Source organism: Pedobacter roseus (assembly GCF_014395225.1).
In the GTDB taxonomy this organism is placed as follows: Bacteria; Bacteroidota; Bacteroidia; order Sphingobacteriales; family Sphingobacteriaceae; genus Pedobacter; species Pedobacter roseus.
The window spans coordinates 3517964-3633306 of the sequence record NZ_CP060723.1 but is presented as its reverse complement, the minus strand read 5'-3'; the positions used below and the strand labels follow the sequence as shown (position 1 = coordinate 3633306).

The 115343-nt window shown below is 40.2% G+C and carries 78 protein-coding genes and 1 tRNA gene (2 of these 79 running past the window's edge); 40 read left to right on the top strand and 39 right to left on the bottom strand.

Annotated elements, in window-relative coordinates; all coding sequences use genetic code 11:
• Both H9L23_RS14985 and H9L23_RS14980 read left to right on the top strand, forming a co-directional pair.
• A protein-coding gene (locus tag H9L23_RS14985) for an NAD(P)-dependent oxidoreductase (protein ID WP_187591172.1) crosses the window boundary here: on the top strand, positions 1 to 47 show its end. 604 nt of this gene lie to the left of the window's left edge; only the last 47 of its 651 coding nucleotides appear in the window; its start codon lies off the left edge, out of view; the stop codon is at positions 45 to 47.
• A gap of 276 nt (positions 48 to 323) precedes the next feature.
• A complete protein-coding gene (locus H9L23_RS14980; RefSeq protein ID WP_187591171.1) occupies positions 324 to 1352 on the top strand; it encodes a quinone-dependent dihydroorotate dehydrogenase in 1029 nt (342 codons plus the stop codon).
• A gap of 81 nt (positions 1353 to 1433) precedes the next feature.
• Here the strand turns inward: H9L23_RS14980 and H9L23_RS14975 are convergent, their stop codons facing one another.
• The 6 genes from H9L23_RS14975 to H9L23_RS14950 form a co-directional block, all read right to left on the bottom strand.
• Positions 1434 to 2225: a helix-turn-helix domain-containing protein gene (locus H9L23_RS14975; protein ID WP_187591170.1), complete on the bottom strand. Its 792-nt coding sequence runs from the start codon at positions 2223 to 2225 to the stop codon at positions 1434 to 1436.
• A gap of 13 nt (positions 2226 to 2238) precedes the next feature.
• Positions 2239 to 3282, bottom strand: coding sequence for an MBL fold metallo-hydrolase (locus H9L23_RS14970; RefSeq protein WP_246474700.1), 1044 nt, complete (start codon positions 3280 to 3282; stop codon positions 2239 to 2241).
• Positions 3283 to 3380: 98 nt separating this feature from the next.
• Positions 3381 to 4028 carry an NAD-dependent epimerase/dehydratase family protein gene (locus H9L23_RS14965; RefSeq protein ID WP_187591169.1) on the bottom strand — a complete coding sequence of 216 codons (648 nt, stop codon included), beginning with the start codon at positions 4026 to 4028 and terminating at the stop codon, positions 3381 to 3383.
• A gap of 479 nt (positions 4029 to 4507) precedes the next feature.
• Positions 4508 to 4678: a hypothetical protein gene (locus H9L23_RS14960; protein WP_029275070.1), complete on the bottom strand. Its 171-nt coding sequence runs from the start codon at positions 4676 to 4678 to the stop codon at positions 4508 to 4510.
• A 34-nt stretch (positions 4679 to 4712) separates the two neighbouring features.
• Positions 4713 to 4786, bottom strand: a tRNA-Cys gene (locus H9L23_RS14955).
• 59 nt (positions 4787 to 4845) lie between these two features.
• Positions 4846 to 5592, bottom strand: a complete 747-nt coding sequence (locus H9L23_RS14950; RefSeq protein ID WP_187591168.1) for a TrmH family RNA methyltransferase — start codon at positions 5590 to 5592, stop codon at positions 4846 to 4848.
• Here H9L23_RS14950 and tamL point away from each other — a divergent pair.
• A complete protein-coding gene (tamL, locus tag H9L23_RS14945) occupies positions 5583 to 8006 on the top strand; it encodes a translocation and assembly module lipoprotein TamL (protein ID WP_187591167.1) in 2424 nt (807 codons plus the stop codon). The genes H9L23_RS14950 and tamL overlap by 10 nt on opposite strands.
• On the opposite strand, the gene H9L23_RS14940 is transcribed toward tamL, so the two are convergent.
• The 6 genes from H9L23_RS14940 to H9L23_RS14915 form a co-directional block, all read right to left on the bottom strand.
• Entirely contained in the window at positions 8007 to 8573 is a 567-nt protein-coding gene (locus tag H9L23_RS14940; RefSeq protein ID WP_187591166.1) for a 2'-5' RNA ligase family protein, read from the bottom strand.
• 713 nt (positions 8574 to 9286) lie between these two features.
• Positions 9287 to 9817, bottom strand: coding sequence for a hypothetical protein (locus H9L23_RS14935; protein ID WP_187591165.1), 531 nt, complete (start codon positions 9815 to 9817; stop codon positions 9287 to 9289).
• Positions 9814 to 12213, bottom strand: a complete 2400-nt coding sequence (locus H9L23_RS14930; RefSeq protein WP_246474699.1) for a patatin-like phospholipase family protein — start codon at positions 12211 to 12213, stop codon at positions 9814 to 9816. The genes H9L23_RS14935 and H9L23_RS14930 overlap by 4 nt, the downstream gene beginning before the upstream one ends.
• On the bottom strand, positions 12162 to 12635 hold the full coding sequence (locus tag H9L23_RS14925; protein ID WP_187591164.1) for a TspO/MBR family protein: 474 nt from the start codon (positions 12633 to 12635) through the stop codon (positions 12162 to 12164). The genes H9L23_RS14930 and H9L23_RS14925 overlap by 52 nt, the downstream gene beginning before the upstream one ends.
• A 43-nt stretch (positions 12636 to 12678) precedes the next feature.
• Complete coding sequence (locus H9L23_RS14920; RefSeq protein WP_187591163.1) at positions 12679 to 14028, bottom strand: M28 family metallopeptidase; 1350 nt, start codon at positions 14026 to 14028, stop codon at positions 12679 to 12681.
• A gap of 144 nt (positions 14029 to 14172) precedes the next feature.
• Positions 14173 to 14793: an insulinase family protein gene (locus H9L23_RS14915; protein ID WP_187591162.1), complete on the bottom strand. Its 621-nt coding sequence runs from the start codon at positions 14791 to 14793 to the stop codon at positions 14173 to 14175.
• Positions 14794 to 15044: 251 nt separating this feature from the next.
• Here H9L23_RS14915 and H9L23_RS14910 point away from each other — a divergent pair, with 251 nt between their 5' ends.
• Together H9L23_RS14910 and H9L23_RS14905 are read left to right on the top strand one after the other, a co-directional pair.
• Positions 15045 to 15740: a LytR/AlgR family response regulator transcription factor gene (locus H9L23_RS14910; RefSeq protein ID WP_187591161.1), complete on the top strand. Its 696-nt coding sequence runs from the start codon at positions 15045 to 15047 to the stop codon at positions 15738 to 15740.
• A gap of 6 nt (positions 15741 to 15746) precedes the next feature.
• Positions 15747 to 16517, top strand: coding sequence for a hypothetical protein (locus H9L23_RS14905; protein WP_187591160.1), 771 nt, complete (start codon positions 15747 to 15749; stop codon positions 16515 to 16517).
• A gap of 39 nt (positions 16518 to 16556) precedes the next feature.
• Here the strand turns inward: H9L23_RS14905 and H9L23_RS14900 are convergent, their stop codons facing one another.
• Positions 16557 to 17390, bottom strand: coding sequence for an alpha/beta fold hydrolase (locus H9L23_RS14900; RefSeq protein ID WP_187591159.1), 834 nt, complete (start codon positions 17388 to 17390; stop codon positions 16557 to 16559).
• Positions 17391 to 17699: 309 nt separating this feature from the next.
• On the opposite strand from H9L23_RS14900, the gene H9L23_RS14895 reads away from it, so the two are divergent.
• The gene (locus tag H9L23_RS14895; RefSeq protein ID WP_187591158.1) at positions 17700 to 19778 is read left to right on the top strand and encodes a CehA/McbA family metallohydrolase domain-containing protein; all 2079 of its coding nucleotides are present in this window, start codon (positions 17700 to 17702) and stop codon (positions 19776 to 19778) included.
• A gap of 394 nt (positions 19779 to 20172) precedes the next feature.
• Positions 20173 to 20580 (top strand): hypothetical protein, encoded by a 408-nt coding sequence (locus tag H9L23_RS14890; RefSeq protein WP_187591157.1) that lies wholly within the window; start codon positions 20173 to 20175, stop codon positions 20578 to 20580.
• Here H9L23_RS14890 and H9L23_RS14885 read toward each other — a convergent pair.
• The 14 genes from H9L23_RS14885 to H9L23_RS14820 form a co-directional block, all read right to left on the bottom strand.
• Entirely contained in the window at positions 20561 to 21082 is a 522-nt protein-coding gene (locus H9L23_RS14885; RefSeq protein WP_187591156.1) for a hypothetical protein, read from the bottom strand. The two genes, H9L23_RS14890 and H9L23_RS14885, sit on opposite strands and share 20 nt — an antisense overlap.
• Positions 21063 to 22331, bottom strand: a complete 1269-nt coding sequence (locus tag H9L23_RS14880; protein WP_187591155.1) for a condensation domain-containing protein — start codon at positions 22329 to 22331, stop codon at positions 21063 to 21065. The genes H9L23_RS14885 and H9L23_RS14880 overlap by 20 nt, the downstream gene beginning before the upstream one ends.
• Positions 22328 to 23617, bottom strand: coding sequence for a condensation domain-containing protein (locus H9L23_RS14875; protein WP_187591154.1), 1290 nt, complete (start codon positions 23615 to 23617; stop codon positions 22328 to 22330). Before H9L23_RS14875 ends, H9L23_RS14880 begins: the two co-directional genes overlap by 4 nt.
• 267 nt (positions 23618 to 23884) lie before the next feature.
• Positions 23885 to 25099 carry a glycosyltransferase gene (locus H9L23_RS14870; protein ID WP_187591153.1) on the bottom strand — a complete coding sequence of 405 codons (1215 nt, stop codon included), beginning with the start codon at positions 25097 to 25099 and terminating at the stop codon, positions 23885 to 23887.
• A gap of 10 nt (positions 25100 to 25109) precedes the next feature.
• On the bottom strand, positions 25110 to 26309 hold the full coding sequence (locus H9L23_RS14865; protein ID WP_187591152.1) for a glycosyltransferase: 1200 nt from the start codon (positions 26307 to 26309) through the stop codon (positions 25110 to 25112).
• Positions 26310 to 26319: 10 nt separating this feature from the next.
• Positions 26320 to 27084 (bottom strand): alpha/beta fold hydrolase, encoded by a 765-nt coding sequence (locus H9L23_RS14860; RefSeq protein WP_187591151.1) that lies wholly within the window; start codon positions 27082 to 27084, stop codon positions 26320 to 26322.
• The gene (locus H9L23_RS14855; protein WP_225876570.1) at positions 27072 to 27320 is read right to left on the bottom strand and encodes a phosphopantetheine-binding protein; all 249 of its coding nucleotides are present in this window, start codon (positions 27318 to 27320) and stop codon (positions 27072 to 27074) included. Before H9L23_RS14855 ends, H9L23_RS14860 begins: the two co-directional genes overlap by 13 nt.
• 35 nt (positions 27321 to 27355) lie before the next feature.
• Positions 27356 to 31582 carry a type I polyketide synthase gene (locus H9L23_RS14850; RefSeq protein ID WP_187591150.1) on the bottom strand — a complete coding sequence of 1409 codons (4227 nt, stop codon included), beginning with the start codon at positions 31580 to 31582 and terminating at the stop codon, positions 27356 to 27358.
• 180 nt (positions 31583 to 31762) lie between these two features.
• Positions 31763 to 38800 carry a type I polyketide synthase gene (locus H9L23_RS14845; protein ID WP_187591149.1) on the bottom strand — a complete coding sequence of 2346 codons (7038 nt, stop codon included), beginning with the start codon at positions 38798 to 38800 and terminating at the stop codon, positions 31763 to 31765.
• A gap of 1180 nt (positions 38801 to 39980) precedes the next feature.
• Positions 39981 to 41345: a DUF3526 domain-containing protein gene (locus H9L23_RS14840; protein WP_187591148.1), complete on the bottom strand. Its 1365-nt coding sequence runs from the start codon at positions 41343 to 41345 to the stop codon at positions 39981 to 39983.
• 133 nt (positions 41346 to 41478) lie between these two features.
• Positions 41479 to 42927, bottom strand: a complete 1449-nt coding sequence (locus tag H9L23_RS14835; RefSeq protein WP_187591147.1) for an ABC transporter permease — start codon at positions 42925 to 42927, stop codon at positions 41479 to 41481.
• Positions 42927 to 45431: a TonB-dependent siderophore receptor gene (locus H9L23_RS14830; RefSeq protein WP_187591146.1), complete on the bottom strand. Its 2505-nt coding sequence runs from the start codon at positions 45429 to 45431 to the stop codon at positions 42927 to 42929. Before H9L23_RS14830 ends, H9L23_RS14835 begins: the two co-directional genes overlap by 1 nt.
• Before the next feature lie 16 nt (positions 45432 to 45447).
• Positions 45448 to 46143 carry an ABC transporter ATP-binding protein gene (locus H9L23_RS14825; protein WP_187591145.1) on the bottom strand — a complete coding sequence of 232 codons (696 nt, stop codon included), beginning with the start codon at positions 46141 to 46143 and terminating at the stop codon, positions 45448 to 45450.
• A gap of 91 nt (positions 46144 to 46234) precedes the next feature.
• A complete protein-coding gene (locus H9L23_RS14820; RefSeq protein WP_187591144.1) occupies positions 46235 to 46597 on the bottom strand; it encodes a hypothetical protein in 363 nt (120 codons plus the stop codon).
• Between the two features lie 482 nt (positions 46598 to 47079).
• Between H9L23_RS14820 and H9L23_RS14815 the strand changes: the two genes are divergently transcribed.
• The 8 genes from H9L23_RS14815 (at position 47080) to H9L23_RS14780 (ending at position 60268) form a co-directional block, all read left to right on the top strand.
• Positions 47080 to 47784 (top strand): RraA family protein, encoded by a 705-nt coding sequence (locus H9L23_RS14815; RefSeq protein WP_187591143.1) that lies wholly within the window; start codon positions 47080 to 47082, stop codon positions 47782 to 47784.
• 66 nt (positions 47785 to 47850) lie between these two features.
• Positions 47851 to 50736: a glycoside hydrolase family 2 TIM barrel-domain containing protein gene (locus H9L23_RS14810; RefSeq protein WP_187591142.1), complete on the top strand. Its 2886-nt coding sequence runs from the start codon at positions 47851 to 47853 to the stop codon at positions 50734 to 50736.
• 110 nt (positions 50737 to 50846) lie between these two features.
• Positions 50847 to 53765, top strand: a complete 2919-nt coding sequence (locus tag H9L23_RS14805) for a glycoside hydrolase family 2 TIM barrel-domain containing protein (RefSeq protein ID WP_187591141.1) — start codon at positions 50847 to 50849, stop codon at positions 53763 to 53765.
• A gap of 240 nt (positions 53766 to 54005) precedes the next feature.
• Entirely contained in the window at positions 54006 to 55106 is a 1101-nt protein-coding gene (locus H9L23_RS14800) for a mandelate racemase/muconate lactonizing enzyme family protein (RefSeq protein ID WP_246474957.1), read from the top strand.
• Positions 55107 to 55142: 36 nt separating this feature from the next.
• A complete protein-coding gene (locus tag H9L23_RS14795) occupies positions 55143 to 55931 on the top strand; it encodes an SDR family NAD(P)-dependent oxidoreductase (RefSeq protein WP_187591140.1) in 789 nt (262 codons plus the stop codon).
• 68 nt (positions 55932 to 55999) lie between these two features.
• Entirely contained in the window at positions 56000 to 56875 is an 876-nt protein-coding gene (locus H9L23_RS14790; protein ID WP_187591139.1) for an SMP-30/gluconolactonase/LRE family protein, read from the top strand.
• 56 nt (positions 56876 to 56931) lie between these two features.
• Positions 56932 to 58584, top strand: a complete 1653-nt coding sequence (locus H9L23_RS14785; RefSeq protein ID WP_187591138.1) for a sodium:solute symporter family protein — start codon at positions 56932 to 56934, stop codon at positions 58582 to 58584.
• A 136-nt stretch (positions 58585 to 58720) separates the two neighbouring features.
• Entirely contained in the window at positions 58721 to 60268 is a 1548-nt protein-coding gene (locus tag H9L23_RS14780; protein WP_187591137.1) for a discoidin domain-containing protein, read from the top strand.
• Between the two features lie 222 nt (positions 60269 to 60490).
• On the opposite strand, the gene H9L23_RS14775 is transcribed toward H9L23_RS14780, so the two are convergent.
• The 4 genes from H9L23_RS14775 to H9L23_RS14760 all read right to left on the bottom strand — a co-directional run bounded on the left by H9L23_RS14775 (position 60491) and on the right by H9L23_RS14760 (position 67084).
• Positions 60491 to 61273: a hypothetical protein gene (locus tag H9L23_RS14775; protein WP_187591136.1), complete on the bottom strand. Its 783-nt coding sequence runs from the start codon at positions 61271 to 61273 to the stop codon at positions 60491 to 60493.
• Positions 61274 to 61593: 320 nt separating this feature from the next.
• Positions 61594 to 62142 carry a DUF5018-related domain-containing protein gene (locus tag H9L23_RS14770; protein WP_187591135.1) on the bottom strand — a complete coding sequence of 183 codons (549 nt, stop codon included), beginning with the start codon at positions 62140 to 62142 and terminating at the stop codon, positions 61594 to 61596.
• Positions 62143 to 62162: 20 nt separating this feature from the next.
• On the bottom strand, positions 62163 to 64031 hold the full coding sequence (locus tag H9L23_RS14765) for a RagB/SusD family nutrient uptake outer membrane protein (protein WP_187591134.1): 1869 nt from the start codon (positions 64029 to 64031) through the stop codon (positions 62163 to 62165).
• An 11-nt stretch (positions 64032 to 64042) separates the two neighbouring features.
• Positions 64043 to 67084 (bottom strand): SusC/RagA family TonB-linked outer membrane protein, encoded by a 3042-nt coding sequence (locus H9L23_RS14760; protein WP_187591133.1) that lies wholly within the window; start codon positions 67082 to 67084, stop codon positions 64043 to 64045.
• 213 nt (positions 67085 to 67297) lie between these two features.
• Between H9L23_RS14760 and H9L23_RS14755 the strand changes: the two genes are divergently transcribed.
• Entirely contained in the window at positions 67298 to 68161 is an 864-nt protein-coding gene (locus H9L23_RS14755) for an AraC family transcriptional regulator (protein ID WP_187591132.1), read from the top strand.
• Between the two features lie 499 nt (positions 68162 to 68660).
• On the opposite strand, the gene H9L23_RS14750 is transcribed toward H9L23_RS14755, so the two are convergent.
• The gene (locus H9L23_RS14750; protein ID WP_187591131.1) at positions 68661 to 69239 is read right to left on the bottom strand and encodes a YdeI/OmpD-associated family protein; all 579 of its coding nucleotides are present in this window, start codon (positions 69237 to 69239) and stop codon (positions 68661 to 68663) included.
• A 176-nt stretch (positions 69240 to 69415) separates the two neighbouring features.
• Between H9L23_RS14750 and H9L23_RS14745 the strand changes: the two genes are divergently transcribed.
• The gene (locus H9L23_RS14745) at positions 69416 to 70558 is read left to right on the top strand and encodes an acyltransferase family protein (protein ID WP_187591130.1); all 1143 of its coding nucleotides are present in this window, start codon (positions 69416 to 69418) and stop codon (positions 70556 to 70558) included.
• 127 nt (positions 70559 to 70685) lie between these two features.
• Here the strand turns inward: H9L23_RS14745 and H9L23_RS14740 are convergent, their stop codons facing one another.
• Positions 70686 to 71081 (bottom strand): GNAT family N-acetyltransferase, encoded by a 396-nt coding sequence (locus tag H9L23_RS14740; RefSeq protein WP_187591129.1) that lies wholly within the window; start codon positions 71079 to 71081, stop codon positions 70686 to 70688.
• 345 nt (positions 71082 to 71426) lie between these two features.
• Here H9L23_RS14740 and H9L23_RS14735 point away from each other — a divergent pair, with 345 nt between their 5' ends.
• The 6 genes from H9L23_RS14735 (at position 71427) to H9L23_RS14710 (ending at position 83281) form a co-directional block, all read left to right on the top strand.
• On the top strand, positions 71427 to 73904 hold the full coding sequence (locus tag H9L23_RS14735; RefSeq protein WP_187591128.1) for a mechanosensitive ion channel domain-containing protein: 2478 nt from the start codon (positions 71427 to 71429) through the stop codon (positions 73902 to 73904).
• 208 nt (positions 73905 to 74112) lie between these two features.
• The gene (locus H9L23_RS14730) at positions 74113 to 75399 is read left to right on the top strand and encodes a hypothetical protein (protein WP_187591127.1); all 1287 of its coding nucleotides are present in this window, start codon (positions 74113 to 74115) and stop codon (positions 75397 to 75399) included.
• A 250-nt stretch (positions 75400 to 75649) separates the two neighbouring features.
• Positions 75650 to 78787: a SusC/RagA family TonB-linked outer membrane protein gene (locus H9L23_RS14725; protein WP_187591126.1), complete on the top strand. Its 3138-nt coding sequence runs from the start codon at positions 75650 to 75652 to the stop codon at positions 78785 to 78787.
• A gap of 6 nt (positions 78788 to 78793) precedes the next feature.
• Positions 78794 to 80632: a RagB/SusD family nutrient uptake outer membrane protein gene (locus tag H9L23_RS14720; RefSeq protein WP_187591125.1), complete on the top strand. Its 1839-nt coding sequence runs from the start codon at positions 78794 to 78796 to the stop codon at positions 80630 to 80632.
• 13 nt (positions 80633 to 80645) lie between these two features.
• Positions 80646 to 81626 carry a BT_3987 domain-containing protein gene (locus H9L23_RS14715; protein ID WP_187591124.1) on the top strand — a complete coding sequence of 327 codons (981 nt, stop codon included), beginning with the start codon at positions 80646 to 80648 and terminating at the stop codon, positions 81624 to 81626.
• A 14-nt stretch (positions 81627 to 81640) separates the two neighbouring features.
• Complete coding sequence (locus H9L23_RS14710) at positions 81641 to 83281, top strand: discoidin domain-containing protein (RefSeq protein ID WP_187591123.1); 1641 nt, start codon at positions 81641 to 81643, stop codon at positions 83279 to 83281.
• A 61-nt stretch (positions 83282 to 83342) separates the two neighbouring features.
• Here the strand turns inward: H9L23_RS14710 and H9L23_RS14705 are convergent, their stop codons facing one another.
• Both H9L23_RS14705 and H9L23_RS14700 read right to left on the bottom strand, forming a co-directional pair.
• Complete coding sequence (locus H9L23_RS14705; RefSeq protein WP_187591122.1) at positions 83343 to 84965, bottom strand: sulfatase family protein; 1623 nt, start codon at positions 84963 to 84965, stop codon at positions 83343 to 83345.
• Positions 84966 to 85027: 62 nt separating this feature from the next.
• Positions 85028 to 87178, bottom strand: a complete 2151-nt coding sequence (locus H9L23_RS14700; protein WP_246474698.1) for an alpha-galactosidase — start codon at positions 87176 to 87178, stop codon at positions 85028 to 85030.
• A 534-nt stretch (positions 87179 to 87712) separates the two neighbouring features.
• On the opposite strand from H9L23_RS14700, the gene H9L23_RS14695 reads away from it, so the two are divergent.
• The 4 genes from H9L23_RS14695 to H9L23_RS14680 all read left to right on the top strand — a co-directional run bounded on the left by H9L23_RS14695 (position 87713) and on the right by H9L23_RS14680 (position 95177).
• Positions 87713 to 90916 (top strand): SusC/RagA family TonB-linked outer membrane protein, encoded by a 3204-nt coding sequence (locus H9L23_RS14695; RefSeq protein WP_187591120.1) that lies wholly within the window; start codon positions 87713 to 87715, stop codon positions 90914 to 90916.
• 10 nt (positions 90917 to 90926) lie between these two features.
• The gene (locus H9L23_RS14690; protein ID WP_187591119.1) at positions 90927 to 92549 is read left to right on the top strand and encodes a RagB/SusD family nutrient uptake outer membrane protein; all 1623 of its coding nucleotides are present in this window, start codon (positions 90927 to 90929) and stop codon (positions 92547 to 92549) included.
• A gap of 395 nt (positions 92550 to 92944) precedes the next feature.
• Positions 92945 to 93844 carry an alkaline phosphatase family protein gene (locus H9L23_RS14685; RefSeq protein ID WP_187591118.1) on the top strand — a complete coding sequence of 300 codons (900 nt, stop codon included), beginning with the start codon at positions 92945 to 92947 and terminating at the stop codon, positions 93842 to 93844.
• A 13-nt stretch (positions 93845 to 93857) separates the two neighbouring features.
• Positions 93858 to 95177 (top strand): DUF6055 domain-containing protein, encoded by a 1320-nt coding sequence (locus H9L23_RS14680; RefSeq protein WP_187591117.1) that lies wholly within the window; start codon positions 93858 to 93860, stop codon positions 95175 to 95177.
• 193 nt (positions 95178 to 95370) lie between these two features.
• Here H9L23_RS14680 and H9L23_RS14675 read toward each other — a convergent pair whose 3' ends face one another.
• The 4 genes from H9L23_RS14675 to H9L23_RS14660 form a co-directional block, all read right to left on the bottom strand.
• Positions 95371 to 96732 (bottom strand): alpha-L-fucosidase, encoded by a 1362-nt coding sequence (locus tag H9L23_RS14675; RefSeq protein WP_187591116.1) that lies wholly within the window; start codon positions 96730 to 96732, stop codon positions 95371 to 95373.
• 59 nt (positions 96733 to 96791) lie between these two features.
• The gene (locus tag H9L23_RS14670) at positions 96792 to 98351 is read right to left on the bottom strand and encodes a heparin lyase I family protein (RefSeq protein WP_187591115.1); all 1560 of its coding nucleotides are present in this window, start codon (positions 98349 to 98351) and stop codon (positions 96792 to 96794) included.
• 108 nt (positions 98352 to 98459) lie between these two features.
• Positions 98460 to 100436: a heparin-sulfate lyase HepC gene (gene hepC, locus H9L23_RS14665; protein WP_187591114.1), complete on the bottom strand. Its 1977-nt coding sequence runs from the start codon at positions 100434 to 100436 to the stop codon at positions 98460 to 98462.
• Between the two features lie 48 nt (positions 100437 to 100484).
• Positions 100485 to 101702: a glycoside hydrolase family 88 protein gene (locus tag H9L23_RS14660; RefSeq protein WP_187591113.1), complete on the bottom strand. Its 1218-nt coding sequence runs from the start codon at positions 101700 to 101702 to the stop codon at positions 100485 to 100487.
• Positions 101703 to 102012: 310 nt separating this feature from the next.
• Here H9L23_RS14660 and H9L23_RS14655 point away from each other — a divergent pair, with 310 nt between their 5' ends.
• From H9L23_RS14655 to H9L23_RS14605, 13 genes are all read left to right on the top strand, one after another.
• Positions 102013 to 102960, top strand: coding sequence for an ROK family protein (locus tag H9L23_RS14655; RefSeq protein ID WP_223190984.1), 948 nt, complete (start codon positions 102013 to 102015; stop codon positions 102958 to 102960).
• Positions 102961 to 103214: 254 nt separating this feature from the next.
• Positions 103215 to 103421: a helix-turn-helix transcriptional regulator gene (locus H9L23_RS14650; RefSeq protein WP_187591111.1), complete on the top strand. Its 207-nt coding sequence runs from the start codon at positions 103215 to 103217 to the stop codon at positions 103419 to 103421.
• Between the two features lie 439 nt (positions 103422 to 103860).
• A complete protein-coding gene (locus tag H9L23_RS14645) occupies positions 103861 to 104580 on the top strand; it encodes a ferritin-like domain-containing protein (RefSeq protein WP_187591110.1) in 720 nt (239 codons plus the stop codon).
• 11 nt (positions 104581 to 104591) lie between these two features.
• Positions 104592 to 105512: a ferritin-like domain-containing protein gene (locus tag H9L23_RS14640; protein ID WP_187591109.1), complete on the top strand. Its 921-nt coding sequence runs from the start codon at positions 104592 to 104594 to the stop codon at positions 105510 to 105512.
• A 34-nt stretch (positions 105513 to 105546) separates the two neighbouring features.
• Positions 105547 to 107031 (top strand): SusC/RagA family TonB-linked outer membrane protein, encoded by a 1485-nt coding sequence (locus tag H9L23_RS26895; RefSeq protein ID WP_262892369.1) that lies wholly within the window; start codon positions 105547 to 105549, stop codon positions 107029 to 107031.
• Positions 107019 to 108713, top strand: a complete 1695-nt coding sequence (locus tag H9L23_RS26890; RefSeq protein ID WP_317175300.1) for a SusC/RagA family TonB-linked outer membrane protein — start codon at positions 107019 to 107021, stop codon at positions 108711 to 108713. The genes H9L23_RS26895 and H9L23_RS26890 overlap by 13 nt, the downstream gene beginning before the upstream one ends.
• An 11-nt stretch (positions 108714 to 108724) precedes the next feature.
• On the top strand, positions 108725 to 110620 hold the full coding sequence (locus H9L23_RS14630; RefSeq protein ID WP_187591108.1) for a RagB/SusD family nutrient uptake outer membrane protein: 1896 nt from the start codon (positions 108725 to 108727) through the stop codon (positions 110618 to 110620).
• 8 nt (positions 110621 to 110628) lie between these two features.
• Positions 110629 to 112068 (top strand): alpha-L-fucosidase, encoded by a 1440-nt coding sequence (locus tag H9L23_RS14625; RefSeq protein WP_187591107.1) that lies wholly within the window; start codon positions 110629 to 110631, stop codon positions 112066 to 112068.
• A gap of 22 nt (positions 112069 to 112090) precedes the next feature.
• Positions 112091 to 112465, top strand: coding sequence for a hypothetical protein (locus tag H9L23_RS14620; protein WP_187591106.1), 375 nt, complete (start codon positions 112091 to 112093; stop codon positions 112463 to 112465).
• A 304-nt stretch (positions 112466 to 112769) separates the two neighbouring features.
• Positions 112770 to 114206 (top strand): alpha-L-fucosidase, encoded by a 1437-nt coding sequence (locus H9L23_RS14615; RefSeq protein WP_246474697.1) that lies wholly within the window; start codon positions 112770 to 112772, stop codon positions 114204 to 114206.
• Between the two features lie 72 nt (positions 114207 to 114278).
• Positions 114279 to 114479, top strand: a complete 201-nt coding sequence (locus H9L23_RS26425; protein ID WP_223190983.1) for a sulfatase-like hydrolase/transferase — start codon at positions 114279 to 114281, stop codon at positions 114477 to 114479.
• Positions 114480 to 114485: 6 nt separating this feature from the next.
• Positions 114486 to 114800 (top strand): alkaline phosphatase family protein, encoded by a 315-nt coding sequence (locus H9L23_RS26420; protein ID WP_223190982.1) that lies wholly within the window; start codon positions 114486 to 114488, stop codon positions 114798 to 114800.
• Between the two features lie 228 nt (positions 114801 to 115028).
• On the top strand, positions 115029 to 115343 hold the beginning of the coding sequence (locus H9L23_RS14605; protein WP_246474696.1) for a sulfatase family protein. The gene runs 942 nt beyond the window's last position; the window shows 315 of its 1257 coding nt (coding positions 1-315); the start codon lies at positions 115029 to 115031; its stop codon lies beyond the right edge, outside the window.

The window sequence follows — 115343 nt, the reverse complement described above, 5'->3', positions numbered from 1 at the left end:
TTGAAAATAACGCGCACCACCAGGAGCAGTTTACGGCAGCGTACTAGATAGGTTTGTTCATTGGTTGATGGGCGGGTTGCCTAGGGTTGATGGTCTGATAGTTCATGGTTGATGGCCGAGTTGCCTAGGGTTGATGGTTTGATAGTTCATGGTTAATAGTTTTATTGTTCATGGTCGATAGCACGCTGGGTTATACCTCATGGCTATCAAACCATCGCCCATGAACCATCAACCTAAATTTGAAGGTAAGAGCTATCAAACCATCAACCCATCAACATTTAACCTTTTTTCCATAATTACCATTAAGTTCTTATCTTCGTGGCATGTATCGCCTTATTAAACCAATATTCTTCAAATTTGACCCTGAAAACGTACATTATTTTGTAGTTAAGCGGTTAAAGTGGTTTAATGACAAGTTTCCTTTGGGTAAAACCATTATCAGGAGCAGCTTTGATGTTCATATTAAAGGATTAGAACGCGAAGTTTTCGGCATAAAATTTAGGAATCCTGTTGGTTTAGCTGCCGGATTTGATAAAAACGGCGAATATGTGGAGCCATTAAGTAATTTAGGTTTTGGCTTTATCGAAGTAGGTACAGTAACGCCAATGCCACAACCAGGCAACGATAAACCCCGTATGTTCCGCTTGCCTAATGATGAAGCGCTGATTAACCGGATGGGCTTTAACAATAAAGGGGTAGATGTAATGGCGGAGCGTTTACGTTTGCTAAAAGATAAACATCCTGACATTGTGGTGGGTGGAAACATCGGAAAAAACAAGGCTACGCCAAATGAAGATGCGGTAAGCGACTATATTAAATGTTTCGACCGTTTGTTTGATGTGGTAGATTATTTTGTGGTGAATGTAAGTTCGCCAAATACCCCGGGCTTACGCGAGCTTCAGGAGAAAGAGCCGCTTAAAAAAATTCTTAATACCTTACAGCAACGCAATCGTAAAAACGATATTTCGCGTCCGATTTTATTAAAAATAGCGCCCGATTTAACTGATGCACAATTGGATGATATCATCGAAATTGTTGCTGAAACCAAAATTGCAGGTATTATTGCTACCAATACCACCATCAGCAGGGAAAATCTGGCTACTGAGAAAGATTTGAAAGCACAAACGGGAGGCTTAAGCGGTAAACCTGTTAAAGAACGTTCTACAGAAGTAATCCGATATCTTTCTGAGAAATCGAACAAAGCATTCCCTATTATCGGTGTGGGTGGAATTCATTCGGCTAAAGATGCCAAAGAAAAATTAGATGCTGGGGCTTCTTTAGTGCAGTTATATACTGGCTTTATTTATGAAGGACCGGGATTGATCAAAAGTATATGTAAAGAATTGGTTTAGTTTTTAGAACCTATTTATTTTTAGTGCATTTTTGTCACACTGAGCATAGTCGAAGTGCTTTTTAACAAATGCTTATTCCATCTATGTTGATAAACTGGAAGCATTGTACCCAAACCTGTTTTTAAAAGCAAAAGAAAAGTGAGACAGATCTTCAAAACCAAGATCAAGGTAAATTTCTGAAGGTTTGTGCTTTTTGTTCTCAATCAGGAAATGTGCTTCGCGCAAACGTTTCTGGAGGAGCCAGTGGCCGGGCGTATCGTTAAATATCTTTTTAAAATCCCTTTTAAAAGCTGAAATACTACGGCCTGTTAAAAATGCCAATCGATTATTACTGACATTGAATTTATAGTTTTTGTTCATAAAGGCTTCGAGGTCTATTTTTCCGGGGATTCCGAAATCGAAAAAAATATCTGCATAGCGCGGATTGCTTTTTAGGATGACATTTAGCAGTTCCTCTCTTCTAAGATCTGAATGATCTACATCGATTTTTCCACCACTTTGGTAATACGGACTAATGGTTTTTAGAAAATCAGCAATGAAGCCACTTTTTTTTGGTTTTAAAAATACATTTTCTGAGCTGAATCCGGTCAGTTTTGGCTGATGTTTATCCTTAAATTTCCTCAAAAAAACCTCATCAAAAATAACCACCACTTTTTCGAATTGATTGGCTTCTTTTTGTTTATTGTAACGGGCTAAATGATTTTTTCTTACTATGCAGCTTTCGCCAGGTGCAAGGTTATAGCGTTTATTTCCATCATAGCCCTGTATGTTACCTTTTATCAGGTATAAAAAGAAGTGTTCGGCAATAAACTGCTCAGGCGAAATGGCTGGGCCGATGTAACAGGATTTGATTTTATCTACTCTAGTAAACATTTAATCTCCGTTTTTATTTAATTCCGCGCCACCATTGCTTAAACAGCTGCTTTCTATGATCAAGATATACAATTTCTCCAATCATCGGAGTAAGTAAAGGAATATGGTTTGCTTTGGTGAGTTCATAAATTTTGATCAAAGGTTCGTCCCATGGATGTTTGCCCAAGGTAAATTTAGAGGAATGGACTGGTAAAACACTTTTGGCTTTTAAATCTTTTGCCGCCTGCAGCACATCTTCGGGTAAGTTATGTACCGAACGCCAGGCTTTATCGTATTGACCGTTTTCGATAATAGCCAAATCAATCGGGCCAAATTTTTTACCCGCCTCGGCATAATGGTTATCATAACCGCCATCTCCACTGTAGTATATTTTCATGGATGGAGATTGGATGATGTAAGACATCCAAAGTGTTTTTGCACTACGCAAGCCTCGACCAGATTCGTGGTGGGTAGGGGCGGTGTAAATGGTATAATTCGAGTCTATGTTAATTTGCTCGTTCCAGTCTTTTTCGATCAATTTTTCTTCCGGATAACCCCAATATTCGAAATGTGCGCCTACACCCAGCCCGCAGATCACGTGTTTTACCTTATCTCTTAGCGCTACCACCGTTTGGTAATCCAGGTGATCATAATGATCATGCGAAATGATCAAGTAATCAATTGTAGGAATATCCGCTGCGGTGTAAATATTACTCCCTTCATAGGCTTTTGGGCCCCATGGCAATGGCGACGCACGTTCGCTGAAGACAGGGTCAATCAAAATCCTTTTGCCATCCAACTGGATAAAACATGAGGAATGACCAAACCATACCAGTACATTCGAGTCTAAAGGTATGTTGAAGAGGTTTGTTTTGATAGAAGGAATATGATCTACAGGACTTGTTCTGGGGTGGCTTTTAAATAATGTGGAATAAATTTCCCCTGCGATACTATAGCCTTCCGAAATGGTTGGTTTTTCAATCTGGTTATGGAATTGTCCATTTTTGTAATGAGATGATTTTTCTATCCTTGTCAATCTTTCTCCTGCAGGTTCAGCACCAAATTGCGGTTGCCGCATATAAAAAAAGGTGACAACAGCTAAAATCGCTATGATAATAAGCAAAGAAAGAAATGTGTTTTTTATTATTTTAAAAAAACGACGCATTTTTGCTTTCATTATTTTGCAGCCAGTATCTTGATGTCGGCAATTTCTAAAACCTGCTTCTGATAGCCTTTTTGTACCGCATTGATCATCGCCTGACCAACTTGCTTAAGGGTTAATGATATTTTCGGCAATAGGATAGGGAAAAGCCATATCACAGGTTTAAATAGTGCTTTTACATTTTTTTGCGCTTTAAATGGTTTCATAAATCCAGGACGGAAATTGTACTGCGCTTTAAATGGTAGTTTCATTAAGGCATTTTCGGTTTTGCCTTTTATGCGCGCCCACATAATTTTCCCTTTTTCGGTACTATCCGTATGTCCGCCAGAGACAAAGTTGAAAACCATACCCGGGTTCCATTTTATCAATTGTTCGGCAAATGCCATGGTGGTTTCGTAAGTGATGTAGTTGTATTTTTCTTCGTTCATGCCTACAGAACTGATTCCCGCACAATAAAAACAGGCATCGTAAGCTGCTAACCGGTTTTCAAAAGTTTCCAGTTTGGTAAAGTCCTTAACAATTAACTCTTTTAATTTAGGGTGCTGAAAATCGTAATGCCTGCGGTTTACAATCAATACTTCTTTTACAACCGGGTTTTCTAAACATTCGAACAAAACCCCTTCGCCAACCATTCCGGTGGCTCCTGTGATAATTACCTTCATTTGATGATGTAAATTGGTTACCGACTAATTAATATACAATTACGGCTTTTATCAGGTTAAAACAAATTATTTTTTGATTACCTGATTATAAAAGACAAAGATCGATTTTAAAAGTAAATTGTGCTTTGTTGAAAAGTCCAATTTTAATTTGTTGAAAGGCTCAGAGGGAATTTGGTATAAGGTTTAAATAAATATCTAGAAGGGTATGTTTTATTTCTTAATGTTGGCTGTTAATTGTTGCCAGGATAACATGATGGAAATTAATACCATTAAGGAGTTAAGAAAATTAAGGGGAGATAAGTCTTAATGTTTTTAACTTCTTAATGGTCAGAAGATACTATGTAAACTATGGTCGTAGCAGGGCGCTACGACTAGGATAGGAAGCCACAACTATAAAAGGGATCTGTTACCAAAAATCGGGGCATAAAAAAAGCATCCTTTGATCAGAAGGATGCTTTAAAAATTTTTAGTTCTAAAAACTATTTTGCCAAAGCAGCTAAAACAGCATTGTTTTTAGCTAATTGATCGTTTTTAGGTTGTGCAGAACGGCTACCTAACTCGATGTTAGTTGCTCTCTTTAAAAATGCTACCTCTTGGTGAGCTGTATTTTTATTTCTTCTGTCTTTTCTTTTTAATCTGGTAACTGCCATGGTAATAACCTTTTTATTATTTTATTTGTACAAATGGAGGTCGAGAGCGGATTCGAACCGCTGTAGAAGGTTTTGCAGACCTCTGCCTAGCCACTCGGCCACTCGACCCTTAAATTCAAGGCTGCAAAAATAGCAATTATTCGTTAGCCCGCAAATAATATCTCAATTTAATTTCGAACTCTCACTAACTCAGCGCAAAAGATTGCAGCACTTACGGCTACATTTAACGATTCGGCTTCTCCGATCCTCGGAATGGTAACCGGTTTATTTATTTTTTTGATCACTTCGGGCGATATTCCCTTGCCTTCATTGCCTAAAATTACCAATCCTTCGCTTCCCCACTGGGTTTTATAAATCGATTCGCCATCTAACAAAGCACCGAATACCGGGAGGGTATTATCGGTTAAAAAAACCGGTAAATCAGCCTCAAAAATATTTACCCTTGCCAGCGATCCCATGGTCGCCTGAACGGTTTTTGGATTAAACACTTCCACACAATCTGCAGAGCAAATGATGTTTTTAAAGCCGAACCAATCTGCCGTTCTGATTATGGTACCCATATTGCCCGGATCCTGCACGCCATCTAAAACCAAAGTAAACTGATTTTTCAACTCTTTTTGGTCTAATTCCTTGTTTTTTGGTAGGTGAACAAGTGCTAAAAAGCCCTGTGGTGTTTGCAGCGTACTAATCTTGTCTAATTCAGCGTTCTTTACCTCAAATAAGTTTATATTTGCGGGCAATTTGGGTAACAAATTGTATTGTTCGCTGTTGTAAAATATGGTATGAATGTGGTAACTTGACTGAATAAACTCTTTTATGGATTTTATGCCTTCAACAATAAATAAACCATGCTCTTTACGGTATTTTTTTTGATGTAACGACTTTATAAAACTAATCTGTGATTTTGAAAGCATACCAATACTTAATAAATATTAAACTGAAAAGCACTGCAATATTACTATTTATTATTGTTTTAATTCAGGCCTGTTCATCAACAAAATACATTGCCGACTATCAATCGATCGTTAAAAAGGTAACGATTGACAGTGTTGATGCTAAATTTGAAGAGCAAGCATATAATTATGTTCAAAAAGATCTCAGACCAGCTTCTAAGCTGAGTATCCAGGTGCCATTATACAATCTGTTTAATACCAAGGATGGAAGGTATAAAACAAGTGATATCAAGCCTTTTGGTACCCCTCCGGCAATTTTGGACAGTACTTTGGTCGAAATTTCGAGAACCCAGATACAGAAATTCTTAAAAAGTAAAGGTTACCGTCAGGCAGAAGTTACTTCTTCGATAAAAGTAGCCGATAAAAAAGCGGAAGTTATTTTTAGCGCGAAGCCCGGTCCAGCTTATTTCATCGATAAATTGACCGATTCAATCCCGAATAAAAATATAAAAAACCTTTACCAATCAAATAAAGCAAGCATAAGCCACCTGCACAAAGGCATGCAATACGATGAAGATTCTTTAACTTATGAGCGGGAGCAGGTTTACCGCATCATGAAAGAAAACGGTTATTTCTACTTTTTAAGACCTTATGTAAACTTCGACGTTTATGGCGCAGAGCCAACTTCGAAAACCAATAAAATTGATTTGAATTTAAATGTAACCGATCCGGCAGAAGGACCGCATAAACAATTCAATATTGGTTACACACACATGATTATTGCTCCAAATCCAGATGGTTTTCCTGATTCGGTGCGTTACAAATTAAATAAAGATACTGTTAACGGGATCATCTTTACCGATTTCTCCAAACGTTACAGACGAAATCCGATTGTGAGGTACGATTTTTTAAAACAGGGTGAACTATACGATATCCGCAATGAAAACCTGACTTACGACCGCTTATACGAGCTGAATATTTTCAAGAATGTAAAGATCGATTATTTTAGAAGAGATAGTACCTCTAATAAAGTGAATGCTGTGATCCAATTGATTCCGCAAAAGGTGATGACCAACCGTATAGAGGGAGAGGTGCCTTTTAACGGGGGTACAGTCGGTTTTAACTTAAGTAATACCTACACAAATAACAATATTTTTAGAGGTGCAGAGCGGTTCGAGCTTCAGGTAAAAGGTGGTTTGCAATCCAGAATCGGCAATGGTGCTAAACCCTTCAGCGATATTTACCAGCGCGATTTTTCGATCAGTGCGAGTATTACTGTACCGAGGTTAATGATTCCTTTTTATAATCCGGTGCTGGGCGGAAACGGAATGCCGCATACTACCTTTTCGAGCAGTTACATTTACGCCTTGCAAAAAGATGTGTCGGTAAGAAGGATTTTCATTAACTCGATTACTTACGACTGGGTTGAAACCAAATCCAAACTTCACTCTTTTACCCCTTTAAATTTTGAGTACCGCTTTGGTAATTTAGATCCTAATGTAGACCCTAATACGGTGCTTAATAACCTTTATTATTCTACCTTACTTGGTCGTAAGGATTTAACCTTAGGTATGAAGTATACTTATACTTTAAACGCAAATAAATTGAATGAGTTCAGGTCTTTCGTTTATTTAAGGGCAGGAATGGATATTGCAGGCAATATGTTGCAAGGGATATCTAAATTAACCGGCAACAAGAATGATCCTGCAGGTGGCGATCCGGCGAAAATATTGGGCCTGCCTTTTAACCAATATATGCGTCCTGAGGTTGATATAAGATGGTACAAACACTTAGGCGGCGAAAAACAGTTTGTTGCCCGTTTAAACGCAGGCGTGGCTTATGCCTACGGAAATTCGGTATTAACAGGTATTCCTTTCGAGAAGCAGTTTTTTGCAGGCGGATCGAATGGGGTGAGGGCCTGGCAGGCGAGAACCATTGGCCCCGGAAACTATGATAGAGGACTTTTAAGAAGCGATACCTTGAGGAAAGCATTTTTTGGGCTTGACCAGCTTGGAACCATGCGTATTGAAACAAACTTTGAGTACCGTTTCACTGTTGCAAAGAATTTTTTGGGTGCTACATTAAAAGGAGCAGCCTTTGTTGATATTGGCAATGTATGGAATCTTCGTAAAGGTGAATCAATTCTTGCTGCCACTCCAGCACTTGATGAGCAAACGGTATTTAAATTAGGTAAACTGGCTCAACAACTTGCTATGGGTACGGGTTTTGGCCTAAGGTACGACGTGCAATATTTTGTTTTTAGGTTTGATGTTGGATTGAAGCTTAAAGATCCGCAGTTTACGGGCTCCGATCAATGGGTAATCAGTAAGTTTTTATCTGGTGCCAGGGATTTTAAAGATACTTACAACGCCACACACGGGCCTGATACTTATCGTTTCCTGCAGTATAACTTTGGTATTGGTATGCCGTTTTAATTAACCAAAAAGGCTTAATGCTTTAGGTTTTGTTTCCGGATTTTTAAAAGCAAATTCTTTGTAAGGTTGCCATCTTTTATCCTGGTGTTTGTAAACAGAAAAAGAGGCTACCTGGAATTCGCGCTTAAATTTTCGGTCTTTAAAATCAGCCATGATTTGAGTGAAAACGGCTTTTATATCCCTGAAAGCTAAAGTTAAATGTGGATTGACTTTTTCTTTTTTCTCTATCAGTTTTAGAGGCTGTAAGGCTTTTGAAATCTGTTTTTCAAGATTCATAATTCCTTCGTTCTGCGCTACATCCAGGTAGAAAGTGTGCTCCGGAAAGGCATTAAAATTTCTAAGCACTTGTGTAAACGGCGTGTTAAAAGAAGCATCTTCAAGTGATTTGAAAAATCTGTTTTCGGCCGCTAATGACGATAATTTAACCGGTGGATACAAAGTGATATGCGCAGGCCTTTTTAAAGATTCGTGTACATTAAACTTCTCTGAAATGTAATTCCTGATCTCATCAATATCTTCCACAATAGAAACAGGAGGAACCAAACAGACTAAATATAGATTTTCCACGGATCAAATTTACTAAAAAAATTAGCATAAATGAAAGGTGAAATGGTTAAAACGATTGGTTATTTCTTCTTTAGCCTTGATTCGTGTCTCCACGAACCGTTGTTATGGTTTGTGTCCTCACAGGCTACTTAAGTTTATTTTTGCCACTGATGCACAGATTAACACGGAAGAATTCCACGAAACGGACTTTTGCTTAATAAACCCGACCGACAGCGTTACCCCGATTTTAGTTTAACTTGATTTATAGAACATTTATCGGGGTTAAGCAAAGGTCGGTACTGGCGGAACCGAAGAACTACAGCAAAGCTTTTCTAAAAAAAACATGTAACAGCAAACAATCTTCGTTTCTCCGTTGCCGTGGTCTGTGTCTCACAGATCACTTAAGTTTATTTTTGCCACGGATGCACAGATTAACACGGAAGGATTCCACGAAACGTACTTATGTTTAATAAACCCGACCGACAGCGTTACCCCGATTTTAGTTCAATTTGATTTATAGAACATTTATCGGGGTTAAGCAAAGGGCGGGACTGGCGGAACCGAAGAACCACCGAAATTGCTTTTCTAAAAAATAAATAAATTCTGCAACTAAAGCAATCTTCGTTTCACTTTTTACACCCTGCTTAACAATTCGCAAACCTTGAAGTAAAGATTGCTTCGCCGGCTGAAAAAGACGTCTCGCAGTAACGATTTACGCACATCATTTAAAAACATCAAATGAGGTTCTTCAAGCCATCAAAAATACTTTCGAAAAAGGTAGAAAGGTTTAATCCGTTACTATGGTTAAAATAAACAAATACCAAAAACACAATCACCACAAATATGATGAGTTTGCGGAAGGCAAAGGCAATAATGATGAGGGCGATAGGAATGATAAACAGCCATAAACTATTGATGGCGTAAGGACTTAAATCGGTATCTTTTTTATACACATATACCAATTTGCTGTGCGTACCGGTATCGTTCTGATGTTTGATGTATACGAATGTAGATTTATCGATCGGCAGCGGCAGCACGGCAATACCATCGTTAAATTTTAAAATCTGGGTAAAACCACTCACACTGAAAGTATAGGTTCCGTTTATATTCTCGTTGGGATTGTTTAACGAATCGGCTGCAATAATGGCTAATTTATTGTTTTTAAGCAGGTTTTCTTTGACCAGGAAATTATTGATTGCTGCATTTTGGGCAAAGCCGGAAAAGCCGATTAAACACAGGGATAATAAGAGTAAGATTCGTTTCATTCGATAGAACGTTTATTGTAAATTAAATAACCGATATGCAATAATACACCATTTCTTTTAATCGCATCATTATATAAATTATAGCTTAAGCTTACAGGACCAAGTGGAGAGTGATAAACTAAGCCTGCCGTAGCGGCGTAACGTAATTTGGTAATGGCCTTTGCATAATCCACATCCTGGAAATTGTTCAGCTCAAACTCTTTGTGAGGCAAAAATAAATATCCTTCCAATCTAAAATCGAGATTTTTTTTAACATTATAAATGTTTTTTATTCCGCCGGCAGCATAAGTGGTGGCCCTGAATTTATCAAGGAACAATGAACGGCTATCCTGCAGCGGATAAAAAGCCGGAGCAGTTAACAAGGTAGCGTAATAATTGCTAAATAAAGGCTGATTGGAAATAACTCCCTCTACAATATAACCCAATGTATATTTTTTGAGGTGTAAAAAATAATTTTCCTGGGTGAGTTTAATGCTGCCCCAATGGTGCAAACGGCTAAGCTCCTGGGTTTTAATAAAACCTGGGGTACTGCGGAAAATATTACCTGGATCGTAATTTTCGCGGCCAGTTGTATAATTAAAACTTAAAGAAAAGCTCTGTCCGTTTGTGGCGTACTGTTTTCGGTTGAGCGAATTTTTTTCGAGGTTTAACGAACCTCTAAATCCATTAAAAACCGTTTCATCCAGCACATCTCCAACGCCAAAAGTATTGTTGGGGCTGTAATGATCACTATTATTGATAAAAGTAGAGTGAAGGACAATTTTTGTATTGTAATTTAAAGGCATGCCCACCATCAGGTCGATTTTCCGGTCGGATTGCTCGATGTAAATGGGGCGGGGGTTTTCGATAAAAATCTGACTGGTGTTATAATAATTCCAGTGGTTATAGGTTAGTTCGGCAGCGAGGAATAAGGGCAGCTTGGTTGGATAATCTACACGTCCGTTTACCTGAACAGATTCGTAGAAACGACCTGAATAAAAGCTGGTGCCAAAGGTGTACGATTTCCTGTTGAGGTAATTGTATTGCGCCCCGAGGAAAACATTGCTGATTGGCCTGGTGGAGATATTCCCACCCAGATCGAGTTTGAAGCTTTTTTTAGGTTGTGCCACCACCTCAAAGGTATAACTATCGGTTGCGGCCTGATAGGATATTTTAGGATATACCGTTTCAAAAGTCTGATCTGCAACGAGTTTGTAATAACCCCGTCTGATATCCTTAAGATCGAAAGTGCTTTGGTCGCTTTTAAAAAGCCTTTCTACGTATTTCTTTTGTTGCGCGTTAACCCCTGATACGGTAACGTTGCTGAATTTTAACTCTGGTTTTCTTGCATTAAATTTTTCTCTTCTTTTTGCCAGTTCTTCGTCGTTTACCCTCTTGCTGATCAAAGCCTTTATCCTTGGCATATCGGCCATGGTTGCATCGTAGCCTTTTTTAATCAGCTCTGCCACCGGTGCAAAGTTGGTTACACCATAATTGGCCAGATCGGGCTGGATATATATCCCATTTTTACCGATCATGGTAGAATCTGATTTGGAAAGAAACATGTATACCAAAAAACGGTTCATCAAACGGTCGTCGATGTTTTTAGGGTACTCGTTATAGGTTTTGGACGAAACATTGGCCCCGATGATATAATCGGGCTTAAAGTCCCTCTCCATTACGTCAGCAGGGAAGTTATTGTACAAACCACCGTCAAAAACATATTTCCCATCCAGTTTAATGGGGCGGTAAACAATGGGGACGGTCATGGTTGCCCTTACTGCTTCGGCCAAACTGCCTTTGCTTACGGTGATACTTTTTTGCGATAGTACATCAGCAACCATACAGCGGTAGGGTACAAAAAGATTGTCGAAATTATCTTTAGAAACCGCTGATGCCTGTGAGAAAAGTTCTAAAAAGGCGAAATTTAAGGGGATATCATTAATGAGGTTGGAGCGGAAACTAAAATGGAAACCCGTATCAATGGCCACTTTTGCAGTAAGCATAGAAGCATTTGGGGCATTTTTCTGAAAATAATAGGTGTAATCGCTGGTATAACGCCCGTTTACCCAATTTTGGAAATCGTTACTGAGCGCTATTTCTTCAATCTGTTTTGGGCTATAACCTGCCGCATACATGGCCCCAACAATACCACCCATTGATGTTCCGGTAATGTAATCGATCGGGATATGATTTTCTTCTAAGGCTTTTAAAGTACCGATGTGTGCCAATCCTTTTGCTCCGCCGCCACTAAACACAAGACCAACTTTTTGCGCCTGCAATTGGTTACAGCACAAAACGAAAAGGATCAGCAAAAATCTTTTAAAAGTTAACACCCCTAAAAATAGGTGTTTTTCTTTTAAAATCAGTTCAATATGAAAATGTTGTAGGTTAAAAATGTTGCAAAACTTACCCATATTATGTATGGAATAAATATAAGCCCTGCCCATTTATTGATTTTATAAAAGGTTAACGCATTGATAATGATTATAGCCAGCAGCAAAATGATTTCGGCAAGGGCAAAACCAACCTCATGCAGGTAAAAGAAAATGAATGACCAGGCCAAATTTAAAATCAGCTGAATGAGGTAAATGGCTACTGTACGTGGAAAATGTACAATTTTATCTCGTCTGATCCAAACCAGGTAAGCCGCGATACCGATTAATACATAAAGGGTTGTCCAAACAGGAGCAAAAAGCCAGTTTGGTGGATTAAAAGAAGGTTTATTGAGTGTTGGATACCAGGTTTTAACAGATTTGGCCGTTGCCCATCCACCCAGGGCGCCAACACTCAGCGTAATGGCTATATTAATGATAAACGCTACCGGTTTAAATTTCATGCCGTAAATTTGAGTTTAAACATTGGTAAATCCTAAAATGTTTTTATCTGCCTATTCCCGGAACAACGGCTAAACTTTCATTGTCTTCGTTTCCAACGCTTTGTACGGCGAACAAATAATTGTCTTTACTGTAAGGCAATCTGAGTTCGGTGGCGGAGGTGAAAAATTTCTTTTCCCAAACCGGACTGCTGGTTTCGCGCATCAGCACATAATATCCTTTTATTGTACCATTTGCAGGCGCTTTCCAGTATAAATAAGTAGAATTGCTCAGGTTTTTAACATCTACTTTTACTTCGGTAGGGGCAGATGGGGCCTTTGCCAGGTTGGCCAAAACCGCAATATTTACACCCGTATTTTTGCGGAGGTATTCGAAATCCATAAATTCCTGCAGATCACCATAACGCACACCTTTTTCGGTTCTAAGGTCCTGGTGCTGGTGATCGAAGTTTTCGTTCATTTCGGTTATGCGTACCGCGGTAAAACCGTTTTCTACAAATGGGGTATGGTCGCCGCCGCGTAAAAACCTGTCATTCCGGTAAATCAGTTTTACTTCGAGCTGATCTATATAACGCTCGCCAATTTCTTTAACATAACGGGCCAATTGACGGCTTTTTCCATCATTTTCTAAACCAAACTGGCGGATGCTTTTAGCATTTTTATCCAGGTCGAGGAAGGGTAATCCCTCACTAAATACACGTAAACGGGTATTATCGATAATCTGGGTTTCGCTGCTATTGTTGCTTCCAATCATATCGTTGTTCAGCATCGCATCTACATTCCAGTTTTCTTTTTTTGCCTTTGCGGCCATAAAGCCCGATCCCAGCAAAGATTGTTCTTCACCACTTACGGCTACAAAAATAATGGTGGCAGCAAATTTATATTGGCTCATAATCCTGGCCGCTTCAATTACACCTGCTACACCGCTGCCATCATCGTTGGCGCCGGGTGCATCACTGGTTCTGTTCATTACATCGGTAACACGGCTATCGAGGTGGCCACTCACCACATACACGCGTTTATCATTTGCATCTGTGCCTTTTAATACGGCAACGGCGTTACCCAACAAAGTAGGCTGATCTACTCTTTTGCCGTCGGGTTTAAAGGTGGTGGTATCTAAATAAGCGGTTAACCTGCCATCGCTCTGTTTTGCAAACTGATTAAACTTGCTCACCACCCAATTTCTTGCTGCACCAATACCTTTTGTTTTGCTTTTAATATCGCTTAAGGTATTGCGGGTACCGAAAGCAACCATTTTTGAGATATATGACTTTAATGAATCCTGATTTACCGCTTTAACCATTTTATCGATATCCTGATTACGGATTACCGTAGTTTGTGCTTTTATGGATAAACTTATTGAGGCAAAAAGTAAAATTGAGTAGATTTTTTTCATCTGTATCACCAAAAATTAATTAGATAGCTAATATATTGAATGATAACCTAAAAACCGGGGCTTAAATGTGTTTTTCTGTAACATTTTAAGCATAAAAAAGCCCTTTGAAATAAATCAAAGGGCCGGATTGTTTGGTTTTTAATATTATTTTGCAACTGTTGACGCAATTTCCTGTGTTTTGTTCCAGTTACCGAAAGCTTTTTTAGCTGATGATTTCGCATCACTTAATGCTACGTCGCCGGCAATGGTTAAAAATGTTTTTTCAGGAGAAATCTGGCTGTAAAAACTTTTTACATCAGCAAGGGTTAAAGCATTGATCGAAGTTTCATTTACCGATTGATCGTAATCATAATCGTGGGCTTTCAAACTGGTGATCAGTTTAGCTTTTGCAATATTGAAAGTTTTTTGATCGATTGTGGCGTTCTGGATCAAAGCAGCCATTTCGGTTAAATCTTTTTCAAGATCGGCACTAGCGGTAGCCAGTTTGCCACTGTTATCTTTAAAACTGATGTTCGCGTTTTTACTCACATTTTCGTTTAATACGGCGTTTAGTAACTCAACTACGCCATCTTTTTTATCGCTGAATGCTTTAGCATCCAAAGTAAAGCTTGAGTAAGCCTTTGGCGACTTATCATTTTCTGAAATGATAATGTTCATACCGTTTTTAAGTTTGTAGCCCACCGGCTCCTTAAAGGTTTGTGCTTTAGCTGAATAAACCGAGAGGATGGCAACGGTTGAAAGTGCAATTGTTTTAATGGTGTTCATTTTATTTTTTTTAGATAAATAGGATTGACTTTTATTAAATAATGTTGAGCAAATGTATAGCTGATTAGCTTCGTGGCCTATATCAAGGCGTTAGAAAGGCAGGAATCATAGACGAACGGGCGTATATACGTGACGAAAGAGGGATCGGATTTCTGCAAATATATATTTTATTCATTTTGTTCATTATTTATTTTCTGAAAATATTCCTGTAGGTTATGCTTAGTTTTATTTTTGACGTTAATCTGATACTCATGAATTGCTTAATCGTTGATGACCATGTGATTGCCCGGAATACAATAAGTCATTTTTTACAGATTGATCCTTCTTTGAAACTGATTGCCGAGTGCGAAAATGCTGCAGATGCCTATCGGAATCTGGCTGTTCATAAAATCGACTTGTTGTTATTGGATATTGAAATGCCAGGGATATCAGGAATAGAACTGGTTAAAGGATTGGGCGATAAGCGACCGTTGATTATATTTATCAGTGCAAAAAAAGATTACGCTGCAACTGCATTTGATCTTAATGTTGTAGATTTTATAGCCAAACCCGTAACTCCCGACCGGTTTTTAATGGCTATTAACAAAGCGAAAGAAATTTATAACCTGAGTAACCTGTTTGTAGGAAACAATGCCGATGATTTTGTTTTTATCCGTGATTCGGGTTTAATCAGGAGGATCAGACTGGATGATATCAATCACCTGGAAGCGCAGGGCGATTATGTAAAAATTTTTATGGGTGAGAAAACGTATTCTGTTCACTCTTCACTAAAATCTATTGAAGATAAACTCCCTGTTAAAAATTTTCTCCGGGTTCACCGCTCTTTCATTATCAATATTGCTAAAATAGATACGATAGAAGGCAATACTTTAATTATACATAAGCAGTTTGTTCCGGTATCTGATGCCTATAAATCTGTATTAAATAAGCGGATGCATATTTTATAAAGGTTTATGGAAGCAATTGAAAAAAAACATCAGGGGCCGGATAAGCCAATTGATGTATTAATTATTGGTGAAACAGATCATAAGCAGTTATCCGAATACCTTGAAGAATACGATGTCAGTTTTATTATTGCATTTAATGAGGAGGGGGCGATTAAAAATCTCCGTGATTTTACATTTAAACTTGTTTTAATCGATATCGATTCGCCTGATCTGGCGTATTGTAAAATAGTAGCGCACATTAAAAACGAGCTGCTTTTAAACATTCCGATAGTGGCTATTATTGCTGACGGCGGGGAGGAGATGAAAAAGAGATGTTTTGATAAAGGAATCAATGGCTGTTTCACAAGACCGATCTCAAAAATAGAATTGGTTGGTGTTTTAACACAGTTCTTAACAAAAGAAGTTTCCTCTGAAGAAAATATCCAAACTGCTACATACCGAACCATCGATTTAGGTTATTTAAAAGAGATCAGTATGGGGAATGCAGATTTTGAACGTGAAATGGCCGGGAAATTTTTCGAAATTATTGCTGAAGAGCTAATCCAGTTAAATAATGATCTTGGAGAGGGAAATTACGAAGCGTTAAAACGTACGGTGCATAAAATGAAATCGACCATTTATTTGATGGGGCTAAAACCTAAATTAAGTGCAGCGATTGAAGCCATTGAATATGATCAGCTCAACCATGATCAGTTTAGGCATCATGTAGATTCGATTGTTTCCGTCTGTGAAAAGGCCAAAGAAGAGGTTCAGCTATTTTTGAATCACACAATATAACAATCTCCTCTTTGGTGCTGTTGTTTTTGCTAAATCTTATCAGACATACTGGTGACCCGATGTGGGGATTGATTTTGAATCGCCGATAAATTCTTTTATTTCCCTGATGGTTTCGTCGGGTGCACTTATGTGTGGAAAGTGTCCGGTAGCTTTCATAACCACCAAAAAGTTTTCTGGGGTATTTTTATAGATAAACTCGCCCGCTGATAATGGAGCCATGATATCGTTTGAACTCTGTAGTGTTAAACTTGGTACTTCGAGGTCTTTTAATTTATCCCTGTAATCGGCCTTAAAGGTGGCCATTGCAAAAGCCAGTGCCACGCTTGGGTCGGTAGCTTCAAAACACTCCTGCAAAAAGTCAGATAGTTCTGGTTTTAATGGAGTATCCATTACCACAGGTGCTAAATTTTTAACCCAGCCCGCATAATCTTCGGTGATGTGTTCAAAAATGGTTTCAATATCTCCAATATTAAAACCGCCTATGTAATTATGGTCATTTAAATACCGGGGTGATGGTCCGATAAATACCAGTTTTTTAAATGATTCTGGTTGTTGCAATGCAGCAATCATGCCGATCATGCTGCTTACCGAATGGCCGATAAAGATGACATTGGAAAGCTCAAGGGTATCGATAATATCGATTACATCGCAGGCATAACCTTCTAAAGTAGCGTATTTGCGTTTATCATATTGGCTGAGGTCCGAATCGCCAGAGCCTACGTAATCGAATAATATGACCTTGTAATCCTCCAGAAAGGCGTCTGTAATGTATTTCCAGGAACTTTGCGCACAGCCAAAGCCATGGGCAAACATGATTACCTGGCTACCTTCGCCAAGGATTTTTACATTATTTCTGATGAGTATTGGATGCAAGATGTTTGATTTTAAAAGTCCCCATTAAGTTAAACAATGTAACGGTTTTTTTATAAAAAAATAAAAAATGAACAAAACGCACTACTGTAATCTGTGAACAGACATGATGTCTCCTATTTTAATGTCCTTAATTCATTAATGGTCAATTGTTTGTTGGGTTTTATTATTACGAAATTAAGGGCTTTAAGGTTTTAGAAATGAAAAATTAAATGCTGAAGATGATTAAACTCAATCCTGTAAAAGCACATATTTTGCTCATAATCATTATCTTGCATATAATCAGCTAACCGAAAAAAACTAATATCCCTAATGAAAAAGTCCGTCCCAATTTTTTTTATTGTCTGTTTATTCTATCTAAATACAATAGCACAGGTTAATTTGCAAGCTTTTAAACCTAATGGGGCAACTGTTTCCACCAGGCAAAAAGAACTGGTTCTGAGCTGGCCAGTAGGTAATGGTGCCATAGGTAAAATGGTACTTGATCTGGAAAATGGCAGACCATTGTTCAGCAGTTTGCAGATGGGTAAAAAAGGTGCATTAAAAGTAGTTGCTGCAAATCTAGATCCCGCTTTTATTTTGCGGGTAGGTAAACGTACATTAAGTGCTGAAAGTGGTGGTTGGGATGTGTTTTTTGATCGTGTACCCACACGGCCTTATACCACAAATGTAGTAAAGTTTGAAAAAGGAAGTGCCAGCGTCTCTACACATGGTTCGCAAACTGTTGTTAAAATAGCAGGTATACAATCCGAATTGTTTAATGGTAGTTTAGAAATTACGCTTTACAACGGAAGTCCTTTGTTTAACGTTGCCGCAGTGGTATCTACCCAAAAAGATTCAACAGCTATTTTATACGATGCCGGATTGGTAAATAAAAAAGAGATGTGGACTAATGTTGCCTGGAGTGATGTAAAAGGTAATCTTCAGACAGAAAAGGCTGTTAAAACTGATGAAAGTAAAAATCTTGAAGTAAAATACCGTACCGTTATCGGCGAAAATGCTGGCGGAAGTTTGGCTGTTTTTCCGGCACCACACCAATATTTTTATCCATTGGATGAAGCTTTTAACCTTAAATTCACCTGGAAGGGCCGAAATTATTTAAACCTGATCTCCGGGTATGGTATTGGCATCCGTCAGGATCCTTTGGGAGATAAACGTTATGTGCCCTGGTTTAATGCGCCACCAAATACACAACAACGGCTCAATTTTTTCTGTTTGTTAAGCACTGGGAAAGCAGATGCAACTTTGGCGGAAGTGAAGAAGTTTACCCATAACGATACTTATGTGCCACTGGCGGGTTACAAAACAATGGCGAGCCATTTTCACAATGAGTTTATTTCTGACGTGGTGTTAAGTGGAAAAACTATTCCCGAAAAACCCGAATTTGTAACGGTACTGAAAAAAGCTGGTTTAAATATTGTAAAACTTGCCGAATTTCATGGTCCTGGACACCCGAAAGGGCCAGATTCGACCCGTTTGAAAGAATTGGACGCCTTATTTAAACAAACCCAAAGGCTGTCTGATCCTAATTTTCTGTTATTACCGGGAGAAGAAGCGAATAATTTTTATGGAGGGCATTGGCTGGCATTTTTTCCTAAACCGATTTACTGGATCATGTCGAGGAAAAGCGATTTTCCTTTCGAAAGCAACGATCCTAAATATGGTAAAGTTTATCGGGTAAATGATAAGGTTGAAATGCTCAGGTTATTGGAACAGGAGCATGGCCTGGCCTGGACCGCGCATGCGAGAACGAAAGCTTCAACAGGTTATCCGGATAAATATAAGGAGGAAGATTTTTTTAAATCGGAAACTTTTATGGGTGCCGCGTGGAAAGCCATTCCAGGAGATCTTTCCTTACCCACTTTAAGTAAAAGGGTGTTAAACCTGATGGACGATATGGCGAATTGGGGTTTGAGGAAACATGTGATTTCGGAAGCCGATATTTTTACCATTACCGAACAGAATGAAATGTACGCACATTTAAATGTGAACTATTTGCAATTGGATAAAGTGCCGAATTATGCCGATGGCTGGCAACCTGTTTTAGATGTAATGCGAAAAGGTAAGTTCTTCGTGTCGACAGGCGAGGTGCTGATCCCAAAGTTTAATGTTAATGGGAAAGGTGCAGGCGAGACGTTGAAAATTGATGCAAACGGTAAAACAACGGTAAACATGCAGCTCAACTGGACGTTTCCACTAAGTTTTGTAGAAATTGTATCGGGCGATGGGGCAAAGGTTTATCGTAAACGCATTAATTTAAATACAACGCAGGCTTTTGGCAAAAAGGATTTTAGCTGGCAGATTGATTTAAAAGGTCGTAAATGGGTAAGGGTAGAGGCCTGGGACATTGCGACTAATGGTGCTTTTACGCAAATGGTGTGGTTGGAGTAGTTTTACTGTCATCCTGAGGGGTAATCTATTGCATAAAAATCGATATTGATGACAGAAAAATCCTGGCGCAATGAGCTCACTTCGTTCGGTTAGCTTCGTGCCTCGCAATGATGACTTTTTTCATTGATTCTATAAATGGTAGCGTAGTAGAAAGGAATTCGAGCGTATAATACACCTGGTGAATTGTCATTCCCAACCTGATAGCTATCGGGTTAGAAATCTTAATGAACCATGTTTTAAGCATTACGATTCCCGCCTGCGCGGGAATGACGACCTTTTTAAGGATCAAGCCTACGCATTTGCCACGGATGCTCTGAATACACGAAAAATTCCCCGCGGTTTGTTACCTGAGCATTATATTGCTTTATATCGTCCGCGTTTATAACGAGGACGGATGGGAAAGGTAATTTTTATCGCTATTTACAACCATGCGGATGCAATATCCAAGCTTGCAGATACGATATCCAAGCTTGCGGGAGCGATTTACAACCGTGCGGATGCGATTTATAACCGTTCGGATGCGATATCCAACCGTGCGGATGCAATATTTAACTATGCGGATGCGATTTACAACCGTGCGGATACGATTTATAACTGTGCGGATGCAATATTCAACCGTGCGGATGCAATATTTAACTGTGCGGATGCAATATCCAACCGTGCGGATGCAATATCCAACTATGCGGATACGATTTACAACCATGCGGATGCAATATCCAACCTTGCGGATAGGATATCCAGCTTTTTGGGCATAAGCTTTTTGCATGCGCATTATGTTAACGTTATGCTGCATCAATCTTAAACCTCCTGATGGCAAGATAAAAAAAGGTAATGGAATATAAACCCGCAAGCAATCCTGCACATACTGCGGATGGGGTGATGCCAAAATCGTGGTTAGGCGGGAAAGAGAAATGTAGCGTAAGCATCAGGATAAATACAATTGCAATGCTGTAGAGGCCATTCAATCCTGCTTTTTTCAGAATAAAAGGATAACCGGTAATTTTTACTTCTTCTTTGTAATTGATGGCACCAGTATGTTGAAGCGCTTTTATTTTCTTTAATATATCGAGGGTAATCATAAAGGGGAGCAATAAAGACATCGGCAGTAAAAATCTGGCCAGATTTTGCTCACCGCTAAACAAGTGTACCGAATTTTGTGCTTTGAAGGCAAAATAAGGTACTACCGTGTTCAATACAGTATTTGGAATAAGGTGAATAAGCAGATTTTTGCGCACAAATTTCCGCCAGTTTGAGACTTTTGTCTCTTCATCTTTTATCACATCATCAGGCATTGGCCAATTCATTTAAATTTTCCTTAATCAGTTCCATTGCCCTGTCTTTGATCTGCCAGGCTTCAAACTCCCTTAAAAACGATTCGTTAGACATGAAAGAGAAATCCAGTTGTCCGTTAAAAGTGCTGCACACCAAAGTATTGGCGTTTTTCCATGGGAAAGCAACGGTTGGGCTATAAATGGTTTCTATGGAAAAATCCTGATAATCCTTAGGGATGTTCAAAAGTCCCATGTTGCTGAGTGTAATATCGTGGGTACCTTTTGTGGTTCTTAAAAATCCGATCATTTTATTTACCGATGAATGGAAATACTCGCTCATGCTCAAGAGGTCGTAAACTTTCATTTCGGCTATTTTTGCGTCCAGATCATTTTTTAATAGCTGCGCTTTGGCCCAGAAACTGTTTTCTATCGGGTCGAGTTTAAGCTCTGCAATGGGTGCGAAGGCAAACATGGTGTCTTGTTTTATGGCCTCTACAAATCGCCTGATATCAACCGGACAGATCACTTTGCCATGAGCTTTAGTGCCTTGAACGTGTTTGAAAGCTTCCATAAAGGCCACACAGATGGCAGCATGTACCGTTGTGTTTTCTTCCTTGCATTTCTGCAATAATTTTTTGGTGTTTTCGGCACTAATTTTCCAGTGAACGGCATAATTGTTCCGATCTACCTGATTGTTGGAAGTGGCTTTAAAAAAGAAAAACAAGCGACCCAGGGCTGCAAAAATCTTTCCTTTAAAGTGACCGAGTCTGGAGATGGAAAAATCTTCCGGCATCAGATCGTTTACTGACAAAAACGAAGGGTAAGGCGCCAGGTTTTGTTGGGGATTATCGATCAATGTCATCAGTTCACGCATCAGGTTTAATATGGTAGTTCCATCGCAGATACAATGCGGAAGTACGAGTAAAAAATCTGATTTGGTTTCTCCTTTTAGCCATACTAGTCTTGCCAATGGTTCATTCTGATTGTCAAAAAGTTTATACCATTCGGTTTTAGATTGTATTAACCAATCTTCATCTGTTAAACGATCGGTAATCCTGACCGGGATTTTACTGATATTTTCATGATGTACGAAATAGGGCGTTTTGCCTGTAGCATCGATATTCATCTGCAATAGCGGATGTTTCTGCTGGATTTTCTGCAATGCCCGATGCAGGTTTTCCTTGCTGATGGTACCAGATATTTTGGCACCAAAAACACAGTTTAAAGGTGTTTTAGCATCCACATGCATAATCCGTTCACCTAAAATTAATCTTCTTTTCATGCGGTTGCGCTTAAAATTTCAACGGGTTGCTCTAACTGGTTTTTAAGGATGGAGATCACTTTCTCTTTAATAGCTTCTGCTTCTACATAAGGTACATAACCTTCGCTGGCTACAAAAGTGAAATCCATTTGGTTGCGGTAAGTGGAAACGATCATGGTGGTAGTGTTACCCAAAGGTCCCACTACCGAAGGACTGAATACGTTTTCTACTTCAAAATGCTGGTATTGATGTGGGATATCGATTTTACCAAGGTTAGAAAACATACAATCGTTGCTTGATTTGCCATATTTTAAGAAATTGGTGAAGTTGTTTAACGCCGGGTGGCAAGCTTCCATCATCATCATCAGGCTGTAAGGATTGAGTTTTGAGGATTTATTGTTCACATCTTTCTGTAAGGCCCTCACATTATCAATAAAGTCTTTTTCTGGCAGTAGGGACAGTACAATCATTAAACCAAAAGCAAAAATGTGGTCTTTTTTAATAATCGGGTTAAAGTTCCTGATGTCGACCGGGAGCGATATTTTGTTAAAGGCTTTTTCTTTTCTTACTTCTTTAAAGGCCGTTAAAACTGCGGCACTCAACAAAGTATTTACGGTAAACTGATTGGCTTTGCAAAACTGGATGATCTGTGTAGTGAAATCCCGATCAAATCTCCAGTGGAGCATAAAATCTTTTTTTCGCTCAACGGCTACTTTTTTGATCGGGATGATCCATAGGGCGAGCGTGGCAATTTTCCCGATCAAACCATTTTTAGTCCGGTTGCGGTAACTGTTCAGCACCTTTGCAGGGATGACATCTTTTATACCCATAATCGGAATTTCTTTGCCGATATCTGCATCTGGATCGTCTAATAGCTGAAGCAGTTCGGTTAAAATCGAAAGCGTTGCGGTGCCATCGCAAAGGCAGTGGTGGTATACCATCAAAAATTCGGATACCTCTCTTCCTTTTAGCCAGGTAATGCGGCAAAGTGGTGCAGTTGAGGCATCAAAAACAGTTTTCCACTCTTGTGTAGATTCCTGCTCCCAATGATCATCACCTAAACGCTCTACTATTCGGATGGGAATTTTAAAAGCTTCGGTAAGGTTGGTTACAAACCAGGGCTTTTTATCTTCGTCAAAACGAATTGCTGCGGTTAACCAGGGATGTTTTTTCTGGATTTTAAATAAGGCAAATTTTAAATCATCTTCTTTAATTTCTCCCCTGATTTTGAAAGGTATTACAATGTTAAACGGACTGTTTCCATCTCCGTATAACATCCTTTCACCGAATAGCAGTTTTCTTTTCATTTAGATTAGTGTATTCTGAGTTGTCAACTTTCTAGCAAACTGGTTATGGAAGTTGACAACTCTTAAAGTTATCTTTATGCGTTTTTTCACTATGAATTTATGCGTTCCGTCATCCCGAATTTATTCAGGATCGTAGTGCAATGGGCTTTAAGATTCCCACCTGCGTGGGATCCGCTAGCTATCGGATGACGATCGCTTTTTATAATTTACGCCAAGAGTTGTCAACTTTCGGGCGAGCGTATTATCAAAGTTGACAACTCATATCATCTATGCTAGCGGGCTATCAAAGTTGACAACCCTATTAACCTCGGCAAAATCTTCCAGCAATTGCACCGCTTTATCATTGCCACCGGCTGCGATGAATGTTTCTCTTATTTTTTCTGCAGCCTGGCGGTATTTCGGGTTTTCTAAAAGCTCGAAAACGGTATCTCTTAAATCGCTGATGCGTAAACGCTTGTAACGGATACTCACGCCACAGCTTGCGCCCTCAATTAATTTTGCAGTATGGAAATGATCGTAAGCAATAGGGGTAATCAGCATTGGTAAACCATTGGTGAAAGTATCATTTACGGTATTGAAACCGCCGTGGCAAATTACCGCATCCATGTGTGGCATCAACTCTGACTGCGGCACAAAACCGTTTACGATAAAGTTATCAGGCCATTTTTCAAAAATATCGGGATTGGTTGCGGCCACAATGGTTACAGGCTGGTTTTCGAAAGCGGTAATCAGTTTCTGGAAAAATTCCTTACGGATATCAACCAATAGCGTGCCCAACGAAACAAAAATTTTAGGCGTGGTGGCCTGGCTTAAGCGTTCCCAATCAAAGGGGGCTAAATTTGGCCGGCCTTTTACCGGACCCACAAATTGTATATGCGGTGGTTTTTCTTCAAAGCCGGCAAAAGCCTGCGAAGTGAAAACCATGTTCAATTGGTGCGAATGGATATGGATATCGTCGCTATAAATGCCTACTTCTCTTTGTAGACCCTTGATCAGGTTTTGTTGCCATTCGAATATCTTGGGAGCACTATTTGCGGTATCACCCATTACATCAGGTGGAACCGGGGTAGTGGTAACCGATGGAATGCCTTTTAAATGTGCGCTTAATGCACCCGCAAAGGTAATACAGTCGTTAATGATCACGTCGGGTTTCCATGCATCAACAAAGTTGTTCAGCCCTTTCATCATCATTTTAGCAAAAGGCACATAAGTTTCTTCGAGCGCCAGTTTCATCACCTCTGGTCCAGAACAGGCAGGGCCATCATCCTGACGTTTTAAAATGCGTTGTATTTCATCAGTATACTCCACCAGATCTTCTTCGGGGTAAATAAACTCGCCACCTTCGGGCAAATGCACCTGGGCAAGCGGAGTAATGCCAAGCCATTTTACTTCATGGCCGCGGGCCAGTAAACTTGCGCCAATACTTAATGTTGGGCTAATATGGCCAAAAAAGGGCGGGACAACGAAAAGGAATTTTGACATAATGTATAATTTAACTGATGAATACGTTTGAGGTTTTATTGCTTAAAGCTTCCAGTAAATCGGTGGCACTTTCTGTTCCACCAGCCTGGATAAAGGATTGTTTGATCTGCTCTGCAGCTATTTTATAACTGTCGTTCTGCAGCACTTTGTTTACTGCTTCTTTAAGGTGATTGGCTTTAAAACGGTTAAAGTTTAAACGTTCTCCGGCACCAACCCTGAAAACACGTCCGGCAACATGGCTTTGATCGTATGCTATTGGAATAACCACCATGGGTAAGCCATTCATTAAAGTTTCGCATACAGTATTGTGTCCGCCATGGCAAACCACAGCATCAAGGTGTGGCAAAAGTTCTAATTGTGGTACCTGGCGCTGCACGGTAAAATTAGCAGGCCACTCTTCAAATAAAGCAGGATCGGAAACTACCACCACGTGTAAGTCTTCATTAGCGAAAGCCTCGATTACCTTGGCAAAAAATGCTTTTTTATGTTCGTGATCGAAAGTGGTACCAATGCTCACCAAAATTTTGGGTTGGCTGTTATGAAATGCGTCCCAGCGAAAAGGAATGGAGGTTTTGCGGCGGTTAAAAACCGGGCCTACAAATTTAAAATGTTCAGGTAAGTCCATCTCCCCGAAAAAATCGCGTGAGGTAAATACCAAGGTGGCAAGATCAGAGCAGGCAATAGAGCCGCTTGCGGTGATGCCGAATTCTTTTTGCAGCTCCACAATCTGGTTCACTTCCCATTCGTGCACTTTTGGCAGTTCATCCATTACTTTTATGGCTGCTGGTGCAGTAACAGAGGTTACGTAGGGATAGTTTTTATTGGTAGCGGCAATAGCTCCGGCAAACATCTGGTGATCGGTAATCACCACATCAGGCTTAAACTGATCGAGCAGACCGGCAATGCCTTCATAACTGTGCCTGTTAAGCGGAATCAATACTTCTTCGTACAGAAATTTGATGCTATCGATGCCGTAAACGATCTTTTTGGTGATGATATCGAGGTATTTTTCGGAATCTTTTTTCTGCTGATCGTTCTGGTCATAACTGATTACGAGTAATTCGCCGCCCTCAGGAAGTTTATCGCCCAGCGATTGATCTAAAGTAATCCATGCTACACGGTGGCCTCTATCCAATAAAGCTGCACCCATACTCAAAGTTGGGTTAATGTGGCCGGTTAGGGGAGGAACTACAAATACGAATTTTGCCATGTGTTTAATTTTATTTTTCCTGAAAGAAGTTTAACAATGCTTCTGCAATAACTAATGGTTGTTGAATGGGGATATTATGATCACCCGGAACGGCAATTAAATCTGCATTTTCGATCAGCCCATCAAGGTATTTTCCTGCGTTTAAACAATTAGAATCGGTACCATATAATAATAGGGTAGATTGTTGTATGGTTCTAATTGCCTCACTGCCGAAAAAGTCTTTTTCAAGCTCCATGTCTGTTTTAATCGAAGTTTGATAAAAGAGGTACTCGTACATGCGGTGGTTGCGCTCCATTTGCCGTTTACCCATTTTCACTTTGGTGGTATCGGTAAAGTTTTCGACATAATGCTCTAAAAACTCGCGGCTGTACTCATCAATAATGCCCCTGGTTTTATCATCGTTAGGGTCTGGCGCTTCAATTATGGCCAGTTTGTTAATGCGTTCGGGAAAGCGGATGGCCATTTTTAAGGCAATCAATCCGCCAAAACTATAACCACCCAGATGCACTTTTTCCAGGTTTAATTCCTCCATAAGTGCAAGCAGATCGTTGGTCATGCTCTCCAGGTCGTATCCTTTCAAAGCCTTTTCGCTCATGCCATGACTTTTTAAGTCGTACAGTACCACGCGATATTTTGTGGCCAACAATGGTGCGATATTAAAATAATAGACAGACAGGTTACTGAACATCCCGTGAACAAGGACGATGGTTTCAGCAGCTTCTTTATTGAGCTCCTGAATGTGAACCGATTTGCCGTTTACCGTTATGACTGGCATTCTTCGATATAAGAGATGATCATGCCTAAGTTTAAGTTGATCAGCTGATCTAAATCCATGGAAGATAACCAGCCTGTAAAATCGATCTGTTCGCCAAAATGCGCCTTGATTTTTTCGGAAAAAGATACAATTTCAATGCTATCCATTTCCAGATCTTTGGTGAAAGAACTTTCAGGGGTGATATCCATTTCTTCAACAAATTCTTCGCCGATTACTTCGGTGATAAATTGTTTCATGAGGTTGAAGATTTCTTCGCTGCTTAATTTCGTAGTTATAGTGTCCATCCGATGATATAGTTTTTATGTTTGATTGTTTTGATTGTGATGTTATTGATGCATAGTTCTTCGCCGTTGATTACTTCAACAGTATAGGCTTTGGGATTGCCCTGTAAACCTTTGCCCAGGTATTTTCCATAAGCTTCTTTGGCTACCCAGAACCGGGTTGCCCATTCTATTTTGTCGCGGCTTTCGAGCAGGGCCATTTCGTGATCGTTAAAAACAAGATCAAAGAAACCTGCGCTGCGTTCTTCGATATGTTCGATATCGATACCAACAGGTTCGTTAAAACGGGCTATTCCGACTGCATCGGTGCCCTTATGTGCTATAGAGATGTTAATATTATCTGTTAAACCACCTTTAACATAAGGTTTGCGGTGCTCATCCGAATAAATTTCGAAGGTAATAGGATAACAGGCCTGGTTTTTCTGCGTATTCAGTAAATTCCGAACGGCATCTTTCGCCGCCACGCGACTGATCATCCAGGTTCTTCTTTTATTGGGTAAGAGGTTGTTGTGGTGCTTTTTCTCTGTCTGGTTGAAATATCTTTTCAGGATAAAATCCCATGATACTACACGCGAATAAGCATTGCCGAAAAGAAAAATGCCAGGTGCAACCTCTTCTGATAAACGGTTGTGGAGCGGCGACATCGACACATTCCAAAGCGGTTCGTCTATTTCCAATCTGCGGTTCTGCCAGCCTGATATAATGAGCCAGGTGATGCCATCTCTTTTCATTACGATATCTGCAGTGGCAAATTCATCGTTTATTTCGGTGAGTACGCAGGTACATTCGAAGGTACCTTGCTGGTCGGCCATATCGCCGAAAAATTCTATTTCCTGAATTTTAACAGGGAAAGCAATTCTATCTTTTTCTAAAGTGAGCTGAAGCCATAAACCAAACAACTGACCAGCGTTGTCGAGCAATGAGCCTTTTCCGCCTGCAGCTTCAATAATACCGGTAATTCCTTTTTCGCCAACCGCGGTCAGTTTTTTGATCCCCTGATAATCTGGTCCGTGGAACATGTGGGCATCGTAAATCTGCGCGGAAGTACGGTTGATATCCAGTAGTTTTCCAATATCGAAAGTTCTTTTCGGAGCAGGATTTAAGAGTGCAGCCAATTGCACTTCCGCATTGGCAAAACGTTCTAAATTGAGGTAAACCCTTTGTTCGTCTTTCCATTCGCCAGTTACGGTTTCCTGGAAAGGTTTAACCACATTCATCCATTGGAAAACCCGCATATTCATGATTTTCTGTACCTTTTCTTCCGGCGATTGCGCGTTGGCGATTTCAGCAAACACTTCAAAAATCATGGTCATCGGGATTACCGGATCCATATCTTCTACCGTTGGCCAGCCTTTTGGCTGCCTCAATAGTGAATGATCTATAAGGTAAGGACAGTTCTCAAGGCTCAAATCAAGCTTTTGGCTAAAGGCTTGTCTTATTGGTTTAGCAGGTGCCCGGTTGCTCGGCTGATCGACTTGTATAGCTGCATTTTCGAATAGTTCGATTATTTCGCTCTGCATATTGATCATTTCCATTACATTCTCGTTAAAAGCCTGTAAAACCGGATGTTTGGCTTCCGCAAAAGTTTTAGGTTGTACGGGTTGACTTTGCTTAATGGTTAAACCTTTAAGTGTTTGCAGGTTATGGATAATCGGCGAACCCAGTTCGAGTTTAATGCCTTTGTTTTTTTGCGGCGGGGTTGATTTGATGTTGCCCAAATAATTTAGGCCGATTTCTTTTCCTTCGATAAAAAGTGCTGCCAAAACCCTTTGCAACTGCGTAATGCCTGAACGGATCGGCACATTGGCACTAATGGTGCTGATTTCTTTTTCCCTTAAAGTATCGTCGATAAAGCCGACTAAACCACCGGAACCCACCTGGATAAAAACACGTGCACCTTCTGCATATAATTTTTCGGTAAGCTCGCGGAAACGCACCGGTTTAATCAGGTGTTCGGCACTTAACTGACGGATGGCTTCAAAGCCTTCTGGGTAAGTTTCTAAAGTAGTGGCCGACCAAAGCGGTGTAGTGGTTTTTCGGAACTGCATATTCTGCATACCTTCGAGAATCAGACCCAGTTTATCGGCTACAAATGGAGAGTGAAAACCTGATTGAAAAGGCAGAATCTGATGAAAAATCTGTTTCACCTTTAATATTGGAACGAGTTCGTCGAGCGCAATTTTGCTTCCACAAAGGATGACCTGTTGCGGACAGTTATCGTTTGAAAGGTATAAATCGGGTATTCTTTCGATTATGGGTTGAAGTGTATCTAAACCGCAACCCACGGCAATAAAACGCGAATCTTTCAGTTCAAAAGTTTCGGGGTTAAGCACATTCAGTAAATTCATGACCGAACTTTCTTCCGCAAGCTCCGAAGATCTTGCAGCCAGCCATTCGCCAAGGCTGTGCCCTGCGTTCATATCAGATTTAACGCCCAATTGTTTTAAAGCCTGATCTAAAACACTGCTTTTGTTGAGGATATTGAGAGCCTCGCTTAACAGACCGTCCTGTTTTTCGTTTTCATCGATACTGATGTTGAAATAATCGGCTACCGATTTAATTTCACCACCCGCAAGTCCATCTAAACCCGGGAAAACGAAAGCTATTTTGCCATCGTTGGCCAATAATGGCGAATTGGTGTACCAGATATCCTGTTTATTTCTCCATGGAGAATTTTTAGCTACAATTTTTAGGGCTTTTTTGATCCGCTCAGGGCTGGGGTTAAATAACACTAAACGGAAATTTCCATTCCCAATGCTGTAATCGCCGTTTTCGAGCGAATCGATCAAAGCCTCATGACTTGGTCTTGCGATGACCAATACCTCATCTTTTTTAGGGGTATCGTAAGCAGTTAAAACTACATGGGCGTTAATACCACCAAAACCGAATGCATTTACGGCAGCCAGTTTAGGTAAACCTGATTGGTTCCAGTCTATCGCTTTTTGTACAGCAGAAAAACGGGTTTCGGCCAGTTGCGCAACGGGTTCATCACAATGTAAAGTAGGAGGGATGATGCCATGGTACAAAGCCAAGCTTGATTTGATCAAACCGGCAATACCAGCTGCGGGCATGGCATGGCCGATATTCGATTTTACAGAACCGATACCTGCTTTTGGCAGATCGGCATCCTGACCGAAAAACTGTTTTAAGGTTTCAACCTCGGTTTTATCGCCAAGTGGGGTGCCTGTTCCATGCGCTTCTAAATAGCCGATATTTTTACTTTCCAGTTCTGCGTTTTTCCAGGCTTCAGTAATGGCTTTTAACTGGCCTTTAACCGACGGACTCATTACGCTGGTTCCGCTGCCATCGCTACTGATGCCCACACCTTTAATTACTGAGTAAATTTTATCCTGATCCCTGATGGCATCTTCGAGGCGTTTAAGTACCACAAAACCACAACCTTCGCCAATAATCAGTCCATCAGCATTTTGATCGAAAGGTTTTATTTTTTCCTGTTTGGATAAAGCACCCAATTGAGAAAAAATGCTCCAAAAGGCTGCATTCTGACCTAAATGTACACCGCCTGCAATAATCATATCGCAACGGCCACTATTCAGTTCCTGCACGCCATGATCAACTGCGATGAGTGAACTGGCACAGGCAGCATCCAAAGTAAAAGCCAGTCCGCCTAAATTAAGGCGATTGGCTACCAACGAAGCCACTAAATTAGGGATCAATCCCATTGCGGTATCGGCACTGAAACGGCCTTTACGCAATTGAAACTCGTGTTTTACCTTTTCAATTTCTGCATCAGTAAGTTGCGGCATTAAATCTTTTAATACACTCGAAATTTGCTCACCAGTTCTTACAATTTCGATCGCACGGGTTGCCCCGGGTCCTACATAATTTCCTTTGCCAATAATGATCCCTGTTTTATCAAGGGAATATTTTTTTTCGAATACTGATGCATCCTCGAGTGCCTGATGAACCAGATCTAAAGTTAGCAGATGATCGGGTTCCGTACCTTCTACAGCCAGCGGTAAAATGCCGAAGCGCTGCGGATCAAACTGATGATCAGGAATAAAACCGCCACGGTTACAATAAAAACGATCTACCCCGCTTACCGTTTTGTCGAAATGCACAGGATCAATCCGGTCGGCCGGAACCTGTTGTGTTGAATCTACCCGGTTGATAATGTTCTCCCAAAAGGTCTGCATATCTTTCGCGCCCGGAAAAATGCATGACATTCCAATAATTGCTACATCGCTTTTCTTCATTCGTCTTATTCGTCAATTGAAATATGCACCTTCGGTGCAAGACTTTCTTTTCTGCAAATTTTATTTTTTGCCACAGATTCACAGATTACTTACAATCTGTAAATCTGTGGCTTATAGTAATAGATTTGTCGGTCATAAAACCTATGGGCTTTCGATCTCTAGTAGTTTAGTTACGTGGTTTTATGTCCAGGTGTTTCCAGCCATGATCAATACCTGGCTTTCTTTACCATATTTTAGTTCATTCAGGAAAGTTTCCATTCCATCCTGTAATGGGATCATGGCAATTCCCCTGCGCTGGTATTCTTTCTCCAGTGTTGGCGAAACCATACCGGCACCTTTCCACGGTCCCCAGTTAATAGCCATTACCTTGCCCTGGATTTTCTGTTTTAAAGCCCAGGCATATTTGTCCATTACGCTGTTTGCTGCGGCATAATCAGTTTGCCCGCGGTTTCCATAAACAGAAGCAATGCTCGAGAAAAGGATCACAAATTGGGTTTCTGGCCTTAATTGCTCAGCCAATACCCTTAATGGGGTTACTTTGGTGTCGAAAACACGTCCGAAAGATTCAGAAGTTTTGCTATGGAACAGTTTGTCTTCCAGTAAACCTGCACCATGTACCACGCCATCTATGCGGCCATAATCTTCGTAAACCTGATTGATCAAACGGGTTAGCGCTTCTTCATCTTTAAGGTCTAACGATTCGTAAACCACTGTCGATCCACCTTCTTCTAAAGTTGCAATGCAACGTAAAATCTGGTTGTTTTTATAAATACGATTGGTTTCCTGTTCTATCTCTGCAGGTTTTTTAATCTCGCCCTGTTTAATTACGTACTGCCTGATCTCATCTTTGGTTTTTAACGAAGCACTGGCTTCATTTGCCGAAGCTATTGGATTTGCAGAACGGCCCACCAAAATGTACCTGCAAGGGTAATCTTTTGCGAAATGGATCATCAGTTCGGCTGTAATGCCTTGTGCGCCACCTAAAACCATCACTACGGCATCTTTATCTAAATGGATGTGTGCATCGGTTTCGGTACTCAATTGATGTGGCACAAGTTCCATAATATGTCTTTTATGGTCGTTGTAAATAATTTCTGAAGGTTTATCCGGATTCAGGATTTCGTTTAAGGTAATATTGGTGATTTCATCAGGTGTCATTTTGGTTTCCAGGCTGATGAAACGGCATTTGGTATGTTCGTACTCACGGTCTAAACTTTTAAAGAAACCGGAATAACCCTGGTAATGTCTCAGGAAAGAAATATCTGATTGATCGTTAAAATATTGTTTGGTATCTGCAATCAGGTATACCCATTTTACGGTATCAAAATTTAATTTTTTAATGGTGGCGAAATGATCGAGGATGCCCACTTTTCGCTGTGCTTCGAACATGTTCAGGATGATGAGGCCCTGATAGCCATCCAATGAGTCTTCAAAGCTCACCAGATCGGCAATTGCACCATGTTTTTCGAGTACTTTTTTGATTTTGATCGCCTGACCTCCACCATCGTCAGTTAAGGCAAAACGCTGACCTTTTAAAATGGCTGCTTCGGTAATGGTCAATGCAGCAGGAGTTAGCTCAAATCTTAAACGGGATAATTTTTCTTTTACCGTTTGGTCATCGATGCTCTCCTCAATAAGCTTTTTTGCTTCGGTAAGCACCTCCGAGCTTTCTGCTTCAACATCGGCAATCCAGTTAACCAGGGCATTTAAGGTTTTGATTGCGGCCAGTTTCTCCATTAAGTCATCAGCCTGATCGCCTTGGGCACCAAAACCGATTTTTTCTTTTAACGAAGCGATAATTTCCATTCTTTTGATCGAATCGATACTTAAATCAGCTTCAAGATCTAAATCCATACCCAACATTTCTTTTGGGTAGCCGGTTTTTTCACTCACCACATCCAGAATGGCCGATTTTAACTGATCCAATGAAAATTTTGCAGGTTCAGCCTGGCTTGATGCTGTGGCTATTGGAGCAGGTGCATTAACCGCTTTTGGCTGTTCAGTATTTTCTGTAATCCAGTTTACGAGGCTAGCTAAAGTTTTAAGTCCGGCAAGCTGCTCCATAATTTTATCTTCCGGAAGGTTTAATTGAGAAAAACCACCCAGTTCGGTACGTAGTGCACCAATAATTTCTACGCGTTTGATGGAATCGATACTTAAATCGGCTTCCAGATCCATTTCCATACCTAACATTTCTTGTGGATAGCCGGTTTTATCGCTTACTAGCTGCAAAAGCACCAGTTTTATGTCTTTTTGTGCAACAACAGGTGTGATTACTTCGATGGTTTGTGCCAGTGGCACTTCCTGTTTTACCGTGATCTGATTTTCGATACGGACAGGCTGAGGTGCCTGGTATGATGTTAAAGGTTGATTAATGATTTGCGAAGGCATTGCGGGAGCCTGCCCTAAAAAGGAAAGCATCACATCGCGTTGTGCCTGAATCAGCATTTTCATGCTGTGCAGGTACTCCTGCATCATCAAGTCTTTGGCTGAGCCATTAACCTGTTGATTTTCAGTTAATGTAGAGGTGTTATTCATAAGGATAATCGGTTTAGTAATAGGGGATGCACCATTTGCCGGAAGTTTACCCGTTGATGGAACAGCGTGTTGACCGTTCACATACCAGATGGCAGGACTTTTTTTATAAATTGAAGGTTCATCCAATTTGATGCTTTTAACAGAACGGCCTTCGAATAATTTTTCGAGTTTGATTTCGCGGCCAGTAGCCATATAGCCTGCCAAAGTGCCTAATAAATTACTTAATTTATTCTGACCCTGATCTTCGGTGTGTAAAATCACTTCGTCTTTACCAATGCAGGCTTTGGTTAAACCACTTAACACCTTGCCAGGGCCAACTTCTACGAAAACCCTGGCGCCGGCGGCATACATATCCCTAAGCTCATCAACAAAAAGGACAGGTTTTATTAAATGGTCGGTTAAACGTTCTTTAACTGCAGCGGCCTCAACTGGGTATTCTTTCGCCGTGGTGTTAGACCATACCGGAATTTTAAGATCATTAAAGTTTACGCCAGAAAGCACTTGTTGGTAAAGCTGTTTCGATTTGGCCACCAATGGACTGTGGAAAGCACAGGCCACTTCAAGCGGACGGAAAGATATTTTAGCTTCTTTTAAAACCGCGGCCAATTGGCCAATGGCTGCAGTGCTACCTGCAATTACACATTGCGTTGGTGCATTAAAGTTTACGGGATAAACAGCTGCAATATCGCCAAGATATTGTGCAAGATCTTCCTGTTTTGCACTCACAGCAAGCATGGTGCCCGGATCGCCGTTTTCTACTGCATTTAAAATAGATTTTGCCCGTTCTGCGCTTAAGTGAACCAGGGCTTCTTCTTCAAAAGCACCTGCAAAACAAAGTGCTGGCAATTCGCCATAACTGTGGCCTGCAACCATATCAGGTATAATACCCAATGATTTTAAGAAGTTGGCAATGGCCAGATCTACAATACCCAATAACGGTTGTGCCATGCGGGTATCTTTTATACTTTCTTTTTGTGCTTTCGCATCCGCATCATTAAATACCGTATTTGGGAAAAGGATTTTTTCGTATTCAGGATAAGCTTTTAGCAGTTTTCTCATTTCAGGGAAAACCACGAAAAGATCTCTCGCCATGTTGACCCTTTGACTTCCTTGTCCCGGGAACATAAAAGCAACCTTGCCGTCCTGTTTTTGAGTAAGGTAAGTGTCTTTGCTTTCTACGCCTGATAGAACCAGATCAATTTTCATTACCAGATCTTCTGCATGATTAGCTACAATGCTCAATTGAACAGGTTTCGTATCAGCAGTGGCTAAACTATAGGCAATATCTTTCAGTTCGATCTGATCGTTCAGCTCCAGGAGGTTTTTTACCGAGATTACGCGGTTTTTAGCTTCCTCGTAAGTATCGCCCCTGAAAACAAACAGTTCAGAAGGCCACGATTTTAAGATCGAATTTTTATTTTCGGTGTTCTGAGCGCTTTCTAATACCGCATGGAAATTTGTTCCGCCAAAACCAAAGGCACTAACGCCAGCATATCTTTTTTCTTCCATCCATAAACCAGCCTCGGTGTGGAAAGCGAAAGGACTGGTTTTAGCGTTGTAGAAACTATTTGGGGTTTTTAAGTTAATGGTTGGAGGTTTAATGCCGTGGTAAACCGATAGCGATGCTTTGATTAAACCTGCAATTCCGGCAGCACATTTGGTATGGCCAATCTGTGTTTTTACAGAGCCTAAATGTGTTTGTCCGGCGGTTGCACCCGATTGATTAAGCATAACGGTCAGCGCGCTGATTTCTGTTTTATCACCAACTACGGTTCCTGTACCATGTGCTTCTACCAAACCAACCAGTGATGGCGTAATCCCTGCCTGGCTATAAGCCCTTTCCAGTGCATTTACCTGTCCGTTTTTGCGTGGCGCAGTTAAACCAAGGCTTTTGCCATCGCTTGAGCCACCCACACCTTTAATGATAGAATAAATGGTATCGCCGTCTCTTAAAGCATCATCATGTCTTTTTAATACGATCATGGCAATACCTTCGCCAAGTGCAATTCCGTCTGCTTCTGCATCAAAAGTGGCACACCTTCCTTTTTTAGAAAGGGCATGTGTACTCGAGAACATGAGGTAATCGTTAATACCGTTGTGAAGATCTGCTCCACCTGCCAAAACCATATCCGATTTCTCTAAAAATAACTCCTGGCAGGCCAGATCGATTGCTGCAAGCGAAGAAGCACAAGCCGCATCAACGGTATAATTTCTGCCGCCCAGATTTAGCCTGTTGGTAATCCTGCCCGAAATTACATTCGCCAAAATACCAGGGAAGGAATCTTCCGTAGTTTTCGGTAAGGCAGCATCCAATTCAGCTGGCATTTCGCCAAAAACCTGTTTGTAAAAGCCCCTAAAACTGTAGCTGTTGGCCAGATCGTTTCCACCTTCGGCACCTATAATTACCGAAACATTTTCGTTATCTACACCGCCATCGGCATAACCTGCATGTTGCATCGCCTGTTTGGCCACCATTAAGGTTAGCAATTGGGTAGGCTCTATGGCCGCAAGCGACTGTGGCGGAATTCCAAATTCTAAGGGATCAAAATCTATCCTCGGGATAAAACCGCCCCATTTAGAGTGCGACATATCGCCATCAGTAGAATCGGGGTTATAATAGAGTTCTTTATTCCATCTTTCATCCGGTACTTCGGTTACCGAATCTTTGCCAAGAATGATATTGCGCCAGTATTCTTCGAGGTTTTTAGCCCCAGGGAAGATACAGGCCATACCCACAATGGCAACATCCAGTGCTTTGGTTTTATTTTCAGGAGGTGAAGAAAGTTTGGCGTCTAAAATATGTGTATAATTATGATCGGCAACATCCTGGTGAAGATCGAGTAACGACATCACTTCTTTATGCATAGGGGCAATCTGACCGATCATGTACATACCCAGATCAGTTTGTTCTGCCTCGTCGATTTTTACCAGATCATCGCCACGTCTTTCAATTCCCTTTGCAGCAATGCGCAAACGGCCAACATTAAGCGACTCGAGTTTAGCCCAGATTTCTTTTTTATCCATTCCCTCTGCCTGAAGTTTCTTTTTTTCTTCATTAAAGAAAGTGGTAAATGAAGAATTTAAACACCTGGTTTCATGTCCTGGAGCGGTTTCCAACAGCACGGTTTCGTTTGCCTGCATGGCTTCCTGTTGGAATTTGTCTAAAATGGCACCTGTGCTTACCGCTTCCTTAGTATATAAATATGCGGTGCCCATCAGAACGCCGATTTTCATCCCTTTGGCAGCCAAAGGAGCAGCCATTACTGAAATGAATGCAGTAGAAAAAGAATCGTGAATGCCGCCAGCAAAGAAAACGCTAATGCTTTCCGGATTTTCTTCTTTTAATAAACGTTCGATCTGTTTTTCCCATAATACCATGCTGGATAGGGGGCCAACGTGACCGCCACATTCGCGGCCTTCGAACACAAAACGTTTAGCGCCTTCTTTCAAAAACATATCCAAAAGAGAGGCAGATGGTACATGGAGAAAAGTTTTGATCCCTGCTTTTTCGAAGGGCTTAGCCTGCGATGGCCGTCCGCCTGCAATTAATAAAACCGGAGGTTTAGCTTCTAAAATGTATTCCTGTTGCTCGTCTCTCAGTTCTTGTGGTGCAAAGCCCAAAATACCAACACCCCAGGTTTTTTCGCCGGCCAGTTTTTTGGTTTCTTCAATCAGGTTTGTTGCCGATGTTCCTTTTAATAAGGATAAAGCAATAAATGATAAGGCACCAGCTTCCGAAACGGCATCTGCAAACGGCGCTACATCGCTTACCCTGGTCATTGGACCTTGCGCAATAGGATAGGTGATGTTTAAATCTTGAGCAAGTGAGTTATTCGCTTTAATTACATTGATGGCTTTTGCTTGTTTTAAATGGCCATAAATGGATTCTTTTATGCCGAAGACCAATTTATCGAGCTTTTTATATTTGGTAACTAAGTCAATTGATAAGGCAATATCCTGACCCATAGGAAGATAATTGCTTTCCAGATCGTAACCTTTAAAATATTTTTGAAGTCCGTTATAATCTATATCTTCAGCCAATATTGGTGAATTTGGACGGGCCAATACGCGGCAATTGTCAATCAATTTTGTTTCGGTCCCACTTAATTTACCACAAACCGCTTTTAAATCTTCGGGTGCAGAACACTCGGGGAACAAAGCCAGTTGACTATCTAAAATAATGCCTGCTGCGCCCTGAGCCATTAAAGAGGCCGCTGTATGGATGCCCACACCGCCCTGAACCCAAACCGGAATGTTAACTGCTTTAATAATGCGTTGAAAAAGCACAAAAGAAGATTCGTACGCCACACGTCCGGCACCTTCATTTCCTTTTACTATAATACCCGTAGCCCCATTTTTTTGTGCTGCTAAAGCCGAATCGAGGTCGAAAACCTGACAGATAATTTTTGCAGTTGTTTTGCTTTTTAGCGAAAGATCATAAGGCGCAATTACTAAACTTACCTGTGCAGGAAGGGTGATATCGGCCATTTCAACTGAATTGATGCTTACACCAAAATCGGATATGCCGGAGGCGATAAGTGATTCGATAGCATGTTTAGCTTCAATTAAACGATGTCCAAGGCTGAGAACCGGAAAGCAATCTGCTTTTTGTAAATTGGAAACCAATCTTTTATCTGGGATTTCGAATGGAGTTACTCCAATAATGGCGTATTTGTTCATGGCTTTAGATTTTAATCTTTCTAATCTGTTTGGTGGATTTTTCTAAGCGAAACATAATGGTTCTTTATGCCTGCCGTAATACACAATAAGACAGCTTTTTAGCGCCGCTATTAGTGTGTATGATTAATTAGACCAAGATACGAATTGATTATGGCAGATTGTTTTAAATAAAGGGGAATGAATGAACTGAACGGGAGGGCTCACCTAAACATATTCATGAACAAAAATGAATTTTATGAACAGATAAGTCCTGGTTATTATGATATTTTATTGTTTTTTAATAAAACGAACTGTTAAAACAGTTAAATGTTAGCTGTATATTAAGAGCAAATTAATTTTTTAAACCTATAATTTACAAATAAACTGATTTATAGTGGTTTATAACGAATTTTTTAGTTTTTGGTATGTTTTAAGCTTATTGTTTTGTGTTTTTTAAAATAAAAAGGTGTTTAAATACTTAAATATGATGAAATTGGGTATTTGTATTTGAGGTTAAGTAAATACATTAAATTTTTAATAAAAATTAACTTGTATTTTAAATTAGTATTAATTGTATTTTTTATTAATTAATATTATAAGATTTTTGTTTGTAGATATTTGAGAATTATCCGTGTTGCAAGGAGTTACCATCTTATGGTTAGGGGGATCCTACGCTGCGCTATTATTGAAAGGATTCCATAGTACCGCCGTCATTCCCGCGCAGGCGGGAATCTTAAAGCGATTGCATTACGGTTCCCAATCGACCCGATAGCTATCGGGTTGGGAATGACGATCTCGCGCAGCCTGCCATTTTGCAAAAAAAATATGTCTTTTATGAAATAATTATCCCTACCATTGACAGATTTAGAAAGGTCGTCATTGCGAGGAGGAACGAAAGCCTGTCCCGATTTCTCGGGGAAGCAATCTTTCCTGCTAGCGATCTTTGTTAGAAAGATTGCTTCGTCGGCTGAAAAAGCCTTCTCGCAATGACGAATTTGGCGGCTTATCATTGTGCGAAGTTTCTTCTGTCATTAATATTGATTTTCATAAAGGAAATTGTTTCTCAGGATGACAGCTATAATGAATAAATTTGATCACAATAATCCCGCAGATTAATATGATTTACGCTGAAATGAAATCTGCGTACTTCGCGTAATCTGCGGGACAAATTATTAGATTCAATAATCTGTAAATGTTATCTCTAAAAACGGTTTGCCTTTCTAAAATTAAAAATTGAAATAACCATTAAAATAGAGGCGAACAGCATTATCGATAATAAATTCACCCAAACCGATGGTACCTGCTGCCGGATATACTTTTCGGGTTTGTAATTTTTAATATCGGTATCATTTACGCCCTGGTTGAGGAAAATGTTAGGGTAAAAATGCAGCCTGATCTGTTCGTGATATTTTCTAACCGCATGCTGAAAATCCAGGTGATTATCCAGGTCAGATCCTGCCATTTTATTGATCCCCAACTGGGTTTGTATGGGAGGGAAGAATAAAGCAACCGTTTGGGTAAAGTGTTGTCTGGATTCGAGCTTATGCTGAATGGCCAATCTGCTCTCCAAAGCCTGGTCATCGCCCATTTGCTGCATGGCATAGTACCAAAACCAGCTAAATGTTTTTTCCTGCGGGAAAGGATATTTTTTAAGTTGTGGATAATGTTCGAAAAAAGGTTTCATGGTTACTTCTTTTGCCATATCCCACTTTTCGTGGTAACCCTCGCGCTGATTGATTACATTTTGTAAAGCTTCTGGTATCGGATATTTCCTGGTTAGGAAAAGATTGAGGGATGCCGGGATAACGATGCAGATGAGTACCCAAACTGCCACCATTGCCGAAGCATTAAAATTAGAAGATTTGTTGAGCGAAATGAAAAAGAAAGATACCGCAAACCAAAAAAACAGATACAAAATGGTTAAGGCAAATACAGCTAAAAAAGTAAGATCGACCGGTAGGTTTAAATAAAATTTTGCGACCATAAATAATACAATAGCTACCCCAATAATCACCACTACCCTGATTGAAAATTTTCGCCTGATAATGGTAAACGATTTCCCCGTCTGCGATTTTAACAGCGACCAAACGCCACTTTCCTGCTGTTCGGAAAGCAGGTTGTAAGTAAAAGCGATAATCACCAGTGGGAACAGGAAGATAAAAACAAAGCTTAGGTCCATATTGCCCATGAGTAAACTGACCGGATTATTGATGTCGGTATCGTAAAGTTGTCCTTCCAAACCCAGCATAGTTACTGAAATCAGGTAAGGATTTACATCTCTTTGTCCGTTTGCAAATGCTGACCAGGGATCTGGTGTATTGACCACTGAGAATTTATTGTGGAAAAAAAACAGCCCAATATCTTTACCAAAGTGATCGATATTATTGAGGGTGTTTTTCTTTTGCAAAACAGCTGCTTTTTCAATTACGGCCAGTTGTCTGGCTATAAATGTTTTGCCAAAATACAATCCGGCAAAGCCTGTTACCAGCAATACAATAATCCCGATCCATGCCGGGCTATTTCTGAAAAAGAGTTTAAATTCGAGTTGATATATATATTGTTTCATTGGTCTCATTCATTAGTTGAAACTATGCACCTTTGGTGCAAAACTTTCTTTTCTTCAATTTTTTATTTTAGTCGCCACAGATTCGCAGATAAAATACAATCTGTGAATCTGTGGCTTTTTTAACGACAAATGTTTATAATATTGTTTTAATCCATCTGGTGGCATATTGGAGCAAGAAAATAGTGGTCAGGAGCCAAAAGCTTAAAGCGCACAGTACCAATAATTCATTTGAAATTACGGTGTGCAACTTCCCGAAACGGTAATTAAAATCGGGCTGCTCTGCCCAGTTTTTCTTACTGATGGCCAATGGTTTTTCGTTTTCACCAGGCGCAATGTTGCTGATCTTTTCGATCTGCAGTTTATTCATCTTTTGGGCAAGCTGGTAACGATAGGCTTCTGCCTGGTTCTGAAAATCGACAAAAGTGTTGAAATCAGATGCGGTTAAAGCCATCGAAATATGCTTTAATGCCAGATATGGATTAAAGAAACCTGCCACTGTAGTAATTTCGTTCTGTTTTTCGAAAGTTTTATTCAGTGTTTTCTGGTGATTGCTGTAAATTTTAGAAGTAATCTTTTCTCCTTCGGCCATAATGTAGCCACCATAATTAAAAGGAAGTTTTTTTACATCATCAACACCATACATCTGGAGCAGGGAATCTTTAATGGCAGCATAATGCGGATCGTCGGGATTGTGGCTATCGCCCTGTTTACTAATATCGCTGGCAATGGCATCGGCAAATTCTATTTTAGCCGGCGAAGGGTGGATTTTTACACCAACAGCCTGGGTTATCCTTGGCATAATTACCATGAAAAATATCCAGCAGGACAATAAGGTAATTAAAGCTGCTTTTGAACTGCGGACAAAGGCCGAAACCAAAACGGTAAGTGCTGCAACAATGAAAAAATAAACCGCGTAACTAAAAATCAGCACCAGTAAACGCAAACTGGAATCGGCACTGATCTGCCAATGGCTTAAAGATGCCCACAGTAGGATGGTAAGCAGGATGAGTGGAAGAAATATAGACAGGCATACGCCAATAATGCCCAGGGTTTTGCCCCAAAGCAGTTGTTTCCAGCTTACATTTTGGCACAACAGGATTTTTAAGGTTCCTGATTCCCTTTCAGCGGAAATGCTGTTGTAACCCATAAAGAAAATCAATAGAGGTACCAGCAGCTGTAACACCATGGCCACACTGATTTCGCCGAAACGCAACATGCCATTAGAGAAACCCGCTTCGCTGAAATTTACCGTGTTCTGTTTATGTGCTTCTAAAAAGATCGATACACCCGCAAAACTTTCGATCCCAAAATCGAAGAAACTCAGTTCGTGTTTTTCGCGGAAAGCGAGGTAGCCGTAATGTGCCATCCGGTGCGGGTGTTTATCGGGCTTTGCCAGCCATTGTGCCCGCACGAGTTCTTTATAATGCAGGCGCTGATTGTTCTGTGTTTTATAATTTTGCCAGCCTACATAAGTGGCCAGGCAAAGCGATAAACCCAATAAAAGGGTTAAGGCCAGGGTGGCTTTATTATTAAAAGCTGCTTTAAAGGTCTGTTTGGCTATCGTAATAATTCTATTCGGCATTATATTCTATACGTTACGTTAAACATTACGTTTCTTGGCGTGCCTGGAAAAAGGCGGAGGTAATTTTGGGCACCCACCCAATAGGTTTTATTAAGGATGTTGTTCATATTTACAGCCAGCTGAACTTTAGCACCTGCAGGCGAATAATAAATTGCGGCATCAAAAAGGGTATAGGCCGGAAGTACAAAATCCCTGATGTACAATGGAAGTTTATCTCCGCTGTATTGAACACCTGCACCAAGCCCAATGCCCTTTAACTTTTGTATTTCAAAATTATAGCGTGTCCAAAGGCTGGCACTGTGTTTTGGTGTATTCTGTACCCGTTCGCCAATTAAGGCAGGATTAAAATCATCTTTGATAATGGCGTCAACATAACTATAACCCGCGTTAAACTGCCAGTTTGGTCTGATAAAACCCGATGCCTCCAGCTCTATGCCCCGGCTGCGCTGCGCACCGCGCTCAATTAAACGGTTTACATCCAAAGGGTCGTTGGCATTCATCAACAGGTTTTTCTGGTTAATCTCGAAAATTGAAACATTTACCATCAGGTTTTTATTCAGCCATTCTGATTTTGCACCGATTTCTTTTAAATCACTTTCTAAAGGTTTAAAATTGCTGCCTGCTGGCGGAGGTACAATAACCAGTGTAGAAGTATTGCCCTGTGGCTGGTAACCCTGTAAATATGTTCCATACAGGTTAATATTTGGGTTGATGGCATAAGTAAGTCCGATCCTGGGCAAAAGTTTATGCTGGTCGATCCTTTTTTCGGTAGCGAGTTTATAATTGCTGTAATCTTCGTACCATTCCTGTCTCAGGCCCAGCGTTAACGTCAGCTTTTCATATTTGATCTGATCTTGCAGATACACCGCATTGATTAGGTTGTAGGCTGGCGGAATTTCTGTTTTCGTAAAAATATAATCGCTTAAATTCTTGATGGTATATGTTGGATTGGCCAGGTTAAAGTGCTCTACATTGGGCACTGGCGCATTTACACCATTTACTACTTTAAACTGATAGAGGTCTTTTTTGGTGGGATCATATCTTGCAGCGATGGTACCATCCTTTAAACGGTATCCCTGGGCCGAATTTTCGCCACCACCACGCAGTTTCTGGGTGTTGATCCTGTCGTATCCTATAACCAGTTTATGGTTTAATCCAAAAGTATTGGCATTCATGCTAAAATAGCTGCTCAGGTTATCGGTACGCCATTTTTGTTGTCGCTGAACCGCACGCATGGCCGCAAGGGTAGGAACAGGCTGGTTATTTTCATCCACCCCAAAGGCATTGGTGGTTCGGTGTTCTAACAGATCTTCTGTCCAGTTTTGCTTCATGTAAGCCACATTAATTCCGATATCTTTAGTAAGGCTATGCGAAAAATTAGTCATCAGCATTAAATCCTGACTGTTAAAACGGTCGTTGCTGGCGCCCATGTTAAAACTGATTGGTGTACTTTTTAAATCCGTTTGTCCGGCAATGGCCCCAAAAATAGCCTGACCGCGATCTAACCTCGAATTGCTGTTGTTCATCACCACCTCTACGTTTAAACTGGTACGGTCGTTAGGAATATAGGAGAAAGAAGGCGCGATGATATAACCTTTTCTGTATTGCAGGTCTCTGAAACTTTTACTGTCTTCGTAGCCAAGGTTAAGCCGGTAAAGCAGCGTTTTTTCTGTATTTAACGGTCCTGTAAAATCTAAAGCGCCACGGATGGTGCTGAAACTTCCTGCCGAAAGGCTGATCTCTTTACGGTCTTCGGTGAGTGGCTTTTTAGTTACCAGGTTAATGCTTCCCCCAGGGTCGACGCTCGAAAAGGTAGCACTTGCCGGACCTTTTATCACTTCTATCCGCTCCAGGTTATTCGTTAAAGGCTGGTTGAAATAATACTGATGGGTACGCATGCCGTTAATAATGGCCCCTTCTTCGTTCTGGTTAATCCCCCTGATGGAAAATTGATTGTAATAACTGCTTTGCGATACACCGGTGACGTTTTTTACTGCATCAGCAAGTACCGCGGCCTGCCTGTCGGCAATTAACTCTTTCGAAACTGAAGAAATGGCCTGTGGAATATCCTTGTTTAAAGTGGCCGTTTTAGTAGCGGAGAAAGAATAATTGCCATAATATTTTTTGCCGTTGGTACCAATTACTTCCACCGTTTGCAATTCTTCATTGCTGGGTTGAAGCGTAATGGCATCCAGTTTTAAATCGCCTGTATTAATCGCGTATATCTGGCTAAAACTCCTGTAGCCAATGGCACTTATCGTAAGGGTATAATTAGCCGTTTTGGGTAAAATAAGCGAAAAATTACCAAGCGAATCACTGCTGGTAATCAATTGATCTTTGCCATTCTTAAATTTAATGGTGGCTTTGTAAATGGCCTGATTCTGGGCATCGGTTACCTTTCCGCTTACCTTCACCTGAGCGAAACTGTATAGGCAAATTGCATTGAAAAGCAGTAATAAAGCAAACTTATGGAAAATAGAAAGACCTCTATATGTTGGGTTCATGAAATGAATTCGTTTTTTAAATGGTTTGTAAGTATAATTCCTGAAGATCGGCAGCACTGATTTCGCTGGCCTTTAGCGTATGGATGAGTTCGCCCTGTTTCATAATGCCGATATGCGAGCCCACGTTTACCGCATTAAAAATATCATGCGTGGCCATTAAAATCGATTTGCCTTCTGCGGCCAGCTGTTTAACCAGTTGTGTAAATTCGGCCGTCGCTTTAGGATCGAGTCCGCTGGTCGGCTCATCCATTAATATAATCTTGGCATTTTTGGCCAGTGCAATGGCGATGCCTACTTTTTGACGCATGCCTTTGCTAAAGCCCGATAAATGTTTGTTGTGAGCAGTTTCCTGTAAACCACATTGATTTAAAAAATTGATTAAACTTTGGTTATCATACTTAAAACCTGCCAGCTTAGAAAAGTAATCAAGGTTTTCGATGGCCGAAAGGTTTCCGTAAAGCATCACCACTTCGGGGATGTAGGCCAGGTGTTTGCGGCGTTCATCATTGTGTGAGGAAATTTCTTGGTTATCGATCAGGATTTTTCCTGCACTGGGTTCAATGAAACCTAAAAAGAGATTAATGGTGGTGGTTTTTCCAGCGCCGTTTTGACCGAGCAAACAGAATACTTCACCGGGGTTAACGGTTAAATTGAGCTGATTTAAGGCCTGGTAAGATTGATAATTTTTAGATAATGAAATGGCTTGAAGCATAAAAATATAGGCTTAGGCGCATACCGGACAGGACTGCGCATTAAACAGAATGAATTGAATTAAAGAATAAAAAGAAAATCCGGAAACCGGATTAAGCTCCTAAGCGTGGCGGACCTTTATTGGTACAGGATAGGAGATAGGCAGAGGTATGCTGCTCGAAGTAAATACAAGATTTAACTTCAGGTTTAACAATAGATAGAGCGAATGTTATAGGAGCAGGCAGATCGAAAAAATGAGAGCGGTGTTTTAAAACCTCGCACAGTTTACATTTTAACTTGGCCGAATCTAACTGCTGATGAGCAGAAGCAGAACTTTGCTTGCAATAACTTACTTTTCCTGCCACATGGTGATGCAGGCTTTCAATCAGTGTCGCATTTAAAAATATCGACAATAGCAAAAGCGCCCATATACGGGCAAATAATTCGCGACGATATTTATAGACTGAATAATTCAATGCAACAAAGTTACATTTAAAAAGTGAAAAACAAATTGTTTATGAGTATGGTTAATCGGTTAATTGTTTAAATTGGTTAACTGACTCCAAACGCCAGACTTGTCCATTAGTCATTAGTTCATTAGTCATTAGTTTGGTCCATTGTCCATTAGTCATTAGTTCATTGGTCATTGATTAATCGGTTATTTCTTTAAATCGGTTAATTGACTCCAAACCCCCAACTCCAAACGGCTAACTCTACTCACAATTGCTTACTTTTGTTATTAACCAGGCGCTTAATTAACAACCTCCTACGCTCATCTAAATTTGCGGCTTAAATTTTAACTAAAATGAAGTAAATTGTCAATAGTATCCCTTTTGGTAATGATTTTACGTTAAAAAAGTTTAATAAATAGATAACTATCATTAAATATTTTCTTTGGTTATTATACAATTTTGGCTAATTAATTTTCCTGTTACAAGCATCCCTATATTAAAAGAAAATGACAGCTATACCCACAGAATGGAAAAATGACGATGAGCTTTTCGAGATTATAAGAACAGAACTTTATACCGCTGTAATAGGCGATATTATGGATAAAATGGGACTGCTTCATCAGTTTCTGCCTCCGCAGATACAGCCCTTACATCCTGATATGTTTATTGCAGGCAGGGCCATGCCCGTGCTTGAAGCCGATGTACTGGAATGCGGGACTTACGAAAGCAGTAATCCGGTTCTGAAAAAGCCTTTCGGTTTAATGCTCGAAGCATTGGATGACCTGAAAAAAAATGAAGTATATATCTGCACAGGTGCATCCCCTGATTATGCGCTCTGGGGCGAATTAATGAGTACAAGGGCGCAGATTTTAGGCGCTGCAGGAGCAGTGGTAGATGGTTACTCCAGAGATACCAAAGGCATCTTACACCTCAATTTTCCTTCATTTTCTTATGGTAATTATGCTCAAGACCAGGCACCCAGGGGTAAAGTAATCGATTATAGGGTTCCTATCGAAATTAAAGGCGTACTGATAAATCCCGGCGATATTGTGGTAGGTGACATAGATGGCGTTTGCATTGTGCCGAAACAGCACGAAGCCGAAGTAATAAATCTGGCACTTGAAAAGGCCAGGGGTGAAAAAATGGTGCAGAATAAAATACTTGAAGGGATGAGTGCGAAAGAAGCCTTCGAGAAATATGGGATTATGTAAAGGGGAAATTCAAAAAATAAATCAAACACACAAATGAAACTATTTTATAGAATTTTTACAGCTATAATGTTTTTCGCAATCGCGGCACATGCGCAGATACAAAAAATCACCTATAGCACAGCCGATAAACAATTACTAAAACTCAACCGCATCTCGCCAGCGGCCTCAAAACAACCAAATAAAATTGCTTTAGACGGAACCTGGCAATTTTCAACAGATATTAACACATTACCCACCGATAAAAATATTCAGGTGCCAGGCGAATGGGTAATGCAGGGTTTTGAAGTGAAAAATTCGGTTTACGCCGGTTATAAAAAGAACTTCGAGGTTCCGGAAAGCTGGAAAAACAAGCGTATTAAACTCCGTTTTGATGCGGTTTACAGCGAAGCAGAAATTTGGGTAAACGGAAAGAAAACCGCATCACATTTAGGCGGTTTTACCCCTTTCGAAATCGACATTAACAATGCGGTAAAATGGGGCGCCAACAATGAATTACTGGTAAAAGTAAAATCAGAAAGCAAAGCCGATTCTTTGGCCAGCGCATCAACCTATGCCGTACATCCTTTGGGCGGTATTTCACGAAAAGTATACGTAATGGCCCTGGAACCCGTAAATTTTGCTTACGCAGATGTCAAAACCATTTTGGACAAAAATTACGAGAATGCCACTTTAAGTGCCGATGTCATTATTGCGAACGAACAAAGCATAAAAACAAACCGACTGACGATAAAAGCAGAATTGTTTAAAGCGGATGGAACCACGATGGTGGCCGAAAAAACGGCTACGGTTGATCAATCTATTGCTAAGAGTGAGTACTTGCAGCAGAACATCAGTTTCGATGTTTTAAAACCGGCTAAATGGGATCCGGAACATCCCAATCTTTATGTGTTAAAACTGAGTATTTTACAAGATGGAAAAACTGAAGATGTGATTACCAAAAATATTGGTTTCCGTCAGATCGAAGTTCGTGGGAACAGGGTTTTTGTAAATAACATGCCAATTAAACTGCGCGGCATCTGTCACCACGAAACCATGCCTTTGCGGGGCCGCTCGGTTGGTGATAATATGTGGGAAAAGGACGTCGAACTGTTCAGGGAAGGCAATGTAAACTATTTCCGTACTTCGCACTATCCTCCGGCCGAAGAACTGATTGATGCCTGTAACCGCCTGGGGATGTTTTTAGAAGTGGAAGCACCTTTTTGCTGGGCCGAAAATACTGAGGTACCCGCAGGGACCGAAATTTACCAAACCTTAATGGTCGATCAAACTTTAGATATGGTTAACTATTTCAGGTCTAACCCTGCAGTGCTTACCTGGTCTATCGGCAATGAGAGTGGAAAATACGCGGAATATTTTAAGGAAACGGCTAAGTTGGTTAAACAGTTTGATCCAACCCGTCCCCGTAATTTTAGCCAATACGGACCAGATGCAGATGAGGGTGATCTCGAAATTACCAATCACCACTATCCAGGTCCAACAGGTCCGCAAACCTACCGGAATTACAAACGTCCGATCGTTTTTGATGAGTACGTGCACCTAAATGCCTACAACCGCTTAGAACTGGTTACCGATCCTGGTGTTCGTGATGCCTGGGGAGTCGGTTTTGAGGCCATGTGGGAAAACATGTACCGTACCGATGCTGTTTTGGGCGGTGCAATATGGGCCGGTATAGATGACACTTTCTTTTTACCAAACGGAAAAACGGTTGGTTATGGTACCTGGGGACCGTTTGATGGATGGAGAAGACCAAAACCAGAGTACTGGCACATGAAAAAAATCTATTCACCGGTAAAAATTAAATTGGCCGGTAACTGGAATAACGGCAAAGTAGCCGTAGAACTGGAAAACAGGCTGCTTTTTAGTAACCTGAACGAATGTAAAATAGAATGGAATCTGGCTAACGAAACTGGCCTGATTACCGCTGATCTAAAGAGAAACGGTAAAACAACGGCCAACGTTATGGTGAGTAAAAAACCGTTGCCAACTGATAAAATGACGATCAAAGTTTACGATCCCCGTGGCGTACTCATTGATATTTACCAGTTCGCGGTTGTACCAACGGTTAGCGATTTAACTGCAGCACCAAAAGCAGCCGGCCAATCCTGGATTTATAACCAATCGGGCAATACCTTAACTGCCAAAAGCGGTAGCTTAAATGTTCAGTTTAACCTGGTGAGTGGCGATGTAGAGCAGGTAAGCAATAATGGTAAACCGGTTTGGAATACCGGCACCAGGTTAATGGTTCTACCCTTAACTGGTGAGGGCAGGGGAACACAAATGACAGGTGAGCGCCAACAATTCGATCCTTTTACAGATGTATGCAAAAACAGGATTGTAAAGGATATTAAATTTAATAAAGCCAAAAGTGCCTTTACGTTAAGTATCACCGATGCCTATAGCGAAGCCAGTGGTACCACCAGTTATGTCTTTTCTGCCGATGGCAAGGTGAAAATCGATTATAAGTACACCATCAAAAAAGAAATTAATCCGCGCCAATGGGGATTAGTGTTCGGTTTGCCCAATAGTTTCCAAGAGTTAGAATGGAACAGAAATGCACAGTGGGATTATTATCCTGCCGAACATATTGGAAGGCCAGTTGGCAAAGCCTTGTTAACCTCTGCTAATCAGGTTTCAGGTCCGGCAGGGCCTGCTAAGTTACCATCTACGCCCTGGAGCTTAGATCGGAATGATTTGGGTACCAACGATTTCCGTTCCACAAAGATGTACATCAATTCTGCCCAATTAAGCAATGGAACTTCTTCCTTTAAGGTAGCCTCCAACGGTGAGCAGCACATCAGGGCCTGGAAAGAAACACAGGGCATTAAAGCTTTAATAGCAGGTTACAGCAATATGGGTGCTGAACGTTTTTTTAGAGGACATGCAGAAAAAATGGATCGTTCTTTAAAAGCAGGTGATATTATAGAGGACAGTGTAATGCTTCAGTTGAAATAATAGTGGATATATCATAACGATAATTATTTGCGGTCCGTAAGCTTAAGATTCCCGCCTGCGCTGGAATGAGGAATTGGCCCAGACTGACAACATTTTTATAAAATAACATCATGTTAACAAACAAAATTTACAATTACAAGGCAAGGCGCAAAATATGGCTTATCCTCGCTTTGGTAACGGGTACAGCTTTACAGCTAATGGCACAGAACAGTGGCATCGCCAGTACGCTTTCGCCAATCCCGTCAATTGTGCAAAACAGTAATAAACCGGTTATTTCTTTAAATGGCGAATGGAAATTTGAACAGACCGGTAAAAAAGGTACGATTAAAGTTCCGGGCGAGTGGGTAATGCAAGGTTATACGGTTAATACCGGCGAAACCGCAACTTACAGCCGCGAAATCAATATTCCGGATGGCTGGAAAGGAAACCGCATTAAACTCCGTTTTGATGGCGTAAGTTCGCATGCAATAGTTAAAATTAATGGCAAAAAACTGGCCGAACATGAAGGTAGTTTTGTTCCCTTCGAAGTAGATATTACCGATGCGCTTAAAACTGGCGAAAACCTGCTACAGGTTGATGTGCAGGCAAATACCATCAGCGATATTTTAGCCTGTACCTCGCAATATGCAGTACATACTGTTGGGGGTATTTTGCGTAATGTAACTTTGTTTGCATTGCCCGAAGTAAACCTGGCTGATCTAACCGTGGTTACCGAACTGGATAAAAATTATAGCAATGTCACAATCAACCTTAAGGCATTGATCAATAACCAGGGGCAAAATGGAACAGCTGGTCGGGTACAGTACACTTTGGCTGATGTTAAGGGGAAAATCATTACCAACGTAAAAACGCCATGGCCTGCAATATCCGGAGAAAAATCTGCTTTGCTCGACACCCATATTGCGGTAAAAAATCCCATAAAATGGAATACCGATCAACCTTATTTATATACTTTAACCACAGCTTTGATTACTAATGGTAAAATAACAGAAAGCCATCATCAAAAAATAGGGTTTAGGCAAGTCGAAGTAAAAGGCAACCAGGTTTTTGTAAATGGAATGCCAGTTAAACTCAGAGGGGTAAACCGTCACTCCGTACATCCACTCACCGGACGCGCCATCAGCGATGAACTGGAATTAAAAGATGCCGAATTATTTAAACAGGCCAATTGCAATTACATCCGTACCTCGCATTACCCACCTAGCGAACGTTTTTTGGCCATAGCAGATAGCATTGGTTTGTTTGTAGAAAACGAAAGCTCATTAACATGGATCCAGCACGGTGCCTCACCCATCTGGAAGTTATGGAATTATAAAGACGAGAAATTTTATCCTTACATGCTGGCCGCCAACATTGAAAAAATGCAGGCTGGTAAAAACCATGCCTCGGTTATCATCTGGAGTTTAGGTAACGAGAGTTATTGGAGTCCGCTATGGGATAAAGTGTATCGCGAAGCTAAAAAACTAGATCCCACAAGACCAATTTCCTTTCACGATCAATGTTGGGGCGGCTTCAATAATGGAGGCAACAAAGTAGATATTGCCAATTACCATTATCCGGGCATCAATGGTCCGGCGGCTACCGATACCATGAAAAGGCCTACCTTATTTGGCGAATATGCCCATATCAGTACCTATAACCGCCGCGAATTATTAACTGATCCAGGCGTAAGGGCAAGTTATGGCCCATCATTGGTTAAAATGTACGATAGCATGTATGTACACAAAGGCAATTTGGGTGGTGCCATCTGGAGCGGTATTGATGATACTTTCCATTTGCCGGATGGTAATATTGTAGGTTATGGTCCTTGGGGACCAATTGATGCCTGGCGCAGGTTAAAACCTGAGTATTGGGGCATGAAAAAAGCCTATTCGCCTGTTGTGGTTAAAAACGTGCATCAACCCACTATTAAAAATGGGAAAATGCTGCTTGAAATTGAAAACCGTCATGATTTTATCTCGCTCAGCGAGGTAGAAATTAATGTAAAGGTTGACGGAACACCTATCCGTCTAACATCAGCCATTAAACCACACAGCCAAGGAGTGTTGCAAGTGCCGGTAAAAGAAGATACAAAAGAAGTGTACATTTCCTTTAAAGATCCATCAGGCAATGTCGTAAATGAAGAACTGATTGTTTTAAAACAGACTGAAGAACCCATTGATACAAAAAAGCTTCCGCTAAGTTATACCGAAAATGAAATGGCTTATTTTGTAACGCAGGGAGTGGTGAATTATACCATTAACAAAATTACAGGTATAATATCAGGCGCCACAAGTAAAGGTGAAAAAGTTTTAGCGCAGGGACCCGTATTTAGTGTAATAGAAATGAACAGCGAAGATGGGGGTAAACCCAATGTAGCCGGCGAAACTTATCAGAACAATATCTATCCGATTAAAAATTATCCGCTGTACACCATTTTTGCAAATTCGATTAAAGTAAACCAAACTGCCGATGCAATTACCTTCAATATCAAAGCAACTTACACCAATGGGGATGGGAATTTAAACTATACTTTTTCTGCAGATGGAAACACGCGGGTAGATTATGAGGTGAAAACCACTCTGGAAAAACCTTATCAGTATGGTATGCTTTTCCAGTTGCCTAAAACTTTTGAAACCTTAAGCTGGAAACGCAAAGGCGAATTTACTGTATATGCAGCAGAAGACATTGCCCGCGATAAGGGAACCGCTAAATTAAATGCCAGATGGTTACCTGCGGTTGAAGAATTTGGAAAACCGGGTGCAGAACTCTGGAAAGATGATGCCAATGAAATGGGATCGAATGATTTTAGATCCACTAAACAAAATATTCTGCAGGCAATGTTAAGCAATGGTGATCAGGAGATCGTGATCCGTTCCAATGGCAAGCAGGCATCAAGAAGTTGGTTGCAGGATGAAAAGATACAATTGCTGGTAGCAGATTATTGGAACAATGGTTCTGAGCCTTTTTACGGTTCACCATTTACCGATGGAAGGACAAATATTAAGGGGAAAATGCTTAAAGGAAGTGTGAATTTTAGGTTGCAATAAGCCTCGCGTACTCCATTCGTTACGTCATTCCCAACCCGATAACTATCGGGTTGGGAATCTTAAAGCTTATACCTAATCCCAAGATTAGTGACTCACCAACCTGATAAAAAAATAGAAAATAATAAATTAAAAATTAGCATAAACACCAACACAACAAGATAAAATCAACAACAAAATGAAAATAACAGATGTAAAAGTATGGCTGGTTGAGGGGTAAAATACAACTGGACATTATTAAAAATATATACCGATACCGGGCACACAGGGGTTGGAGAAGCTACTAACTGGCCGGGCAGTCCGATTGTTTTCGAAGCCACCAAACATGTTGGTCAGCGCATTATTGGTTTAGACCCTATGAAAACCGATTTTATCTGGACAAAACTTTACCGGGATTTAAACTGGATGGGGCCATTTGGCGCCAGTATGTGTGCCATTAGCGGTATAGATATGGCACTGCTCGATTTAAAGGCAAAAGTATTAGGTGTACCCTGCTACGAACTTTTGGGAGGTGCTTTCAGGAAAGATATCCTGCTTTATGCCAACTATTGGTTTACCGGAGGCGGTCATAATACCGAAGATTATGCCGAACAGGCGAAAAAGGTAAAGGCAGCGGGTTTTACAGGTTTAAAATTCGACCCCTTTGCGCATACCAACTATTTATATGGCGAAGATTTATCATCGAACCTGCAGCTTACCGCCGCTCAGCAGGATCTGGCATTTAACGTCAGTAAAGCCGTGCGTGATGCCGTAGGGCCAGATTTTGATATCATGATCGAAACCCATGCCATGTTAAATTATCGCGTGGCCGTAACCATGGCACAAAGACTTTCTGAACTGAACATTACCTGGTACGAAGAGCCTGCAGGACCAGAAAATGCCAATACTTTAAAAGCCATGAGAGACCGGATTCCTTCAAATGTTTCGATTTGTGTAGGCGAGCGTCATTATACCCGCCACGGTATCCGGGATGTTTTGGAAAAACACATCTGCGACATTATGATGCCAGATATTACCCGTTGTGGCGGACCATCGGAAATGAAACGTATGGCCACCATGATGGAAGCTTATAACGTGCTATTGGCACCACATAACCCAAACGGCCCGCTGTCTACACTGGCCTCGGCACAGGTTTGTGCTTCGGTGCCCAATTTTTTCAGGCAGGAGTTTATGTTTAACGATGTGCCATGGCGCGATGAAGTGATTTCGCATCCGATAGCAGATATGGTCCAAAACGGACATTTAAAACTGAGCGACAGGCCAGGTTTGGGCGTCGATTTAATTGAAGCGGAGATGGAAAAACACCCTGGTATTTTAACGCCAAGGCCAGGGTTTTATGTTTAGTATCAATACAAACCTCGCAGGTTTAAATTAGATTTTATGGCATTAACAATAGATTTAAGTGGAAAAATAGCCCTGGTAACCGGAGTTACTTCAGGTATTGGTTTAGGAATTGCCAAAATGATGGCGAAAGCAGGCTGCACCGTAATAGGTTGTGCCGAACAGAGTGAAGTAAGTGATGTAGCCCAGCATTTTTTGTCGGAAATGAAATCTTATGATGCTCCAACCGATTATTTTAAAGCCGATATGACCTCAACTGAAAATATTGAAACACTGGTTGCAGACATTAGCAATGATTATGGAAAGCTGGATATTTTAGTTTCAAATGCAGGTCAGAATGTGTTTAAGGGTTTAGAAAACTGCTCTGAAAATGACTGGCAGTTTAATTTGGATTTAAACCTTTCTGCACATTGGCGGCTGGCTAAAAGCTGCAGGTCTTTATTATCGGCAAACAAGGGCGTAATTATCGTAATGGCCTCTAACCATGCTTTTGCCAGTATACCGGGTTGCGCACCTTACAGTATTGCTAAAACAGCCTTAACGGGTTTGGTGAGGAGCCTGGCAATAGAGTGGGGGCCTGCTATCCGTACGGTTGGCATTGCGCCGGGTTTTATAGATACGCCCGGTAACCAGGAATGGTTTAATTCTTTTGCAGATTCTGATCAGGAAAGAGCGCGTACGGTAGCACTTCACCCGGTAAAAAAATTGGGTACCATAGCAGAAATAGGAGGATGGTGTGTGTTTTTATCGAGCGAATATGCCGCTTTTGCATCTGGAGTTACCTATTTAGTTGATGGGGGACGGAGTGCGATGATGCAGGATAGTTGAGGGAGATTTGAGATTTGAGATGTGAGACTTGAGAGGAAAAAAATAAACGCCATAAATTTAAACTGTAAATGGATATTTGGAAGCCAGACATACTTTATAAAGCAGACCTGATTTTAGGTGAGGGTGCGCGCTGGCATGCTGAATGGCAGAAATTCTTGTTTATCGATATTAAGGGTAAACTGATTGGAACCTGCAATCCGGAAAATGGTAAGCTTGCTACGTATAAAATACCGGATATGCCCGGAATGTTGGCACCTGCCGACAATGATAAGTTATTAGTGGCACTACAGGGCAGCATTGCGTTAATTGATCTGCAAACCAGTGAAACCACCACTTTAGTTAAATTTAAAGAAAGTACCCAGAACCGCAGTAACGATGGCGCATGCGATGCTTTGGGCAGGCTTTGGGTGGGTACCATGGATTTAGAAGCCAAACACCATGCAGGTAACCTGTATTGTTTTAATCGTAAACTAATCAGGAAAATTAAAGGTACAAGTGTATCTAATGGGATTTGCTGGTCGCCGGATAACCGCACTTTATATTATATCGATAGTTTTTTATACCACATTAAGGCTTTCGATTACGATTTAGCTACCGGGAATATCAGCAATGAGCGGATTGTAGTGGAGATTACCGAACCGGGCACCTTAGCCGATGGTATGTGTATCGATAGTGATGGAATGCTTTGGGTAGCCATTTGGGGTGGTGGTTGTGTAAACAGGTATAATCCCTTCAACGGAAATTGTATAGGCAAAATTGAAATTAACGCGCCCAATGTAACCAGTTGTGCCTTTGGTGGTAAACAAATGAACCAGATGCTGATTACCACCGCAAAAGATGGATTAAGTGAAGAGGAATTAAAACAATTTCCACATAGTGGCTCATTGTTTATGATCAAATTAAATTTAACCGGATTACCAACGGCTGCTTACAAACAAGCTTAGTCATTGGTTTTTGCCGGAAATTATATATCTAACCAAATAATTCATTCTGTTTTAACATGAAACCGGAACTTATAGATTACCTGATTATTGCCATTTACTTTGTATTGGTAATGGGCATTGGATTGGTACTGAAAAAGAAAATCAAAACAGGTAACGATTTTTTACTCAGCTCGCATAACATCCCGCTATGGATTACCTGTTTGGCTTTTATTTCGGCCAATTTAGGTGCACAGGAAGTTTTGGGCATGGCTGCCAATGGTGCCAAATATGGTTTGTACACTATGCATTTTTACTGGCTGGGCGCTGCTTTGGCCATGATTTTTTTAGGGGTGTATATGATGCCTTTTTACTATGGTAGTAAAGCCAGAAGTGTACCCGAATACCTGAAATTGCGTTTCGACGAAAAAACCAGGACCTTTAATGCACTTGCTTTTGCTGCAATGACGGTTTTCTCCTCAGGAGTATCGCTGTATGCACTGGCCATGCTGATGAAAGTTATTTTAGGCTGGGATTTTGATTTATCGATATGGCTGGCCGCTGGTGTGGTGTTAATTTATACCTTTTCGGGTGGTTTAACAGGTGCAATTTATAACGAGGTTTTACAGTTCTTTTTAATCATTATCGGAATAGCGCCATTGGTATACATCGGTTTAGATAAAGCCGGTGGCATAGCGGGTATTTTACAGCATGTAGACGATGCCAAACTCCATGTGTGGAAAGGACTGGATAGCCCGGCCAATAACCCCATGGGAGTAGATGCCTTTAGCATGGTTTTTGGTTTGGGCTTCGTTTTAGCCTTTGGCTATTGGTGTACCGATTTTTTGGTGGTACAGCGTGCCATGTCTACCCGGAACCTTAACGAGGCGCAACGCACACCCGTTTTAGCTGCTTTCCCAAAAATCTTAATGCCGGCAATTGTAATTCTTCCCGGCATTATCCTGCTGGCCTTACAAGGTCAGTATTCGGGTTTCGAGCTGCCGGTTAATGTAAATGGCGATAAAGATTACAATATGGTATTGCCTTTACTGCTGCAGAAACTATATCCCAGCGGTTTACTCGGTTTGGGCATTACTGCATTAATTGCTTCTTTTATGAGCGGTATGGCCGGCAATGTTACGGCTTTTAACACCGTGTTTACTTACGATATCTATCAAACGCATATCAAAAAAAATGCTTCCGATTTACATTATTTAATGGTGGGTAAGGCCACAACCATATTGGGGATTCTTATTTCTATCGCTACAGCCTATGTTGCGCGTGGCTTTAACAGCATTATGGATTTATTGCAGCTGGTGTTCAGTTTTGTAAATGCGCCTCTGTTTGCCACTTTCTTTTTAGGCATGTTCTGGAAACGTACCACCGGCCACGGCGCTTTTTGGGGGCTGCTTTTAGGTACTGGTGCTGCGGCCGTTACGCATGGTTTATCGGTAGCTGAAGGTAAAGGCGGGTGGATTATACATGTATTCGATTTTTATTCAGCAACAGGGCAGGCCTTTACCATTGCTTCTGTCTCATTTATAGTTTGTTTGGTGTTTACCATCGTGATCAGCCTATTTACCAATGCGAAGGACGAAAAAGAACTGATAGGCCTGGTTTACAGCTTAACACCTAAACAAGACCTGAAAAGCAAAACCTGGTACACCAATCCACTTTATTTAGGTGTAATCGTTTTGATCATTACCATTGTTTTTAATGTTGTGTTTTTCTAAGGCCCGACAAAAAAATGCGATCCTCCATTAATATTATTATTTCAGGATGCGTATTCAGCATGCTCTAAAGTTATTTCAAAATAAAAATTCTCGTATGAAACATTTATAAACAATTAACATATATCTACCTAAAAAAATGAAAAAACTATTTGTAATCTTACTAAGCGTGGCTGTAATGTCATGTAAGAAACAACCTGCCACAACCGAAATTATAAAGCCAGAAGAGGTGAAGAATCAAGCGGCATCTGCGTATAAGTTAACGGTGGTGTACTTTGTACCATCTGATATGAAAGTAAATCCCGATTATAAAAGGCGCATAACTGAATACTTGCGCTACGAACAAAATTATACAACCGAATGGATGAAAAAATGGGGTTATGGAGAAAAGACTTTTGGATTGGCCACCGATGCAGCGGGTGATGTAGAGATTAATATCGTTAATGGTAAAAACCCTACAGCCAGTTACCCTTACAATGGTGGTTCGGCGCCAATGTCGGTAGAAATAAACGACTGGCTTGCTGCCCATCCCGATAAAAAGAAAAGCGAACATGTTTTTATACTAACTGCTGTAAATGAGTTTGGCAAACAACAGGCTCCCTATTATGGAACAGGAAACTGGGCTTATGCTATAGATTTTCCATACATGGAAATTGCCAATATGAATAAGCAAGGCGATATTAAAGAACAGTCTTTATGGATAGGGGGTAATTTTCATGAAATGCTGCATGGTTTGGGTTTACCGCATAATGGAGGCCTTATTTCCAACAACACACTATATGGTACCAACATTATGACCGGCAATGGTGGAGGCTTTGTTACCGGAAAATCATATTTAGATTCCTGGGATTGCGCTTTGCTAAGCATAGGCCAAACCTTTAGTGCCGTAACCCGTACCGATTGGTACCAGCCAGCAGGAGCCAGGGTAACCAAACTTAATGCTGCTTTTGATCAGGCTTCGCAAAGCATTATTATCTCGGGCAGGTATAAGAGCAACAAAAAGGTAATGTACATAGGCTTTACTAACGATGCAAAAAGGAGTGAGGAAGATGCAGATTACGATTCAGAGCATTGGGTTACCAAACCTATAGGTACAGATAGCTTCTATGTAAAAATGCCTTTAGCGGAGATAAAAGATAAAGGAGATTTTAGAAATGATGTGCACATCAGTTTTCTGCACGAGAATGGAACAAAAGAAGACAACACCTACAGTTACCAAATGGTAGCGGGCAAACCCGATGTACAATTTGGAGATCTGCCAGCCTATAACAGAGCAAGCTGGAAGGTATTGGATTTTAGCAGCCAGGAAACAGTTAATGAAAATGGTGCAGCCTTAAACTTAATAGATGGCGATGTAAGTACGGTGTGGGTTAGTAAATGGGGAGGTGAAGGCTCGGTGCTGCCACAATATTTTACCATCGATATGGGGAGCATACTTGCGGTAAACAGGTTTACCTTTATGCAACGTAACGGGGGCAGTAAGTTAAAAACGGTACAGTTAAGCGTAAGTAACGATAATACAAGCTGGGAAAACATTGGTACCTACGAACTTTTAGGTACAGCTGGCCCTAACCACGTAAAGCTACCCGTAATAAAATCGTTTAGGTATTTCAAGGTAATGGTTACAAAATCTAACGACGGTACACCGTTTGCCACTTGCAGTGAAGTATCAACTTATAAAGATTGATAAAATTTTCGGAGAATAATTAAGTATTATTCTCCGAAAATAAAATAAAAACGGTTGCTGCATTATCCTTTTTAAGGTTCTTCTCAATTGTTTTCTATGCCCCCGGATATATCAGCATATTCTACCATTATAATTATACTGCTTTTCTAAAATAAATGGCGAAACAACCTGTTTTAAAGCGAAAAAACCAACCACCTGATATAATATGAAGTGGATATTGTTTCAGGCGTCTGGTTTCATCTTAACCGACATGCTATACCAGTTTTTTATTTCTTCTTCCAAAGTACTCCCTGGATTAAAACCTGCGGCTACAATAGCCATGGGGTTAAAAGTTTTGCTGTTTAATACAATTTCATATTGGTTGTGATACACAACGCCTATGGCCACTAAACATAAAGTACCTTTTGGTAAGCCATATCTAAAAATCTGGCTATGGTTAAGTCCTCCTTTTTTAAGCACAATACTTTCTTGCGGATAAACCATCCAAAGCCCTTTTTCGAGGTTAAATTGAACCACTTGCATTTCAATTGTGCAGCTATGGGCTTTAGGTGGAAAACGCAGGCCTTTCGAAACTGAAAATTCTGGTATGTTAACCGTTACTTCATCTGCAGTGAATACGGTTTCGGGCATTATTAACAAACTCTTGTTTAATGCTGAAGCCAGGTTAAAATTAAAACCGGTTAAGCGGTCGAAACTTTGTTTAACCAGTTTAAAGGTTCCCTCAGCTGTAATGGATTGGTACAGGATAGTCGAAATATCAGAATTCATCCGGTTAACCATTGCTCCATCGTAAAAACCTGTTAAGAGGTGCTGGAAAGACATTCGGATGTATTTGGATAGGGGACTGATGTAACTGCCAAAAACCGATGCACTTTTTTTAGTTGCCTCCGTTTGTTTTACATTTCCCTTTCCGGGTTTCGATCTTATAACATTGATGTTGCCCTGTTTGCTAAACGATAAATTTCCAATAGAACCGCGCAGGCTCTTTCCATCCAATATGGCCATAACTTTAAAATGATGATGATCAGATATTGCTAAAAGCTTTATCCTTATATTTTTTAGTATTAAGGTTAACGCATTGTACCACACTAATTTACTGCAAATCTGTTAGAAAACCATATATAGTCCACATTTTTATATTAAAACGCGGACTATATGCGGACTTGCTGCGGATTAATGGGTAGTTTGTTGTACAGATAACGTTAAAGAGATACCATGCTGATTCGTATTCGCTTACCCCGGTAATCTGATTAATATTGCTCTTAAATTAAAAAAGCCTGTTCCATAATATGGATACAGGCTCTTTTGATTGCGTTTGATTTTGGTTAAAATCCTTTTACCGTTCTGATCAGATAATCTTTGCTTGAACCATCTGCTGCAGTTACTCTGTACCTGCGATCTTTTGAGAAATCTCCCGGGCCGCCCAGTTTTGGTGAATCATCTAAAGAAGCTATAGTAGCCACGTCCGAAACGGTTACATATACCCATAGTTTACTCAATTGCTCCGCTTTAATCAGTTTATCAAATTGGGCATAAAGCATTTCTTTGGTCACCGAACCTGTCGGGCCGGCTTTTAATACCGAATTAATATCGTAGGTTAAGGTCGTTTTAAATACATCAATGCCGTTTTCGTTAAGTGTGGCAGTCTGTTTTTTAAAAAGTACCTCACAAACCCGGTCTTTCTCTATTTCCTGTTTGCTGGTTCCCTTTTGGATGGTATCAGTATATAAAAACCGGTAAGTATAATCTACAGTCGACATTACTTTTAAGCTGGAATTATTCAGGTCTTCCAATCCTTTCTTCAAACAGCCTGTAGATAAAAAAGTTAATCCAAGTGCTATGATGCTCAACAGGGGTTTTATCGTTTTTTTCATTTCTATTAAGTTAAATTAAATTAATCCCACCCTGGGTTCTGATTGATCCCTGATTTTAAACGGAAGGTTTCGTTTATAGGTAATAAATACCGTTTAGGTGTAAATCTTGCTTCTCCAACTACATTATTGTCGGTGAAGAAAGAATAGGTTTTTCCATCCCTCGCAATGCGGATACCGCGAAGGGTACCCTGTAAAGCAGGAATAACGTAACCACCTGTAGCATATTCACCATTTTTAACGCCACCAGATGTTCTCATTCCCCAGCGTAACAGCGACCAGTAACGATCGTTGTTTTCATACACCATTTCTACATTTCTTTCCCTTTTATAAGCTTCGAATAAAGAATTGCCCCACACATTACCGCTAAGTGAAGCGAGATAACTACTTGCTTTACTTTCGTCAAATCCACCATGTTTAACCATGGTAGGCACCATATATCTTTTTGCATTTTCAAAATCACCTTTCATCAGGTAAGCTTCGGCCATGTTTAAATAAGCCTCGCCATAACGGAGTACCGAAAAACAGTAATCTAATTTTTGATCTCCGGGATTTGGCAAACTGGAAATCTGATCATAAAAATATTTGATCATCGAGTAACCGGTAGAAGAGTTATAATTTTCGGTGTTTCCTGCGCTATAACCATATTCTGCTGCAGAACCTTCGTTAATTTTACTGTTCGCATTACTCACGTTACCGTCTCTCCTGAAAAATACCCTTACCTGGTTGTTAAAATATAAACAGCTATCATACGCAACAGTGGCGTAAAACCTCAAATCCCTCTTTTTTGTATCGCTGAAGTACATTTTCTGGTCTACATTGGCACCTGTTGCTGCATAAGAAGCATTTTCCCAGTATTTAATACTTCCGTCAAGATCTTTAACCAAATAGTCGTCAACTAAATCCTGGGTTGGCCATGCACCGCCGTCCATGCCCCAAAAGTTCATGGTTACATTGATGGGGAAATGTATTTTTGCATAAGCCGAAAACTTACCTGTTGACCACATGCCCTGGTATTGCATCGGAATATCGTAAAGAGAGGTATTGGTTTTAGAACGTTCTCTGATCAGGATATTTTCGCTGGCGGCAATGGCCGTTTCGTACTTCCTGAACAGATCAGCATAAGGGCTGAGCTGAGAACCTGATGCGTTTAAACCCAAAACTGTTCCAGCTGTGATTACTTTATCGTAGTAGGTGCTGTTTGGGATACCGCCATCTACATAAGCCGCTGCCTGTAAAGCCACCCGCATAGAGAGGGCATTGGCTGCACTAGAAGAGGCTCTTCCTCTTTCTGCAACAGCAGGAAGTGAGCTGGCCGCCTTATCCAGGTCGGAAAGGATAAAATCATAAGTTTCTTTGATCGATTTTCTTGGGATCTGCAAATTTTCATCCGGACTGAGTTCGCGATCGATGACCTGTAAACCACCGTATAATTTAGCGTAGATAAAATAATGCGCTGCCCTTAAAAAATACAATTCTCCCAAAGCGCGTTTTTTATAAGCTTCAGAAAAGGTTGCACTTGCCTGGATGTTTTTCATGGCGGTGTGTATGCGCCAGAGCAGACCATAATCTAACCAGCCGTAATTGTCGTTTTTGGTCATCAGCTCTGCACGGTCTTTTGACCAGTATGAACTGTTTAATGTACCTGTCATGGCATTTTTGGTAACACTTTCTGAGCGGGCAGAATAATTGTGTGCATAACCCGATAACCATGAGTCGCTTGCCAGTACATCCTGGTAAATCTGATAAATAAAAGCAGTAGAAAGGTTTTCGCTATTCCAGGTCTGCTCACCGGTTATTTTATCATAAGGCTGCGTATCCAGAAATTTTTTACAGGAGGTAAGGCCGACAACGATCAAACCTAAAATCCATATTAATTTATATTTTTTCATTTTATTTATATTTAAAAACCTAATTGAAGACCTGCTGAATATGTTCTCATCATCGGGTAGGAGTAGCCATCGAAGTTGTTTGCTTCAGGATCGCCATATTTTACTGATGGACCAACAGCAAATAAATTTACACCGGAGGCAAAAATGACAAGGTTGCGTAGCCAGTTTTGTTTATCAAGTATGGAATATTTAAAATCGTAAGATATTGTTGCCGATTTTAACCTGATATAATTTGAATTACGTGCCCAGAAATCGGATGAAGCATAATTGTTATTATCGTTTAATGATGCATTTCCGGCCCTTGGCATGGTTGCATTAGGGTTGTTTGGTGTCCAGTTATCATTTTGGAAAGCAAAATCCAATCTTCTTTCGCCTTCTGAGCCCATGGCCACATTACTGAAATAGGTTTGTCTGGCTCCAGTGCCCTGAATGGTCGCAGCAACGGCAAATCCTTTATAACTTGCTCCAAGATCGATACCATATACAAAAGTTGGAGAAGTATTGTGCCCGTATCTGGCCTGGTCCTGACCATCTATTTTACCATCTCCGTTTACGTCCTGATATTGAAGATCGCCTGGCCTGAGGTCTCTTGATGTAATGCGTTTTGGATTGTTTAAGATGTCTTGTGGATTGGTGTAAAATTTAGCACCGATATAACCTGTTCCAACATAAAATTTCTCGTTCCCTTGCGAGCGTAAACGTGGGTTTGCCAGGGTTAAACTGTCTTCGTTGGTTTTAAAAGCAATAGAACGGTAATACGTAAAGTTGAAACCAGCGTTAAAATTTACCCTTCCAATTTTGGTGTTGTATTTTAATGAACCATCTAAACCTTCAATCCTGTCTTCTGCTTTAGAAACCACCAGTGGAAGCGCGTATCCTATCGGATCGGTGTAGCGAAAGGCATCGGGCGATAAAAAACCTTTTGTGGTTTCAAAAAAGTAATCTACTGTACCTTCCAGTTTACTGCCGAACATAAAAAAATCAATACCCGCATCGTATTTGGTACGGTCGTACCAGGTGATGTTAACACTTGGCGTTGGTCCTGGCGTTACGCTGTTTTGTAACTTGCCATCAACCACATAAGCATTCGAGTTGTAATCGTAAGTTGGCAGATAAGAATAAAGGTAATGGTCTAAATCATTTACGCCGATTTGTCCGTACGATGCCCTAAGTTTGAGGTAATTCAATACTTTTTTGCTTTTTATTCCTTCGAAAAACTTCTCTTCAGAAATGGCCCATCCGCCTGATACCGATGGAAAGAAACCCCATCTTTTCCCATCCGGAAAGTTATCGGAACCATCGTACCTGCCTGCAAATTCGACCATATATTTACGGTCGTAATCGTAGTGTAAACGCCCTACATAACCCATCCAGGCCTGTTCGCCTTCTGTGTTAGAAGCCGTAATTAAGGTTGCATCTCCTTTCTGGATCTGTTTAATTTCGGTAGTATTAAAACCTCTTGAAGCTGCGGTTAAGCTGTTGGTATAATAATGCTGTCTGGTATGCACCAGGGTTGCTTCTACATTGTGTTTGTTTAAAAAGCTTGTTTTGTAATCCGCCCTGAAGTTAAAATCGTATTGACTGGTCATGTACGATGAGCGGCTGATGCCTATGTTGGCCGGATCTTCTTTGGTGGCATTGCCCTGATCATCATAATAGGTTGCCGTTTGTATCCAGTCTACACGATCCTGGGTAGTAAGGTTATAATTCCCGTTGAAACCAAAAGTAAGTCCCTTTACTTTAGGTACCGCCCAGTTTAATGCACCAGCCACCTGGTTGTAAACCGTTCTTAGTTTAATATAACCCGGACTTTTTAACTGTAGCGCTGGGTTGTCGAACTGATTTGAAATGTTACCGTCTGCCGTAAAGGGTTTCTCAAAAGGATTTCTGTCCCTTAGGCGCGAGTAGATGGTAGCTGCACTTGCAGGGGGATATTTTTCATCCAGTATGGAGCCGTTTACATTTAATTCGACCGTTAAGCCTATTTTATCAAAATAGCTGCTCACGTTTGACCGGTAATTATAACGGTTATAGTCTAACGAATTAAATTTCATGATGCCCTCTTGCCCTAAAGTATTTAGGCTGCCAAAAAACTTCAACCGGTCTGTTCCGCCATTAACAGAAATCGTATGTTCTTTTTGTGGCGCATAATTGCGTAACAGTTCGTTTTCCCAATTGGTATAACTGGATAAATTATTGCTGATTTCGGTCATTTCTGCCGGCGTTTTAAAAGCATTTACACCTTGTCCCAGTGCTTGGTACAGGTTGTTTAAAGACGTTGCATATTCAAATGCATTCATCCGTTTTACAGGATAAGAAGGCGTGTTAAAGGCAAAGTTATTCTGATAATCAAAACTTAACTGCCCCGCTTCGCCTTGTTTGGTTGTAATTACCACAACCCCATTACCCGCGTTCATACCATAAACTGCTGTAGATGCCGCATCTTTTAAAACCGTTAGCGACTTGATCTCCGCTTTGTTTAATGTTAAAAAACGCTGCCGGTTTGATACAAAGCCATCAATAATATACAAGGGCTCTCCGTTACCGCGGATAGAAATACTGGCGCCATTTTGTCCTGGCTCTGCCGAACCTTGCTGCACAATAACACCGGCAATCCGGCCCTGCAAAGCCGAGCCCATATCTCCAACCGGTACATTTTTAATCGATTCGGTATTAAGGGTGCTAACAGAAGTGGTGTTCTTCCGTATGCTGGTTGTACCAAAGCCAACCACCACTACATCATTAAGTGCATTTTTTTCATCCTCTTTTAAGGTAATGTTAAAACCTTGTTCACTATTGGCCGCAATTTCTATGGTGGTATAGCCAACTAAACTAAATCTTAATTTTGCTCCCGCTGGTTTGGGAATTTGGATACTGAACTGGCCGTCTTTGTTGGTTATTGTAGCCACGTTCTGCCCGATTACCCCCACATTTACACCTGCGAGGAGCTGTTGTTCTGCGTTTCGTACCGTTCCTTTTACAATGGTTTTATCTTGCGAAAAAGCCAGTGCGGATAGAAATAGCATGAAACAGATTAGGAAAATTTTCTTCATACAGTTTATATAGTTTTTTGGTTAAAAAAACATTTGAACGGATTGTAGTGTATACTCCATATAATCAAATGTTTACTTATACTAAAATACGTCTGGCTTAAATTGCTTTGTAAAACTATATTTGGAAAAACTTAAATTTTTTTACCCTTAATAACTATTATTCCTTATTTATCATTAATTTAGTTTACTTATTTAGGCTTTTTGTGATATTTTATGAGATCTGAACTTATCAATGTTAACCATTCAGGGAACAAATCCGTCCGTATCAAACACATTGATAACAATAGGCTGATCTCCTCTTTCCACTTTCACGATATGTGCGAACTGGTATGGATTGAGCGGAGCCAGGGCAAGCGGATTGTTGGAGATCATATCGGGAATTTCGAAGACGATGACCTGGTATTGATGGGGCCAAACCTGCCACATATCTGGCAGAACGATAAAAGTTATGAAGACCTTGACGATAAACTGGTAAAGTCTACCGTTATTTATTTCAGTATTGATTTTTTTTCATTGTTAACCGACGATCAAAGCGTTTTAACCCTGGTTGAAGACCTGGTTTCGAGGGCTTCAAGGGGGCTGGCTTTTGAAAAAGATACCAGTAGAAAAGTTAAGGCGATTTTACTCGGTTTGGAAGATAATGATGGTTTCGAAAACATCGTTGCCGTAGTCGAAATTATTAAGATACTCGCCAGGGCAAAAGATTTTAAATACTTATCCAGCATTACCTTTAAAAATCAGTACGATGAAAAGGACAGTAACCGGATTAATAAGGTGTACCAGTTTTTAATGAAAAATTTTCACAATGATATACACCTTAATGAAGTAGCTGAATTGTGCAATATGACCCCAAATTCCTTTTGCCGCTTTTTTAAAATGCGGTCGCAGAAGTCGTTAACCCAGTTTATTAACGAAATAAGGGTAGGGCATGCCTGTAAATTACTCCAATCGGAAGATTACTCCATTGCGGATGTATGTTATGCCAGTGGTTTTAATAATCCAACCAACTTTAACAAATTTTTTAAGGCGATTAAAGGAATGAAACCATCGGAATACAGGAATAGGCTAAATAGTTAGCGTTCATTGGTCATTGGTTCATTGGTTATTGGTTTATTGGTCATTGGTCATTGGTTCATTGGTTATTGGTTTATTGGTCATTGGTCATTGGTCATTGGTTCATTGGTCATTGGTTCATTGGTCATTGGTTCATTGGTCATTGGTTAACTGGTGCTAAATGCCAAACTGGTTAATAGTTTATTGGTTGATAGTTCATGGATAATTGCCGGCAAGGTTCCATCCTCTCCCTAGTTTGTCATTCTGAACGCAGTGAAGGATTCCTAATCTAAGAACCACTGGCTATATGATCAAACTGAATACAGTAAAACTTTTTAATAAGATCCTTCACTGCGTTCAGGATGACAATTTTGCGCATGGATCGCTAATACCTTAATTTCTTAACTTCTTAATGGTCAACTATTAAATTTGCGTTGGTTGATTTTTTAAAAAAAAAGTTAACTTGACTAAAGACTCCCGACTAAGGACTTCGGACTAAATAATCCGTCTATTAACTCCCACCTCATTTAACTCTCACATTGTCCTTAGCTAACTTAACCGTTTCATTAATCCTGGCTAATCTTGTTTCTTCGCGTTTTGCTTCCGAAATCCATTTTAAGATTGCTTTTTTAACCGATTTTGGAAATTTTTCCCAATGGCCAGAAGCAGTATTATTGGCATCAAATTCTTTTTTCAGATCGGCTGGAACGATCAGATTTTCAACATCATTTAAAGCATCCCACATGCCATTAGCTTTAGCCGTTTCGATGGTTTTTAGTCCTGCAGGATGCATTAGCCCTTTTTCGATCATGGTTAAAGCCTTGTTTTTATTAATGGCGCTCCAGTTGCTTTTCGCTTTTCTTTTGGAGAATAACTGGTAACGGCTTTCTTCGTCGCGTTTAACCGTTAAGCTATCAATCCAGCCAAAACAGAGTGCTTCATCAACTGCATTGGCATGTGGAAGACTGCTTGCCGATGCATCTTTTTTATAGATGATGAGCCAGACAGATATTTCTTTTTCATGGTTTTTTTCGAGCCACTGGCGCCAATGTGCCTGCGTTTTGGCATAAAATGCACTGATGCCGTTTTTTGATTCTTCCATAAAAATTGTTGTAATTATTTTCTGTTTTATCTAATATTTCAAGATAGTGTTTGTTGTACATAATTTCCAAAATTTTACCAAAATGATCAATAACAGATTATTGCTTTTTTTGATACTAAATGATTATTAAGCTGTTACATTTACTTTCATTTCTTACCAGCCTTAACCAATAGAATATGGATAATCAATCTTCAAGAAATATATGGTTAGATTATTTACGCGCTACCATCACCGTTTTAGTGGTTGTACATCATTCGGCATTGGCTTATACCTCCTTTTCGGTATTTAATAAAGATGCCTATATCCTGTCGACCCATGCCGTTGTAGACAATAAAAGATGGTTTTTACTCGATTATATGGTGGGATTTAACGACACTTTTTTTATGCCGCTCATGTTTTTAATCGGAGGACTTTTCTTTTTTACCACCATTAATAAAAAAGGAGTATGGTTGTTTATTAAGGATAAGGTTTTAAGGTTATTGATCCCTTTTCTATTACCGGGTACTTTATTAATGCTTCTGGCTTATTTCCCCTCGTTTTATCTGGCTAAAAACAGTACCAATGTTGTTGCTTATGTTAAAGATTTTTTTACAACCGAAGCCTGGCCAGTTGGACCTCCTTGGTTTTTATGGTTGTTATTTGTATTTAATTTTATAGCGGCATTGATTTATAGGTTATTTCCTGCAAACTATGGCTTATTCCTGTCTGGAATTTTTAACGAAAAAAATAATTTCTTTAAACAATTCCTGATCTTTTTTTTAATTGGATTGCTGGCTTATCTGCCTATGGCTGGCTATTTTGGTCCTTACAGCTGGACCGGTTTTGGCCCTTTCGATTTTCAGCTTAGCCGGCTTATCCTCTATTTTGCTTATTTTGGAGTAGGCGCAGTTATAGGAAGGTTAAGTCTTAATGCAGGAATTTTTTCTAACAATTCAGCAGTTGTAAAGCAATATCGCTTATGGTGTTTATTGGCTATAGCTGTTTTTACAGGCACCTTATTTTTAAATCAGGTACTTAATATACAACAGTTTAATAATACGCTATTTGTATTGTGCTGTACATTAATATGCATTGCGTTGATCAGTGTTTTTAGCAAATTCCTTGAGAAAAGTATTTCTTGGTGGGATGCTTTAAGTAAACATGCTTATTTAATTTATCTGGTCCATTTCGTATTTGTAACCTGGATCCAGTTTTGGCTTTTGCACTTTGATTTACCCATCCCAATTAAATTTTTAACTGTCTTTTTATTGTCGTTTGTCTTAAGTTGGATAACAGCATATTTATTGCGGAAGATCGCCATTGTTAAAAAGTACTTGTAGGTTCTATGGTTGTTAGTAGGGTTAATAGGTTAATTGTTTAAATCGGTTAACTGAATACAAACGCCTAACTCTTAACCGGTTAATTGGTCATTAGTTCATTTGTTGGCTCCAAACGCTCAACCCCATACTATAAAACCCGCTCGATACTAAAAGCACGATCTTCTTTATTAAAACCCACTTTTGGATAATAATCAAAAGCGGTAGGTACCGATAATAATAGCAGCATGCACTGCGGCCCAATTCTCTCACGGGTTAGGCTAATCATTTCTTTCCCGATTCCTGATTGTTTAAAGCCTGTAAATACCGCAATATCTGCCAGGTAAGCACACCAAACCCAATCGGTAATGGTTCTGCAAATGCCAACAAGTTTATCATTTTGCCAGGCTGTAATCAATAAATCTGCATTTTTCAACATCAATGCAATCCGTTCAGGGTCAGTTGGTCTTTTAAGTCCCGCCTGAATAAATAATTCAATCACTTCTTCAGCGTCGGGGATAATATCTGATTTATAACTAATGTTCATATCTTCTAAATTACAAAAGATAAATGATGGTAAAAAACTTCATAGTTTATGTTAATTCATTAATTGATTCCCAATCAGTTTGTCATCCTGAACGCAGTGAAGGAGCCCTAACCAAAGAACCACTGGCTTTATCATCACACCTGGTACAGTAAAAATTTTAATTAAATTCTTCACTACGTTTAAAATAACAATTTTGCGAGTGGATCGCTAATACCTTAATTTTCTTAACTTTCTTAATACTCAGCTATTAAATTTACGTTGATTAATTCAAGACGACTTAATTTGACTAAAGACTCCCGACTAAATTAATTGCCGCTCTCTCAGCTTTTTCGTATTATTGAATATATGACATTCCAAAGATTACTCTTCTTTTTATTGATCAGCATATTCTCATTCGGTAGCATTAAGCTTTGTGCCCAGCAACAAGATACTGTAAAACATACTCTTGCTGATAGCCTCCCGAAAAGTTTTGTAGACCGGATGCAGCAATTTGCAAAGAAATCTTCGGAAGAAAGTCGTTCGGATTTTGATGCCGATAAAGCCACCATTTCACAGATCAAAATTTTTGATGAGATTAAACGGGTATTGCAAAAAGCAAAAATCTACCTCCGGAAAAATCTGGATACTACAGGAACAAAAACGGAACTGAAGGAAATAGAAGCGGATTTTAAGATTGCCGGCGACGGTGTTTTTGTTAACCGCGGAACGGCACAAACCTTCCGTAATTTAACCGCAACCTCCAAAATCCTTTTCGAACTCGAAAATAAAGCCAGTAAGCGGAAGGCAGCTTTGGATGCCAGCCAAACCGCCTTAAACAATTTCCGCTATCAGCTCGATTCACTTTCCAGCATTCCTTCATTGTTCAAATTTCCAAAAGATTCTGTTAGCCTGATGCGCTACCTGAAAAAGATTGTGGTAATTGCTTATGAGGTTAAACCCATTGATAGCGCACTTAAAGAAGCAAACGGGAATATTCAAACCCTTATTAATCAGGTTAATTTAACCGTTTTCAGGTTGCAGAGCAGTTTGGAAGAAATAGAATCATATCAAAAAGCTATGGCTGAGAATGCCTATCGACGTGATTTTGGAAATATTTGGGCTCGTGAAGGTTATTACAGGCCATTTAATGAGATTTTATCACATTCAATGGTGAAAGGTTTACTTACACTTAGTTTTTATGTGGAAAACAATCAGGGCCGGATGGTTATTTTGCTATTGCTGATTATCACCTGTTTTATTTACCTGCGTTCGCTGAAAAATATCTACGTTGAAAGGGCACTCTTAAGCCCCGGTTTTGAAAATCAGCTTGTTTTAAAATATCCGCTGCTTTCGGCACTGCTGATCATCATCAGCCTGTTTCAGTTTATGTTTATCTCGCCACCGTTCATTTTAAATGTAATGTTATGGTCGGTTAGCTGTATCTGTGTAAGCTTTATTTTTAAGCAGTACATCAGCAAATACTGGATGCGGATCTGGCTCCTGATGGTGCTGTTTTTCTTTTTTGCTGCTTTTGGCAACCTGGTGTTGCAGGCATCCAGAATAGAAAGGTGGTTGATGCTGGGTGGTTCTTTGATTGGCTGTATTGCCGGAGGACTTGCTTTAATTTTAGGGCCAAAAAATGAACTCAGGGAGAGGTGGATCACCTATTCAATTGGCTTAATGGTGGGACTGGAAATGGCCGCTACTGTCGCAAATCTGTTCGGAAGGTATAACCTTGCAAAAGCGTTATTTATCAGTGGTTTTTTAAATGTGGTTATTGCCATACTCTTCCTGTGGACCGTTAGGCTGATTAATGAGGGCTTATCGCTCGCATTCAATGTATATTCGAGCCCGAACCGGAAATTGTTTTACCTCAACTACGAAAAGGTGGGCAGCAGGGCTCCCGTGCTGTTTTATGTGCTTTTGGTCATCGGCTGGGTAATTTTGTTCGGACGCAATTTCCCTGCATTCGCGTATTTGTCTCGCCCGCTTATTGAGTTTTTTAGTGAAGACCGCACCATTGGCAATTATACCTTTAGTATCAATAATTTAGTGCTGTTTTTTGGTATCATGGCCATCGCTGTGATTATTTCGAAGATTGTATCTTTTTTTGCTTCCGATTGGCATTTGGATAAAAGCCATGGCGATAAATCAAAAAAGCAAGGTATTGGAAGCTGGCTGCTGCTGGTCAGGATTTCGATATTGAGCCTCGGACTTTTCCTTGCTGTAGGTGCAGCAGGTATCCCGATGGACCGTTTTACCATAGTTTTAAGTGCTTTGGGCGTTGGTATCGGCTTTGGATTGCAAACATTGGTAAATAACCTGGTGAGCGGTCTGATCATTGCTTTCGAAAAACCGGTAAACGTTGGCGATATTGTTGATGTGGACGGACAGGGCGGTACCATGAAATCGATCGGCTTTAGAAGCAGCATCATTGCCACCTGGGATGGGGCCGATGTGGTCATGCCCAATGGCGATCTGCTTAATTCGCATTTAATCAACTGGTCGCTGGGTGGCAACAGAAAAAGAATTTCGATTGTTATAGGCGTAGCTTACCATACCGATCTGGAAAAATGCAGGCAACTGCTTAAAGATGTATTGGAAAGTGAAGAGCGTATTTTAAAAAGCCCTGCACCAGTGATCCAATATGAACAGTTTGGAAACAGTGCCATCGATTTAAAGATCTATTTCTGGACCAAACATATTGCTGAAGCATTACCCACGCGGAGCGACCTTATTATAGCCATTAATAAGGTTTTTAAAGCCAATAATATCGAAATTCCATTTGCACAACAGGATATACACCTGCATTATCCGGAAGAGGATAAAAACGATAACGGCTAGTTTTTGGTTTTTAAATAGATCAGGCCGTCTTTATACTTTGCTTAATAAACGGTTAAAAAAAAGCAAATTAATGTAAGGCTATCTAAACAGTAATTTATATGTTTGTAAACAAAGTTTACAAATACTGTTTTAAGGTGTTTTTAGACGAGCGTTGCTATTAATCCCTAACCAATACAAATGCGAAAGAGTGATGGAGCCTAATGCCATAATGCAGAGCAATCAATCTGCCTTTGATGCCCTGGATATCTGTTGTAGGATTATTGCCAAAAAAATGGACTCTACAGCGATTGAAGAATGGCGTGTATCTGATTATAACAGGTTGAGCAGTCAGTTGGGTAAACAAACCAAAGTATATTTAAGTGTAAATACACTTAAAAGGTTGTTTGGTCAGTTGAAAACGCCACAACGCTATTTCCCCCAAAAAGCCACCCGCGATGCCCTGGCACAGTTTATTGGCTACCGCGATTGGCAGGAATTTGAGCTGGTAAATTCAGTACAGCCCATTGAAGCAAAGCCAGAACCGCTTATTGCTCAGCCTGAAGAAGAAATTGCGCCCAAAGCGCCAAAAAAGAACCGTAGAAAATACATTTACGCAGGTATTGTTGCTTTTTTATTGCTTGTTTTAATCGGTGGCTTTTTTATTTTGAAATCGGTACAGCCGGCTTCCGATACAGAATTGATCTGTGAAAATCCTTTTGGTAATGTACCACATACTGCCGTATTTAAATTAAAGTCGAAGTTACCGCATATTGGTAATGAAGAATTTAAGATCGATTTTATGGACGAAGCACTTCAAACGCCTATCAGTGGTAAAAAAGAAATTGCCAAGTTTTTCAGAAACCCGGGGGTAGTATATGCCACGCTTTTATATCACGATAAACCCATCGATACCATTTCGGTTTATATGCAAACAAAAGGTTGGGTAGCCAATTCGGGCAACGATACTTCGAGGGCATTCCCTATTGCCGGACTTAAGGCTTTAAACCCCAAAAACATTTATGTTTCGAAAGAACAGTTGGATTCTGCCGGTTTGGCGACCAATAAACCTTTTTTAGTGGGTTTTAGTAATATAAAACCTTCCAATATCAGTGGCGATAATTTTTCTTTTACCTGTAGGGTTTTTTCGGAACAGAGCCGTCCGGGCACACAGTGTGTAGAAACCACAGTTATTATTTTGGGCGAAAAACACCGTCATCTTTTAACACTTAACAGAAGCAACTGTGTGGCATTTTCGCAATATAAGTTCTCTGAGACCAGGGTAGTCGGGGCGGAGCAGTTTTTGGGCGCATTGGCTTTCGACCCCACTAACGGAGGTGATATAGAAATCAGGGTGGTTAATAAAAAGGCTTCGGTAATGCTGAACGGTAAAAAAGTGCTTGCTACCAGTTACAAAAAATCTATAGGTAAAGTAATGGGTATCAAGATTTTGTTTAGTGGCATCGGTAAAGCGGTTTCCCCAAAACTACAGGATTTATCTACGAAGGAAGTGTTTTAATCTTTGGCTTTACAGTTACGCTTATAATCCCATATTATCAGCGAAAAACCCGCTATCCATTTTGTTTTTTGTATTAATGTTATCTGCTCATTATTAATGGGTTAGCTGTACAATGTTTTGTCTTTTATTTGTACGGCGCAAGATGTTATTCTGGTTTTTATTTCACATTATCTTAGGGGTAACCAAATAAACCAGCGCTTCTAACCAAACAGATTCTTCTGGTCAGATAAACAAAAATCAAACAAACTATATGAGAATTAATTACCTGTTATTGGGAGGGATGCTGCTTACCGGCTATGGAAATAGTTATGCCGCTGCAAAAATTTCTCCTTTGATAAGTCCTGAACCTAAGGGAAAGGCTTATTTTTCATTGGACAATACAAGCGCGAGATTTCTGAAAGTCTCGGGTGTAGTTAAAGATGAGCTCGGCACGCCATTACCAGGTGTTTCGGTAAAAGTGGTTGGAAGTAAAAGAGGGGTGGTAACCGACGGAAAGGGCTTTTACACCATCGATGTTGAACCGACTGATCAGCTGGAATTTATTTTTGTCGGCTACAAAAAATACACGGTACCCGTACGCAATAAAGTAGACCTGAATATAACCCTGGAGCCAGAAGAAGGCAGTTTGCAGGAAGTTGCCATTGTAGCTTATGGCAAGCAGAAGAAAACCAGTTTAGTAGGTGCACAGGTTACTGTTAAGGCTGAAGAACTGAAACTTCCGGTTCGGGATCTTGCATCAGCCATTGCCGGCCGTATGGCTGGGGTGGTAGCTTATACCAGAAGTGGTGCGCCCGGTGCTGACGCAACCTCGATTTTTATCCGTGGTATCGGTACCTTCGCATCAAGTCCCCAGGCGCCGCTTTTGGTGGTAGATGGTGTGCCCGACCGAAGCATCAATAACATCGATCCTGAGGATATCGATAACTTTACCATTCTAAAAGATGCTGCATCAACCGCAATTTATGGTACGAGAGGTGCTAACGGGGTAATTATCATCAATACCAAAAAAGGAAAGATGGGAAAGCCACAGATCAATGCGGAGTTTAACCAGGCCGTTAATAAGTTTACTGATCTGCCAACCTTTATCGATGGTCCAAACTTTATGCAGCTGTATAACGAAGGTTTAACCATGCGCGGCAGAACACCTTTGTACACACAGGCCCAGATTGATAAAACCGCGAGTGGTGTTGATCCGGATTTAAGTCCGAATGTGAACTGGTATGATGTATTGTTCAACAAATACGGTCAGAATAAACGTGCTACCTTAAATATAAGTGGTGGTTCTGAAAACTCGACCTACTACATCTCTACCGGTTATTTTGGCGAAACAGGCCTCTTTAAAACAGATGATGTACAGAGTTATAACTCTGCCCTGAAATACGACAGATTTAATTTTACCAGTAATCTTGATGTAAATGTAACCAAAACTACCAAACTGGCTTTGGGAATAAATGGATTTATAGGTACAAGGAACCAGCCTAACTACGGTACTGATGCCATTTTTGCCCTGGCAACTTCATCTGCTCCGCACGTTATTCCGCCACGCTACTCTAACGGGCAATGGCCTCAGCTGGCAGGTACTTTATTTAGTCCCTATATGGCTTTAACCCAATCGGGTATTACCAATAACTCAACGGGTACAGTGCGTTCTAACCTTAAGGTAACCCAGGATCTGAGTATGCTGGTAGAAGGTTTAAACTTTTCGACCATGTTTGCCTTCGATTTAAATAATACCATTAACTATTCGAGGGGAAGAACATTGCAAACTTATTGGGCAACTGGCCGTAATGCTGATGGGAGCTTAATTACACAGATTACTACACCGGGAACAAACGATTTGACTTTTGGAACGAGCCGTTATGGTGATAAACGTTTTTATACTGAAACTTCTTTAAACTATTCGCGCAAATTTGGCGATCATGATATCGGCGGACTTTTATTGTTTAACCAATCAAACTATACTGATGCCACTGTAAATGTAGAAAACTATGGTTACAAGGCAGCTATTCCATACCGCCAGCGCAACATCAACGGAAGGGTAAGTTATGGTTATAAAGACAAGTATTTTGCCGAGCTTAGTGCTTCGTATTCAGGTTCTGATGCATTTATTCCTGATAGAAGATATGGTTTCTTCCCGGCTATTGGTGCGGGCTGGATTGTATCGAACGAAAAATTCTTTAAGTCGATTAAAAACGTAGTGTCTTATTTCAAATTGAGATATAGCTATGGCGTATCGGGTAATGCGGCAGTAAGCAATCCTGATTTTAGATTTTTATATTTAACCACGCTTGCAAACAGCGGCTCCTATACTTTTGGCGAGCCAGGTTCTACTTTAGGTTTTACAGGTTATAGCGAATCGCGTATTGGTGGTGATGTGAAATGGGAAAGTTCTTACCGCAACAACCTGGGTATCGAACTTAACTTCCTGAATAATGATTTACAGTTAATTGTAGAGTTGTTTAAAGAAAAACGGGAGGGTATTTTGTTGCCTAACCTGGTAATTGCTTATAACTCAGGTTTTACATCAGGCAATATCCCTTACAATAACATTGGTCGTACCAAAAACAAGGGCATCGATTTAACCTTAAATTATACCAAAAACTTTAAGGATGATAGTTTTGTGAGTTTTAGGGGAAGTTTTAACTACAATAAAAATTTAGCGGTTTTTGACGGTTTGCCACCCTGGCGCTACGATTACCTGAACAGGATCGGGCAGCCCATCAGCCAGCGCTTTGGTTACATTGCAACCGGATTATTCCAATCGCAGGATGAGATCGATAATTCCGCCGTTCAATCAGGTGATGTGAGGGTAGGCGATATCCGTTACAAAGATTTAAATGGTGATGGTATCATCAATTCAAACGATCAGACGGCGATAGGTTATGGTGCTACACCGCGTATCATTTACGGTTTAAATTTTGGTGGTGGTTATAAAGGATTTGATATTGCACTGTTCTTCCAGGGAGCTGCATTAGTTGATTTTAACTACGCAAGTGGTTTCGGTACAACGCCTTTTACACAGGGCGCTTCGTACGGTAACATGTACACGCAGGTATTGGACAGGTGGACACCTACCAATCCAAATCCTCGTCCGTTTTACCCACGTTTATCTACCAATCAAGATGCAACCACCAATTATTACACCAGTACCTGGTGGATCCAGCGGGCAGATTACCTGCGTTTAAAAAGTGCTGAAATCGGATATACCTTTAAGGGAGAATGGATGAAAAAAGCGGCCATCAAAAAAATCAGGGTATTTACCAATGGTACCAACCTGCTTACTTTTTCTCCATGGAAATTCTGGGATCCCGAGCTGGGCGATGGAAGAGGGGCAACCTATCCAAACATTACCACTTACAATTTAGGTTTACGCGTTAATTTTCAATAAATCATCATGAAAAAAATTAAGATAAAATTACTGGCATTTATGGCATTATGCTTGGTTTTTTTACTGCCTGTGGGCTGTAAAAAAGGTTTCTTTGATGCTGTGCCCGATAACCTGGTTACAGTTGACGGGGTATTTCAAAACAGGTCTCAAACCGAAAGGTGGCTGGCCGGATTGTATTCTTCCATTCCCGATCCATGGGATATGCCCTACAACTACATTACTTCTATTACTGCCGATGAAATGGATGCCAGTAACTGGACCAACCCACCAATAAACAGTGGTGCGCTAAATGCCGATCAGAATTCGTCGGGAATGAATGCTTTTTACGAAAAAATCAGGTTATGTACCATATTTTTAGAAAACATCGACCGTAACGAAGAGATCAAGGCACTTGCAAACGGAGCTGATTTAATTAAACAATATAAAGGCGAAGCACAGTTTTTACGCGCTTATTACTATTGGATATTTATGAAACAGGTTGGTCCGGTGGTAATTGCACCATTAAAAGCATCAACTCCTGAAGATAACTTCCAGATTCCGAGAAGCTCCTGGGATGAGTGTGTGGCTTTTGTGCTCTCACAGATGACCGAAGCCGAAAGTAAACTACCGTTGAACAACTATATCAATGGCACTTCTGATCTGGATGTGACTAAAGCGGGCAGAATAAACAAGATTATTGTGGCAGCGGTAAAATCGCAGATATTATTATATCACGCCAGCCCCTTGTTTAACGGAAATACAGAGCTATCAGACTTTAAAAATTTAGATGGCAAACAACTGTTCAATCAAAGTTACGATGCAACGAGGTGGAAAGCTGCTTCAGATGCAGCAAAAGCTGCCATCGATCTGGCAGAAGCAAACGGAAAGGGAATTTACAAGGTAACCAGCACTACACCCTTCAGGGCGGCATTTTTATCGTGCAGGGATTTATATTGGAGTGGCTGGAAAACGGAAGGGATCTGGTTGAGAACATCAACAGCAATATCAGGTTCCTGGGAAGCTTCGGCTTCGCCACGTTCTACCCAGGGAACAGGTTATAATGGCCTTGGTGTAGTGCAGAGCCTTGTGGATGATTTTAGAATGGCCGATGGAAATAACATCACCACCAGTGCCATTTATAAAGAAAATACCTATACCTCAACAGCAAACGAATATTATGTGGCAGGTACCAATACCATGTACACCAACCGGGAGCCGCGTTTTTATGCAGATGTTACCTTCAATGGGGCTGTAAATCCGGGAGTGGCCAAAACTGGTGCAAATAATGCCAGGGTTGAATTTTTTAATACAGGAACTTCTGGTAAAGCAGGTGTACCGAGAGATTGGCCAAAAACAGGATATACCGCCAGAAAAAATATCCACCCAACATTTAGTATGAATCCTTATGTTACCGTGGCTCGTCCGGCGATGTTGATCAGACTGGCAGAATTGTATTTAAACTATGCTGAGGCACTGAACGAATCAGACCCGGGTAACCCTGATGTGCTGAAATACCTTAACCTGATCAGAACCCGTGGTGGATTGCCTGAACTGGCTAATGGGATAAGCCAAAGCGATTTACGCAATCAGATCAGGCTGGAAAGAAGGATTGAACTCTGTTACGAAGGTGGCAACAGGTATTATGATGTGCGCAGATGGAAAATTCCAAATCAACAGGGATCAAACCAGGGTGGTGCATTTTATGGAATGAACATGGATGCAGGTACAAGTTTATCCGATCCTAATTTTCATGTCCGTACCATTGCCTTTACCAGGGCCATCTGGCAGCGTAAATTTTACTTCCTTCCTTATGGTCAGAATGAAATGGACAGAAATAAGCAATTGGTTCAATTTCCAGGTTATTAACAATACAACAATCATGAATATCAAAAATATAAGTTACCTGAGTATTATAGCTGCTGCATGGATTGTAGCAGCAGGTTGCAAAAAAAATACCTCCTACGAAGAAGAAACCGATTCGAAAGATAAGGTCCAGATTTTTGTGGCCAGGGCAAATGTTGGCCTGCAGAATTTAAATATTTTCCCTTATACCGATGATGCCAGAACGTTTAAGTTTAACGCACAATTCGGTGGCTTAGGGCTACCTAAAAACCCGATAAATGTTACTTTTGAAATAGATAACAAAGCTTTCGACAGTTTAAATGTAATCAGGAAAAATAACGGCTCGGCCCTTTACGAGCGGTTTCCTGCCGATTCATACTCAATCGATAAACTGAATGTAACTATACCACAGGGTGGGGTTTCATCAGATTTTATCAGCCTTAAATATTTTTCCAAAAAGTTTGATCCGACAAAAGATTATCTCTTGCCCATCAGTGTAAAAAATGCTTCAGGTTATCTGATTAATCCAACGGTTAAAACTGCCTTTATTGTGGCACCAAAGTTAACCGCCGTTCTTGCCTCAAAAACAGGATGGAGCGCCACGGCAGATACGGAAGAACTTACCGGAGAAGGGGCCGTAAACGGAAGAACTGCAGCAGCCATTGATGGTGATGTAAATACTTACTGGCACTCCTCATGGAGCCTTGCTGAGCCTCCATTTCCACATTGGATAAATGTAGATATGAAAACAGCCATTTACGTTACCCGTATAGATTTAGCCCCAAGGCAAAACAACAGTAATGGCTTTACTAAATTTGATTTGGATGCAAGTTTAGACGGTACAACATGGGTTTCGCAGGGCAAAAATCTAACAATGGATCCAGTGGTGAAAAGTTACCAGTCCTATCAGCTTTCTACACCGGCACTTTACCGGTACATCAAAATAACCATGTTAAACGCGGCTTCGCCAACAACTAAATCAACACATTTAGCCGAGGTTAACGTTTACCGTTACTAAAAACCAATCTACCAATGAAAAGAACCACAACCCTTTTAACTTTACTATGCGCTGCATTACTCTTTGCATCATCATGTAAAAAAGCGGTAATTGCCCCTGAAGGAGGCGAAACCACAGGGCCAAAGAAAACGGCTACTACTTCTTCAATTATTACGCAGACCAGAAACCTGGCCATCGTTTATTTTATTCCGTCCGACCTGGATACGCTGCCCAACTGGAAAAAACGTTTGAGCGATGTAATGTTATACGCCCAAAACTGGTATGGCACGGCCATGAACAATGCGGGTTATGGCTTTAAAACCTTTGGCTTAAAACAGGATGGAACAACCGGAAATGCAGAAATTGTGCTCATCAGGGCTGCCAACCCGAAAGCAAGTTATGGCACAAACGGTTCGGCCTATACCACCGAGATTGATGCCTATTTTGCTTCCCATCCCGGATTAAAAACCAGTAACCACGTACTCATTTTAGTGCCTGCATTTGGCTACGATAACAATAGCACCGAAGGCCCGCAACCATTAGAAGGGGTACAGCCTTTTTATGGCTATGGCCGTTACTGCTTTGCTAACGATAATCCTTATATGAACATGGCTTTAAAAGGGGTGTTAAACACTGGCCGAAACAACTTTGCCAAATGGGTTGGCGGGATGATGCACGAGCTTGGCCACGCCTTTAATGCGCCGCACGACAGGCAGTGGGTTTCACAGAATATTTATGCAAACGGTACCAACACCAATTATAAAATGCCGATGATGTGGCTGAGTAATTATTATTTAGAAGTTAGACCAAGTTTCCTGACAGATGCAGAAGCAGCTATATTTAATGCCTGCGAAGCATTTAACAACGATAGTAAAAGCTATTATGGCACAATAACATCTTCCGTAAAACGGATTTATGCCAATTACGATGCTGGTTTAGGGGCTATTGTGGTGTCTGGAAAGTACACCAGCAGCGGTACGGTAAACAAAGTGCTTTATTACAACGATCCAAACGAAAATAACGAGGGTACAGGTACGAATAAAGATTATAATGCCATTACCTGGGCATCTTCGCCAATTGGAACAGATAGTTTTAGGGTAGTGATGCCGATTGCCGAACTGGAAAATAAAACAAATGGCATTCCTTACGAACTTAAAGTAAAACTAGTACACGATAACGGGATCATCAATGAAACGGTATATGCCTATACCTTTCAAAATGGTATACCGGTGCTCGATTTTTCGACCAAAACCGAATTGTCAAAAACAGGCTGGTCTGTTGCAGCTTTTAGTTCGCAGGAAACCGGTGAAGATGGTAAAGCAATCAATGTAATAGATGGGTCAACCTCAACCTTCTGGCACTCACGCTGGTCGTCAAATGCGGCAAGCTATCCGCATTACCTTACCATCGATCTGGGATCAGCTAAAACTGTAAACGGCGGATTATCGCTTACCCAAAGAGCGGGAGCCAGCAGGGCCATTAAAGATTTCGAATTATTAATCAGTAGTGATGGAACTAATTTTACCAGTGTTTTCAGTAAACAAGCTGCCAATAACAGTGCTACGCAATACTTTGGCTTCGGTTCACCTAAAACCTTCCGCTATTTTAAGGTTATTGCCAATAATGCCTGGGATGGAACGCAGTATGCAGCCTTATCTGAACTGGGATTGTATTAATCTCTAAATTACCCGCTTTCTCTAGCAAGGTAGTTTCCGGTTTCGGAAACTACCTTTTTTTCTATTTATTCCTCGCTTTTTTAGTACGTTCAATTTTTGAAATATCCTGAAAATCAGTATCATTTACCCATCCCCAGCGTAATGTAGTATCTTTTTTCAAGTATCGGTCGTAAAAATTTACACCTTTTTTATCCGCATATTTATATTGGTCAAATTGGCTGCCCTTGCCAAAAACCCGGGGATCTGCCTGTTCTTTTAACAGGGTCAATAATTTATTTTTTAGTTGGGTCGATCTGTTTTTTTGCGAAGGAACCGTAATCAGATTATTTAAACAGGCAGGATCTTTTTTAATATCATACAATTCTTCGCTATTACGTTTCCCGAACGACCATAACCAGTAATTGAAATCATTATTGATCGAATAAACTGTATTTAAACAAGCCGTTTTGGTTGGGCCACCATCTACATTTAAGTAACCTGTTTCGGGGTTTCCGGCAGGCCATCTTTCAGGCTCGAAATTTTTTATAAACAGGTAGTTTTCCTGAAAGATCGCCCGGATGGGATAACCCACATCGTTCGGACGGCCAACATCATGGCGCTCTTTACCCACCAGTACAAAATTCCGTTTTGCGGAAACCTTTTCTTTATCGGCGCTAAAAATATCTGCAAAACTTTTTCCGGTAATGGGTTTCATCATATTTTTACCGGAAGGAACTTTGGCCAGATCCAAAAAGGTAGGAGCAAGATCGATAAAACTGATAAAATCTTCCACCTTACGGCCTTTATGAGCTATTCCATCGGCCCACATCATTGCAAGTGGAAGGTGATTGGAGTATTCATAAGCCTGCCCCTTAACCCTCGGAAAAGGCATACCATTATCAGAAGTAACCACAATAAGGGTGTTGTGCAGTTCACCTTTATCTTCAAGCATTTTCAACATTTTGCCCAGTTGTTTGTCGAAATATTCAATTTCAAAAGCATAATCCAGTAAATCTGTCCGTACCGAATCCGTTTTTGGCAAAAAGGGGTAAATTTCTGCATTCGGAATGTCGGTAAGATTTTTTCCTCCTTTACTAATGCCCGAGTTAAATTCATATCCGCGGTGCGGTTCTAAACCTCCATACCAAAAAAAGAAGGGTTTACTGCCTGTTTTACTTAAAAATGCACCAAAATTGGCCGCATAATCTACATTGCTGATTTGAGTTGTTGGTGGCGTTGTTTTAAGCTGATTGAACGCTTTTACCAGCACTTCGCGTGGGCTGCCATCTGCATTTTTTGCCACAACAGGTGCTACTCCTTTTCCGGTATAACCTACTTCATATCCATTTTGAGCCAGCACCTCTGCAAACGATGCAAATTTGGCCGGAAAGTAAGACCAATGGTTGCCTGCTTCTTCCAGCTGCCACGAATTTCGGCCGGTAATAATACAGGAGCGCGACGGGGCGCATTTTGCATTTGGCGTATAAGCATTTTTAAATAGTAGTCCATCTTTGGCAATCCGGTCGAAATTTGGTGTTTTTACCCACTTGCAACCATAAGCCCCTACGTGCTGATAGGTAACATCATCCATAATGGCAAAAAGTATGTTAGGACGCTTAGGAGGCTGATCTTTTTTATTCGTAAAGGATAAAACAACAACACCGGTAAAAATGATGCCTGCAATGCTTAAGATATATTTTTTCATAGTTATTATAAAGCAAAAAAGGGAGACGAGAAGTCACCCTTAATCATTAATTATTTATTCATTTATAACGCCTGTACTTTTAACACGACGCTTGTTCTGTAAGCGTTAACTTCGGGATTAAAACCAACTTTCATTAAAAAATCACCTGAATACACTTTAGCGCTGTCAATAGGCGATTTGGTGCCTGGATATAGGTTAATTTCTTCTATTTTGTATTTTTTAGCCGGATCAAGACCTTTCAGTTTGATTGGTAGAATCACCCCATTGGTAAAAAGCGTAGCTACGTAATAATTAAAAACAATTGCCTGGTCTTTAGCATCGTTTACATAAGCAATGGAGGCAATTTTGTTTTCGTAAGGATCCTGCAAACGGTACTGCTGGCCATGCCATACAATATCTTTGAAGTTGTTGTAGGTTTTAACCGCATTCTGACTAAAAAGCAGGTCGTTTTTACTCAGTTCATTTACGCGTACATCATAACCAAGTTTGCCCATCATGGCCACATCTGTTTTAAATTTAATGGGCTGCTTGCCCATGTCGGTAATGTGGTTATCAACGGCAATCGAAGGGAAATAATAAGAATATTCCCACTGGATAAAGATACGGTCGTAAGGATTGGTATTATCGCTGGGCCAAAATTCAGTAAAGTATTTAAGTGCGGCATAATCAACCCTCGAGCCTCCTCCTGCGCAGAGCATCATTGGTGTTTTAGGATATTTTTTTCTGATCCTTTCCAGCACACTGTTCAATCCCCTGATGTATTCGATGTAAAAATGATCCTGGTTTTTTAAGGTAGGCGAGTTGGCATTGTAGATCAGTGAATTGCAGTCCCACTTAATAAAGGCAAGTTCCGGCACCTCCTTAAAAATATCATCAACGGTTTTATAAATAAAATCCTGAACCTTCGGGTTGGTTAAATCAAGCACCAGTTGGTTCCGCATGTAATATTCTTTTCTTTCGGGCTGCCTGATGATCCAGTCGGGATGATTTTCGTAAAGTTCACTTTTTGGGTTAACCATTTCCGGCTCTATCCAGATCCCGAATTTTACACCATTAGCGGTGGCTTCCTTGCCCAAAGTGCTGATGCCGTTTTTCAGTTTTTGCCTGTTATATTGCCAATCGCCCAAACCCGAAGTTGAACCGTTACGCGGGTATTTATTGCCAAACCAGCCATCATCCAATAAAAAAACGTCAACACCTAATTTTTTAGTGTCTTTTGTCAGTTCATTCAGTTTCTCATCATTAAAATCGAAATAAGTGGTTTCCCAGTTGTTTAAAATGGTCGATCTTTCACCTTTTCCATCCAGTAACTGGTAGTTTCGGGCCCAGTTTTGCAGATTTCTGCTCGCCACACCTTTTCCCTCTGATGAATAGGTATATACAAAACGCGGAGTGATAAAATTTTCACCTGTTTTTAAGGTATAATCCGACGAAAAGTTGTTGATACCTGCAGTAACCCTTAAATAATACTCGTCAAAAGTTTCAAAATCGAGTTTAAAATTCCCTGTCCAGGCCAGTGAGCCGGCAATTACTTCGCCTATATCTTCGGTGGCCGGCTGATCAATTGAAACCATAAAAGAAGAGGAGTGAAGCAGGTTTGTGCGGGTACCCAGTTTCGAATCGATGGTTTTGATGCCATGGAGCAACTGTTGTTCTTCTGATCGCATTTCGCGTGTGGCACCGCTATATTGGTTTTTCAGAAAGAATTTACGTCCGCTCAGGGTAAGGTTTGCCGAAGCATATTTCTTCAGCACAACGTTTCCTTTTTCGTGATGCTCAATTTCTGCCCATTGTTCGATTACGTTTTCGTTAAAATAAGCCAGGTATTTTAATGTCACCTGAAATTTATATTTCTGATCTTTTAGTACAATGCTGGTTAATTTCCTGTTCTGATCGAGCTGTTCGGTTTTTACCTCAGAAAATGTAAGTACCGTTGATTTATTGCCATCGGCATGGCTTACTGTTAATGCAGGTTCCATCAGGTTTAACGATCCTGATGCGATATAAGCTTCCCGTTTATTCAAAAGATCATCAGAACCCGGTTTGTACTTATCTAATGCCTGGATGCCAGGATATTCAGCTGTGTTATCAAGCTTTTTGCCAATATAGCTTGATAGTAACGTATTATCTTTATCCGTTTCTAAAATAAGTACGTTGTTTTTGGTGGCAATTTCTATAGTTTGTTGTGCAAAGCTGCATAATCTCACAGCCATGAAGAGGAGAGAAAATATAAAATGTTTTTTGGTCATTTATTGGGTTTATTAAGTTGTTGATTTTGATAAAATTAATCATAAGATTTTATCCTTAACAGGATGCGCCCATACAAAAATCAGCGTAAATTTTTGTATGGCTAAATTGCTTGTATATAAGTAGATATGTTGATTTTTTTTATGGTATGTACCATTTTAAATTTCAAACTGGCATTGTTTAAAACAAATGAGTTATTAACCATTTATGCATTTTTCACAATTAACATAAATCTTTAAGGTACTAAGTTAAACTTCAATGTGTGGCATCTTTAGCCCTGCATTTCATCTATTGCTTTAAAATATTTGAAGCTGCTACCGCAATTAGGTTGTCCATAATTTCCTTTTTTTATTTTGTAAAGTTTTGATTTAAAAATAGTTAGCGGTACGTTGTTTTGTGCTGAGTTTGGTTCGTTCAACATAGTTTGTTTTGTATTGCACCCTCTAATTTTACCCGATCATCATTAAAAAGGTGAATAAACCAACATTACAGAACAATCTATGAATTTGAAAAAAAAATCGGATGGGAAGTTTCTTATCCCAAAGTTTTTGAGCATAAAAGTGCTATTGGTACTCTTATGTTTCACTGCGCCGTTACTTGCAGGGGCGCATCAGGCAGGCAAAAATTTCGGCAGCAATTTGATAAAAGCCGATAGCACGGTTAAAGGCAGGATAACCGATGCCAAGAAAGCAGGTTTACCCGGGGTTAGTGTGCTGGTTAAGGGCACTCAGAAAGGAACTACAACTGATGGAAATGGAAATTTTACTTTAAGCGGGTTAAAGGGGAATGAAATTTTAAGCATTCGTTATATTGGTTTTGCACCGCAGGAAATAGCCTTAAATGGCAAACAAACCATATCAATTACCCTATTAGAAGAAAATAATAATTTAAACGATGTAGTAGTGGTTGGTTACGGTACGCAGAAAAAGGCTACCCTAACTGGTGCTGTGGTACAGGTTAAGGGTGATGTAATCAAACAAAGTCCTAATGGGAATCTTTCCAATAACCTAACAGGCAGAACGCCGGGTTTAATTGCCACAAACCGTTCTGGCGAGCCTGGTAATGATGGTTCTGCACTATCTATCAGAGGGGCAACCAGTTTTTCAAATCCCAATGCCGGACCATTAATAGTGGTTGATGGTGTTCCTGACAGGAGTTTTAGCCGGATCAATCCGGAAGATATCGAATCGGTTTCGGTATTAAAAGATGCGTCAGCAGCTATTTATGGGGTTCGTGCAGCCAATGGGGTGATGTTGATTACCACTAAACGTGGTAAAACCGGCAAACCAACAGTTTCTTACAATGGTAGTGTTTCGCTTCAATCGCCAACCCGAGTTACCAAACTGGTTGATGCAGGTCAGTTTGCGAGGTACTATAATGAACTTCTGGCGCGCAGAAATGGTGCTCCAAGATATACTGATGAGGATATTACACTGTTCGAAAACGGAACTGATCCATTAGGGCATCCTAACACCAACTGGTATGATGCGGTAATTGCTAAAACGGCTCCGATGACACAGCACGACTTAAATGTTTCTGGAGGTACCGATAATGTAAAGTATTATATCTCGGGGCAATACCTGTATCAAAAGTATTTGTATAACGAATCGCCGTTTAATTATAACCAAAAAAACTTAAGGGCTAATATTGATGCCAATATTACAAAGGATTTAAAGGTTTCACTCGATTTATCAGGACGTAATGAAGATAAATATGCACCTCTTGATAATGCAAACTTAAACGGTGGGGTATTTATGGCAATTTTGGCCCAATATCCAACTGTTGCAGCAAAGTATCCCAACGGTTTATATGGTACAGGCACAACAACTGGCAGCAATCCATTGCTGAGGGTTACAGATCAACCCGGTTACGATCGTCAGTTATCTTATTATGCACAGGCAACGGGAACAATCGACTTGAAAATGCCATGGGTAACCAAAGGTCTTTATTTAAATGCCTATGCAGGTTTAGACAATACTTTCTGGCAATATAAACGTCTTTCGCGCCCGTATGATAATTATGATTATAACAAAACTACCGGAGAATACATCAACAAAAAAGAATCTACCAATGGAAATTTAATCGGATTAAACGAAACCTGGGGCCGTACCAGAAGAAATACCTATAACATTAAACTTGGCTATGATAGAGTATTTGCCAGCGATCATAATGTGAGTTCTATTTTTGGCTATGAAGAAACGGATTATTTAACTGCGCAGACCACCACAGGCTCAAGAAGCCTGTTAAGCGATCAGCTGCCTTTTTTAGGATTAGCCAACCCTGATCCAACCTTTTTATCGAATGGAGGTTCAGGCGATCAAAATGGCAGAAGAAGTGTTTTTGGCAGGGTAAATTACAGCTACAAAGAAAAATATTTGTTCGAATTTAGTGGCCGTTATAATGGATCGTTCAATTTTGGTCCGGGTAATAAATTTGGTTTCTTCCCGGGTATTTCTGCCGGATGGGTAATGAGCAAGGAAAATTTCTTTGGCAAAGCTTTACCTTTTGTAAGTTTTGCGAAACTAAGGGGCTCGTGGGGCATTTTGGGTGATGACGCGATTAGCCCATATCTTTATTTAAGTACTTATAAAATTAATCAGAATGCCTACTATTTTGGCAATCCGGATGTACCCGCCCTGGGCTTAGCCACCAACGTATCACCAAATCCAAACTTTACCTGGGAGAAGGTTAAAAGTATGGACATTGGCCTGGAACTCGGCTTTTTTAACAATGCATTAACCTTTAACGGTGATTATTTCTGGAGACACCGATACGATATTTTAACCCAGAGAAATGCCTCCATTCCAAGCTATACCGGTTTAGGAGGTAAACTCCCGCCCGAAAATATCGGGATCGCCAATAGCAATGGTTTCGAACTGGAGTTGAACTACAATGGTAAAATCGGTACCGATTTCAGTTATACCGTTGGGGGTAATTTTACCCATACCAACAACGAAATTGTTTTTATGGATGAATCGCCGTTAACAATCGATTATCAGCGTCAAACCGGCTATCCAATCCGTTCTTTTTTAATTTATAAAACCGATGGTATTTATAATAATCAGGCGGAGATAAATAACTATACTAACGCCAACGGCGGAAAAGTAACGCCATTAACAGGTAGCAAACCTGGCGACATTAAATATGTTGATATCAACAATGATGGCAAAATTACCAGTAACGATAGGGAACGCTTTTTTGACAGCCAGATTCCAAGAAACAATTTTGGTATTAACCTGGGGTTAAGGTATAAAGGTTTTGGTGTAGAAGCCTTGTTTTATGGCGTAAGCGGTGTAAAACATATTATCCGTCCGCAAGGAAACAATTCAGAAACCACGCCGGCACTTTGGCAATATGAAGGTCGGTGGACACCTCAAACGCCTGATAATAATCTGCCTGCCGCATTCGACAGGAACAGTACGGTGAACAACCTGGATTCTGATTTCTGGTTAAATGATGGCGCTTTCTTAAGGTTAAAAACCCTTCAGTTAAGTTACGATCTCCCAAAAGAATTTTTGTCGAAAATTAAGGTACGCAGTGCAAGGGTATTTGTAAACGGATCAAACCTGTTTGTACTCAGCAAAATCAAAAATTACGATCCGGAGCTAAATTATGTGCCATCTGATAACAATGGCTATTATGTTAACGGTGCCTATTATCCGCAAACCAGAATTATTGGTGCCGGTGTAAATGTGTCATTCTAAATAAGATTTTATGAAATTTAAAAATATAATTATTGCTTTATCTTTTATGGGACTGGTTTCCTGTAAAAAAGATTTACTAGACTCTAAACCGCTTAATTTAATCAGTGACGAAACCTTATGGAATGATGTGAGTCTGGTTGAAAAATTTGTAAATGAAAAATATGTGGTATTACCACACTTTTATATGTATAGCGGTGTGCCAAGCCATTTAGGCTATGCAGCAGCATCAGACGAAACTTATGCCAAGTTTCTTTACGAAAACGTTAACCGCATCACCACAGGTCAACTTTCGCCAGATGTTTTGGCATTAGATAGCTGGACGGTTGATTACAATTACATTAGAGAACTGAATGTGTTTTTCAGTAAAATCGAATCAGTACCTGGCGATCAGGCAAAGAAAAACAGGTTAAAAGGCGAGGCTACTTTTTTAAGGGCTTATTGCTATTTCGATCTGGCATCAAAGTATGGGGGCGTACCTTTAATTACCAAAGTATATAATGCTACCGATCAAAACTTTGTAGAAAAAAGGGCCAGTTACGAGGAGGTGATCAGGTTTGTTGTAGACGAACTGGACAAAGCTGCACCTTTGTTGCCTTTAAGTTATTCGGCCAACCTTGATTTAGGCCGTGCAACAAAGGGAGCCGCCCTTGCACTAAAATCGCGAACGTTGTTATATGCGGCAAGTCCGCTTTGGAATACCAATAATGATCAGGCCAAATGGAAAGCTGCTGCAGATGCTGCAAAAGCAGTAATTGATATGAATCAATATGTTTTATATCAGGGCGATTACCATAACCTTTTTATTCAGCCCGATCTGCCTGAGGTAATTATTGGTTACCATATTGATCCGATTAAAACAAATGCTTATTCTGATACCTTTTTTAGTCCATGTGGCTCAAACGGTTATTCGGCTTATATTCCTACGCAACATATTGTAGATCAGTTTGAAATGAAAAATGGAAAAATGATTACAGAAACAGGCTCGGGTTATAACGATCAAAACCCGTATATCGATCGCGATCCAAGGTTTTATGCCAATATATTGTATAACGGCGCACAATTTAAAGGCAGAACTCTTGCTTATTATGATAAAGGTGCCGACAGTAGAACGGCGCCAGTTAATGCCGGAAACGCAAGCAACACCTGTTATAACTGGAGAAAATATAATGATGAAACACATAACGAGGCCATTGAAGGAGAAAGTAAAACGCCTTTTATCATTTTTCGTTTATCAGAGATTTATTTAAATTATGCTGAAGCTTTAAATGGTGCTGGTAATGATGGCGAGGCTGTAATTTGGCTCAATAAAATACGCCAGAGAACAGGGGTAAATATGCCTGCGGTTGTGGCCACCGGTACTGATTTACGCGATAAAATCCGCCATGAAAGAGAAGTAGAACTTTGTTTAGAGGGGCACCGTTTCTTTGATGTACGCCGGTGGAAAATTGCCGAAATCACCGATAACAAAAATGCCATGGGGGTTAATGTGATCAAAAATGCAAACGGATCATTTACCTACGACTACAGCTTGCTGGTTGAAACACGCAAATTTGATGCGACTAAACACTATTTGTTTCCAATTCCAAAATACGAACTGGATAAAGTAAAGCTTGTTCAAAATCCGAATTATTAGTTCTCAATTACAGATTTAAATAATTGGGCGTCATTCCCGCGCAGGCGGGAATCTTAATGCAATAAGCTTTAAAATTATCTTCGGTGAATATTTAGAGGGGTCCAATCATTTATCAATGGCAGATGCTAAAAATCGGTAGCCATTTCGATCCGATAGCTCTCGGATAAAGCGCAGTCTCGACGTTGAGTCAGGTGAGAAATCTTTTAAACTATGTTAAAAGATTTCTCCACTGCGGTCGAAATGACGATCCGGCTCTATACTCTGCCTATAATTTATGCCCAATGCTGAAACAATATTTTGAGTTTACAATAACTTATCTTTATTTTACAAATATTAAACTTTGTTTACTAAAATCCATTTTAATTTAATCAACCCAATTAATTATATATTTATTTATGAAAAAGTTTTTTTTAAAAATGATGGTGTTATCCTTACTGTCATTTTCGGCCACCGCTCAGCGTAAAGCACATGTGTTAATTCTAGGGCTTGACGGATTTAGTGCAGAAGGTTATAAAACGGCAAAACATCCTAATCTGGATAAGTTATTTGCCGATGGTGTACTTTCTTTAACTACCAGGCCGGTAATGCCATCGGTTACTTTACCCAACTGGACCAGCCACTTAACAGGTTCGGGTCCTGAAGAACATGGTATCACAGCTAATGACTGGACACTTGAAAAACACACTTTACAGCCATTAGAAACCGATCAGGATGGTTATTATCCCTCAATATTTAAAGTATTGAAAGAAACCATACCTTCCGCTAAAACAGCTTATTATTACAACTGGAAAGAACTGATCAACCCCATCAATAAAAAGTATCTTGATGAGGTATCGTTCGAAGAAAAAGACGAATACAAAGATAATTACCAGAAAGCTTTCGATTTTATGGTAAAAAACAAGCAAAACCCTACACTTACCTTTTTATACAGTGTGCACACCGATCATGCCGGCCATGGTTTTGGATGGATGACTCCCGAATACATTACAGCAATTGAGCAGGCAGATGTTGCAATAGGCGCATTAATTGAAAAATTAAAAGCAGATGGAATTTATAAGGATATGCATATCCTGTTGATTACCGATCACGGAGGGATAAACAAAGGCCATGGTGGCATATCGATGGCAGAAATGCAGGTGCCCTGGGCCATTACAGGTCCACAGATTAAGAAAGGGGGCTTAATTACCTCTTTTAACAGCAATAAAAATACAAGTTTTGTATTAGCGAAAATTTTTGGTTTAACTAAATTGCCGGATGCATGGACGGGAACAGTACCGAAAAATGTATTTAAGTAATCATTTATCACAAATGATAAGCAAACTTAAACAGATAATCATTGTGTTGGTATTGCTGACGTTCCCATTTATTGTAGCAGCACAACAAAAGGAAGCGACTAAAAAAGTATTCATTCCTAAAAACGTAGACAAGGTTCCTGAAAATAATAACTTTGAAGATAATGAAAGTGTTTTTAGCAACAAACGTAGGGTAGAGTCAGCTAATGTGGTGATCTTTTGGTCAAAGGAACTCGGAGATGATCCCATGCAAAATGCAGATACAGCCAAACGTTTTGATGTGAAAAGGTCGCTTGCAGAAACCGAACGTTTTTACAATTATTATATCAATAAATTAAAGGTGCTAAAAAAAGGCCATTCGGTTTCCGACCGCTATAAGGCACTAGTTTTTATTTATGGTGGCAATGAAGGCACTGCGTATGGATGGGGAAAAGATAGTGTAGCCATTTTATGGACGCCCGCAGTTCGCGTACATCGGTATCCTTACGGTGTTTTGGCGCACGAATTAGGGCATTCATTTCAGTTTATGGCCGGTTGCGACAGGGGTACTTCTTTTAGCGGACCGATAAATGAAATGGGAAGTCAATACTTATTATGGCAGGTTTACCCTAACTGGTTAGATTTTGAAAACTTCCATTTAACGGCATTTTTAAAACAGACCAACCTGGCTTTTCTTCATCCCGACAACCAATACCACTCGCCATTCTTGTTGGAATACTGGTCGCAAAAACATGGATTGGAGTTTTATGGGAAATTACTCAATAACCTTAATCCTGATGAAGACCCTGTTATGGCTTACAAACGTATAACGCATATTGATCAGGATGAGTTTAATGATGAAGTTTTTGATGCCTCACGAAAGTTTATTACCTGGGATTTAGACCGCGTCCGCGAGGTGGCCAGTAAATACGCAAATCAGCATCAAACGATGTTTAAGCCGGCAGAAAATGGCTGGTATGCCATCAGCCCGAAGAACTGCCCGCAAAATTATGGCTACAATGGAATCAGGCTTAAAGTGCCCACGCAAGCATCTGTTAAACTTGATTTTAAAGGCTTAATAGATGCTGAAGGTTATGTGTATCTCAATCCTGAAAATGCTGGTTGGCGATATGGGTTTTTAGCCGTTAAAGAAAACGGTGAACGTGTGTATGGTCAGGTTTATCATGAAAAGCAAGGATCATATACTTTTAAAGTTCCTGCTCAAACAGCTTATTTATGGCTTGTGGTAAGTGGTGCGCCAACCGTGCATGTTAAACTGGCTAAAAAGCTCGATTTAATAAGCAAATGGCCTTATCAGATTAAATTAACAGGAACCGATTTATATCAGAGGTTTTAATAAACAGAAATAAAACAGATCGGATAATGATATCTATTCACTATCCGATCTGTTATTTAGCGCATATTGTTTAATCTTAAAACAGGACTAAATTCGTCGAGAATCACTTTTTTGATTCAGTCTTATCAGTTTCAGGATGCTGTTTCTAGTGATTTAGTAACAATCGATAATAAAAATTATCTGGGCTCAACTATTATCGTGTTATTTTAAAAACAAGAATAGGTACGGTTTTATTGGCCAGTTTTGGTATTTCAATTGTTAATATGCCATTTTCAGTTATCCACTTAACGGCTTTATTGTTTTCTAATAAGGTGATATTTTTAATGTTTTTAATTTGGCCCAATACCGCAGAAGTTATTACGGGTTTATCCCAGCTTCGGGCAAATACATAAATATTGTTACCCTTTTTGTTAAAATATAAATCTGCATTTATTTTTTTTGAGGTATTGTCATTGTTTGACTGTCCCATTGTTTCCTTTGCCATTGTCGCTGAAATGGTATATTCACTAGTTGTAGTAAAAGGGGTAGTGCCATAAATGGCTTCTCCGTTTAGCTTCATCCAGTTACCAATTTCCTGTAAATTGCTTATAGCTAGCTCAGGTAAGTTCCCCAAATTGTTAGGCCCAACGTTTAAAAGCAGGTTGCCACCTTTACAAACTATTTCTACCAAATGCCTTACCAATAGCTCGGGGCTTTTCCAGTTTTTATCAAACTTACTAAAACCCCATTTACCACTCATGGTAATACACGATTCCCAGGGCTTTAATATGGCGTTGCTCTCAATTTTTTGTTCTGATACCGAATAATCGCCCATTCCATTGCCAATTCGGGCATTAATAATGCAATTTGGTTGTATGGCTAAGATGAATTTTCGCAAGCCTTCGCTTTGCGCTCGTGTGGTTCCCTCGGGTGTATCAAACCAGATAATGCCTATTGGGCCGTATTGTGTTAACAGTTCTTTAAGCTGTGGTTTTACTTTTTTTTCTATGTAGCTGTTGTTATCTTTTTTTGAGGTATCAGGAAAGTCCCAATCGTTGCCGGCTTTTGAGCCTGCACGTGCCCAATTGGCATCTTTGCTTTCCCAATCTCTTCCCAGCGAATAGTAAAAGCAAAGTTTCAGACCATATTTTTTACAGGCTTTTGCCAAATCAGGCATTGGATCTCTGGCAAAGGCCGTTTTTTTAACGATGTTGAAATCATTGCTGGGCGAATTGTACATGGCAAACCCATCGTGATGCTTAGCCGTGATCACCACATATTTCATCCCCGCATCTTTTGCGTTTTTTACCCAAAAATCGGCATTATACTCTTTAAAGCTAAGCTCTTCACCAATTTTAGCATAAGTTGCGAGAGGTATTTTTTCGTAAAACATAAAGTGCTCGTTACCTTTTTGGGGTTTGCCATTCCATTCCCCAACAGAATATAGACCCCAATGTAAAAAAAGACCAAATTTGCCATCTTGCCACCATTGCATTTTATTGCTTTGCGAATATGTTTTTATAGTATTGAAAACGGTACAGAAAATAAAAAAGAAAAAGATTATTTTTTTGTTCATGATGTTTAGGAACAAGCAGCAGCACAATATTATGCCACTGCGGGTTAATTGTTATTTAGTTAAGGATTAGGTAATACCTGGCCATACACCTGGAAATCGTTAAGTCCGACAGTGGTATTGCCGCTGGTTGCAGTTGCACCATAAGCATATAATCTAAAGGTAACCGGGGTAGTGATATTGCTAAGCGCCGATGCATTGAATGATATTGGGGTTGGCGCTGTAGTGCCGCTTATGGTAACAGGAGCAGCAATATTGGTGGCAAAATTATCGATACTGGAGCGCAGTACAAAGGTGTTGGGATGTGTGGCACCTCCCCTTAATACGGTGAATTTTACATCACTGAAATTAAAATAATAACCACTTTTAGGCTCCATATAAAATTCGTAGTACTCTGTTGGATCGAGTGCTGAAGGTGTTGTTGCTGATGTTGCATTTATCCAGCCGCCCACCAGATACCGCCCGCCTGGGCCAGGTGCACCGTTTGATATACCTGCTGCTGCTAATGTTGAACGTGAAAAATCAGATCTTGGGGTACCTATTACGTTATCACCAGGGTTTGGTGCCGGACTTGCACTGTTAACATATACAATATTTTGTGCCGCCTGGTATTTGATGTTAGGATGAATATAAATGTTACTGCTATTGTTGTAAGCTGCAGGATTGGTTAAGTTTGATGCAATGGTATAAGTACCATCCAGGTAAGCCGGATTAGCGTCAGGCACGCTATTTCCCCATATCAGGCCGGTTGTAGTTGGTGCCTGGTTAAGATTAATGATCCTGATGTCGTCGTGGTATGCGATTCGGGTGCTGTTTGGTGGCACAACATATAATCCCCATTTAATATAGCCGAGGTTTCCGTCGCTAACATTACCCGTAAAGGTAGAATAGTTTGTTTTTTCATCCACCAGAACATAATTGCTTTGCCCAGGTAACTTCATGTAAGTTCTCATATAACCAGTATTGGTAGTGGCCCAGAGTACATCTATTCTAAACTGGATCCATTGGTTTACGTAAGGCTGGAGGTTGCTAATGATATCTTTTGTAGATACGTCCTGATACCTGATCCTAACCGCGTTTCTTTGCGTGCGTATCATCAATGGAACATTCTCACCACCCGATACCTTTAACTGAAAAAGATTACTTTCGTTGGTTGGATCGCCCTGATTCCAAACCGGCCAGTCTTTTAATAATACACTGAACTCGTAACGGCGTTCATCGCCCGGGAAATAACGTGCAGGGATAATCTGTTGGGCATCGCTTTCACTCCTCCAGTTACCATCAGAATTATAACCCGAATCGCCATAAACCACTTTGTGTGCAATGGCATGATTTGGGGAGATATTCCCCGGCGATACGACATAAACAGCATCTGTTGCTGTGGCATTGCTCGGATTTATGCCTGTAATACCAGAATTCGTGGTGCCATCTTCGTAAGTGACATTTAAAATCGTATCGCCATAGTTAAGCCCGGATTGTGGTCCGGTACCCATTTTTGATATGGTGAAATTTTGGTTTTCCGTTTGGCTGGTCAGGCCATTTTGAACTTTACTGCAGGAGGCTGCCAAAAATATTACGGCGATAGCCAAATATTTTTGTAAGTGAAGTGATCTTTTTTTCATGTGGTTCTTTTTTTGGTTAGTTGATGGTTGTTTTTGTTTATGGTATCATGTTAAACTGTTTTTGGTTAAGCAAAAAAGCGGTAATGTTTTATTCATTACCGCTTTTTATTATTTAATTGATGTTTTAACTATGCTTTTCTTACCGTTTATGGTAAAGGTTAAATCGATTATGCCCTTTTCGTATTGATTACCGGCATTTTCTTTAACTGTAATTTCTGGAGCTTTATCTCCATCAAATGGATAAACTATCGATACAAAACTTTGCGTTTTTATGTCACTTTTGGGTTTTTCGAATACAAAAGCCGGGCGGGGCATTTCCTGGTTGTAGAGATATGAAACTTTGCCTTCTTCTTCATTAAGATTAACCTTTTCAGCATTTAATGATTGGATTAATAAGTTGTTGCCATCACTATAAGTCGTATAAACCTTATTGTTGCTTTTATCAAATACCGGTTTGCTATCTTCTTTCAATTGAAAGTGTACGCCAAGGTTTCCGGTGGCTTTTCCAATGGCCTCATCGATGATAAGGAAGTATTTCTGATCAATAAACAACACGCTGCGCTGATGGCTTAAATCCGCATAACTCGGATTGGTGTAGGTTAATACATCCAGATTCTTGCCCGTTTCCCATTTGTTTTGCTGTGCTTTGGTAATCACCATGTTCTGGTTATTTAACGTAAGGGTGCTATGTACCCTGGTTTGGCGATACCAGTTTCTCTTTTTGGTTATCTCTTCATCACCGCTATACACATAACATCCTGCATCTGGTGTAAAGTTTCTGCCATTTACCCATAATTCGAAAGTGCCATTATCGGGCTGCGCATGAAATTCTCCCGGAGGACTTGCTTTTAAGATCATGATGGTGGAGGCATTGCTCCATCCGTTTCTGAAAGTATAAAAACCTGCTGTGCTTAGTCCTTTCGATAGGAAATCTGGTCGTTTTCCTTCCTTACCATCGGTAGCAAAATACCGGATGGCATCATTTTTAGGGAATACATCTAACCAGGATTGGAACTGCTGTATCCTGAATTTTTTATCGGCCAGCCACGAATCGCCAAACATTGGCTGATTGTAGTTAGGGAAGGTAATGCTGATAAAAGCCATGATCATTTTCTCCACGGTTTGTTTGTAAGTTTCCGGAAATTCGTTTGCCACAGCTGCTTTTTGCGCGGTACGGTAAGCATTTAAAAAGATATCAATGGCACCTGCGTGATATACAGGTGATAACTCGTATTGCACACCATCAGGATATACCTGTTTCTGGATTTCAGCATTGAGTACTTCGATGCCACTTTTTCGCCATGCAGCAGCCTCTGTAAATTCGGGAAAGGATGTGCCTGCAAAAAGTTCTCTTTGTGCTTCGAAAAGACGGTGGTTGCCTTCGGCAGCATAATGTGTGGGTAAGTACTTGGCCTGTTCGTGGTAATTATTAAGGAAATACATCAGGAACTGCGGACTAAACTGAGGCGAGTTGATAAAGATGGCAAAAGTTGGTACCAAACTTTGTAACCTGTCTGAAACCTCTAAAGGCCTCCAGGCGTAACGATCATTATCTTCCGACAGTCCTAATGGGTTTTTCTTTGCCCAATCTGCAAACTGCAACATCCATTCTTTTGCATACTTTTCATTTTTGGAATTGTTATATGCTAGTGCCATTGATTGCCACCATTTTACACGGTGTAGCTGCCAGCGCACTTCGTTGTCTTTTACGGGCCAAAACTGCCAGTTGATATCTTTGCCGTAATCGAAAAAACCATAACCTTTTTGTGGCTGGAAATGGTGTATTAAGGCACTGTCGGCTGCCATTTTGGTAGCCTTATCGAGCGGACTCTTGTTATCCACTATTTTTTCTGCATTACTGAAATCAGGTCCTTTCCTGCCCGATTTTTCGCGGTAGTATTTAAGCAGTTCTTTTGCAGCTTCGTCATATTTCGATGCGGTATAGGCATTTTTCACCTTCTCCAAACCCGAATAGTTTAGGTTGACCGGAGCAAAACTATCTTTAGTGACAGGTTGCTCCTGTGCCATTACACCAGAAAGGGATGAGAATGTGATTAGAACACTGTATATTAATCTCGGTTTCATATTTGTTTATTTAAACAATGTAGTTTTACTTTTATTATTGGCGAGGTTTTATTTCGACAATTGTTTTAAGTCTATTTTTTTTACCTCAATATATCTTTTTAGTGCTTCCAGGTAATAGTAATCGGCATAATCCAATGGCGTATCAATTTCCGAATTGTATAAAAAAGCACCTACACTATGTTTTAATAAAAAGTATTGGTTTTCGCCAGGATTAACCAGGTAAGCATCAGAAGAGAGAGACTTTAAAATTTCTTCGGCATAATCAACATATTTTTTGCCATCCTTAACCTGAGTACTCAAATCCAATAAGGCTGATGCAATAACTGCAGCCGCAGAAGCATCTCTGGGCGCCTTTTCTTCGGTATCCATAGCATTATGCACGTCAAAATCCCAAACCGGAACCTTGTCTTTAGGCATACGTGGATGGTTCATGATAAATTTGGCTATATTTTCTGCCTGTGTTAAAAAAGCGGGGTTTTTGGTGTTTTTATAACACATGGTATAACCATAAAGTCCCCATCCCTGTCCACGTGCCCACGCCGATTCATCGGTAACGCCCTGATGGGTTCTTTTGGCCAATACTTTGCCTGTTGCCGCGTCATAATCAACCACATGGTACGAACTAAAGTCCTTTCTGAAATGATTTTTCATGGTGGTAGCGGCATGTGTACTGGCCGCATTTACATATTCAGGTTTTTTAAATGTTTTACCGGCCCAATATAAATATTCGAGATTCATCATATTATCGATAATTACCGGATAATGCCACCACGAAAAATCCCACGATTTAATTGCGCCTACCTTTGGGTTAAAACGGTTGTATAAGTGTTGTGCACCATCGGCTAGAGCAGGTAAATAGGTCTGATCTCCGGTAATCCGGAAGGCATTGCCGTATGAACAGTAAAGCATAAACCCCAAATCGTGCGAATTGGTGATGTTGCGTGCTGAATCTAAGGCAAGCGTGAATTTTTTTGCTTCTGCGGCCAGGTTTTTATCTCCTGTAAGTTCATATCCATACCATAAACTGCCAGGAAAAAATCCGGTTGTCCAATCGGTTACGCCGGCAAACCTTACTGTTCCGTTAGGATTAATGGAACGTGGGTTTTTTCCTGGTTTATAGGTTTGTGCAGCCTTATTTAGCTGAAATGCAATTACACCGGTGGTTTTCTTTAACCAATTTAGTGATGGCGTATCCTGTAAAGGTGAAGCATAACAGTTTAATATAAGTGTGGAGGCTACCACTACTAAGCAAAAAGCTTTTTTCATTTGTTTAGGTTTGAATCTTTGATAGTTGTTTATAATTGTTTTGTGAATGTGAAATTAAGAGAGTAGCAACAGAAACACTTTTGATTATTATCAGAAATATTTTGAATTTGGTTAATCTGCGTTTTATTTAAGCAGGTATTTTCTTATGTTTATGCGTGTTATGACTTTTTTATTCCATTTTTAATCAATTTTTAAAGGTTTTAGGTTGAAACCTAATCCGGCAGAAGGAGATACAACCTATTTTAGTGGTATTAAATCAAACAGCTATAAAATTTACGACTAAGCCTTATATATGGCTACCTTAAATAATATGAACATAGAAGAATCATACGCCATAGGCATCGACGTTGGGGGCTCATCGTTAAAGTGTGGAGTAGTAAACCATGAAGGCGAAATTTTATATTCGACCATCATATCGCTCAAAAATGCAAAAACCCAGGGCGCCATTATTGCGCTTATTGTGGAAGCCATTCAAAGCTGTGCTAAAAAGTTTAAAAACCCGATTCTGGGGGTGGGTATTGGTTTTCCGGGCATTATTTACAACAATAAGATTATTGCCGGTGCCGATAACCTGCCTGGTTTTAAACAACTGGCCCTGGGTGAAATTCTGCAGGAAGTAACCCGTCATAATATTGTGATGGATAACGATGCGAATTTGATGGGACTTGGCGAAATGACTTATGGAGCAGCTAAAGAGTGCAGCGATGTAGTGTTTCTTACTGTTGGTACCGGAATTGGTGGCGCGGTAATGATTGATAATAAACTTTATGGCGGTTTCAGAAACCGGGGAACCGAGCTTGGACATATTATTGTGCAGCACAACGGAGCGCCCTGTGCCTGTGGCGGAAAAGGATGTTTAGAAACTTATGCTTCGGTAACCGCCCTGATCAATCATTATAAATCGATCCATCCAAATCCACCTGAAGAAATTGATGGAAAATATATGGTAGAGAGATACCTGGCCCGTGAGGATTATGCGGTAATGGCAATGGAACAACATTTCGATTACCTGGCTGCAGGCATTATTAGCTTCATCAATATTTTTAGTCCGCAAAAAATTGTAATTGGTGGCGGTATAAGCGAATCAGGAGCTTTTTATGTAAGGGAAATAGAACGTCGCATCAAAACCCTGGCCGTTCCTATTTCGTCAACTCACGCTTTGGTAGCTGCAGCCAAACTTGGCAATAAGGCAGGTTTACTAGGCTGTGCAGCCAACGTTTTTCAGAAATTTAAAGCATTTGATTACGTAGTGAAATAGTCTGATCACACCTTAGTTTTATCTATCGGTAGGTGGCTCACCGACCGAAAATATTTTTAATGATCTGTTAATTCCCTCGTTACGCTATCCTGCGAGATGAAGACTTATTTGTTTGAATCTGCCAATTATTAACGGATTAAAACTATAATTCATTCAAAAGTGATACTTTTCTTTACATCACTGATATTATTTTTTACATCAGATAGTATTGTTTTATATTTGGCAACATCCCTGAAAATATTTTATCAATTACTATGAATAAAAGATTAGGGAAAACTTTAAAGCGATTTAGGCTAAAATCAGGTCTTACACAGCAAGAGGTGGCAGAATTATTATCAGTAAGCAGGCCTACTTACATTAAATGGGAAAACGACTTTGGCTCCCCTAGTTTTCTACAGGTATATATACTAATCCGAACCTACAATATTACTTTTGATGATTTTGTAATTGATTTAAAATAATATTTAAAATATTAATGCAATAGGTATAATGCAAAAAGGATATTCTAAAAGTTGGAATATCCTTTTTTGTGTCAGATAATGTAGGATATTGCTTACAGGGAAACGCAGAATAATCTGTTTTTTAACTTTACTTTGGCTCAAAAAGAGCGTAAAAACGGTCAAGAAAGACTGATTAAAGCACTTTTGTTCAAATTTGATAGTATTTTAAACAAATTTGAAACTCTTTTTCTTTGCCTAATGCTAAATTCGTTACCAGTAGATGAATGGATCGGCAGGAAAAAAATCAACGCCTTATATTCCATAACAACTTACAGACTAAACAAACCTGAAAAGGTTTAAAATATTTAACCAATTAATATTAACCAATGGCTGGTACCTAAACTAAACCAGTTATCGGTATGGATTGCAACTAACCAAACCTGATAAATCAACTAACACAATGATTAAAAATAATTCTGACGCAACCGCTGAAAAAAAGCTTTTTTCAGTTGGCACTATACAGCGAAGGCAGTTTTTGCAACTTACGGGGGCATCTGCATTGGCTATGGGCATCATCGGCTGTAAAAAGGAAGAAATTCCAACATCCACACCTTATGTGAATACAGATAATACAGTTGATTTTAAAGACGATACTGGTCTGTTAAACTATATTTATGCACTTGAGCAATTGGAGGCAGCTTTTTATGCCAAAATGATTACCAGTTTCCCCGCCGCATTTACCGCTCAGCAAAAGTTATTCTTCAATGATATCAGTCTTCATGAAATTGCCCACCGCGAATTCTTTAAAAAATTTTTAGGTTCCTCCGGAATTGGTATGCTTGAGATAGATTTTTCTGGCATTGATTTTACCGACGCCAATTCGGTATTAACGGCTGCCAAAACATTTGAAGATTTGGGTACGGCAGCTTATAACGATGCCATTGTTAGAAGTAGAAATGATTATAATCTCATTATTCTAAGTCAGGTTGCAACTGTAGAAGCACGCCACGCAGCTTATGTACGCGGCCAGATAAATGCATTGAGTTTTGCAGATCTGACTGATCTGGCCGTATTAGGTGCCGATGCTACCAATGCCCTCGATGTAACTTTGTCGCCGGGCAAAGTTTTGGATGCAGCATCAAAATACATTAAAACAAAACTCAATATCATTAACCTATAAACCAGATTAGTATGAATGTTTCAACAATCATTAAAGAATTAGAAAAGGTAGATGCTGAGGTTTATGAAAGATTGAGCCCAAGACGAAATGCATTGCACAGTTTTTTTAGTTTTGGCAAAAAAGTATCTCTGGCTGCATTACCGTTAAGCTTAGGCAGTATTTTCCAAAAAACTTACGCACAAACTAACTCAAATGCAGCTACGATAGATTCGCTTAATTTAGTTTTGGCCCTGGGTTATATGCAGTTCCAGTTTTATAACAATGCACTTACCGTAACACCCAATTTAATTCTGGCGGCCGATAAACCAATTATTACCACATTACGCGATCAGGAACAGGCACATATCAATGTTCTGATCAAAACCATTACCGATCTGGGAGGAACGCCAAGAACAGCAATGGTTTATACTAATTTTGATTATACCAGGGTAAATGCCAATGTAACCACTAATTATGCTACATTTCTGCGTACCGCTGTAGTGCTTGAAGATTTAAGCGAAAGGGCTTACAAAGGCCAGCTGGTTTCTTTAATGGGCACGTCGGTATTGGCTACAGCTGTACGCATACAAACCATAGAGGCCCGTCATTCTGCTCAGTTACGTTTGATGGTGAACAAGCAGCAGATTGCTACACTTAAGTACCTGCGCCCCTGGGTGAGTATCAGAAGAAATGATGCAGATGGATCAGATTTACAACCCATTACCGGGAATGATTCAATGATCGGGGCCTTAAATCCTGTATATGATATTGATACTGGATTGCTGAACAGAGAAACCAAAACAGCCCAGGCCGGGATTGAGTTGATTGGTATCGGAGGCAATATCAATATAACCGCTGGACCTGCTGCAGAATCTTTTGATGAATATCTTTCAACTGTTGCTGTTAAAACAGCAGCCAACCTGTTTATAAAAACCGGATTTCAACTAACCTAATAAAAAAAATAATTACCGATAAGGGAGAGATGATATGAAAAAAATTATAATCTTATTTTTATTACTTGGCACCTGTAAAGTTCTTTTTGCACAAGAAGTGATTACGGTGAAAGGTAATGTAAAAGATCAGACTAACCAACCCATGCCTGGGGCAACTGTTTACGAGAAAGGAACCAAAAATAGTGTGGTAACCGGTTCTGATGGAAGTTATCAGATTAAAGTAAAAGCGGACGCAACTTTGGTATTTACTTTTTTGGGTACCAAAGCGGTAGAACAAAGAGTGAATAATAGAACAAATATTGATGCAAAATTACAGGACGATGCCAACAACCTGAATGAGGTGGTGGTTATTGGTTATGGCCAGGAAGTAAAACGGGGCGATTTAACGGGTTCAATATCATCAATTAGTGGAACCGAACTTGCAAAAGTACCCGTACAGAACGTTGCTCAGGCTTTACAAGGGCGTATTGCGGGTATGCAGGTATCTATGGGCAGTGGCGATCCTGGCGAAGTACCTTCTATTAAAATCAGGGGAGGAACCTCCATTACGCAGAGCAATGAGCCGTTATATGTAGTTGATGGGGTACCACAAACCGAAGGACTGGCATTTTTGGATCCTACGGATGTGGAATCTATTGATGTATTGAAAGATGCTTCGGCAACGGCAATTTATGGTGCCCGTGGAGCAAATGGAGTAGTTTTGGTTACCACAAAAAAAATAAAAGCTGGTAAAACCACCATCAATTACGATGGATATTTAGGGGCCAAGTCTATTACCCGTTTTTTACCTGTTTTAAATACTTATGATTATGTAAAATATGTTTATGAAAACGCTTTGCCCAATGCAGGCAGGCTGGCAACTTTTTTAAACACTTACGGACCATTTGATTCTTTACAGGTTAAATATGGCAACAGGCCAGGTATCGACTGGCAGGAACAGGTGATGGGAGAAACCGCGATGACGCAGTACCACAAAATCAGTATTAATGGTGGCACCAACGAAATCAGGTATAACGTGTTTTATTCTAAAAACAATAATGAAGGAATTTTATTGAACAGTGGTGCCAATAAGGATATTGCCAAGTTAACCGTAACGAACAACATTGGCAAAAAAGCAGTGGTTACCGGCATAGTTAACTATTCTAATCAGTTTATTTATGGTACAGGTGGTACACAAACCGGTGGAAATTCCCGTTTGAGCTACTTACAGACGCTTTTGCAATACAGGCCGATAAACAGTAAAAATGGAAATGACCTTGATTTGCTGGATGATGCTGTAGATGCCCTCGATAACCAAAGTAACCCTGCCTTTCAAAGTCCTTTGTTGGCGTTAAGCACCCGTAAAGTGGAGCAATCAATAAAAAGCTTAAATTCAAGTGTAACGGTTAAATATAATTTTCTTAAAAACTTAACCTATAATGGCTTGGTTAGTTTTACCAACCAAACCAATAAGATCAAAACTTTTATTGATGCCAATAATATTCAGGCAATCCGTACCGGAGGGGCATTTGGGGAATAAGTGATGCTTTAACCAAGCGTTTATCATACAACAACATCATTACTTATGCCAACATTTTTGCTAAGGATCATAAAATGGATGTGTCTGTAGGACAGGAATATATTTATAATTACGGTGAAAACTTTGCCGCTACAACAAACGGTGTTCCGGTTTTTAACAATGGTTTTGATAATTTAGGGGCTGGTACCATTGCTACTTTCCCGTCATCATACACCGAGGATGATAAACTATTTTCTCTTTTTGCCAAGGCAAATTATTCTTACAGAGGTAAATATTTTGCAAGTGCATCCATCAGAAGAGATGGCTCTTCTAAATTTGGGCAGGAAAACGTTTTTGGCTATTTCCCTTCGGGAGCACTTTCGTGGAAAATTTCGGAAGAACCTTTTATCAAAAACATTAAAGCGATTTCTGATTTAAAACTGCGTTTAAGTTATGGTAGCTCGGGCAACAACAGGATTGCAAATTATGCCGCCCTGGCCACATTTGTAACCGGTAATTATCCGCTGATCAATCAGGTTAATTCTTCTGCTTACCGCAATAACCTTGAAAATCCGTTTTTAAAATGGGAAACTGTAGTGCAGAGTAATGTTGGTATAGACATCGGCCTTTTTAAACAAAGGATTATGCTAACCGCCGAGCTGTATGATAACCGTTCAAAAGATTTGCTGTACAACACCAGGATTCCGGCAAGCTCGGGCTTTAGTACCCAGCTACAGAATGTTGGCGAAACATCAAGCAAAGGAATCGAGCTTACACTGAGTACCGTTAACATTAAAAACAGTAATTTCCTGTGGAACACAAATTTCAATATTGCGTTTAACAGAACAAAAGTACTTAAATTAAGCAGTGGCGAAAATTCTTTGCTGGCCAGTAGTTATAATACGGCATTTAACGATTATATATTGCAGGTAGGTCAGCCAGTAGGCATCATGTATGGTTATATCAGCGATGGTTTATACCAGGTTAATGATTTTAACTATAACCCAACCTCAAACGTTTATACTTTAAAAACCGGTGTAGTTAACAATGGTAATGTAGCCCAACCGGGTTATGCCAAATATAAAGATATCAGTGGGCCAAATGGTACGCCAGATGGCTTAATCAATGATTTCGACCGTACGGCTATAGGTAATGCCAATCCAAAATTTACAGGTGGTATAAACAATACCTTCAGTTATAAAGGAATCGATTTAAGTGTGTTTTTAGATTTTACCTATGGTAACGATATTTACAATGCCAATGTGCAGAATAACCTGGGCTTATCAGGTGATTTTAACAGCAATCTGGCCTTTCAGGCAAACAGATGGACAAATGTAAATGCTGCCGGCCAGTTAACAACCAGTCCGGTAGAGCTTGCTGCAATAAATCAGGGTAAAAATACAGTTTCATCTATTGGTGGTACCACTGCCGGAAGGTTAACCCGCTTTGCAATAGAAGATGGTTCTTTCTTAAGGTTAAACAACATCAGTATTGGTTATACCCTGCCTAAGAAATGGTTAAGTGCAGTAAAAATAAGCAATGCCCGTATTTATTTTACCGCCTACAATTTACATGTATTTACCAAATACTCCGGATATGATCCTGAAGTAAGTGTAATTAATAATCCGTTAACCCCTGGAGTCGATTTTAGTGCCTATCCAAGAGGAAAATCTTTTCTGGCTGGTTTAAATCTATCCTTATAAAAAAAATCAATATGAAAGCTAAGTTTATAGATATAAAACATGCAACTTTTGTTGGCCTGATCACATTAGCAACATTTGTTTCCTGCAAAAAAGTAGTCGAAACCGATCCTTATTCTTCGTTTACGTCTGATAACTTTTTCAAATCAGTACCGGAGGCTTATGCTGCAACACTAGGGGTTTATGAAACACTTAAAAGCCCCAGTACCTATGCCTGGTATGTTCCTTTGGTGTATGATGCGGATACCGATGTTGAGTTTTTGAGCGCAGGAACCACGGCGAATGATTTTAGAGAGGTTTCACACTATTATTACCTGGCAGGCAATTCTTACTTTTACAGTACCTGGAGTACCTTATATAACGGCATAGACCGGGCCAACCTGGTGATTGAGCGCATACCACAAATGAACCTATACACCAGCGGAACTACAGAACAGAAGGCAGATTTAAACCGTATGATTGGTGAGGCTAAATTTCTCAGAGGATTTTTTTACTCAGAATTGGTACGGTTGTGGGGAGATGTACCTTTTAAAATCAAAAGTTCGGCCCCTGGAGATGACCTGAGTCTGCCACTAACCGATAGGTTTGTGATTTATGATCAGGTGATCAAAGACATGCAGGATGCTATAACCCTTCTGCCGGCAACCATTGCCAGCAACGAAAGGATAAATAAATTTGGTGCAAAGGCCGTATTGGCCCGCATAGCAATATTTGCCGGTGGATATTCTTTAAGGCCTGATGGTACGATGCAAAGGGCAACTGATTATACCAAATACTATCAATTGGCGCAAACACAGGTAAACGATGTATTGGCCTCAGGTTTATATAAATTGAACGACAGCTATAGCCAGGTTTTTAAAAATCAATCTCAACAAGTATTCGAGCCAAAAGAAAGTTTGTTCGAAATGTCTTTTTACACGCCTACGGTTACCAATACCAATAGCTCCAGCTGGGGCACTTTTAATGCTCCGCCTACTAATGCCGGTGTTTATGGGAGTACCTTAAACCGCACATTTGTGCCCTCTTCATTTTACAGCACATTTGCAGATGGTGATTTAAGACGTGATTTTTCTGTTGCAAGATATATTTTAGATGCCAACGGGAATAAATTACCATTGTTAACCAATAGAGATGATGAAAGATGGGGCCCGGGAAAATGGAGCAGGGAATACCAGAACAATTCGGCATTAGAAAAAACTTATACCAACATTAATTATGTGGCCATGCGTTATGCTGATGTATTATTAATGAAGGCTGAAATTGATAATGAATTAAACAACGGGCCTACAGCGGAAGCTTACGAAGCCATTAATACAGTTAGACGAAGGGCATACGGCACCAATGTTGCGGGTAGCAGAATCAATATTACATTAGGTGCCAGTGGAAGCGGCTACTCATTAAGCACCACTACACTCAGTAATACCTTCATTACAATTACCGGTGGTGGTGGTACAGATGCTTATGCAGTACCTACCGTTGTTGGAGATAAAGTAACCGCGATAACGATGTTAAACCAGGGTGGAGGTTATACCTCGGCCCCAACAATTGCCATTACCGATGTTAAAGGAAAAGGAACTGGCGCAACAGCTACCGCCACACTTTTGCCTAAGAAAAATAATGCTGATGTAGATTTACCTACAGGACTTAGCAAAGATGCCTTTTTGCTCAGAATACAAAACGAAAGGGCATGGGAATTATGTTTCGAAGGGATGCGCCGTGCAGATTTAATCAGATGGAACTTACTTGGCGATAAAATAAAGGCTACGCAAGATGCTGTTAAAGCTATCCGTTCTCAATATGCTTACGAAGCTGCTACTAATTTCAAAAAAGGTAAACACGAGCTGTATCCGTTTCCATCAAACGAACTGGATGTAAACAAAAAGATAACCAGGCAAAATCCAGGTTTCTAACCTATATCATGTTTAAAAAAATTATCCTACTATTTGCATTAGCGATTCCGGCAATCGCTAATGCCCAAGAAGATATTTACGATCCTTCGGCACAATATGAATACCCAACCGACCCATTGGTGCGAAAAAAACTTGACCAATGGCAGGATTTAAAATTTGGGGTAATCCTCCACTGGGGTGTTTATTCGGTTAATGGTATACCCGAAAGCTGGCCAATTTGTGGCGAGCCCTGGCCAAAACGCGATACCACCATGAGCTACGAAAACTATAAAAAATGGTATTGGGCACAGGCTGATAAATTTAACCCTGTCAAATTTAACCCCGATCGCTGGGCCGAAATTTCGAAAAATGCCGGGATGAAATATATCGTGTTTACCACCAAACATCATGATGGATTTAATATGTTCGATACCAAGCAGAGCGATTATAAAATCACCAACGGACCCTTTAAAAACAACCCTAAGGCCGATGTAACAAAGTATATTTTTGATGCTTACCGCAAAGAGGGAATGATGATCGGCGCATATTTTTCTAAACCTGATTGGCATTCGCCATATTTTTGGTGGGACCGTTTGCCTACACCTAGCCGTAACGCCAATTACAACATAAACAACTTTCCGGAGCGCTGGCAAAAATATAAGGATTTTACTTATAATCAAATTGCTGAGTTGATGTACAATTACGGTAAAATAGATGTGCTTTGGTTTGATGGTGGTTGGGTACGACCTGCTACAAAGACAGAATTGGCGCGACAGGAGTGGGGTCTTAATCAACGGGGACGTGCAAATTATCCTAACTTTAATCAGGAAGTTGATATGGCCAAAATTGCTAAAATGGCACGCGAAGCACAACCCGGTATTTTAGTAGCCGATAGAACCGTACATGGCCCTTACGAAAACTTTAAAACTCCTGAGCAATCTATCCCTAAAACCCAAATGAAAGACCCCTGGGAAACCTGTATTACCTTAACCAGGAGCTGGAGTTATAGAAGCGATGAAAAAACGAAATCGAGCACCTGGGTGATACAAAGTTTAGCCGAAATTGTGGCCAAAGGTGGTAATATGCTGTTGGGTTTTGGTCCAACACCTGAAGGTACCTTCCCTAAGGAGGTAGAAAAGCCTTTGGCAGAGGTTGGCGAATGGCTTAAAATAAACGGAACGGCGATATATGGTACCCGTATTACTGAAAACTACAATGATGGGCTAACCTGGTTTACACAAGCTAAAGATGGTAAAACGAAATATGCTATTGTCGGTATAAAAGAAGGAACAGCAGTACCAGCAACGCTACAGTGGAAAGGTAATGCGCCTACAGCAAATGGTAAAATAAAATTATTGGCTTCTGGTAAAAATGTACAATGGAAAACAGAAGGCGATGTGGTAGTGGTTACCCTACCTAAAGAACTGGTTGGCAAAACATCACCAGCATTGGCTTTTGCAATTAATTAATAACTAACTAAAAAATAAGAAAATGAAAAAAATAGTATTGGTATTGGGACTAATGTTGGCCACAACAGCATTATTTGCGCAAACTGCACCAGGTAAATACGATAAAGTTGTCGCCGCTGAAGTGGCTAAATTAGATGCTATAGTTAAAATAACGGAAGACCAGAAGCCTAAACTAGTAGCTTTAGAACTTGATCGCCAAACACGCAGAGGCGAAATGAAAGATTTGGGTGAGAATGCCACTGATGAGCAAAAAGCATCAATGAAACAATGGTATAAAGATTATGAAGGAAAGCTTGCTGCCATATTAATGCCAGAACAATTTAAAACCTATAAAGAAGCAAAAGCAAAAGACAAAGCTGAAGCGGAGGCAAAAAAAGCAGCAGCTGCCAAACAATAAAATTTTACTACCGAGAATACTCACAATCAAATATTCAGGATTTACAAGCTATGATAAGTGAATCGTATTTCTTGTTTCTGAGTTTTTTGGTGGTGAAAATATATATCAGCATCTCAGGAAGGCCAAACACTTGTGTTTATCACCCGCTCAGTTCATCTTGAAACTTACATTTAAATTGTAAAAAATGATTAATTAATCGGGCATTTCATCAAAATTGAAAGCATTTAAAACATCATTAAAACTACTCCTGGTAATATGCAGCTATTTTCGTTACTCTAACTAGCAAATAGCAAAACAGGTTATAATGAAAAAAAAACTTCTGATCTTCTTAATCTTATTTATCGCCATCCAAACTGTTCTTGCACAAAGGGATACCAAACCTATCCCACAAGACAACAAAATGGAGTGGTGGCGTAATGCCCGTTTTGGGATGTTTATCCATTGGGGTATATATTCCCGTTTTGCAGGCGAGTACCACGGCATTAGGCAACAAGGTGCCGGACCAGAGTGGATTATGAACCTGATGAAAATTCCCGTTCAGGAATATGTAGATACGGCTAAAAATTTCAACCCAACAAAATACAATCCCGATGCCTGGGCAAAAATGGCGAAAGATGCCGGAATGAAATACCTGGTGATCACCACCAAACACCACGACGGTTTTGCCTTATTTAAAAGCAATGCCAGCAAGTGGAACGTGGTAGACGCCACGCCTTATGGCAAAGATTTGATTGAGCCTTTGGTAAAAGCCTGCCATAAATACGGGCTTAAATTGGGCTTTTACTTTTCGCAGGCACAAGATTGGGTAAACCCTGGCGGTGGCGTAGGGCCTAAAAAGGCATCGAAAGGTTATGCCAACCCCGATAGTGCAAAAATTGATGCCTTTGTAAACGCAAACAACGGCCATTGGGATGTGGCGCAAACCACAGCTAATTACGATGAGTTTCTGGATAAAGTATCTATTCCCCAATTAAAGGAATTGATGACCAATTACGGCAAGGTAGATATTTTATGGTGGGATACTCCAGCCACTACCAATTTGCAACAGGCCTTAAGGTTAGAAGAACCATTAAAACTACAGCCTAACATTATTGTAAACAACCGGGTTAAAAAACCTTACGAAAGAGGCGATTATAAAGTGGCAGAAGGAAAAGTACCTGCCGTGGCTGAATTAGACGGCGGCAATTGGGAAGCTTGTGCCACACTTTCATCGGGTTGGGGTTATCTTACACCGAAATACAATGGATATAAATCTCACGAAAGTTTAATCAGGATGTTGATTGATATTGCCTCGAAAGGGGGTAATTTCTTATTAAACGTACCACCAACGCCCGATGGCGAATTTGATGCAGGCTCGCAAGCTACGCTAAAAGCTTTTGGCGATTGGATGAAAAAATACAGTGTTTCGATTTACGGCACTCAAGCCAATCCGTTAAAGGAAGTAAGCTGGGGACGTATTACAGCGAAAGGTGATAATAAAGGTACCAATTTATATTTGTCAGTATTTAACTGGCCAACCGATGGAAAATTAAAACTGGAAGGCTTGAAAAATAAAAAACTAAGCGCCAAATTGTTAGGGACAAATACGCCCTTAAAAATTGAGGCTGATGGGGATGATATTTTAATATCAGGATTACCCGCTACAGCGCCAGATAAAATTGCCTCTGTGGTTGAACTCCGTACGCCAGAAAAATTAAAGAGAACGTTTAAAGCCACAAAAATTGGATACTTCACCGGTTGATTTGAAATAAAATGAAAAAATAATGGATTTTTTAATGTTGCCGGAGGCGCACTGGGCAATGTTATTGAGGATATGGACGGAGCAATGGCCAAACTTTGGAAAATCCTCGAAAAAAACGGCCAGGCAGATAATACCATTTTTATTTTTACCAGTGATAACGGCCCATGGCTAAATGCCCCAAAACGAATGTTTGAGGATGGAATTACCCAGCCATACCATATTGGCTCGGCAGGTATTTTTAAAGGTTCGAAAGGGATATCTTACGAAGCCTGACACCGTATGCCTTTTATTGTTTATTATAAAGGTCATACGCTCACCAATGGGGTAATCAGAACGCGTTTGTCCAATATTGATATTCGGCCTACCATTGCCGACTGGACGCAGGTAAAATTGCCTGCCAATAATTTGGATGGAGAATCGATCAAAGATGTTTTAAGCATTAAGGGGTATCATAAACTGCATCAACCCATTTATTATGTAAACCGTGTTTTAGAAGGGGTAAAAGACGGCGACTGGAAATTAAGGGTAACGGTTAGCGAAGGGAAGAAATTAAATGAGCTGTACACCTTTCCGAAGATCCGGCAGAACGTGTAAACTTATACGATAACACGGTTTACCAGGCACGACAATAACATTTGATTAAATTATTGGACAATATCCGGGTTAATGAGGTACTTGTAATAATATGCCTTTTGATGCCAACCGATAAGGATATCGCATGATATTTACTGTTTTTCATCAAAATTGAATCTATTTTAACCATATTCTAAACTTGTTATAAGTAGGGATGGCTAAATTCGTTATCCGAAACGATTCGAAAACATGAAGTATATTATTCTGGTCCAGTTGCTTTTGTTAACCGTAATAGCTAATGCTCAAAATGGTAATAAGCCAAATATCCTGATCATTATGACCGATCAGCAAACAGCAGAAGCCATGAGCATTGCAGGTAATAAAGAGCTGCATACCCCGGCTATGGATAAACTGGCTAAAAATGGAATCCGGTTTACCAAAGCTTATTGTGCACAGCCTTTATGTACCCCATCGCGCACAGCGATTTTTAGTGGCAAAATGCCATTCGAAACCGGTTTTGTAGGCAATGCACCCGAAAAGGATGGCCAATGGCCTGATAGTTTG

Excerpts from the sequence above, each read along its gene's own strand:
- H9L23_RS14870 (WP_187591153.1), bottom strand. The coding sequence starts at position 25,099 with ATGTCAAAATTCCTTTTCGTTGTCCCGCCCTTTTTTGGCCATATTAGC.
- H9L23_RS14675 (WP_187591116.1), bottom strand. The coding sequence starts at position 96,732 with ATGAACAAAAAAATAATCTTTTTCTTTTTTATTTTCTGTACCGTTTTC.
- H9L23_RS14735 (WP_187591128.1), top strand. The coding sequence starts at position 71,427 with ATGACATTCCAAAGATTACTCTTCTTTTTATTGATCAGCATATTCTCA.
- H9L23_RS14950 (WP_187591168.1), bottom strand. The coding sequence starts at position 5,592 with ATGCTTTCAAAATCACAGATTAGTTTTATAAAGTCGTTACATCAAAAA.
- H9L23_RS14915 (WP_187591162.1), bottom strand. The coding sequence starts at position 14,793 with ATGAACACCATTAAAACAATTGCACTTTCAACCGTTGCCATCCTCTCG.
- H9L23_RS14895 (WP_187591158.1), top strand. The coding sequence starts at position 17,700 with ATGAAAAAGTCCGTCCCAATTTTTTTTATTGTCTGTTTATTCTATCTA.
- H9L23_RS14920 (WP_187591163.1), bottom strand. The coding sequence starts at position 14,028 with ATGAAAAAAATCTACTCAATTTTACTTTTTGCCTCAATAAGTTTATCC.
- H9L23_RS14845 (WP_187591149.1), bottom strand. The coding sequence starts at position 38,800 with ATGAACAAATACGCCATTATTGGAGTAACTCCATTCGAAATCCCAGAT.
- H9L23_RS14705 (WP_187591122.1), bottom strand. The coding sequence starts at position 84,965 with ATGAAAAAATATATCTTAAGCATTGCAGGCATCATTTTTACCGGTGTT.
- H9L23_RS14640 (WP_187591109.1), top strand. The coding sequence starts at position 104,592 with ATGAATGTTTCAACAATCATTAAAGAATTAGAAAAGGTAGATGCTGAG.
- H9L23_RS14740 (WP_187591129.1), bottom strand. The coding sequence starts at position 71,081 with ATGAACATTAGTTATAAATCAGATATTATCCCCGACGCTGAAGAAGTG.
- H9L23_RS14840 (WP_187591148.1), bottom strand. The coding sequence starts at position 41,345 with ATGAAACAATATATATATCAACTCGAATTTAAACTCTTTTTCAGAAAT.
- H9L23_RS14860 (WP_187591151.1), bottom strand. The coding sequence starts at position 27,084 with ATGCCAGTCATAACGGTAAACGGCAAATCGGTTCACATTCAGGAGCTC.
- H9L23_RS14805 (WP_187591141.1), top strand. The coding sequence starts at position 50,847 with ATGTTAACAAACAAAATTTACAATTACAAGGCAAGGCGCAAAATATGG.
- H9L23_RS14865 (WP_187591152.1), bottom strand. The coding sequence starts at position 26,309 with ATGGCAAAATTCGTATTTGTAGTTCCTCCCCTAACCGGCCACATTAAC.
- H9L23_RS14775 (WP_187591136.1), bottom strand. The coding sequence starts at position 61,273 with ATGGCCATATTGGATGGAAAGAGCCTGCGCGGTTCTATTGGAAATTTA.
- H9L23_RS14795 (WP_187591140.1), top strand. The coding sequence starts at position 55,143 with ATGGCATTAACAATAGATTTAAGTGGAAAAATAGCCCTGGTAACCGGA.
- H9L23_RS14825 (WP_187591145.1), bottom strand. The coding sequence starts at position 46,143 with ATGCTTCAAGCCATTTCATTATCTAAAAATTATCAATCTTACCAGGCC.
- H9L23_RS14855 (WP_225876570.1), bottom strand. The coding sequence starts at position 27,320 with ATGAAACAATTTATCACCGAAGTAATCGGCGAAGAATTTGTTGAAGAA.
- H9L23_RS14655 (WP_223190984.1), top strand. The coding sequence starts at position 102,013 with ATGAACATAGAAGAATCATACGCCATAGGCATCGACGTTGGGGGCTCA.
- H9L23_RS14715 (WP_187591124.1), top strand. The coding sequence starts at position 80,646 with ATGAATATCAAAAATATAAGTTACCTGAGTATTATAGCTGCTGCATGG.
- H9L23_RS14875 (WP_187591154.1), bottom strand. The coding sequence starts at position 23,617 with ATGAAAAGAAAACTGCTATTCGGTGAAAGGATGTTATACGGAGATGGA.
- H9L23_RS14970 (WP_246474700.1), bottom strand. The coding sequence starts at position 3,282 with ATGCGGCAACCGCAATTTGGTGCTGAACCTGCAGGAGAAAGATTGACA.
- H9L23_RS14885 (WP_187591156.1), bottom strand. The coding sequence starts at position 21,082 with ATGAATTGGCCAATGCCTGATGATGTGATAAAAGATGAAGAGACAAAA.
- H9L23_RS14975 (WP_187591170.1), bottom strand. The coding sequence starts at position 2,225 with ATGTTTACTAGAGTAGATAAAATCAAATCCTGTTACATCGGCCCAGCC.
- H9L23_RS14700 (WP_246474698.1), bottom strand. The coding sequence starts at position 87,178 with ATGGCTGTGAGATTATGCAGCTTTGCACAACAAACTATAGAAATTGCC.
- H9L23_RS14815 (WP_187591143.1), top strand. The coding sequence starts at position 47,080 with ATGACAGCTATACCCACAGAATGGAAAAATGACGATGAGCTTTTCGAG.
- H9L23_RS14730 (WP_187591127.1), top strand. The coding sequence starts at position 74,113 with ATGCAGAGCAATCAATCTGCCTTTGATGCCCTGGATATCTGTTGTAGG.
- H9L23_RS14780 (WP_187591137.1), top strand. The coding sequence starts at position 58,721 with ATGAAAAAACTATTTGTAATCTTACTAAGCGTGGCTGTAATGTCATGT.
- H9L23_RS14710 (WP_187591123.1), top strand. The coding sequence starts at position 81,641 with ATGAAAAGAACCACAACCCTTTTAACTTTACTATGCGCTGCATTACTC.
- H9L23_RS14905 (WP_187591160.1), top strand. The coding sequence starts at position 15,747 with ATGGAAGCAATTGAAAAAAAACATCAGGGGCCGGATAAGCCAATTGAT.
- H9L23_RS14785 (WP_187591138.1), top strand. The coding sequence starts at position 56,932 with ATGAAACCGGAACTTATAGATTACCTGATTATTGCCATTTACTTTGTA.
- H9L23_RS14790 (WP_187591139.1), top strand. The coding sequence starts at position 56,000 with ATGGATATTTGGAAGCCAGACATACTTTATAAAGCAGACCTGATTTTA.
- H9L23_RS14910 (WP_187591161.1), top strand. The coding sequence starts at position 15,045 with ATGAATTGCTTAATCGTTGATGACCATGTGATTGCCCGGAATACAATA.
- H9L23_RS14685 (WP_187591118.1), top strand. The coding sequence starts at position 92,945 with ATGAAAAAGTTTTTTTTAAAAATGATGGTGTTATCCTTACTGTCATTT.
- H9L23_RS14850 (WP_187591150.1), bottom strand. The coding sequence starts at position 31,582 with ATGAAGAAAAGCGATGTAGCAATTATTGGAATGTCATGCATTTTTCCG.
- H9L23_RS26420 (WP_223190982.1), top strand. The coding sequence starts at position 114,486 with ATGCCTTTTATTGTTTATTATAAAGGTCATACGCTCACCAATGGGGTA.
- H9L23_RS26895 (WP_262892369.1), top strand. The coding sequence starts at position 105,547 with ATGAAAAAAATTATAATCTTATTTTTATTACTTGGCACCTGTAAAGTT.
- H9L23_RS14760 (WP_187591133.1), bottom strand. The coding sequence starts at position 67,084 with ATGAAGAAAATTTTCCTAATCTGTTTCATGCTATTTCTATCCGCACTG.
- H9L23_RS26425 (WP_223190983.1), top strand. The coding sequence starts at position 114,279 with ATGGACGGAGCAATGGCCAAACTTTGGAAAATCCTCGAAAAAAACGGC.
- H9L23_RS14980 (WP_187591171.1), top strand. The coding sequence starts at position 324 with ATGTATCGCCTTATTAAACCAATATTCTTCAAATTTGACCCTGAAAAC.
- H9L23_RS14615 (WP_246474697.1), top strand. The coding sequence starts at position 112,770 with ATGAAAAAAAAACTTCTGATCTTCTTAATCTTATTTATCGCCATCCAA.
- H9L23_RS14620 (WP_187591106.1), top strand. The coding sequence starts at position 112,091 with ATGAAAAAAATAGTATTGGTATTGGGACTAATGTTGGCCACAACAGCA.
- H9L23_RS14880 (WP_187591155.1), bottom strand. The coding sequence starts at position 22,331 with ATGAAAAGAAGATTAATTTTAGGTGAACGGATTATGCATGTGGATGCT.
- H9L23_RS14960 (WP_029275070.1), bottom strand. The coding sequence starts at position 4,678 with ATGGCAGTTACCAGATTAAAAAGAAAAGACAGAAGAAATAAAAATACA.
- H9L23_RS14625 (WP_187591107.1), top strand. The coding sequence starts at position 110,629 with ATGTTTAAAAAAATTATCCTACTATTTGCATTAGCGATTCCGGCAATC.
- H9L23_RS14660 (WP_187591113.1), bottom strand. The coding sequence starts at position 101,702 with ATGAAAAAAGCTTTTTGCTTAGTAGTGGTAGCCTCCACACTTATATTA.
- H9L23_RS14810 (WP_187591142.1), top strand. The coding sequence starts at position 47,851 with ATGTTTTTCGCAATCGCGGCACATGCGCAGATACAAAAAATCACCTAT.
- H9L23_RS14750 (WP_187591131.1), bottom strand. The coding sequence starts at position 69,239 with ATGGAAGAATCAAAAAACGGCATCAGTGCATTTTATGCCAAAACGCAG.
- H9L23_RS14890 (WP_187591157.1), top strand. The coding sequence starts at position 20,173 with ATGGGAAAGGTAATTTTTATCGCTATTTACAACCATGCGGATGCAATA.
- H9L23_RS14765 (WP_187591134.1), bottom strand. The coding sequence starts at position 64,031 with ATGAAAAAATATAAATTAATATGGATTTTAGGTTTGATCGTTGTCGGC.
- H9L23_RS14835 (WP_187591147.1), bottom strand. The coding sequence starts at position 42,927 with ATGCCGAATAGAATTATTACGATAGCCAAACAGACCTTTAAAGCAGCT.
- H9L23_RS14670 (WP_187591115.1), bottom strand. The coding sequence starts at position 98,351 with ATGAAAAAAAGATCACTTCACTTACAAAAATATTTGGCTATCGCCGTA.
- H9L23_RS14830 (WP_187591146.1), bottom strand. The coding sequence starts at position 45,431 with ATGAACCCAACATATAGAGGTCTTTCTATTTTCCATAAGTTTGCTTTA.
- H9L23_RS14930 (WP_246474699.1), bottom strand. The coding sequence starts at position 12,213 with ATGGGTAAGTTTTGCAACATTTTTAACCTACAACATTTTCATATTGAA.
- H9L23_RS14725 (WP_187591126.1), top strand. The coding sequence starts at position 75,650 with ATGAGAATTAATTACCTGTTATTGGGAGGGATGCTGCTTACCGGCTAT.
- H9L23_RS14925 (WP_187591164.1), bottom strand. The coding sequence starts at position 12,635 with ATGAAATTTAAACCGGTAGCGTTTATCATTAATATAGCCATTACGCTG.
- H9L23_RS14650 (WP_187591111.1), top strand. The coding sequence starts at position 103,215 with ATGAATAAAAGATTAGGGAAAACTTTAAAGCGATTTAGGCTAAAATCA.
- H9L23_RS14935 (WP_187591165.1), bottom strand. The coding sequence starts at position 9,817 with ATGAAACGAATCTTACTCTTATTATCCCTGTGTTTAATCGGCTTTTCC.
- H9L23_RS14680 (WP_187591117.1), top strand. The coding sequence starts at position 93,858 with ATGATAAGCAAACTTAAACAGATAATCATTGTGTTGGTATTGCTGACG.
- H9L23_RS14695 (WP_187591120.1), top strand. The coding sequence starts at position 87,713 with ATGAATTTGAAAAAAAAATCGGATGGGAAGTTTCTTATCCCAAAGTTT.
- H9L23_RS14645 (WP_187591110.1), top strand. The coding sequence starts at position 103,861 with ATGATTAAAAATAATTCTGACGCAACCGCTGAAAAAAAGCTTTTTTCA.
- H9L23_RS14720 (WP_187591125.1), top strand. The coding sequence starts at position 78,794 with ATGAAAAAAATTAAGATAAAATTACTGGCATTTATGGCATTATGCTTG.
- hepC (WP_187591114.1), bottom strand. The coding sequence starts at position 100,436 with ATGAAACCGAGATTAATATACAGTGTTCTAATCACATTCTCATCCCTT.
- H9L23_RS14690 (WP_187591119.1), top strand. The coding sequence starts at position 90,927 with ATGAAATTTAAAAATATAATTATTGCTTTATCTTTTATGGGACTGGTT.
- H9L23_RS14630 (WP_187591108.1), top strand. The coding sequence starts at position 108,725 with ATGAAAGCTAAGTTTATAGATATAAAACATGCAACTTTTGTTGGCCTG.
- H9L23_RS14755 (WP_187591132.1), top strand. The coding sequence starts at position 67,298 with ATGAGATCTGAACTTATCAATGTTAACCATTCAGGGAACAAATCCGTC.
- H9L23_RS14770 (WP_187591135.1), bottom strand. The coding sequence starts at position 62,142 with ATGAAAAAAACGATAAAACCCCTGTTGAGCATCATAGCACTTGGATTA.
- H9L23_RS14745 (WP_187591130.1), top strand. The coding sequence starts at position 69,416 with ATGGATAATCAATCTTCAAGAAATATATGGTTAGATTATTTACGCGCT.
- H9L23_RS14965 (WP_187591169.1), bottom strand. The coding sequence starts at position 4,028 with ATGAAGGTAATTATCACAGGAGCCACCGGAATGGTTGGCGAAGGGGTT.